Source organism: Serratia sp. CC22-02 (assembly GCF_900182895.1).
GTDB classification, from domain to species: domain Bacteria; phylum Pseudomonadota; class Gammaproteobacteria; order Enterobacterales; family Enterobacteriaceae; genus Serratia; species Serratia nevei.
Map to the genome: position 1 here is coordinate 972951 of NZ_FXUD01000002.1, position 88710 is coordinate 1061660.

An 88710-nucleotide genomic window follows, 5' to 3' on the forward strand; every position below is an offset into this window, starting at 1 on the left:
TGCCGGAAGGCGACTTTTGGCAGGATCAACGCCTGGCGGATCGGCTGGCGGGCCGCTTGGAACGCTGGCTGGGGCTGATGCGCATGCACGGCGGCAGCCAGGTGGAAATGATTGAGCAGGCGGATGAAGAAATCCGCGATCTGTTTTCAAAACGCATCCGGCTGATGGCACCGCTGCTGAAAGCCTGGAAAAGCGCCTTGAAAGAGGAAGGGGCGGTGGACTTCTCCGGTCTGATCCATCAGGCGGTCAATATTCTCGACAAGGGGCGCTTTGTCAGCCCGTGGAAACATATTCTGGTCGATGAGTTTCAGGATATCTCGCCGCAGCGTGCGCTGTTGCTGGCGGCGCTGCGCCGGCAAAACAAACAGACCTGCCTGTTTGCGGTGGGGGATGACTGGCAGGCGATTTATCGCTTCAGCGGCGCAGAGTTGACGTTAACCACGGCGTTCGCCACTCACTTTGGTGAAGGGGCGCAGTGCGCGCTGGACACCACTTATCGCTTCAATGAGCGTATCGGTGAGGTAGCCAACCGGTTCGTGCAGCAGAACCCGCACCAGTTGAAAAAACCGCTCAACAGCCTGAGCAAGGGCAATAAAAAGTCGGTGGCGATCCTGCCGCACGAGCAGCTGGAGCCCTTGCTGGATAAGCTGAGCGGCTATGCCAAGCCGGACGAGCGTATTCTGGTACTGGCGCGCTACCATCATCTGAAACCGGAAGCGCTGGCGAAAGCGGCCACCCGCTGGCCCAAGCTGGATCTGGAGTTTATGACCATCCACGCCAGCAAGGGGCAGCAGGCGGAATACGTCATCATCGCCGGTTTGCATGACGGGCGTGACGGTTTCCCGGCCGTGGCGCGCGAGTCGGTGTTGGAAGAGGTGCTGCTGCCACAGCCGGAGGATTTTCCTGATGCCGAAGAGCGCCGCCTGCTGTATGTCGCATTGACTCGCGCCAAACATCAGGTATGGCTGTTGCAGGATCGTGAACGCCCTTCGGTGTTCGTCGAACAGCTGCAAGATCTTGGCGTACCGGTGCAGAAAAAACCGTAGGCATCAGGCCTGGCGGTAGCCAGGCCGCGAGGACTATTTCAGGCGCTCTTGCAGATAGCGCTGATAGTCGGGGATGGCGATCTCCACCTCGCTTTTGAACAGCGGCGAGTCGATCAGAAAGTCCGCGGTCGAGCGGTTGGTGGCCACCGGGATATTCCATACGGTCGCCAGCCGCAGAAGCGCCTTCACGTCCGGATCGTGCGGTACCGCGTTCAGCGGATCCCAGAAGAAGATCAGCATGTCTATCTTGCCTTCCGCAATCAATGCGCCAACCTGCTGATCGCCGCCCATGGGGCCACTCAGCATGCTGGTGACCGGAATGCCGCTGGCGCGCTGGATCAGGTTACCGGTGGTGCCGGTGGCGTACAGCTGGTGCTGCGCCAAAATGGTCTTGTGGCTCTCTACCCACTCCAACAGGGCCTGTTTGCGGTGATCGTGCGCCACCAGCGCAATGTGTTTGCGCGCGGCGATAGTGCGGGTGGTCAATTCCATCTCGGTGTCCTTCGCTAATCGGGGATGTGCGACAGATTACTGAAACTGTTTTTCACTGCCTAGCGTTTGCGCTTGAAAATGCGAAGAAAAGGCGCCTTTGCGGGGAAAGACGCCGGGAAGTATCAGCGAACCGGTTGTTTATTGGCCCACCGCAGAAAACGCTTCTGTGTTTCCTTGTCGGCTTGCTGGAACCAATATTGCAGCATCTGTTCCGACACGTTTTCCCCTTTCAGCGTGACCGTTGGAGCGTTCAGCGGCGTGCCGGCCAGCGAGGGCGTTGAGGGATTATCGGCGTTCGCCTGAACGAAGGCCGCGACGGAGGCGGAGCGATTCTGGCGGTTGTAATCTGTCATCACCTTTTCCAAATCGGCATTGAAGGTGACGCTGTCGGGATGCAGCACGTCATGCCGGAACGGCAGGGCGTTGCCGTCTTTATCGACCACCAGATAATTCAACGTCTTGTCAAAGCGTTGCGCATCGCGATCGTTCTCGATGCGCGGCAGTTCGATCGCCACCTGGCTGATCTTTTGCGTATTGAAGGAGGCAACCAGCGGCAGGGAAGCATAGGCCTGCGTATGCTGGCCGGCGCGGACGTTTTTGGTCACTTTAAACAGCAGCTGGTGCTGTCCGCCATCCAGTTCAAGACTGTCGGCGCCTTTTAACAACGAACCTGTCATTTTCTTGCCGTCGACCACCAGCAGGTCGATGTCCGGGGAGAGTTTCAGGGTCGTAGCCGCGGCAGGCATGCTGATGCTGAGCAACGCCGCAACCACCAGACCAAATTTCATCATTATCTCCTTATAAAGTGACGTAGCTCTAAGTGTTGAACACGGCACAGGTTGTGTCAAAATTTTTCAATCGGGCGTTATGTTCACATTTTTACATATTTTATCGCGATTAGACACGACCATGGGCAGCTGAACCGCGACAGCCTCTGACCATAAGATTGTGCTGAAGTTTCCCTCGCGTTGCGTTTAGCCGAGCGGGTGCCGATCGGTTACACTCGAAGCGGAGAGTGGTGGAGTGATAAACGGGAGTTGAAAGATGCAAGATCAAGAGATTATCGAGCTGTTGCAGCAGGTGAAAACTATCGCGCTGGTCGGTGCCAGCGATAACCCGTCGCGGCCCAGCTATGGGGTGATGGCATATCTGTTGGCGCAAGGCTACCAGGTGATCCCGGTCAGCCCAAAACTGGCGGGGCAGACGCTGCTGGGACAGCCGGTTTACGCTACGCTGGCCGCTATACCGCAGCCGGTGGATATGGTTGACGTGTTTCGCAATTCGGAGGCGGCTTACGGCGTGGCGCAAGAGGCGATAGCGATCGGCGCCAAGGCGCTGTGGCTGCAGATTGGCGTGATTAACGATCAGGCGGCGGAGCTGGCGCAACAGGCCGGGCTGCGCGTGGTGATGGATCGCTGTCCGAAAATCGACATTCCGCGTTTGGGGCTGGAGCGTTGAATAAAAAGGGCCTGGCGCGATGCCAGGCCCTCTCGGGTTTCTCAGGTCTTGGCGCGGTCAATTGCGCAAGCGTGGCGCCTGTAGCTGGTGGCGGATGGATTCCGCCAGTTCATCCAGCGATGGTTGCTCGGGGTGTGCCTCCTGGGCTTCGCTATCCAGCTGTGCTTCCGCCAGATAGGTGTGTACCGGTTGGCCTTCCTCGTCTTCCATCACCACGTGGTACCAAGGGGCGGAACGCAGTTCATCGTTCGCCGCTATCTCGTCAGCTTTGGGTTGTTCCAAAGAGTATTCCGGGTCGATATCGATCACGACACCCAAATACCCCAGCAGTTTATGCCTAACCTGTTGTCCGATACCGAATTTGCTGGCAATCATGATGACCTCCTGAGAAACAATGCCTTGCTCATATATGGGGGCAAGGCAGCGCATTTCAAGTTACATCACCCGACAAGCGAATCCTTTCAGGTACAGCCCCTCAGGATACGTGGCGATCACCGGGTGATCGGCAGCCTGCCGGAACTGCTCTATAAATTGTACATCACGTCCGGCATCTACAGCGGCGTCGGCCAAAATTTTCTGGAACAGGTCGGTCGGCATCAGCCCGGAGCAGGAGAAGCTGAGCAGAATGCCGCCCGGATTCAGCAGCTGCAGCGCCAGCATGTTGATGTCTTTGTAGCCGCGGCAGGCGCTAGCCAGCTGGTTTTTGTTCTCGACGAACTTCGGCGGATCCATGATGATCAGATCGAATTTCTCGCCTTGGGTGCGGTAGTTGCGCAGCAGCTGGAACACGTCATCGCGGACGAACTCCGCTTTGCTCAGATCCAGCTTGTTGAGCTCGACGTTCTGCCGGGCGATATCCAGCGCCGCCTGCGAGGTATCCACGCTGATTACCTGCGCGCAGCCGCCCATCAGAGCGGAAACGGCGAAGGCGCCGGTGTAGGAGAAGCAGTTCAGCACCCGACGGCCGGCGGAGTAATTGCGCGCCGCCAGGCGGCTGTCGCGCTGGTCGAGGTAGAAACCGGTCTTGTGCCCCTGCTGAATGTCCACCAGCAGCTTCATGCCGTGTTCGGTGATCGGCAGCAGTTCCGGCGGCAGATCGCCCAGCACCGGGCCCTGTGCCAGCGGCAGGCCTTCTTTTTTGCGCACCGCAACGTCGGAGCGATCGTAGATCGAACATTCCGGGTAGCAATGTTGCAGGGCGGAAAGCAGGGCCGGGCGCTGGTATTCGGCACCGGCGGACAGCAGCTGCAGCACCAGGAAATTCTGGAAACGATCGATAGTGATGCCCGGCAGGCCGTCGGACTCGCCGGCGATCAGGCGGTATCCGTCCAGACCGGCGCGCTGCGCGACCCAATCGCGCCAGCTTTGCGCTTGCTGCAGGCGGCGGATGAAGAAATCGATGTTAATCTCTTCATCTGGCTGGAAGGTCCAGACGCGTGCACGGATCTGCGACTCGGGCGAATAGGCGCCGCGCGCCAGCCATTTTCCCTGGCTGTCGAGAATATCGATGGTTTCACCGGAGTGGGCTTTGCCCTCAACGCGTTGAACGGCGCCGGAGAACACCCAAGGGTGGCGACGGAGTAAGGACTTTTCACGTCCTTTGGCGAGAAACAGGCGTACGGTCATAATTAATAATGCTGCCAGCTAGGAGAAAAAGAGTGACACGGCGGTGCAAAAGCACGGCAATGCCATAACGAAAACTGAATAAGGGGGCGATTATGACACAAGTTTGCATAGCTGCGTATGTGTATGGCGTGGTGCAGGGGGTCGGGTTCCGCTATTCCACACAGCGGCAGGCCGAGGCGCTGGGGGTGACCGGCTATGCGCGCAACCTTGATGATGGCAGCGTTCAGGTGGTGGCCTGCGGCACGCAGGCGCAGGTGGACAAGCTGGTGGCGTGGTTGAAACAGGGCGGCCCGCGCAGCGCGCGCGTCGAACGCGTGCTGGTGGAGCCACAGGGCGTGGTCGATTACGCCGGGTTTGGCATTCGCTATTGAATGCCCATCTGCAGCGGCGCTGCGGGCGGAGCGGTCAGATGCATTTTACCGGTTTCGGCAATCCGGCGATCTTGGTGGCTTGTTTAGCCGGCCCCTTCGGGAACAGGCGATACAGATAGCGGCTGTTGCCTTTTTCTTCGCCGTATTTTTGCGCCATGGCCTTGACCAGCATGCGAATCGCCGGTGAGGTGTTAAATTCCTGATAGAAGTCACGCACGAAGCGCACCACTTCCCAGTGTGCTTCGGTGAGCACGATCTCTTCCTGTGCCGCCAGCAGTGGCGCCAGCCCTTCATGCCAGTCGGCGCTGTTTTTCAGATAGCCCTGCGCGTCAGTGTCGATAACCCGACCTTCAAACTCCAACATACTGCCTCGATAACGGATAATTCGGAACGGCCGTCAGTTTAGCAAATTTTTTCGGCCGCAAAAAACAAAGCCCCGCCGGAGCGGGGCCAGGAAGGCATGCGTAACGTGCGATCAGTTGCTGCGGGCGAAGCCCAGAATGCTCAACAGGCTGATGAACATGTTGTAGAGCGACACGTACAGGCTAACGGTGGCGCGAATGTAGTTGGTCTCGCCGCCGTGAATGATGTTGCTGGTTTCCCACAGGATCGCGCCGGCGGAGAACAGGATGAACAGCGCGCTGATAGCCAGGTGCAGGGCAGGGATCTGCAGGAACAGGTTGGCGATCACCGCCACCAGCAGCACCACAAAACCGGCCATCATCATGCCGGACAGGAACGACATGTCTTTACGGGTGGTCAGCACGTACGCCGAGCAGCAGAAGAAGACGGCTGCGGTACCGCCCAGCGCCAGCATGATCAGGTCGCCCGCGCCGGCGTTCAGGAACGAGCTGAGGATTGGGCCAAGGGCGTATCCCATGAAACCGGTCAGCGCGAACGCCGCCAGAATGCCCGCCGGGCTGTTGGCCAGTTTATGGGTCAGGAACATCAGGCCATAGAAACCGACCAGCATCAGCAGCAGACCCGGAGCCGGCAGACCCAGCATCGTGCTGGCGGTTGCGGTCAGGGCTGAGAAGGCCAGGGTCAGGGATAACAGGAAATAGGTGTTGCGCAGGACTTTATGCGTGCTGAGCAGCGAGTCGCGCGAAGAAGATGAGACGACAATGCGGTCCATAATGCTCTCTCTTATCAAGCCATCACAAAATAATCCCGATAATAGGCAGCGCAAGCGCTTGATTAAAGTTTGTTTACCAATCTTTACCCTTAGTTATCATTACGGCAACAGCGGGGGGGAGGTGCGCGTTTGTTCGCCGTTTGCTGCGCCTTCGCCGATTTTTCGCGCGGTTGAACGCGCTTGGGCTTTACAAGCGAATGAGGTCTGTTTATAGTGCGCGTCGTTGCGGAGGGGTGGCCGAGTGGCTGAAGGCAACGGTCTTGAAAACCGTCGACGGGAAACCGTTCCAGAGTTCGAATCTCTGCTCCTCCGCCATACATTCTGACCCCGTGCTCTCTGAGCACGGGGTTTTTTGCTTTTGCGTGCTCAGAAACTGGGGCGCTTTTGCAGGAAACGCGATCGGCTATTGATAAGGGCCACGCATCGGTGAGATTATGCGGTCATCAAGGTTGGCTGCCCGGATGCCTGCTGCTGCCAGGCGCCGCCGGGGTGATAATCAACGCCACCTTATCAATTTCGCTTAATGCTCTTATGGAGACAGAGATGAACTGGTATCAAGTCGCCCTATGGACCATGATATTTTTGAAGTCCGGCGCTTTCCTGGTGTTCGTGTGGTGGTGGATGTTCAAACGCGCGACCAAACCCTATGTGCGCCCGCAAGACGTCGTGGTGGACGATAAGCCGTATGATGAGAACCTCACCATGGAAGAGGTGATGAAAAACCATGGCATCGTTCGGGCTGAAAAACAGCTCTGAGCGTCGAATGTCTGTCTTTCTATAAACCCGAGCCAGTGCGTTCGGGTTTTTTATTCCTGCCCTTTCTCTTTCTGAGTTTTTCTCTACCCAGCATTGATCAGCCCCTATAGCGTTTTATTGGCGTGATTTATCTCTCGGTATATTAAAAAATATACTTCAAAGATGGCTTTGTATTTATAACAAAAGATATATTTCAGTCTGACGCGTTTAGCCTCATCGGCTGATAGAGGGAAATAATGGGGATTATTCTTGATATGTATAGATATCCAAACGTAGATGGTATCGCGTTTTTGTCCTACTCCTATATCGGTAGGTCAGATAATTTTTAAGGTAGAAATAAGCTAACCCTGCGTGGGCGCTAAGAGGGTTAATTAAGAAATTTAAGATTTTCTCCTGTGTATTTTTCTTTTTATTTTCAATGGTTTTTTGTTTTTATCTCACATCATACTTCATGAAAAAATGGGTGTACTCATTTAACCTGAGTAGTATGCATGCATACCATGCCCACTCTTTTATGATGCGTAGCTTCCCATCTATTGCCTGATTCATTTTTTTATTGTTGTGAAAATTATTTGATTCGATGTTGCAATCTTTTTGCCTTTGGAATTAATATGTTCTGCGTCTGGCGATGAATGAGATTTTCCCATTGCTGGATATATTTTTAAATACACTTGGATATATATAAGCATATACCTTCAAATATAAACTTTGAGATGGCAGGATGCTGTCAATGCTCTGCTATTGTCTAAGCTTCGTTAGCCTCTGAACGGTTTAATGGTATAGGTCGTTTTATATATGCTCTTTCAGCGAAGAAAGTAATGGAGTTTATTATGATTAAGCAAGGTATCTCTTTGGCGGTATTGGCTGCCGCGTTAACTTCTGTGAGCGCAACGGCGGCAGATAATTCTGCCGGTGGCGTTATTTCGTTTAGCGGTGCCGTGACGGATACCACTTGTACCATCAACGGTGGAAAAAGCGCTGACTTTACCGTTGCGCTCAGCCCTATTTCCGTCACTGATGCGGGCACCGTCGTCGGGCCAATACCCAAAAACAAGAAAACTTTCTCATTGACGTTCTCCGGCTGTAAGCCGGCGGCATCGGAAGCGGATTCGAAGCTGAAGATCTACTTCTCTTCGGCGAATAATATCTCTACCGACGGAAAATATCTGTTAAACAGCTCTGTTAATGAAAGCGACGCCGCCGTAGCGAAAAACGTCGGTTTCTCTCTTGCCGAGCCGGGTTCATCCACGCCGATTCCGTTGAACGTACCTTATGTCACCAAGATCAAAGGCGATAAAACGGCGCCAGATGCCGAAACGCTGACGCTGGACGTCTATTACTACAAGACCAATGTGACTGCGGCGAAAGTAGGGGAATTGAGCTCCAACGTGACTTACACCATTTCTTACCTGTAATCGCAATTAAGCCAGGCCTGTGCCAGAGGCCTGGCTTCTGAGGTGACTATGAAACAATGCTTAATCTTTGTTGGGCTATTTTTCAGCAGCTTTTTCGCCGATGCCAATATTGTAATTAATGGAACACGTGTTATTTATCCCGAAAAAAACAAAGATGTTATCGTTCAGTTGGTGAACAACGGTAACGATCCGGCGCTCGTGCAGGCATGGATTGATGACGGTGATATAAACTCGACGCCTGAGACGGCAAACGTACCGTTCTTGTTATCTCCACCGGTGGTGAAAGTGGCTGGAAATAATGGCCAGCAATTGCGCATACAGAAAATGGGTGCCACGATTCCTGGCGATCGTGAGTCTGTATTTTATTTGAATGTGTTAGATATTCCACCTACGCCGGAGAATTTGCAGGGGGTCAATACGCTGCAGTTAGCCATAAAATCGCGTATCAAGTTATTTTATCGTCCGGCAGGGTTAAGCAGCAACGCTAATGCCATTACGGATTTTATTGAGTTACAGGCGGCAGGAGCGGGATTTAAGGTTATCAACAAAAGCCCTTATTTTTTTACGTTGGCCAATGTTGATCAGAAGGGCAAGAAAAATCTGTTGGTCGATTCAGTGATGGTCGCGCCATTTTCCAGTCTATTTGCCGCGACGAAGTCTGGAGTGAGCCGAAACGTCCCTTATACCCTGCTGTATATCGATGACCTGGGGGCTTATAAATCCAAAGCCATTACTGCCCGCTAACGTGAAGAATAGCAATGAAGCTTAAAATAAAATTGCTTTCGATACTGACCGTATCTGCATTCATCTCGCCGAATAAAGCATCGGCAATGAAATTTGACACCTCTTTATTGGCAGGGGCATCCCGCGAGTCAGACCTGTCGCGCTTTTACCTCAACAATGATATGCCGGCGGGAACCCAGACTGTCGACGTTTATGTCAACCAAAGCTGGAAAGGCCGATTCTCGTTGCTGTTCGGCGAGCACCAAGGCGATATCCGCATTGCCGGTCGCGATGCCGCTTTATTGGGCATCGATCTGGACGCATTGCCCGCCGTTGCGGACAACGACCTTATTCCCATTGATAAGTTGGTGCAAGGGGGGCGTTTCGATTTTGAAGTGGCAACGCTTAGCCTGAAGTTGACGGTGCCCCAGTCGCGAGTCATTCGCGCAGAAGCCGGCTATGTTGATGCCAAATTTTGGGATCGTGGCGTACCGGCGCTGTTGTTGGCTTATAACGCGACCTATTACCACGTGCAATCGTTGCAGGGCGATCAAGCGTCTGCGGACGATTTTTATACCGGCCTGGAGTCTGGATTCAACCTTGCGGGCTGGCAATTCAGAGACAGCAGCAATTTCCGTAGCAGTTCTCGGCAAGGTAGCGATTGGCAAAATAATACTCGCTATGTGCAGCGTGGCTTCGCTGCCATCAAATCAAACTTGACCATGGGCGATTTTTACTCGCCGGGCGATTTGTTCGACTCTATCCGGGTTCGGGGCGGCGCCTTAGCGTCTGACATGAATATGCGACCCAATTCACAGCAGGGGTTTTCTCCGATAGTGCGGGGTGTCGCACAGAGCAACGCCTTGGTGAAAGTGCTACAAAACGGCAACCTTATCTATCAGGAGAACGTCCCGCCGGGCGCCTTTACGTTGGACAACATCTTGCCTACCGGCTCCGCGGGTGATCTGCTGGTGGTGGTCAAGGAAGCTAACGGGCGAGAGCAGTCCTTTACCGTGCCGTTTTCCGCCGTACCCAATATGTTGAAGCAGGGCGTCAGCAAATACGGCCTGGTTGCCGGTAAAGTCAATCAGGCAAATACCGACTACTCTCCTGCTTTCGTTCAGGGCACGCTGCAGTATGGATTCAATAATCTGGTCACCGGTTATGCCGGCACGATCCTCAGTGAGGATTACCGCGCCTGGCTGCTCGGCAGTGGCTGGAACTTGCCGATCGGCGCGGTATCCGTCGATGTGACTCAAGCCTCGACGTCTTTGCAGGATCGCACAGAGGATGGGCAGAGTTTCCGCATTGCCTACAGCAAATTTCTGGATGCCACCGCGACCAACTTCACGCTGGCCGCTTACCGTTATTCGACTAAAGGTTATTACAGTTTCAACGATGCCATCTATACCCATCAAGGTTACCGAGAACGCGACAAACGCTTCCACGACTACTGGAACAGCCAAGATGACGATGAACTTGCACCGCTGGATTTGAATACCTGGGATGCCGTTCGCGCCGCTCGTCCGCGCAATACCTTCAATCTGAACCTTAATCAGCGGCTCGGTGAGGGATGGGGAACGCTGTATTTTTCCGGTACCCAGCGTGATTACTGGTCGGATACGAATAAAAGCCGGGAATATCAACTGGGGTATTCAAACGCCTTTGAACGTATCAGCTATAACGTTTCCGCCAGCAGGGTAAGAAACTCCGATCGAAAAGAGGAGACGCGATTTTATCTTTCGCTGAGCGTGCCGCTGTCGATATTTGACAATAATGCCTATCTCAGCACCGGCTTGTCGGCTACCGATTCACATTATCAACAAAGCACGCTGAGCCTGAGCGGTAATGCGCTGGAATCGAACCGACTGAGTTATGCGCTTGCCGGCAGTAATCAAAGCGGTGGCAACAGCATGGCGAGTGTAAATGCAGCCTATCGCGCCAACGCGACGACCGTCGGCGGCTCCTACAGCGAATCCTCTGACTATCGACAATTGGGTATGAGCGCCCGCGGTAGTCTGGTGGCGATCCCTTGGCATTTGCTGGCGTCAAACGAAATGGGTAACACCATGATGGTGGTGGAGGCGCCTAAAGCCAAAGGGCTGATGGTGAACGGTGACGAAAGTATTGTCACTAACGACGAGGGATTGGCTTTGGTGCCGTACGCGACGCCTTACCGGCAAAACTCCGTAACGTTGTCGGATTCCGGCAATAGCTCCGGGGCGGAGATCGTCGGCAATATCGCCAACAGCGTGCCTTATGCCGGCGCCGTCAACTATTTGAGATTCGAAACCGATCAGCGTCGGCCTTATACGCTTCGCGCCCTTAAACGTGGCGATGTGCCCTTGCCATTTGGTGCGGAGGTGGCGGATCAAAGCGGGCATGCCATTGGCTTCGTCGGGCAGGCCAGCGTCCTGTATCTGCGTGTGGAACAGCAACCCACGTCGCTGGAAGTCAGGCTGAATGACGGTATCTGCAAGATTGAACGCCCGCAAATCTCGATGGACAGCGCAGCCAACATTTGTCGATAAAAGGATAATTACACCATGCTCAGGATACTCGCACTGACGCTGTCCTTAGTGTTCAGCGGTTACAGTTACGCTTCATGTTACGGCAACGGCATCCAATATGCGCCGCCTATCTACGTCGACTTGTCAGATAAGCTCAGCGCCAAGACACCGGTCTGGGAAGGCAGTTTTTATACGCAATACAGTGGTTCATTTAGCTGTTCAACCTCAAGCAGCGAATTCGGCTATACCCGGATCCTGTCAACCGACAGCTCGAAAGCGACCATTCTGGGGTTCAGTAATGGAAAGTATTGGGTGCGAGCAGAGATAATCAACGATGTCGCTAACAAGAAACTCAGTGGCTGGGGAACGCACAACGCCTCGGAATTGAATGAGCCGATGAATATTCGCTTCAGTCTGGTCAGCAAGACAGGCACATCGATACCCGGCGATACCGTCAGCCTTAAAGACGTGATGTTCGTGACCGATCTGAGCGGAATGTCGTTGCTGGAGATCATTTTATGGCCGGCCAAGCAGTTGCTGAAGATTTTGACCTGGCTGCTCAACGGTTTCAACTGGCCTTACGATCAGCGTGACATGTACGGGCAGCCGATGACTATCAAATATGCGCCTAAAATGACGACCTGTTCTTTCGACAACGCCGGCTTGGCGGTGAAACTGCCGACGCTGGGAGTGTCCCAGATAACTCAGGGCGCGCAAAATGGGCTGACGCCTTTTACGCTCAATTTCAGCTGTCAGAATCGACAAAGCGACGGCACGACCGATCGTGATATCAATATGTTTTTATCCAGCAACAACCTGCTGTCATCGGATAATTCAGTTTTGATTGACAAGAGTGCTGGGGCGGCGAGAGGTGTAGGTATTCGTCTGGTGAATGCTAAAACACCGGATACGCCCGTTATGTTAGCGCTTTCCAGCACGGTACAAGGCTCGGCGACATCATTATTTCATGTTGGCGTCGGTAATGCGTTAGATGCGCAATTTTCCATCGGCATGGCGGCCTATTATTATCCTTACGACAAGGTTACCCTGAGCAGCGGGACGATTAACACATCCGCCACGCTTAATATTATATATAAATAAATCTTCTGTTATTTTTAATAATAAAAAACAGGTTGATGTGAATAAGAAAAATCTTAACATGGTAATTGATGGCAAATATTATTATTTGAATAATATTGGTGTTTAATCAGGATCTCTATGTTGAGGATGAACTGTATGACGGAACAAATCCAGATCGGTGTTAAGGTGGAAAAGTCGCTAAAAGATGAGGTTGACGTAATTCTTCGCGGTTTGGATATTAAACCGACGACGGCGATAAATGGACTCTATCAATATATTTCGCAGCACGGTGAACTTCCTTTTGTCATATCAACCAGTGTGAAAACACCGAAGGACATCGCCGGAGGGGTGTTCAAAAACCTCTTTTCCTTACAGAACACACTTCGCGTATTTTTTGATAAAGTCCAATTAAAACAGAGTATAAGTAGGGGGGAGGTGCTGATCATTCTCGATATACTGCACGATTTCGTCGTTGGATTCCGCCAGAATGCGCAATATCTAGGTATTTCGCCATTTGGCCAGCGTGTCGTCTGGAAGGATGCCGTAGGTGCGGTAGAGGGTATTCATGAAATTTTAGAGAATAATGTAAAATACAGTGAAGAAGGTGTTATGTATCTGGATGATTTTTACCTTTCATCGTTGTCCGGGTTGTTGAGCTCATTATGTACTTCTCTGAAGTAAGTTAACCAACACCGATTAACTAACATCGCTTTCATGGGCTGTCTAAAAAATGGCCCATCACGAATGGCAACGGAATGAATCTATGCAAGTGGCTATTTTTTCCGACGATTACTATTTATTTTATGGGATGTCGCAGCTCTTGATGCCTTTTGAGGGTATTGAGGTCATTAATCTCTATTCACCCTCCGGTGGTAGAATGCATGCCGTTTATTGTCATGCGGATATAGTTATTGTTTCTTTTTCTTCTATCTGCCGGATCATGAATTTTTTGTCGCATATTATAGACAGACCTGACCATGCTATCGTGCTGACCGGTGTGGAAACGCCGCGCCTGTCGAATTTTAATTGCCTAAAAAAAAACATCGGGTTGGTCGCGTTCACGGAGGCCATCACGTCGTTTGTTGCAAGCGCCAAAGGGCAGCGTCTGTCGTCGAGAGAGATTTCGGTATTGGCCATGTTGTTGGCGGGAAAACCCAATACTCGTATTGCCAAAGCATTAGGCATTTCTGAGAAAACCGTCAGCCAACATAAAATGAATGCCATGCGTAAGCTGGAGATTGAACGTTTTCATCAGTTCATTTTGGCCGCGGATGAGCGAGTTTAATCGCTATCCCACAGGGGGCGTTGGGCCGCAGGGAAAGCACCTGTTCACCCGTGTTAGCCTGGGCGTTCGAAAATATGCGCGCCGGCGCCCTGTTGGCCCAAAATATCGTTTGGGTTGCGCAGCGGGCAGTCGGTGAGCGACAGGCAGCCGCAGCCGATGCAGCTGTCGAGATGGTCGCGCAGCACCGTCAGCCGCTGAATGCGCTCATCCAGCGTTTTGCGCCAGGCGGAGGACAAAATTCCCCATTGTTCGGCGGTCAGCTTGCTGCCGGCAGGAAAGCGGCCCAGCGTGGCGCGGATCTCCTCCAGCGGAATGCCCGCGTTTTGCGCGATTTTGATCACCGCGATGTAGCGCAACACCACCGGCGTGTAGCGGCGCTGGTTACCGGCGTTGCGCGTGGCCTGAATCAGCCCCTTGCTTTCGTAAAAGTGCAGCGCGGATACCGCCACGCCGCTGCGCTTCGCCACTTCCCCCACGGTCAATAGCCGATAGGTGTCAATCGGTTCATTTCTTGCCATTCCACGTTCCTCAGCTTGACCTCAAGTTAACCTGAGGTTTTATAGTGCAGCCAGCCGGGCTTGGCAACCGGCATCTCTCGTCACCTGCCTGCGCTGCGTCGGGGGAAGGATGGCTTTGGCTGTAAAATCAGGAAGAAACCGTTACATGATGAAACGAAACCTCATTATTGCCGCGCTGCTGGCGGCGCTCGCCGTCGCCGCCGTTGCGATGCGATCCACCGCGCGGCAAAACGAAGGCGCGCCGGCCTATCCGCCGGTGAAAGTGGCGCTGGCACCCGCCCTGCGTGAACAGGCGGCGCGCAGTTACGCCGGCGTGGGCGAGCTGGAGGCGGCCAGCCAGGTGGCTGTGGCGGCGGAGACCAGCGGCCGCATCACGCGCATTCTGTTCGAATCCGGCCAAACGGTGCGGCAGGGGCAACTGCTGGTGCAGCTCAACGATGCGGTCGAGCAGGCTGAGCTGGTGCGCCTGCAGGCGCAATTGCGCAATGCCGATCTGCTGTTGGCGCGCATGCGCAAGCTGATGAACCTCAACGCCACCGCGCGGCAACAGCTGGACGATGCGCTGGCCGAACGGGATATGGCGCTCGGTGCGGTGCAGGAAACGCAGGCCAAAATCGCGCAAAAGGCGATCCGCGCGCCGTTCGCCGGCACCATAGGCATTCGCCGCGTGCATGAAGGGCAATACCTCAACGCCGCCGACGCGGTGGCGAACCTGGTGGACGCCGATACGCTGCGCGTCAACTTCTCGCTGGACGAACAAAGCAGCGCCGGGCTGGCGCTGGGGCAGGCGGTGTCGGTGCAGGTTGGGGCGTATCCCGATCGCGCTTTCCCTGCCGCCATTACCGCTATCGACCCGATGATCGGCAAATCCCGCACCGTGCAGGTGCAGGCGACGTTGACCAACCGCCAGGGGTTGCTGAAGGCCGGCATGTACGCCGGCATTCGGGTCACGCAGCAGCAGCGCGTGGCGGTGTTGACGGTGCCGGAAACGGCGCTGACCTACACGGCCTACGGCGATACCGTGTTCCTGGCGCAGCAGGGTGAAAAGGGCATGACGGTCAAACGCGTTTCGGTCGCCGTGGGGGAGCGCAACGACGGGCGCGTCGAGATCGTCAGCGGCCTGCAGGAAGGCGATCGGGTGGTGACCTCGGGCCAGCTCAAGCTGAGCGACGGCATGGCGGCCGAGCCGGTGGCGCAGGATACGTTGAACGCCGCCCAGGCTGGTTCTTGAGGAGAGACCGATGACATTTACCGATCTGTTCGTGCGCCGGCCGGTGCTGGCGCTGGTGGTCAGCACCCTGATCCTGCTGTTCGGCGCGCTGGCGCTCAGCCAACTGCCGATCCGTCAATACCCGCTGTTGGAAAACTCCACCATCACCATCAGCACCGACTATCCCGGTGCGTCGTCCGAGCTGATGCAGGGCTTTGTCACGCAGCCGATCGCCCAGGCGGTGTCGTCCGTCGAGGGCGTTGACTACCTTTCATCCTCGTCGGTGCAGGGGCGCAGCGTGGTGACGGTGCGCATGGCGCTGAACCGCGATTCGACCCAGGCCTTGACCGAAGTGATGGCCAAGGTCAACCAGGTGCGCTACAAGCTGCCGGAGCAGGCTTACGATCCGGTGATTGAGCGCTCCGCCGGTGAAGCTACCGCCGTCGCCTATGTCGGCTTTTCCAGTAAAACGCTGTCCACGCCGGCGCTGAGCGAATACCTGACGCGGGTGGTGGAGCCGATGTTCACCACTATCGACGGCGTCGCCAAGGTGGAAGTGTTCGGCGGGCAAAAAATGGCGATGCGCCTGTGGCTGGACAGCGATCGGCTGGCCGGCCGCGGCCTGACAGCCGCCGACGTGGCCGACGCGGTGCGGCGCAACAACTACCAGGCGGCGCCGGGCAAGGTGAAAGGGCAGTATGTGGTTGCCAACGTGCGGGTGAATACCGATCTCACCAGCGTGGAGGAGTTCCGCAATCTGGTGGTGCGCAACGACGGCAACGGCCTGGTGCGCCTGAAAGACGTCGGCACCGTGGAGCTGGGCGCCGCAGCCACGGAAACCAGCGCGCTGATGGATGGCGAACCGGCGGTGTTTCTCGGCGTTTTCCCCACGCCGACCGGCAACCCGCTGGTGATCGTCGACGGCATTCGTCACCTGATGCCGGCAATTGACAAGATGCAGCCGCCGGGCGTGAAGATGGCGCTGGCGTTCGAAACCGCACGCTTTATCCAGGCCTCGATCGATGAAGTGGTGCATACCCTGCTCGAAGCGCTGGCGATCGTGGTGGCGGTGATCTACCTGTGTCTGGGGTCGCTGCGCACCGTGCTGATCCCGGTGGTGACCATTCCGCTGTCGATCCTTGGCGCTGCCGGGCTGATGCTGGCCTTCGGCTTCAGCGTCAATTTGCTGACGCTGCTGGCGATGGTTTTGGCGATCGGTCTGGTGGTGGACGACGCCATCGTGGTGGTGGAGAACGTGCATCGCCATATCGAAGAGGGGAAAACGCCGCTGGCGGCGGCGATGATCGGCGCGCGCGAAGTGGCGGGGCCGGTGATCGCCATGACCCTGACGCTGGCGGCGGTCTACGCGCCGATCGGCCTGATGGGCGGGCTGACCGGCGCGCTGTTTCGCGAGTTCGCGCTGACGCTGGCCGGCGCGGTGGTGGTGTCCGGCGTGGTGGCGCTGACGCTGTCGCCGGTAATGAGTTCTCTTCTCCTGCCTGCCAAACAGAGCGAAGGGCGCGTGGCGCGCGCCGCCGAGTGGTTCTTCGGCGGCCTGACGCGGCGCTATGCGCGCGCGCTGGATTTCTCGCTGCACCACCGTTGGGTGACCGGCGCGCTGGCGCTGCTGGTGATGATCAGCCTGCCGCTGCTGTACCTGATGCCGCAGCGCGAGCTGGCGCCGACCGAGGATCAGGCCATCGTACTGACCGCCATCAAGGCGCCACAGCACGCCAACCTGAACTATGTCGAGCGTTTTGCGTACAAGCTGGACGAGGTTTACAACCGCATGCCGGAAACCGAAAGCCGCTGGATCATCAACGGCAGCGACGGCACCGCGTCCGGCATCGGCGGCATCAACCTGACGCTGTGGCAGGCGCGCCAGCGCTCGGCGTCAGCGGTGCAGGCCGATCTGCAACGGGCGGTGAACGACGTCGAAGGCACCAGCATTTTCGCCTTCCAACTGCCCGCGCTGCCGGGCTCCACCGGCGGGCTGCCGGTGCAGATGGTGCTGCGCACGCCGCAGGACTACCCGCAGCTGTATCGCACCCTGGAAGAGGTGAAGCAGAATGCCAGAAACAGCGGCCTGTTTATGGTGGTGGACAGCGATCTGGACTACAACAACCCGCTGGCGGAGGTGCATATCGACCGCGCCAAGGCCAACAGCCTCGGGATACGCATGAGCGACATCGGCGAATCGCTGGCGGTGCTGGTGGGGGAGAACTACCTCAACCGCTTCGGCATGGACGGGCGCGCCTATGACGTGATCCCGCAGAGCCTGCGTGAACAGCGGCTGACGCCGCAGGCGCTGGCGCGGCAGTACGTTCGCACGCAGGACAATACGCTGGTGCCGCTCTCCACCGTGGTGTCGGTGGCCGTTAAGGTCGAGCCGAACAAGCTGACCCAGTTTAACCAGCAGAACGCCGCCACCCTGCAGGCCATCCCCGCCCCCGGCGTTTCGATGGGCGAAGCGGTCGCCTTCCTCGAGCGGCAGGCCAATGCGCTGCCGGCCGAATTTAGCCACGACTGGCAGGGGGATTCGCGCCAATATACCCAGGAAGGCAGCGCGCTGGCATTCGCGTTCCTGGCGGCGTTGGTGATCATCTACCTGGTGCTGGCGGCGCAGTATGAGAGCCTGAAGGATCCGCTGATCATCCTCATCACCGTGCCGCTGTCGATCTGCGGCGCCTTATTGCCGCTGGCGCTGGGTTACGCCACGATGAATATTTATACCCAGGTCGGGCTGGTGACCCTGATCGGGCTGATTAGCAAGCACGGTATTCTGATGGTGGAGTTCGCCAACGAACTGCAGATGCATCAGGGGTTGACGCGGCGCGCCGCGATTTTGCAGGCGGCGCAAATTCGCCTGCGGCCGGTGCTGATGACCACCGGGGCGATGGTGTTCGGCTTGATCCCGCTGCTGTTCGCCAGCGGCGCCGGTGCCGCCAGCCGCTTCGGTCTGGGGCTGGTGATCGTGTCCGGCATGCTGGTGGGCACGCTGTTCACCCTGTTTGTGCTGCCGACGGTGTACACACTGTTGGCGCGCGATCACGCGGTGGCGTCGCCCCGGCAGCGTGAGTTGGCCGCCGCGCAAAAGGCGCTGACGGAATAAACCGCCGGCGCCCGAATGAAAAATAAACCCGCCTCGGCGGGTTTTTTCGTCAGTTTTTGCAGCCCATCAGCTCCGGCAGGACGCCGGGCTTGCTCTTCAGCGAGGCCTGTACGTCGTCCGGCAGACCGGCCCAGATGATCAGGCCGGTACGCTTCTCGATCTCGTCCACCGTCACGCGGAATTGGCAGAAATCGGCGCCCTTCGGCGTGTTTTGATCGAACAGGAAGGCGGCATAGTGGTTTACCGCCGGGCTGTTGTTGATGAAAATCACCTTCCAGTAGGCGCTGGGGATGGTGTGCGCTTTCTGGGTGCCCGGCAGTTTGCCCATATCGCGTTCATACAGTGGCCCGGTCACGGTATAGACCGAGGAGATATCGGCGCGATCGATCAGCTTGCGTTCCTGATCTTCCAGCCGCGCCCAGGCGCCCTGGTTAAGATCGGACTTTTGCGGCGTGATGTTGGACAGGTAGTTCAGCGATTCCCAGTCGGAAACGCCCGCCAGCGAGGCCAACGGCGCCTGATGGCCGCGATCGACCTTCAACGCCGCATTGGCACCGGTGTAATCGGCGGGCGCCAGGGTATCCGCCGGATTGAGCGCCGGGTCGGTTTTCCAGTTGCGCGTCTTGCCGCTGGCCGGCGTGTCTTTGGTGATGTGATAGGCCACCCAGTTGGCGAACTTGGTGGTGCTGTTGTTGTTCAACGTATAAGCATGACGCACGATCGACACGTTGCTGCTGCCGCCGGTCGGGCAGCCGACCGCGCAGTTGTCGATGGATTCGAGCGTGTCGGCCGACGCCTGTACGGCGAACAGCAGGGCGGCCAGGGCCAACATCTTGTTGTTAAAGCGCATATTCATATCCTCAATAAGTTAAAAATACTGTATATATTTACAGTGAATTAAACTTATCGCAGTGAAACGAATACAACAATGCAACATATTCATGTTGCGAATGTGTCAGCGTTAGCAGAGCGGAACGGCGCCTTACACGCCGCTTGGCCGATCAAAAACGCCAAAATGCGCGTGAACAAAGGATCAGCATCGGATAGATCTCGAGGCGGCCGAGCAGCATGGCGGCGCACATCAGCCATTTCGCCGCATCGTTCAACGTGCCGAAACCGGCGGCGGTTTCTCCGTACCCCAGCCCCATATTGTTGATGCAGGCGGCGACGGTGGCGAAGGCGGTGACCAGATCATAGCCCATCAGATTCAGCAGCCAGATAAACAAGCAGGTGAACAGTACATAGAGAAAGAAGAAGCTCCAAACGGAGCGCAGCGTTCGATCCTGGATCGGTGCATTGCCGACCTTGATGGTATACATGGCGTTGGGATGCACCAGCTGGTTGATCTCGAGCCGGCTTTGCTTGTACATGATCAGAAAACGCAGTGCTTTAATGCCGCCGCAGGTGGAGCCGACGCAGCCGCCGAAGAAACTCGCCGCCAGCAGCAGCATGATGGTATGGGACGGGATCCGGGTGTAATCGGCAATCGCCAGGCCGTTGTCGGTCATCATCGAGCTGGTGAGGAAAAAGCCGTGCACGAAGGCGTCTTTGGCGCCGTACATGCCTGAACGGTACAGCTCGATACACACGATCGCCACGACGATGGCCAGAATCAACAGGAAAAAGCGCAGCTCGGGGCTGCGGTACAGCGGTTTCAGGCTGCGGCGGCCGACGGCCACGAAATAGAGCGTGAAGTTCACCGCCGCCAGAATAGAGAAAATGCCGCCGACCATTTCCACTGCTGAACTGTCGTAGTACCCCAGGCTTTCGTTGCGGGTGGAAAATCCGCCGAGCGAAACGGTGGAAATGCCGTGGCATAACGCATCGAACCACGGCATGCCCGCCAGACGAAAGGCGACGGTACAGGCCAACCCCAGCCCAAGGTAGATCAACCACAGGTTTTTCGAGGTATCGGCCAGGCGTGGCGTCAGGCGTTCCTCCTTGAACGGGCCGGGCATTTCCGACTGGTAAAGTTTGGCGCCGCCGATGCCCAGCAGCGGCAGCACGGCCACCGCCAACACGATAACCCCGAGGCCGCCGATAAAATTGAGCTGGGAACGGTAGTAGAGGACCGATTTGGGCACGTTCGAGACGTCATTCAGCACCGAGGCGCCGGTGGTGGTGATGCCGGAGACTCCCTCAAACATCGCGTCGACCAGCCGGACGTTCAGCGTATCATCCAGCCACAGCGGCAGGGCGCTGATCGCGGAAAACAGCAGCCAAAACATCACGATGATCAGAAAGCCGTCCTGAGTGCGCAACTGCACTTTCGACTGGCGGGTGCTGAACCAGCCCAATCCGCCGAGCGTGGCGGCCACCACCAGGGTATAGAAGAATGAGAAGGCGCTTTTTTCTTTATACAACAGGCCCATCAGCAGGGGCGGGATCATCGAAAGGCTGTAAAGAAGGACCAAAAAGCTGCAAAGATGAATGACGACCAGGATTTGTTTGGTTCTGACCATGCTGTTGCTCGGAATGCCTGCCGACAATGTGTCAATTTATTGAAGTGTATCAAGCATAAAGCAGGCGATATAAAAATAGCGTAAAAATTCATATCGCCGAATAAGTATGGCCGGTGAGCCTGCCGGGGAAGACGTTATTCCAGCAGGTCGTTGACCGTGCGGCGCACATAGTGCGTCATTTGCGCCAGATCGTCCGGCGACACCGGGCCGCCGCCGGCGCGCACCACCTGCTGTTCAATCTGGGCGATCTCTTGCTCGACCTTGTTGGCGATTTGCACCTTGACTATCTTGTCCACCGAAGACAGCAGCACCTTCAAGACCACTTTCAGCGCGATGTTCTCGCAGAACGAATCGTAGTGATGAACCGGCGGCGGCGGGGCCGGAGCCGGCTCGGGCGCGCGCGGAGCCAGAGCCTTGAAGCTGTCTACATTTTCAATAATAAGATCCATGTCTCTTATTAGTTCATCAAAATCTTTAGACACTGACTTATTCCCTTCGCTGTGCGCAAAAAACAGAACGCCCGTCCTCGCGCCTAAGGCTGACAAGCGACGGGCAGAACGAATTCGGGCCTGGCCTTCAGACGCTGAATGGCCGGGGGAGGGGCATTCTAACCTTGCGGCGGGTCGGCAACAAGATGGGGCCGTGCGAATGCGCGGCCCTTTGAATCACAGGCGCAGGAGGGTGCTTAACTTTTCAGCTTGGCGGTGATTTTTGCCACGTGCTCGCCCTGATAGCGGGCAATGGTCAACTCTTCGTTGCTCGGTTGCCGCGAACCGTCGGCGCCGGCGATGGTGGTGGCGCCATACGGGGTGCCGCCGCGTACCTGCGAAACGTCAAACAGCTCTGGCGTGGCATAGCCGATCGGCACGATGATGAAACCGTGGTGCGCCAGCGTGGTCCAGGTGGAACTGATGGTGTGTTCCTGGCCGCCGCCGGTGCCGGTGGAAGAGAAGACGCTGCCTACCTTGCCGTACAACGCGCCGGAAGCCCACAGGCCGCCGGTCTGATCGAGGAAGGTGCGCATCTGCCCGGCCATATTGCCGAAGCGGGTCGGCGTGCCGAAGATAATGCCGTCATAGTCCGCCAGCTCCTGCGGGCTGGCGACCGGCGCCTGCTGATGTTGTTTGCCACCTGCTTTGGCAAAGGCCTCCGGCGTCATGGTTTCCGGCACGCGTTTAATCGTCACGTCCACGCCGTTAACCCGATTCGCGCCTTCGGCCACCGCCTGCGCCAGGTGTTCGATATGGCCGTACATTGAGTAATAAAGCACCAACACTTTCGTCATGTTCCGAACTCCCGCTCAGATGATTAACAAAAACCCTTGATAAGCATAGAAGCGAATGACGAATTTGGTTTTGTCGAATGGCGGATTCAGGGCAAGCGCCGCAGCTTGTGCGCCAGCCGCTGTTCCTGCCAGCGGCTGAAGACATTGCGCAGCAGCAGGGTACGCACCGCCCGCATGACCAGCGCGAGGCTCATGCCGCCGATAGCCCACAGCGACCAGAGATATTGCGGATGGGTAAACCAGTTGATGGCGAACAACATCACGCCAATCACGGCGAAACGCACCGCCATGCTCAGCAGTTTGCCTTCTGCCGCGACCTGGCGACGAATGCGCTGTTCGTCAGGCGTCTCCTCCTCCATTGCCTGTTGCGGCTGCGCATTGAGATCGCTGACCTGCACGCCCAGCGCGGCAGCGATCGCGGTCAAGGTTTCCAGGCTGGCCTGTTCACCGTTTTCAATCCGCTGGACGGTGCGGGTGCTGAGGCCGGCGATCGTCGCCAGCTGCTCCTGCGACCAGCCTTTTTCCAGACGTAATGGCCTGATGCGGTACTTTTGCATGGTGCACTCCTGAGTTCGCTGTCACTGTCATTCAGTGTAGGGCGAGCGCGGTGGCGGCGCCACGACAGCGGCACGACAGCGACACGACATCCGCCGCCGGTGCGGGCCGGTGGGCGGTCAGAAGGCGACGTTGCGGATAAAACGCAGGGGCAGGTCGCCGTGGTTGGCGTAAGCGTAGCGTTGATCGCTGTTGAAGGTTTGCGCGGCGCCGGCGGTGAGCGTCAGCGTATCTTGTTCCAGCTCCAGCGTCAGGGTACCGGCAATCACGTAGATCATTTCGCTCCAGCCTTCGGCGTCCGGCGCAGAGTCATAGCGCTCGCCCGGCATCAGCGTCCATTCCCACAGCTCGGCCCGCTGCCGCGCCGGTACGCTGGCGGCGAACAGCGCCTGGCTGCCCGGCTGTGCGCCTTGCCAGGCCAATTCCCCGACCATATGGCTGCCGCGCGCCTCCGGCGCCTGGATCAGATCGGTAAAGGAAATCGCCAGGGCGGCGGCGATCTTGTCGAGCACCGCCAGGCTGACGTTGCGATCGCCGGCCTCGATGCCCGCCAACATGCGACGGCTGACGCCGGAAAGCTCGGCCAGCGCCATTTGGCTCAGGCCCGCCTGTTGGCGGTAGCCGCGCAGATTGCTGCTCAGGTACTGCAGCACCTTGGGGGGATCGGTTTTTGCGTTATGCGCCGTATTGCTCATCGCCGGACTTTATCTCATACTGGCAGGATCTGTGCATTATATTGCACTCAGCAGGAAGGGCAAGCCGGTGTCAGCAGCAAAAAAATCCTTTATTTCCGCCATGGTTCCGCAAATCAGGCTGCCGGAAGCGGTGTTGATTTTCATCACCATGATCTGGGGCGGCACCTTTTTGGCGGTGCATCACGCGATGCAGGTCAGCGGGCCGTTCTTTTTCGTCGGCCTGCGTTTCGCCACCGCTACGCTGGCGCTGACCCTGTTTTCGCTGCGCGTGTTGCGCGGCCTGACCCTGTATGAACTGAAGGCGGGCGGGCTGATTGGGCTGGCGATTATGTTTGGTTACAGTATGCAAACCGTCGGCCTGCAGACCATCACCAGCAGCCAATCGGCGTTTATCACCGCTATGTACGTGCCGATCGTGCCACTGTTGCAATGGCTGGTGCTGGGGCGGTTCCCCGGCATCATGTCGTGGATCGGCATTCTGTTGGCCTTTACCGGCCTGATGCTGCTGGCGGCGCCGAGCAGCACCGACATGACGCTGAGCCTCGGCGAAATTCTGACGCTGGCCGGTACCCTGGGGATGGCGGCAGAGATCATTCTGATCGGCGCCTTCGCCGGTAAGGTGAATATCCGCCGGGTGACCATCGTGCAGCTGGCGACCGCCTCGCTGACCTCATTTTTAATGATGGCGCCGACCGGCGAGTCGCCGCCGCCGTATTCGGATTATCTGCTGTACAGCGCCATTGGGCTGGGGCTGGCCAGCGCCTTGATTCAGTTGACCATGAACTGGGCACAGCGCAGCGTTTCGCCGACTCGGGCCACGGTGATTTACGCCGGCGAACCGGTCTGGGCCGGCATCGTCGGGCGGTTGGCCGGCGAGCGTTTGCCGGGCGTGGCGTTATTGGGGGGCGCGTTGATCGTGATTGGGGTGGTGGTCAGCGAGCTGCGCGTGCGGCGCAAGGATAAAGCGGCGGTGGCGACGGAAGCGGATTAGCGCGGAGGCTTAGAAGGAAAAAAGGGGCGGAGATATCCGCCCCTTTTTGCATCATGCGGTTTTCTTCTTGCGCAGGAACACGTAAGACAGGCCGAGCACGATGAACCACAGCGGGGTGACGATCAACGCCTGGCGGGTGTCTTCGCGCAGCGACAGCAGCACCAGCACGAACACGAAGAACGCCATGCATACCCAGCACATCAGTTTGCCGGCCGGCATCTTGTAGATCGATTTCTGGTGCAGCGCCGGGCGCTGTTTACGGTAGACCAGATACGAGCACAGGATGATGGTCCAGACGAACATGAACAGAATCGCCGATACGGTGGTCACCAGGGTGAAGACCGTCATCACGTTCGGGATCAGGTAAATCAGCACCACGCCGCCCAGCAGGCAGATGCAGGAGAAGGTGAGGCCGTTGGCCGGCACCGCGCGCTTGGACAGATTGGCGAACGATTTTGGCGCGTCGCCTTCCTGCGCCAGCCCGAACAGCATGCGGCTGGTGGAGAACACGCCGCTGTTGGCGGAGGAGGCGGCGGAGGTCAGCACCACGAAGTTGATCACGCTAGCCGCGGCAGGCAGGCCGATCAGCACGAACAGTTCAACGAACGGGCTCTTGTCCGGCACCACGGAGCTCCACGGCGTGACCGACATGATGACGATCAGGGCGAACACATAGAACATGATGATGCGGATCGGAATCGAGTTGATGGCGCGCGGCAGCGATTTCTCCGGATCCTTGGTTTCTGCGGCGGTGGTGCCCACCAGCTCAATGCCGACGAAGGCGAATACCGCAATCTGGAAGCCGGCGAAGAAGCCGCTGATGCCTTTCGGGAACATGCCGCCGTCATTCCACAGATGGGTGAATGAGGCCACGGTGCCGGTCGGCGACTGGAACTGCATGGCGATCATCACCAGCCCGGCGACGATCAGCCCGACGATGGCGACGATTTTGATCATCGCAAACCAGAATTCCATTTCGCCGAACATCTTCACCGTCGCCAGGTTAAGGCCGAGCAGCAACAGTACGCACAGCAGCGAAGCGATCCATTGCGACAGCCCGGGGAACCAGAACTGGGCGTAGGCGGTAATCGCTACGACGTCGGCGATGCCGGTGACCACCCAGCAGAACCAGTAGGTCCAGCCGGTGAAGAAACCGGCCCACGGGCCGAGCAGATCTGCAGCGAAATCGCTGAACGATTTGTATTCCAGATTGGACAGCAGCAGCTCGCCCATGGCGCGCATCACGAAGAACAGCATAAAGCCGATGATCATGTACACGAAGATGATCGAAGGGCCGGCCAGGCTGATGGTTTTACCTGAGCCCATAAACAGACCGGTGCCGATGGCGCCGCCGATGGCGATCAGTTGAATATGTCGGTTAGTGAGGTTTCGCCGTAGATGATCTTCTGAAGCGGGCGTCGCGTCAGTCGCTATTTTAGAGTGATCTACCATCTGATGATGTCCTGTTTTACCTGTCATTAGTGAAGTCGCGAGCTCTGAAGTGGCTCTTTTTTATACATTTATCCGGTTGGCCCGGCTTTAGTAAGGTAGTGCAATAACGCCACCTTTGTGCAACATGTTTACAACATTTATACGCGGGATAAAAGTCGATCAATCTTTACACGGAGGAGGCAAATCGGACGTTCAGGGAGCGGAAGATTACTCTTCAAAAGGTGGGATTAATAGACCTTATGCGGCTTATCTCGTTGATTAAACAAAGGGTTGTAAAATTCGCATGAGAAAAAGTAATGAGTGTAAGCGTTTGACAGCGGCATTGGCGAGGAGGACAATTTATCTCGTTGGGTCGTTAGCTCAGTCGGTAGAGCAGTTGACTCTTAATCAATGGGTCACAGGTTCGAACCCTGTACGACCCACCAACCAAATCAGCGTGTTACGCCCAGGCTTTTCTCCGTTTCTTCCCGCATTGCGCCGTTTTAAGCGCGCATTCTGCAAAAAAATTCGCATTTTTCGACTGATGTTCAGAAAGGTGATCTGGCGCAAACTGCGGTGTTGCACGGCAGTTTATACGGCAAGAGAGGCTGTGCGCTGGCGCAACGTCGGCGCATGGGGCGGTCATTTGCCCAAGAATCTTTCAGGTCAAGATGCGGGGAATAAATGCGCAGCCGACATCAAGATCAGCGCCCAGGCGGCGGCCGAGAGTGCGGCGGTGGCATAGACGCGCCCCAGCGGCAGCTTCAGCATGCCGGCCATCAGCGGTACGGTATAGCGCATTACCGCCAGAAAACGCGAGGCGAACAGCAATGGCAACCCGCGCTTTTGCAGGGCGCGCTGGGCTTTGTGCAGCGGAGCATGAAAACGCGCCGGTAGCCGGCTGCCAAGATCGCGGCGGCATAGCAGCGCGCCGCAGTGGAACGACAAGATCGATCCCAGCGCGGCCCCGAGGGTGATGGCCGCCCAAACGGCGCCGACAGGCAGCGCGTGCTTGCCCGCAACGATGCCCATCAGCAGCGTGACCGAGGCGGGCGGCAGGACGGAGGAAACGAAGATCACGGATTTACCCAGCGCAAACAGGAAAATCAGCAGCAGCAACATCTCCGGCTCCGGGGTGTATTTGGCGATAATGTGCGTTAATTCATCCATTTAACACCTGTGGGCGAGGGGGCTGAATGCCAGTGTCCCATCCGCAGGTTCAATAATGGCTAAATAACGCGCCGCTATCCGGCAATCTTTGCGTCTTGCTTGCTCACGTCGGCGCGCCGGTTTTTGAGCGCCCACAACAGCGCGGCGCACAGCAGTGCAAAGGCGGCCAGCACCAGCGGCCCGGCATGCGGGCTGTGAAAACGCTGTTCCGCCTCGGTGCGGATAAGCGGGGCTAAAAAGCTGAACGCCGCGCCGAGCGTGGTGCAAAAGCCGATGCCGGCCGCCAGCGCCGGGCCGGTAAGCACCTGAGCGGGAAACGTCCAGAAAATCGGCTGTACCGCCAGGAAACTGACTGCACAACAGCTCAGGGCGGTGATAGCGAGCAAAGGACCGGCATAGGAAGAGACCACCAGCCCCAACGCCGCCGCGACCATGCAGGCGACGGCGATCGGTAGTCTTCTGGCGGTGTTTCTGTCGGCAAAGCGCGGCAGGAAATAGACGCCCAGCGCAGAGAACGCCCAGGGAATGGCGGCCACCAGCGAGGCCTTGAAGCCGAGATGGGTGCCCATCAGCGAGGCGACCTGCGAAGGCAGGAAAAACATCAGGCCGTACACGCCGATCTGCAGGGTGCCGTAGATCAACGCCAGATGCCAAACTTTGCCGCTTCTCATCGCTGCTTTGACGCTGCTGGTTTCGGTCTGCTGCTGTTCGGCGGCCAACTGTGCGACCAGCGCCGTGCGTTCTTCCTCAGTCAGAAAGCGGGCCTGCTGCGGGCTATCGTCGAGATAGAAAAAGGCGAAGACGCCGAGGGCGACGGCCGGCAACCCTTCCAGCACGAACATCCAGAACCAGCCGGGCTTACCCAGTACGCCGTGCATCTCCAGCAATGCCCCCGACAGCGGGGAACCGAGCGTCAGGGCCGCCGGCACGCCGAGCACGAAAATGCCAATGACCGAGGCGCGCACCTTATTGGGAAAATAGATCGACGCGAGCAGCAGGATGCCGGGGTAAAACCCGGCCTCGGCGATCCCCAGCAGAAACCGCAGGACGATAAACTGCTGTTCGTTGGTCACCAGCCCGGTGCAGGCCGACAGCGCCCCCCACAGCGCAGTGGTGGCGCTGAGCCAGCGTTTGGCGCCCCAGCGGTTCATCAGCAGGTTGGCCGGGATGCCGAACAGCGCATAGGCGGCAAAAAATATCCCGGCACCCAATGCGAAGGCGGATTGCGACAGCGCGATATCGATGGCCATCGCGTCCTTGGCAAAGCCGACGTTAACCCTGTCGATAAAGGCGATAAAGTACATGGCGAACATCAATGGCACCAGCCTGCGCCAGGTTTTACGAATGGCGACGTTGAGCGCAGGAGCGGCATAGGTGGTGTGATTCACTGGCGTTAACCTCTCTTCTGAGAATGACAAGCGTCGGTCACAGGACCGTCCTGATGCCGTTGCCCTCAACACGACGGTAACCCCGGTTTTTCTTCGCGATCCTTAAAGGTCTAAAGGACTAATGGTCAGGCCTTTAAGGGCGAAAAAAACGCCGCGTATCGGGTCGGCAGGGTGGTGCAGACATCACCATGGTGAATGGTGTGTTGCTTTTTTGTTAACCGGAAGTTCACACAGGGTCAGGGTAGGTTCAAGCGCTTTGATCGAGATCTGTGTGCGCTATCACCGAATTGGCAACCCGGCGATAGGCCTGGAGTAGGGGGCTTTCATCTCGGGAGTGAGGACGATAAGGTGAGGCACGGCAAAACAGAATGCAGGAGCGCAACATGCTGAAGGTCATCGCTGAAGATTTTATCCATCCGGAACACATTGAAACCGTTATGCCATGGTATCGCGAGCTGGTGGAGAAAACCCGGCAGGAACCTTTGTGCATCAGTTATGAGCTGTGCATCGACCAGCAGGACCCCGGGCATTTTATTTTTATCGAAAGCTGGCCGGATCGCGCCGCCCTGGATGTACATTGCCAGACCGAGCATTTCACCCGGCTGGTACCGCAGATCAACCACTATCAGCGCAAGCCTTGCACCTTCCTGTTTATGCAGGCATTTCCCGAGGTGAACGATGACTAGATGAAAAAAGCCCCGCAGGGGGGCGGGGCTAATGGCTTCTCAATGCATTTTGTAGTGGTTAAAAAATAACCTTATTGCTTGAGGCATGCTCTGAGAATGCTCCTAAATGTATTCATCCTATGAATGATTATGCGCGGTGGCCTCGCTGGCGGTCCTGATGTCGCGCAACATACGGCGGCGTATCAGCCCGCTGACCAGGCGAATAGTATACCAGTAGGGGGTGAACCGCCGTCGGCTGGCGTCGTCGGGGCAGAAGATGCGCGTTTCCGTTACCAGGCGGCAGTGGCCGCTCGGCAAAGGGGTCACGACGTAACCCAACGCCAGTTTGGCGACGCCGGGCTGAGCGAAGGCCAGAAACCCCGGCCCGTCGGCGACGTCCTCCAGACCGTATTCGGCCTGCCAAAAGCGGCCGATCAGGCCATAGACCAGCGCCGTTTCATCCCGCTCAAGCAGGCAAAAGTTATGCAGGCCAAACGGCGGTGGGCTGGGTTTATCGCGTGGCATCAGCCGTGCGGGCAATTCGCGCAGCGCTATCATGCTGCGGAAAAAGCGATCGTGCTTGGGATCGTAAGCGGCCACGGCCGCCAGTATCCGGGCCGACGGCGCGGCGATGGTGATGGCATGCCGCTCCGAGAACTGGTATTGCCCAAGGTATTTATTCAGCAGCGCCATGCTTTGCATTCTCCCGCCATTCACTTTGCAGCAGAGCGAAACCGAATTCGTCGCCCCACGCGCCTTTAAAAAACACGTTTTGCCGCCAATGGGCCTCGCGCCGAAAACCCAGCTTGCCGAACAGCGCGGCGGCGCCAAGATTACGCGCGTCCACCACTGCGGTAATGCGGTGCTTCGCCAGCGGCCCGAACAGCAGGGCGATGACGGCGTTCAGCGCCTCGTGCGCCATCCCTTGCCGCTGATGGCTAGGCGCGAAGGTCACGCCCAGTTCAGCCTGGCGCCCCGCATCGAAGAAATGCACTGCGACATCGCCGAGCAACGCGCCGTCTTCGCGGCGCTCGACCGCCAGTTGAAACCAGCTGTCATCACGGTTGAACGCGAGCTGCCGTTGCTGTTCGAAAAAGGCCTGCGCATCGGCGGCGCCGTAGTCGCTCCAGCTTTGATAGCGCGCCACGTCCGGGTGGCTGCGGTAGGCGGTAAAGTGGGGCAGATCGCTGGCCGTGAACGGGCGCAGGATCAGTCTGGGGGTCTGCAGAGGCAAAGGGCGCATTGTTTTTCCTTATCAGCGCATTAGGGCTACCGGCAGTGTAGCCCAGCGCCGAGAGGTGGGCTGCGTAAAATGAGCTGTGGAAAAAGGTGAGGAAAGTCGGTCATCGTTCACTCGTCGGGAGTGTTTCTCTGAAAAAAGATCAGCGTCAGCAGCAGGGCGATGGCGCCGAGCGGCAGCGAAAACAGCGGCAGGTAATGGGCCGGCAGCGCGTAGAGCGTCAGGCCGCCCAGCATGCCGCCCGCCGCGATGCCGGCGTACAGCACCGAGCTGTTGAGCGACACGGTCAGCGCGCCAAAGCGTTTCGACAGCGACAACAGGTGATGTTGAATCGGCACCAGATACATCCAGCCGGTGATACCCCAGACCAGAAAGATGGCCAGCACCCACCAGGGTGAGGTGACATAAAAGGCTAACAGAAACAGGGACAGCGTTTGGAGCGCCACGGAAAACAGCAGCACAAACTTGCTGCCGAGGGCATCGGTTAACGCACCGGAGGCAAAATTGCCGATCACCGCGCCAATGCCGAACAGCAGCAGCGCGAGGGAAAGAATCGCCTGCGGGCCGAACTGGGTGTTTTTCAGCAAGACGCTGACATAGCTGTAGACGATGTGTTCCGAGCAAACGGCAAAAAAGGTGATCAGCAGCGTAGTCAGCACCGCCTTTTGCCGCAGCGGGGCGAGCCGCTCTTTCAGCGAATGCTTGCCCGGTGGCGCAATGGCGCGCAGCGCCAGCGAAAGGCCCAGCAGCGCAATTGCCCCCAACAGGGCGATGAACAGGAATATTTCACGCCAGCCGAGCAGTTTGGCGAGAAAGGTACCGAATGGAATACCGAGCGCAATAGCCAACGTCATGCCCCCATAGACGATGGAAATGGCCAAACCGCGGCGTTTTTCCGCCACCAGCCCCACCGCGGCGGCGGCGGCCTGCGGCGTGTAACAGGCCGCTCCCAATGCGGCCAGCACTCTGCCGAACGCGATCTGCAGGTAGCTGGTGGCCCAGGCGCAGGCCAGGTTGCCGGCGATGAACAGCACCAGCGCCAACTGCAGGATATGCTTGCGGTTGATGTTGCCGAGCAGCCAGGCGGTCAGTGGCGCGAACAACATATAAGCCAGCGCGAATACCGATATCAACTGCCCCGCTTGCGCGGGGCTGACGGCAAAGGTATCGGAAATGTCGCTGAGCACGCCGGCGACGATAAAGGCGTCGGTGCCGATGGCGAACGTGCCGGTCGCCATCAGATAAAGCGGGGAAAGCTGACCGTTATAGCCCGTTAATCTCATTCTGTATTCCTGGCATGTTCGTTTTTATCGCGGCACGCCTCCATTATTTTCTGCATGACGGCGTCTATTCATCAAACTTAGGCTCACAGGAAAAGTAATGGTGGATAGGTGGCGTTGTCTATGACAGGAATAACAGGTTTACGTGCCGAGGAGATTATGCTATTCGCGCAGTTTTCCAATTCGGTGCAATAAAAGGCTTATTTTAAAGGGAATAGCTGTTTTCGTTATAGCGTTGGTGTTTTTTATTATATGAAACGGCTACTGGCGCCGGGCGACGATATTCTATAGTGAGTCTGACCTATCGATAAATCGGCATCGCTATCTGGAGAACCTGCGTTATGGATACCCGCACTCAACGGCTCATGGCGGAGGTGATTGGCAGCCTGGCCGATCGCGAATGCTTTCTGACGCAGCTGGAGCCCTGCGCCGAGGCGCTGGGGTTTGATTATTTCTCCTACATCGTGTTTTCCTGTTATCCGGCCAGCCGCCCCAAGATGCTGATCGAAGGGAATTTTTCAGCGAACTATCTCGAGGATTATCGGCGGCAGCGGGTGTATTTGCAGGATCCGGTTATTGAGCGCGCTCACCATTCCACGCTGCAGTTCCAGTGGGACGAAAGCTTTTATCACGAGCGGCCGACGCTTTGGCGGCATATGGCGCAATTCGGCCTGTGCGCAGGTTGGTCGCAGTCGGTTAAGGATTGCTATGGCCGGCTGGGGATCCTGACGTTTGCCGGTAAAGCACTACCCGAGCAAGCGCCGCAAGCGCGTGCAGTAAATGAAACTTTTTTCCTTTGGCTGGCGCAAACCGCCCATAAAACGCTGCGTGAAGCCTTGATCTCGGTGAACGACGACGCGATAAAAGATGTGCTGACGCTGCGTGAAAAAGACATTTTACGCTGGTGCAGCGAAGGGAAAACGGCGGAAGAGATCGCGCTGTTGATGGGGTTGAGCGAGCGCACGGTCAATTTCCATATCGGCAACTCGATTAAAAAACTTTCTGTCGCCAATAAGACCGCCGCTACCGCCAAGGCGGTTTATTTGCAGCTGATTTAATCTCGAGTACTAAATAATTAAGTGCCTATCCGTTATCGGTGTGATGTTTATATTTTGTTAAATTAAGAATTATCCTTATCAGTATTTACCTCCGATCACAAAAGCGTGATAAAGCGATTCACCGCGCCCGTGCGCGGCAGTATTCTGTAGGCACCCGGTTTACATTGAAAGGACGTGATATGTACAAGACTATTTTGGTGCCGATCGACATTGAAGAGGACCTGTTGACCGAACATGCACTGAAGCATGTGGAATACTTGGCGAAGATGTCTGGCGCTAAAGTGCATTTCTTCCATGCGCTGCCGGATGCCTCGGCTTTTGTGACTGCCTATTCGTTCGGCCTCAAGGAATTTGAGAATCAGGCGGAAGTGAAGGCGGTAGAGAAGCTGAAGAAAATCATGTCGGAAATCGATCTGCCGTTGGATCGCCTCAATTACACCGTCAGCTTCGGCTCTGCGCGCGATCAGGCGCTGGAGTTGGCGGAAGAGATCGACGCCGATCTGATCATCATCGGTTCGCGCCGCCCGAGCGTGAAAACCTATCTGCTGGGGTCTAACGCTGCCGCTATCGTTCGCCATGCCAATATTTCGGTGATGGTCGTCAGATAATCCGTCTTAAGCCCACCGTTTTCGGGCGCGTTCTGCGTTTGCCGGTCGGCTGCAGAGCGTGCCTGGCGTTTTATTGCCATCTCAGCCTGAGCTGCTACGATTTTAGCTGACGTTTTTATGCCAACCGGGCCACCGGCCTTGCGCATATTCTTCATCTCAGCCAGAAGAGGGGCAGCTATGCCATTAGAAGTCGATGGGATCATCAGAGGCGATCGGGGCAGTGAACCGAGCCGTTGGCAACACGCGTCAACCAAACCGCTTATCACGCTGACCTGGCATCACACCATTCCCTGGAACTGTTTGCGTAATGTCTGGAATGGTCTGGTCGCGGGGCAGCATTGGGACGCGCTGGACGAGTTTATGAACCTGATCGGTGTGCCAAACCGCGCCGAGGTGCTCAAACAGATCAAGAATAAAAACCTGCAGGATCGCGATGGATTACACACTTTGGTGACCTGGCAAGGATGGAATATCGTCGAGGGGCCGGGTAATGAATATCGTGCGCAGGGAGACGATCCCGGTGAAAATTTCGACGGTTGGTCGGGTAAGGGGATGAGCACTAACCAGCAGGCGACGCAGCAGCAGGTCAACGTGTTGTACCGGGTGATGGAGCCGTTGGGCCGCCGGGCGCTGGACGCCGCCAGACAGGCGCCGCCCATTACCGCTAAGGAAGCGGGCATTTTGCAACGGACGATTAAACAGACCCGCCCAACGTTGCGAGGAAAGGAACCGATCCGGTGGCAAGAAGACATGTGGCATCAGGTGCAGTCGGGTAAAGAGGCGAAACACTTCGCCCGCTGGGATACCAAACCGGTATGGCGCAAGCGTCTGCACAGCGACCTGGCTCAGGCAGGGTAAAACTCACCTCGCGCCGGATTGCCGGCGCGAGGGAATCAATCCGGCGCTAATCGCACAGCGCCACGATTTCGTCATATAGCGCCCTGGGGATCTCCACGCCGTCTTGTTCGCTCTGCCTCCGCTGCCGATAACGGCGTTCGCCGGGGATGCGTGCGCCTTGCGCCTGCATATCAGCAAACATCGCCTCTGCGCTGGCGAAATATTTCGCCTTATCCGCACCGAGAAAACGTTCAGGATCCAACGCGATGATCAGCTCACCGCCGTAAGGCGACGAACCGGTGCCGTCGTCGTAGGCCAGCGATTCCTTGCTGGTCATATCGCCGATCAGCGGCCCGGCCAACAATTCAACCATCGCCGCCAGCGCCGAGCCCTTATGTCCGCCGAAGGTCAGCATTGCGCCCTCCAACACGCTGGCGGCATCGGTGGACGGATTGCCTGCCTTATCAATGCCCCAGCCTTCAGGCAGCGGGGTGCCTGCGCGGCGATGCAATTCGATTTCGCCGCGTGCCGTCGCGCTGGTGGCCATGTCGAACAAAAACGGCGGCCGATCCGGGCGCGGCCAGCCGAAGGCAATGGGGTTGGTGCCGAACAGCGGGCGCGAACCGCCGGCCGGCGTCACCCAGGCGTGGCTGGGCGTGCAGGCCAAGGCCACCAACCCCTGCTCGGTCAGCGGTTCGATGTCGGCCCACAGCGCGGAGAAGTGCACGCAGCGGTTGATCGCCAACGCGGCGATACCGTTGGTGCGCACCTTATCGATAAAGGCCGGCAGAGCGGTGCGGTAGGCCAGCAGAGAAAACGCGCCGCCGGCATCGGCGCGCAAGATAGCCGGTGCCTGGTCGAACAGCCTGGGTATCGCATCGGCAGAAACCTTGCCTGCCTGCAGCGATCGCACGCAGCCCAAGAGCCGGTACAACCCGTGCGAAGCGCAGCCGTCGCGTTCACCCTGGGTGACATTTTGCGCTACCGCCTCGGCATGCGCCTGATTGAAACCGTTGCTGCGCAGTGCGCGCAACGCCAGTTGATAAGCCTGTTCCAGCGACAGAACGTGCATGGATGTCATTTTGATGTCCTCCCTGGGTTCATTCTTCTTCATCGCCGATAAAATTGGCCTGGGGTAAACAGGTATAGGCGCCCCAGTAGTAAACCGCCAGCGCAATCACCGCCATGGTAAGGGTGTCCCACGGGTGGGCAATGGCGCTGATCCCGCCGAAGCTGCTGAGGTAGGAGAGTGCGATCACCAGCGCATAGAAGACGATCAGCCACAGCGAGGACCAAATTTGCTGCCGGAGGCTAACGGCGTGGGTCGGCACCTGATTTTTGAACAGGATGTAGATGAAGAACATCAGGATCTGCAAACCGAGCAGCCAGGAGACGGTATCCCAGCCGGACCAGAAGACGATCAACGCCGAAATGATAAACGACAACGGGCCGAGCACGCAGAAAGCGCGCACCCGGAACGGACGCGGCATATCGGGTGCATTGCGCCGCAGCCCGGCGGCGGTGACCGGGGCGATGGCGTAGCTCAGCACCAGCGCGGCGGACACCACGCCGATCAGCTTTTCCCACGACGGGAACGGCAGCGTCCAGAATACCGAGAGAGCGAAGGTCAGCCACAGCGCCGGGCGGGGAATGCCGGACTCGCCATCTACCCGGGTGAACAGTTTGAAGAAGGTGCCGGCGCGCGCCCAACCGTAGATTACGCGAGGCGTGGCGTTCATATAGATATTGCCGGTGCCGCTCGGTGAAACGATCGCGTCGCTGACCACCAGAAATGCCAACCATCCCATGCCCAGCGTGATGGCGATATCGCGGAACGGCAGGGAGAACTGTTGGCTGATACCGGCCCAGCCGCCGCTCAGCATCTCGCTGGGGATACTGCCGAGAAACGCTATCTGGAGCAGCACATAGATGATGGTGGACAGCACCACCGACAGGATCAGCGCGATGGGAATGGTGCGCTGCGGCCTTTGCACCTCGCTGGCGACCGAAATGATCGGCGTCAGGCCGAGGTAGGCGAAGATGATGCCGCCGGCGGAAATGGCGGCCTCAACCCCGGCGGAACCGAAGGGAGCAAAGCCCTGGCTGTGCAGGTTTTCCGGTTTGAAAAAGCTGAACAACACCACGATCACCAGCAGCGGCACCAGAAATTTCAGCACGCTGATCAGGTTATTGGATTTGGCGAAGGTTTTGACGCTGTAGTAGTTGAGCGCGAAGAAAAAGCACAGCAGCGCCAGCTGCACCAGCCAGCCGATCGGCGTAGGGTCGCCGGAACCCGGCTGGCTGAGGAACGGGAACCAGGCGGCGGCGTATTGCCGGGCGGCGACGACTTCGATGGCGATCAGGCTGGAGAAGGCGATCAGCGTGATAAATCCCAGCAGATAACCCATCAGCTCGCCGTGCGAGAACACCGGATAGCGAATGATGCCGCCGGCGCGCGGCAGGGCGGCGCCCAGTTCGCAGTAGACGATGCCGAGCAGCAGCACCGCCAGGCCGCCGATCAGCCAGGAATAGATGCCGGCCGGGCCGGCGATGGAGGAGACATGGCTGGCGGCGAACAGCCAACCGGAGCCGAAGATGGCGCCCAGACCGATGAACGTCAGATCGGTGAGCGTAAGCTGCTTCTTGAATTTGCCTTGGGTTGTCATGGTATTACCCTTTTGTTATTGAGTGGCAGGCAGATGCGGCCGGGCTAATTTTTGGCAGGTGAAACCAGGGGATCTCGGGTGAATACGCCGTTCACCAGCCGCAGCAGGTTGAGCGGATTGGCGTCCTGCAGCGGTGGCGGCAACAGCGCCGCTGGCGTGTTTTGCAAACAGACCGGCCGCAGGAAACGTTCGATGGCCAACGTGCCTACCGAGGTGCCGCGTGCGTCGCTGGTCGCCGGATAGGGGCCGCCGTGCACCATGGCGTCGCACACTTCTACCCCGGTCGGATACCCGTTGAACAGCACCCGACCGGCTTTGCGTGCCAACAGCGTCGTCAGCCCGGCGGCCATATCGAGATCGCCGTCATCCGCCAGCAGCGTGGCGGTCAACTGACCTTGCAATGCCGCCAGCGCCGCGTACAGCTGTGCTTCGCTATCTACAGCGACCAGGATGCTGGCCGGGCCGAAGACCTCCTGTTGCAGCAGCGGATCGGCCTGCAGCAGCAGCGCCTCCTCCGCTTGATACAGCTGGGCCGTCGCCCGATGAGGGGGCGTTTCGCTGCGGCCCGCCAGACGGCGCATACCCGGGTGCGCATCGAGGGCCGCCAGCCCGTGACGGTAGTGTTCCAGCGTGCCGGTATTCAGCATCGGTTGCGGCTCGGCGGCGTTGACCAAGGCGCTCATCGTTTCGGCCAGCCGATCGAAGGCGGCGCCACGCAGCGCGACGATCACGCCGGGCTTGGTGCAGAACTGACCGCAACCTAGCGTAAAGGAAGAGACCAGTTCCTGCGCGATGTGCTGCCCGCGCCGCGCCAGCGCCTGTGGCAGGATCACGACCGGATTGATGCTCGACATTTCGGCGAAGACCGGGATGGGTTGAGGGCGTTGCGTCGCCAGATCGAAGAGCGCTCGACCGCCTTGCAGTGAGCCGGTGAATCCCACGGCCTGAATCGCCGGATGTTGTACCAGGTCGGCTCCCACGCGGTTGCCGAAGATCATGTTGAAGACGCCGGCAGGCATCCCCGTGCGTTTCCGGGCGCGCTCGATCGCCTGAGCGGTCAGCTCGGCGGTGATCATATGGCCGCTGTGCGCCTTGAACACGACCGGGCATCCGGCGGCGAGCGCGGCGGCGGTATCGCCACCCGCGGTGGAGAACGCCAGCGGGAAGTTGCTGGCGCCGAATACCGCCACCGGGCCGAGCGCCGTGCGGTATTGACGTAGATCGGGGGGCGGCAGGGGGGAGCGCTGCGGCAGCGCGCAGTCGATGCGCACGCCCTCGACGTCGCCGCGCCGCAGCAGCGTAGCGAACAGCCGCATCTGGCCGCTGGTTCTGGCGCGTTCGCCGCTCAACCGCGCCGGCGGCAAGGCGGTTTCCTGCATGGCGAAGGAGAAGAAAGCCTCATCCAACGCGTCTAACTCCTTGGCAATGGCGTCGAGAAAGTTCGCGCGTTGTTCCGCGCTGAGCTGCGAATAGGGTGCAAAGGCCGCGGCGGCAGCTTCTGCGGCGGCGGCGGTTTCTGCCGCCGTGGCCTGGTGGAAGCGGTAGCCGGTCGGTTCACCGTCGTCGGCGCGCAGGCTGAGCAGCGTCGCTTCCCCTGCGGCGCAGCGCTGGCCGCCGATAAATTGTTGGCCGCTGATGGCGGCATAGCGATCGTTGGGCATCGGTTCCCCCCGGTAGAGAAAGCATGACGCCCGGCATGGCCGGGCGATGAAGGTGTTACAGGCCGACGTTCGGCAGCGCAGGGCGAGTGGCCAGCGCTTTCTCGATCACGGCGTTGATCTCGGTGAGCGTCTCGCCCTGCAGCGGCAGGCGCGGCGGACGAGTGACGGCGCTGCCGCGGCCGACCCGCTGTTCGCAGAGTTTGATGCACTGCACCAGATCGGGGCGGGCATCGAGGTGCAGCAGTGGCATAAACCAGCTGTACAGCGCCAAGGCTTCCTCATAGCGTTTTTCCTTCGCCAGCCGGAACAGCGTTTCTCCTTCGCGCGGGAAGGCATTGGACATGCCGGAGATCCAACCTTGCGCACCAACGGCGAGGCTTTCCAGCACCACATCGTCCAACCCGGCAAACAGCACGAAGCGATCGCCGACTTCGTTGCGCAGATCGATAAAGCGGCGGGTGTCGCCCGAAGAGTCTTTGAAGCACACGATATTTTCGCAGTCGACCAGCGAGGTCAGGATGTCGGGCGTGACGTCATTTTTGTAAATGGGAGGATTGTTGTAGACCATGATCGGCAGATCGGTCGCGCCGGCGACGCTGCGGAAGTGCGCGGCAGTTTCGTGCGGCTTGGCGGAGTAGACCAGCGCTGGCATCACCATAATCCCGTCGACGCCGGCCTTTTGCGCTTCACGCGCCATGTTCTGCGCGAAGGCGGTGGTGAACTCGGCGATGCCGGCGATCACCGGAACTTTACCGTCGGCGGCGTCTCTTGCCACTTCGATCACCGCCAGCTTCTCTTGCACCGTCATCGAGGTGTTTTCACCGACGGTGCCGCACACCACCAGGCCGGAGACGCCGTCGCGCACCAGGTTTTTAATCACCGTATGAGTGGCATCGAGGTCCAGAGAGAAATCGTTGCGGAACTGGGTCGTCACCGCCGGGAATACGCCGCTCCAGCTTATGGCTTTATGGCTCATCGTGTTTGTCCTGTCGTCCGAAAGTGTTAATGAAAAGTGAATCTTTGGTAAGGCTCACCGACAGATTGACCGGTATTGCGCGGAGAGGCTTGACGCTTTTCGCCGATTGCCGCGACGAAATTGGCACAATGGCGCCGAATAGCGGGCGTGAAAAAACCGGGCGCCGGTGCACCGTGAAAAGAGGGGGGTTAACCAGATAAATCAGCGCATTAAGCGGAAAGCGTCAGGCGGAAATCGCGCGGCGTAGAGCCGGTCATCGCTTTGAATTGACGGCTGAAGGCGCTGTGATCGGTGTAGCCGCACAGCAGCGCGATGTCGGTGATCGGCAGATCGCCGGCCAGCAGTTCCGTGGCCTTTTCTAACCGTACTTTGTGGATCATCTGGCGCGGGGTGAGGTGGAAGATACGTTTGCAGTAGCGTTCGATCTGCGCCACCGACAAGCCGGTCAGCGCCGTTAGCTCCTCAAGCGCGATCGGCCGTGCGTAGTGGCGGCGGATGTGCACGTCGATCGCCGCCAGCCGTTGGTAGGCCGGGTGATGGGCCCTGGCCTCCTGCAGATCGTGAGAAATACCCGCCATACCGATGATTTTTCCCTGCGCGTCGTACAGCGCCAGCTTTTGCGTCAGGCACCAGCCGGTTTCGCGGCCGTTGTACAGGTGCATTTCCAACTGATCCTGGATCAGCACGCCGTGGCGCAATACCCGCAGATCCTGCTCGGTGTAGCCGGATCCGAGCTGGGCGGGAAAAACGTCGGCGGAGGTCTTGCCCAGCAACGGCGTAACAGTTTTGAAACCGCAGCGCCTGGCCAGCGTCAGGTTGGCCAGCAGGTAGCGGGCCTGGGCGTCTTTGATAAAGAACACCACGTTAGGGATCGCGTTCAGCAGCGGCGCGATCAGCGCCAGCGTATTCAGCAGATCGCGCAGGTTGTTCGGGCGCTGCTGCGCCAGGCCGTCGCACAGGCGCGACAGATGTTCAACGGCGAAAACGTCCTCTTGCTCCGGCAGCCCCACGAGCGAAGGCGGAGAGAGAGAAACCGGAGGCTGATAGTCTGAAGTGAATCGCATAGCTGTCCCTTTTCGGTCGTTAGCCGGAAAAACAGGCGGCTCGGGTTGATGTCTTCGCATCAATATTAACTTTTCTTTAACGAATCAAGCGCTATTTCCGGCCGCCTGCCAAATATGCGGATTGCCGCATACTTTTGCCGCGCGGTGCGTGGCGGTTGCTTGAAAACTGCGGCGCTTCTCGCCACGGGGAGGTTTAGCATGAAATTAAGGCTATGATAAATAAGTTATTGTTATGGTTTTCGTTAAGGGCGCGCCCGTGACGCGTCAGGCCTGACTTTTGTCACTGTGCTGATTTCTTCATTTGCCGCGCCGAAACGCATCAAGCCGTAATGGCCACATTCGTTCAGGCTAACGCCATTGGTAACATCTCATTAACCCAGGAGACGCCGATGGCACTTTCTGCGCATATCACCGCTTTGCGGGCGATCGATTCTCATACCGGCGGAGAGCCGACCCGCCTGATCGTGGAAGGCTTTCCCGATCTTGGCGAGGGCAGCATGGCGGAACGGCGGGCGCGTTTCGCGCAACATTATGACGATTGGCGCTGTGCGGTGATGCTCGAGCCGCGCGGTAACGACGTGTTGGTGGGGGCGTTGCTGTGCCGCCCCTGTTCGCCACAGGCCACCGCCGGCGTGATCTTCTTTAACAACAGCGGCTACCTGGGCATGTGCGGGCACGGCACCATCGGGCTGATCGCTTCGCTGGCGCACCTGGGGCGCATCCACGCCGGGCGTCACCTGATAGAGACCCCGGTCGGCCCGGTAAACGCCACGCTGCACGAGGACGGCAGCGTCACGGTGGAGAACGTGGCGGCTTATCGTTACCGCCGCCAGGTGCGGCTTGAGGTGGCGGGTTACGGGCCGGTGACGGGTGACATCGCCTGGGGCGGCAACTGGTTCTTCCTGATCGGCGAGTCGCCGTTGCCCATCGATAAACAAAATCTGGAGGCGTTGACCGCGTTCACCTGGGCGGTGCGGCAGACGTTGGAGCAGGCGGGTATCTGCGGTGAAGACGGCGGAGCGATAGACCATATCGAACTGTTCGGTGACGATCCGCAGGCCGACAGCCGCAGCTTCGTGCTGTGCCCCGGAAAAGCCTACGATCGCTCCCCGTGCGGCACCGGCACCAGTGCCAAACTGGCGTGTCTGGCGGCGGACGGCAAGCTGCCGCCGGACACGCAGTGGCGGCAGGCCAGCGTGATCGGCAGCGAATTTCAGGCCTACTATCGCCGGAATGGCGATCGCATTACCCCCTTTATTCGCGGGCAAGCCTATGTGTGCGCCGATAGCCAACTGCTGCTCGACGAACGCGATCCCTTTGTCTGGGGAATACGCTGATGGGCGTCGGGCGGAAAGCCGATGTCATCGTGATCGGCGCCGGCATCATCGGTGCCGCCTGCGCCTGGTGGCTGGCGCGGGAAGGGTATCGCGTCTCGGTGGTGGACGATCGCCGCGCCGGCGCTACGGCCGCCGGCATGGGGCATCTGGTGTGCATGGACGACAACCCGGCCGAGCTGGCGTTGAGCGCTTATTCGCTGCGGTTATGGCGTGAAGTGACGGGGCGCATGCCGCAAGCGTGTGCCTGGCGCGGCTGCGGAACGCTATGGCTGGCGGATAAAGCGGATGAAATGGCCATCGCCGAGCAAAAGCGGGCGCGGCTAGCGGAGCAGGGCGTAGCCGCTGAATTGCTGACGGCGGAGCAGATCGCCGCCATGGAGCCGATGCTGCGGCATGGCCTGGCCGGTGGGCTGCGGGTGCCGGGCGACGGCATTCTGTATGCGCCGCTCGCGGCTCGCTGGCTATTGGCCGACGGTGGCGCGGCGATCGACGTGGTGCATGGCGAAGCAGCCGCGCTGGAAGAGGGGGCTGTGCGGCTGGCGGACGGCAGGCGCCTGGCTGCGCCGACGGTGGTCCTGGCCTGCGGCCTTAGGGCCAATAGCCTATTGCCGCAGACTTTGCTGCACGCCAAGAAGGGCCATCTGGCGATCACCGATCGCTATCCGCCGCGGGTGCGGCATCAGTTGGTGGAGTTGGGATACGGTGCCAGCGCGCATGCCAGCGGCGGCACATCGGTGGCATTCAATGTGCAGGCACGGCCCACCGGGCAATGGCTGATCGGTTCTTCCCGCCAGTTCGATGCCGTCGATTCGGCGTTGGACATGCCAGTGCTGGCGGCGATGCTCACGCGTGCGCAGCATTTCTTGCCCGCGCTGGCGCAGATGAACATCATTCGCTGCTGGACCGGGCTGCGCGCCGCCTCTGTCGACGGGCTGCCGCTGCTGGGCGTGCATCCGCGGCATTCCTGGCTGTGGCTGGCGTTGGGGCACGAGGGATTGGGCGTCACGACTGCCCTCGGCAGCGCCGCGCTGATTACTGCTCAGATCGGCCGGCAAACGCCGGAGATTGACGATACCCCGTATTTGGCGGCACGGGCGTTTGCTGCCGAGGAGCTGCCGGTATGAATGAAGGACAAAACACGCTTACGTTGAGCATCGATGGCGATCCCTGCCGGGTGCCGGTTGGCATTAGCGTTGCTGCGGCACTCAGCCTGTGTGGCGACGATCGTTGTCGGTTGTCTATTTCTCACCAACCGCGCTCCCCCTTTTGCGGCATGGGCGTTTGCCAGGAGTGCCGGGTGACCATTAATGGTCTGCGTCGTCTGGCGTGCCAGACGCTGTGCCAAGCCGGTATGCGCATTGAGAGGAGCGATGATGAGTAACTTCGACTGTGAGGTGCTGATCGTCGGTGCCGGGCCGGCCGGCATGGCGGCGGCGCTGGCCGCAGCGGAAAGTGGTGGCCAGGTGCGAATGATTGATGATAATCCGCATCCCGGCGGGCAAATCTGGCGCGATGGGCCGCAGGTGGCTTTGCCTGAAACGGCGAACCGCTATCGGCAGGCGGTGGCGACGATGGAAAATATTGCGCTGCAGTCCGGCTGCAAGCTGGTGGCGCAGTGTGGCGCTAACCGATTGGCCTATGAAGATGCCGAAGGCTGCGGCGTGATTCGCTATCAGAAGCTGATTTTATGCAATGGCGCGCGTGAACTGTTGTTGCCGTTTCCCGGCTGGACGCTGCCGGGGGTGACCGGCGCCGGTGGTCTACAGGCGCAAATCAAGCAGGGGCTGGCGATCCGTGGTGAGCGAGTGGCGATCGCCGGCAGTGGTCCGCTGTTGCTGGCGGTGGCGAACAGCGTGAAACAGGCCGGCGGCGAGGTAGTGCTGGTGGCGGAACAGGCGCCGCTTTGGCGGTTGGCGGCGTTCGCCGGCGGGCTGTGGCGCTGGCCGGCCAAACTGCGTCAGGCGTTTTCCCTGATGCCGCGTCGTTACCTTGCCGGCAGCCGGGTACTGGCGGCGTTGGGGCAGGAACGTTTAACCTCGGTGCACGTCAATAACGGCGGGCGGGAGAGAACGATCGCCTGCGACAGGTTGGCCTGCGGTTTTGGCCTGGTGGCGAATATTGAGTTGGCGATGCTGCTGGGGTGTTGGATAGAACACGACGCCGTAGCGGTGGATCATTGGCAGCAAACCAGCCTGGCGCATATTTTTGCTGCCGGGGAGTGTACCGGCATCGGCGGCAGTGAATTGGCACTCACTGAAGGCGCTATCGCCGGTTATGCTGCCACTGGGCAGCGGGAAAAGGCAGAGCGCCTGGCGGCGCAGCGGCGGCAGTGGCGACGTTTCGCCACGGCGGTGGCAAGCACCTTTGCACTTGATGATCGCTTGAATTCGCTGGCCAAACCGCAAACGATACTGTGTCGCTGCGAAGACGTCATGCTGGAACAAATTAGCCATCAGCCAGATTGGAACACGGCCAAGTTGAGCAGCCGTTGTGGCATGGGGGCTTGCCAGGGCAAAGTCTGTGCGACGGCGGCGAGGCAGCTTTTGGGCTGGCCTTTACCGCCACCGCGTGTGCCTTTAACGCCGGTCAGAGCGGAAACGCTGGTTGCTCTGGGAGGGCATTGCAGCGACGATGCCAATTGATGGCGCATCGCTGCGGTGACGTTTCAGTCCAATCCTACGTCGCTGCATCACCATTGCGGCCAATAGTAGGTTTTCTCACGCCAGCCTTTGCCGTACATACAGGCTTCGATGGTGGCGTCTCGGGCGGACTGATTGCGATCGGTCTGCACTGTTTTAATCGACGGTTCCTTGTCATAGCGGTATCCCGATGGGCAGTCTTTCTTGTTCTTCTCGCAAGGAATGTATTTGTTTTCGTAGCTGAACTCCACGTCCCGCACCACGTCCGGGGGGAAGCGATCATAGCCGCGGCTACGGCATTCGGCATATTCGGCATTCCGGGTACTCTCAACCGCGCCGGGCCTTTCCCATTGTGTGCAGGCGGTCAACATCAATAACGGCAAAACAATCAAACAACGGCAATTCTTCATGGTGTCCCTAATTCTTTCTCTATCCTGGGGCTCGCCGCCTAGGAATGTTCCTAACTGGCGAGGTGAGAAAGTGTAATAAACTGACGGAACAATTGGAAAAGATAATGGTTATTGTTTAGGTGTGATTGAGGTAGCGCCGCGTCGAGAGAGGATGTGGCGAATTGAGGGAGGCCGGCAGGGATCGCGATCTCACGACGAGAGGGCGACGTGACGCTGGTTTTATCCATTCTCTTTTTTGCCGCAATATACCGATCGCCATTGCATCATTTTGAGAAGGGAAACAATATGCAGGCTAAGTATTTTCTTATCCTATTTTAATGTCATTTTTATTTAGGATATTTACCCATACCTAAGATTTAATTCCCGGTATTAATACCTTATTTTTTTATTTCTGTTTTTTTATTGTGGTTTTATTTTCAGATTTCATCCATGAAAGGCTTTTTAGTTACAGGGAATTCATTTGCATTTTAAATTTGGATTTTTTAAATTCAGCTCAGATGAAGGATAACCGTTAGCGACAGAGTCAAAAAAGGAGTTTATTTTGTCTGGGATAAAGAAAACGCCTGAAAGTCATGACGGTTTACCTTCATCATCAGAGGATTATGATACGTTTAAGCACCTCTCTGATGTTGGCACCGTGTTGGGATATGGGCGAACTCGCTTTTATCAGTGGTGCCGCGGGCGTGGATTTCTAACCCCGATGAATGTGCCTTCACATGAAATGATCAGCCTGGGATATATGGTGGCGGTGTTATCAGAGACCGGCCATACCCGGGTTTACGTCACGCCGGATGGTTTCAGTTACGTCAGCGGTGCGTTTGCGGCAGATATCCAACGTGGCATGGTCAAGTTTTAAATTTGCAAGAATCTCCTTTATTTCAAGAGCTTTAATGCAGAATCTTCTTATTCCTGCGGGTTGGTGGGGGCGTGGGAAGTTGTCCGATTTTTTCGCCTCTGCGACATGAATGCTACTGGAGGCAGCTATTCTCTTGTTACGATAAGCATTATTTTCTTCAGGAGCCAAGGATGAAGCATTACGCAGCGTTGTTATTTGCCTCTGCACTGTTAACGGGATGTGCGACTCAAGCCATACCGCCGCAACAGGCTCAGTTACCGCCCCCGAGCCGTCTGATGCTCTATCAGAATATCCCGGATACGCCTTACGCCACGGTGGTGGTGGTTCGCGACAGCGGAATGCTGGCAGGCAGCTGCCGCACCGGCGTCTATGTGAATGGGGAGTTTGCCGCTTCGCTGGAGGCGAAAGAAAAAGCAGAGTTTCGCGTGCCGCCAGGCAATATCTCGGTCAGTATCGGGCAAGATATGATCGAGAATCACCTGTGCATTTGGCGTGATACCGGAGGCAGTATACCGATGACGCTGCGCGCCGGTGAAAGCCGTTATCTGCGCATCGCCGGTGACCGGCAGCGCGGTTTCGTTTTGCAGGCGGGGCGACCGTAACCCCGGCCGGGCAAGGGCGTTAACGTCCTTGCCACCATCCCCATAGGGTAATTAATAGCCACGCCGCCGCAATCCAGCACAGCACCGCCGCCCCCAGGGCCAACGACAGCCGCAGGCTGTTAATCAGGAAATACAGAGAAATCAAATACACCAGATAGGGCAGCACTGCCCACATGCCGAAAATTAGCGTCGTTTTCAGCGCCGCAATGGAACGCTCGTTGCCGACAATGTAGTGCGCAATCAGGGCGAAAGTGGGGAAAAGCGGAACTAAACCGGCGATATAATAGTTGCGCGTTTTGGCCAGCAGGCCGATCAGAACCACAACCAGTGCGCCGATCAGCGCTTTGACAAGGATGCCCATAATGGTCTCGGGTGTGGGGGAAAGCCAACACACTGCCCGAAAGCACGTGCAAGATCAATGGGGTGTGGTGTAACGCGGGGAAAAGCAGACCCGCATGAAGCGCGGGTCTGAGACGCAACGCTTACTGACGGTAAGCGTGCTTGATTTGCTGAATGCTGTTCTTGAAGATTTCCGCTTGGGTGGGATCTTCAATCTGGGCGATAAAACGTTCCATGTTGATGATAACTTTCCCGGCGTCGGCCTGGCCGATCGACTTCAGGATCAGCGTCAGCGTGGCTTTGAGGCAGGCAACCTCGGTCGCCAAGATCTCCGGGTTTGCAGACGTAGTGAAATCAACGTTGCTCATTTTCTCTCCTGATTTTTTGAGGCCGTAGCCTGATACAAGCTGCTTTGGCGCATCGCGCGCGGGCTAAACGTTGCCCCATGCGCGGCGGCGAATTTAACTGGGCGCGGAGTATAGCATAGCATGCGTCCATCATCTGCACCGGGCTTGCTCCACTCACGCCGGTGGGCAGCGCCCGTTCACCGCCAGCCTGAATCATCCATTATCGGTAAGTTATTTCGGGGCGGTTAACAAGTATTTGTCCGGCACGTTATTGTTGAACCATTGGGGTTATTATAATTATTTGAGGCGGCTGGCACCGATTTTGCCGATGTTCGCCGGGAATAATAGTTCTGCACGCCGGGTGTTCGGCCGACGATGGCGGTGGTTTTTGCTACGTCTTTAAATATCAAATGATTACAAACGGCCAACCGCCGTGCTAATATTATTCATGTCGTGATTGCTTACACAGATTTCCCCCTCGCTGCATGATTATCGCGCTATCCTGTGTCTGACGCGGCGCAACGAAATTATTTTCGTCGCCCGATCTTTTCCGACGTGACGATTTATTGGCGGCATAGATGGCTAAAATTGAAAAATCAGCTCTGCTCCGCAAAGTTATTCGGAAGTATGTATTAATCTGTGTTCATTCTTGTCTGAAAAACAAGTAATATCTCTGGCGAAAACAGAGGCTGATTGCGTTACTCCCTTTTTTTGGAGATTTTTCCTTGATTAGCGTTCTTCTTGTTGATGACCACGAACTGGTGCGCGCAGGGATACGACGCATTCTTGAAGATATCAAAGGTATAAAAGTTGTCGGTGAGGCCCAGTGCGGTGAAGACGCCGTAAAATGGTGCCGTGGCAACGCTGTCGATATCGTGCTGATGGACATGAATATGCCGGGCATTGGCGGGCTGGAAGCCACGCGCAAGATTGTGCGTTATGCACCCGACGTCAAAGTCATCATGTTGACTATCCATACTGAAAACCCGCTGCCCGCGAAGGTGATGCAGGCGGGGGCCGCCGGTTACCTGAGCAAGGGCGCCGCGCCGCAGGAAGTGATTAACGCCTTGCGCTCCGTGCATGCGGGGCAGCGCTATATCGCGTCTGATATCGCCCAGCAGATGGCCCTGAGTCAGCTGGAGCCCCAGGCTGAAACGCCGTTCAGCTGCCTGTCTGAACGCGAGTTGCAGATCATGCTGATGATCACCAAAGGCAAAAAAGTGAATGAGATCTCGGAGCAGTTGAGTCTCAGCCCGAAAACGGTGAACAGTTACCGTTACCGCATGTTCAGCAAACTGAATATCAGCGGCGACGTCGAACTGACTCACCTGGCCATCCGACATGGATTGTTCAATGCGGAGACGTTGTTAAGCAGTGAATGACCGTTTTGATGCCAAAGCCTTCCTGAGTACCGTCACCAGCCAGCCCGGCGTCTACCGTATGTACGACGCCACGGGCACGGTGATCTACGTCGGTAAAGCCAAAGACCTGAAAAAACGTCTCGCCAGCTATTTTCGGCAGCAGGTCAGCAGCCGTAAAACCGAGACGCTGGTTAAAAATATCGCGCAAATAGACGTAACGGTTACCCACACCGAAACGGAAGCGCTGTTGTTGGAACATAACTACATTAAATTGTACCAACCGCGATATAATGTTCTTTTGCGCGACGATAAATCTTATCCGCTGATTTTTCTCAGCGCGGATACCCATCCCCGTTTGGCGGTGCACCGCGGCGCCAAACACGCCAAGGGCGAATATTTCGGGCCTTTTCCCAACTCTTACGCCGTGCGTGAAACGCTGGCGCTGCTGCAGAAGCTGTTCCCGATCCGCCAGTGCGAAAACAGCGTGTATCGTAATCGCTCGCGCCCGTGCCTGCAGTATCAGATCGGCCGCTGCCTGGGCCCTTGTGTCGCCGGCCTGGTGAGTGAAGAAGAGTACCGGCAGCAGGTGGACTACGTGCGGCTGTTCCTTTCGGGCAAAGATCAGCAGGTGTTGCATCAGCTGATTGCGCGCATGGAAGCAGCCAGCAAACTGCTCAATTTCGAAGAGGCGGCGCGCATTCGCGATCAAATTCAGGCCGTGCGCCGCGTTACCGAACGGCAGTTCGTGTCGGGCGACAGCGACGATCTGGACGTGATCGGCGTGGCGTTCGACGCCGGTATGGCGTGCCTGCATGTGTTGTTCATCCGTCAGGGCAAGGTGCTGGGGAGCCGCAGCTATTTCCCTAAAGTGCCGGGCGGCACGGATATGAGCGAAGTGGTGCAGACCTTTGTCGGCCAGTTCTACCTGCAAGGCAGCCAGGCGCGTACGTTGCCCGGCGAGATCCTGTTGGATTTCAGCCTGCCGGAAAAAGACCTGCTTGCGGAGTCGCTCTCCGAGCTGGCGGGACGCAAGATTCAAATTCAAAGCAAACCGCGCGGTGACCGCGCCCGTTATCTGAAGCTGGCGCGTACCAACGCGGCAACGGCGTTGACCACCAAGCTTTCGCAACAGTCGACGATCCATCAGCGGCTGGCGGAGCTGGCCAAGGTGCTGAACCTGACGGAAATCAACCGTATGGAGTGCTTCGATATCAGCCACACCATGGGCGAACAAACCGTGGCTTCGTGTGTGGTGTTCGACGGTAACGGCCCGGTGCGCGCGGAGTATCGGCGCTACAATATCAGCGGCATCACCCCCGGCGATGACTATGCGGCGATGACGCAGGTGCTGAAGCGCCGTTACGGTAAGGCGCTGGAAGAGAAAAAGATCCCGGATGTCATCTTCATCGACGGCGGCAAAGGGCAGCTCGGCATGGCGATCGACGTGTTCAAATCGCTGAACGTTACCTGGGACAAGAACAAGCCGCTGCTGATTGGCATCGCCAAAGGCGCCGATCGCAAGGCCGGGTTAGAAACGCTGTTCTTCGTGCCAGAAGGTGAGGGGATTTCGCTGCCGCCGGATTCGCCGGCGCTGCATGTGATCCAACACATCCGCGATGATTCGCACAACCATGCGATTACCGGCCACCGGCAGAGAAGGGCGAAAGTCAGAAATACCAGCGCACTGGAGCTGATTGAAGGCGTAGGGCCGAAACGGCGCCAGGTGCTGTTGAAGTATATGGGCGGACTGCAACCTTTGTTGAACGCCAGCGTGGAGGAAATTGCAAAAGTGCCGGGTATTTCACAAGCATTGGCAGAAAAGATCTACAATGCATTGAAACACTGAGGGCAATGTAGCAACATACTCTTAATTTCCACTCTAGCCAGATAGTTACCGTAGCATTATGCAATTGAATATACCGACTTGGCTTACCCTGTTTCGCGTAGTTCTGATCCCATTCTTTGTGCTGGCGTTTTATCTGCCGTTCAGCTGGGCTCCGATGGTTTGCGCCGTTATCTTTGTGTTTGCCGCCGTCACCGACTGGTTTGACGGCTTCCTGGCACGCCGCTGGAAACAAACGACGCGCTTCGGGGCGTTTTTGGATCCGGTTGCGGACAAAGTGATGGTGGCGGTGGCGCTGGTGCTGGTGGCGGAGCACTACCACAGCTGGTGGATCACGCTGCCGGCGGCCACCATGATCGCCCGTGAAATCATCATTTCGTCGCTGCGAGAGTGGATGGCGGAAATTGGCAAACGCAGCAGCGTGGCGGTGTCCTGGATCGGCAAAGTGAAAACCATGGCGCAGATGATGTCGCTGGTGGGCTTGCTGTGGCGGCCGGACCGCTCCGTAGAGTATGTGGCGATCGGTTTGCTGTATATCGCGGCGGTGCTGACTTTCTGGTCGATGTTCCAATATTTGAATGCCGCGCGCAACGATCTGCTGGAACCGTGATCGATACGCTGCAAAAATCGGCAAACGATCGTGATGAGCCAACAATTTTATTGACTCATCACGTCAGGTAAGTAGAATGCATCGCATCAGACGACAACGATGAATTGCCGAAAGATAGCAAGGAAATCAGTCAGTTCTGGTAATGCGGGAATAGCTCAGTTGGTAGAGCGCAACCTTGCCAAGGTTGAGGTCGCGAGTTCGAGCCTCGTTTCCCGCTCCAAACATTAGCCTGTTGAATCCCGGTGATTCAGCAGGTCAGAAAAAGGGGCCTCGGCCCCTTTTTCGTTTTCTATTCCCTCTCGCTTTCTGTACCTCACCCCTCTTTAAATCAGCGGCTATGTTTCTGGCCGTCGATTCGATATACCGAAGCAACAGAATCGCGCATTTCTCTTCCTAATGATGTACTTTTTCTCTCCTGACAAATAGTCTGGATATCTAAGCGACCGATCAGGCATTGTCACCACCCGGCGATGATGAACAAGCGACTGCAGGAAGGGATATTTCCGTGAGTCTGATAACAAGGAGGTGGCTGTGGGTATGCACCGCATTTTGTGGATCGTCATGGTAACGGTAGGGTGGTCTTGGTCAGCGGAATCGACAGCCGGCGACACCGTCGCGTTCACCGTTGAAACTTACGCGCTGCATTATCCGTATGCGAGCCCGACAGATAATCAAGCCGCGCTGGCCGCGATGATTCAGGGCTCGGGAGTGACCGGGCATTATTGGAAGCAGAGCAGGCGCTTAAAGCTTTCGCGCTGCATGACCGGCGTGACGTGTTACCCCTCACCGCATTTTGCGGATGACATAATAGACCATACGGTGACCGTGCGGCCGCAGATTATACCTGGCCCGTCGGAACAGCAGCCGACGCGCCTTACTTTCAATCTCCCTGTCAGCCACCGTGGTGCGTTGCTGGATGGGGTCACTTTGGTGCTGCCTCTGAAACCTGTGTGGCGCCAGCCCAGTGTGCAACAGGCGTTGCAGCGCGCAGAGGTTGCCTTACCTGAGTATGCAAAAAACCGGCATGCTTTGAGCATGGGGGCTTCGGTGTCTGTCAATCTCGCGCTGCCGAAAACGCCGGGGGAATTTGGGCCCACGCTGAACTATTGTGCGGAGATCCCGAACCCGTTGAGCTGGAGCCACTCCGGGGTGCTTTCGATGAGGGTCCTCGTTCAGCAGGCGTTACGCACAAATAGGCCATGGCCGTTTATCGAAAACCCCTGGACTTCGGCCAATCATGGAACGGGGGAGAGCTGCGCAACCTGGCGGCCTGAGGTGGAGAATAGCTACCTGTGGCATAACGAGTAACAAGGCGCCGTTGGACGCTCGTTTTCTTTCTGTGGCCAAAGCCGTTCCGATGAGGCAGAAACTCGATCGTGGTCTCCCGCTAGCGCTCGCCTGCTGGATGCCGCCGTTGAACGATGCAAGAATGAGCGGCAGAATTTTGGCTAGGCCGGGAGGATCGCCATGCAGGAAGAAAATAAGACGGCGCACGACGCCATCCGCTTTACCGCTGCGGACGGCTATGTGTTGGGCGGCAGCTATTTTCCTGCATTGGGCGGTAGCAATACGCCGGTGCTGATTTGCCCCGCCACAGGCGTTAAACAAGGGTTCTACTATGCCTTTGCACAGTGGCTGAGCGAGCAGGGGCATCCGGTGATGGTGTTCGATTATCGGGGCGTCGGCGTTTCACTGGCGGAAGCGCATGTCCGGTACTCCAAAGCCCGTAAACAGGACTGGGGAGAGTGTGATATGCCGGCGGCACTGAACTGGCTGCTGGCGAAAACGGCTGCGCAACAGGCGCATGTGATCGGGCACAGCGCTGGCGCTCAGCTGGCGGGGTTGATGCCGAACCACCATGCCGTGCGCAGCCTGACTGCGGTTTCCGCTTCTTCTGGCTATATCGGCAATATCCGTTGGCCGTTCAGGGCGATGGCGATCGGCTTGATGTGGGGCTATATTCCGCTCTCGGTACGGCTGCTCGGCTATGGGCCGGCAAAGTGGCTGGGGTGGGGAGAGGATTTACCCGCCGGCGTCGCCCGGCAATGGGCCGCTTGGTGTCGGCGGCCGGGCTACGTGGAAAATGCCTTTGGTACGGAAATTCAACGTCATTACTATGCCGCATTCCAGGCACCGATCGCCGTGGTTGCCGCCGCCGATGACGTGCTGGTAACGCCGCGCAGTATCGCTGACTGGCTGCGGCTGTTGCCTAACGCGCGACATGCCGTCCACTTGCTGCAGCCGGCGGAGGTTGATGGTCAGGCGATCGGGCATATCAACATGTTCAGGCGCAGCCGCGCTGCGCTTTGGCCGCGGCTAATTGCTGGGATATCGGCAAAGTGAAGTGGTCTGTCTGCATGATGAAAGAGCGTTTATGGTGAGGAGCTGAAATAGGCCCAGCCTGATACGGATGGACTGCGAATACGAAGAAGGGAGCCCGATGGTTTCAAAACTGAGTACGGTAGAGTTTATCATCGGCAATATTTCTGCACCGGGTAAGCTTTCGGCGAAGAGGATGTTCGGTGAGTATGGTATTTATTGCGCTGAGAAAATGGTGGCGCTGGTCTGCGATGATCGGTTGTTTGTTAAACCGACGCAGGGCGGCAAAGCGTTTCTGAACGAATATTCAGAAGCGCCGCCTTATCCGGGTGCAAAGCCTTGTTTTGTGATTCCGGAAGAGAAGTGGGGCGATAGCGCCTGGCTTTCCCAATTAATCGCGCTGACTTATGCTCAGCTGCCTGCGGCGAAGAAAAAGGTCTCGAAGAAACCCACTTAAGCCTATGGATTGGGGCGCCCGCCGGGTAGGGGCCTCATTATTGCAATCCTGCCGGTATCATTAAGGAAGCGGGAACGGGAGGGAGTATGAAGTCTGGCGCTATACGGCATCTGGTCAGGAGACTGGCAGGATGCATATTGTTCTTCGGGCTGGTCGCCCCGCCGTTGGGGGGCATGCTGATGCTGCTGCTGATGACGTTTGGTATCAGTGGCTATGTGGATCCCGGGTACTTTAACGTCGGCGATGTGCTGGGAATGCTGGTGTTCATTGGGGCTTTTTCCTATGCGCTCGGTTTTCTGCCGGCATGTTTGGTGGGGGCTATCGTCGGAATCGCTCATCCCGGCATTCGCCGATTGCGGTGGTTTCTGCTGTTATGCGCGGTGCTATCCGCCGTTGCTCCTGGTTTGCTGAATGCCGATCAGCGTATTTTTGGTACGATCGCGGTTTTGCCGGGCACGATCGCTGGGTTTTTATGGTGGCGCCGGAGGTTGCGCGATGCTCCCCATGAGGATGTTATGCACGGTACCCCATCACCATAAGCAAATGAAAAGCCGGAGAGGGCGCGGGTAAGCGGTTCCTGCCGAGAAAAAAGAACCGATTTGCCCGTGAATTCCTGAGCCGATGCATATAAAATCAACATTCCGCTTGCCTTTGCGTCGGCATTGTGAACAGTGCGCCCACAAAATAAGCAGTTGAAAGCGTTAGAGAACTTTTTGCTATTTCGGGGGGTTGCCAAGGTGGGGGGTTTAGTCCATAATGCAGTCCATCGATTCGGCGGTAACGAAATAAATTACTTAAGAATCAGATGATTAGGATAAGCGATTTCAACATCGCCAACCAAAAGAACAAAACGAAGTGGGTGAGTCACCGGCTTTGGCCTGAAAAGGCAAACAGAATAAAGGCGCGTTAACAAAGCGGTTATGTAGCGGATTGCAAATCCGTCCAGTCCGGTTCGACTCCGGAACGCGCCTCCAACTTTCCCGAGCCCGGGTGGTGAAATCGGTAGACACAAGGGATTTAAAATCCCTCGGCTTATGGCTGTGCGGGTTCAAGTCCCGCCCCGGGTACCAGGGAACGAAAATACCGAATAATCAAAGCAATAAGTAGTAATGTCGTAACCGCCGAGAGGCGGTTTTTTTGTGCCTGAAATTCGTATTGCACCTGCACTTTTTCCTTTCTTATCATGCTCATACCCTTTGATTGTCAGCCTGCCTGCACGGAGGAGCCCCGCAGGGCTCCGAAATACAACTCATAAGAAACCGAACGCCGCGGCGAGGATCCAGCCGAAGACGCAGGAGACGCTGACGCCGATCAGGCCGGGCAGAATAAAGCTGTGGTTGATCACGAAGCGGCCGATGCGGGTGGTGCCGGAGCGGTCGAACTGGATCGCCGCCAGATCGCTGGGGTAGGTCGGCAGAATATAATAACCGTAACAGGCCGGCGCCGAAGCGACGATATAGGCCGGGTTGACGCCGATCGCCAGCGCCACCGGCACCAGTGCCGCCAGTGCGGCGGCCTGCGAGTTAACGAATTTCGACACCAGCAGCAGGATCAGCGCATAGGCCCAGGGATATTCTTTCACCAGCACGCCCAGCGTGGCTTCGATCTGCGCCAGGTGCGCGCCGAACATGGTTTCCGCCATCCAGGCGACGCCATACACCGCCACGATGGCGATCATGCCGGAGCGGAACACTTCGTTTTTAGAGATAGACGCCGGGTTGGTGCGGGTAATGATGACGATCAACGCCCCGGCCATCAGCATGCACATCTGGATCACCAGGACCATGGAGAGCGGCTTGCCGCCGAAGCTGGGCCGCAGATCGGAAAATGCCCCCAGCACCGCCACCAGTGCGATGGTGGCGAGGAAAATCCACATGGCGATCCAGTTGCTGCGTGGGAGCACCCGATCCAGTAAGGTGGCGGCATCGCCATAGACGTAGCGATGGTTTTCCGGCACCGAGATGAATTTCTGGAACTCCGGGTCTTTGTCCAGGTCTTTGCCGCGGAACCAGCTGAAGATGCCGATCGCCAGAATGCCGCACAGGGTAGAAGGTATGGTGATAGAGAGCAGGTCGAGGAATTCCAGATGGCGACCATTGAAGGTGTAACTGCTGAGCATCGCCACCAGTGAGACCACCGCCACCGAAACCGGGCTGGCGATAATGCCCATCTGCGCGCCGATCGAGCTGGCCGCCATCGGCCGCTCTGGGCGGATGTCATTTTTGATCGCCACGTCATAAATGATCGGCAAGATGGTGTACACCACGTGCCCGGTGCCGCACAGGATAGTGAGAATGCAGGTCACGAACGGCGCGATGATCGAGACATAGCGCGGGTTACGTCGCAGCATCCGTTCGGCGATCTGCAGCATGACGTCCAACCCGCCCGAGGCCTGCAGGGTGGCGGAGGCCGCCACCACCGCGATGATCACCAGCATCACGTCTACCGGCGGTTTGCCGGGCTGCAGGTGAAAGCCGAACACCAGGATCATCAACCCGATCCCACCCAGTAACCCCAGCGCAATGCCGCCCTTACGCGCCCCATACAGCAGGCATGCCAATATCACCGCTAATTGCAGAAAGAAATCCATGATAAATACGCCTTAATAATGTTGAACTTAACTGCGCTCAGTTTCCGGCTGTGTTGGCTGCAGAAAGTTGTTTTAAATCTAAAGGCACTAATAAATTTGTGGTCATTAACCCTAAAGGGTGATGCTGGTCACACTCAAAGGAGTCAGGGCGTAGGTGGCATCCGCACGAAAAAGCAAGCGGACAGGTCTGACCTCTACTATATGAGAGGTTTACTGACCCGAGGAGAAACCCATGGACCCGACAAAAATGACCGGACTGGCGCTGTTACAGGCTGCGATGGCCGGTAAAATCCCACCGGCTTCGATCGCTGAAACCGTGCCCATGAAACCGGTGGCGGTTGAAGAGGGGTATATCCGCATCGTGGCGCGGGCTGACGGGCGCCACCTGAATCCGCTGGGGGGCGTTCATGGCGGCTTTGCCGCCACGGTCTTGGACTCGGTGACCGGTTGCGCGGTGCACAGTACGCTGGGCGCGGGGATTGGGTATGGCACCGTCGATCTGCAGGTTAAAATGTTGCGCCCTGTGCCGAAGGAAACTGACCTGATCGCCGAAGGGCGTCTGGTCTATGCGGCCAAAAACGTGGCCTTCGCGGAAGGCACGCTCAAAACGGCGCAAGGGAAGCTGCTGGCTTCGGCAACCGCCACTTGTTTTATCATTCGCCCTAGCGAACAAGCACCGCAATAACCTGCCTTTTATCGGGCTTCGGGCTATCAACCCGGGGCCTGATGCATTTCTCTTCGGTTGCATACAGCGCTGCGCTACGGCGGCAGGCGCGATACGCCATTGTGGTCTAGTATTCTGGGGTAAAAATTTATCGGAGTGATTATGCAACCGTATCCGTATAAAGAGGTTGAGTTTGATCATGAGCTTTGTTTGGCGATTGGCAAAGCGGTGTTGGACGTGGTGGCGCAGGGGGATGAAACCAGCGCTCCAGGGGTGATGAACGCGATTGAGCGGTCGGTGGAACAGGGGCTGAATGACGACGAAATCGCCGCTGCCGACGATGCCCTGGATTTGATGGCGCGTCTCATCCACGGCTGCCGGTTTGTTAATCTACCGGGTGAAGAGGAGGCTTCCCGTGCATTGGTTGAATTTCAAGCGCTACAAGAGTGACGTTGCCAGACAGGCCGTGCCACCGCATTTGAATGCGGCTGAATTTGCACGGCATTACGCCGATAAGCCGCAAACCGATACGGAAGAGTATTTTTCGTTGAGCGGGGAGATGTGCTGGGATGCGGTGGTGCTTTGTGCCCACCGTTCAGGCGCGCTCAGCAAGGCGAAATACAAGCAGCTGTGGCAGACGGTGTTCGATAAGCAATACAAACATTTCGTTAGCCCGGACGATACCGAGATCCGCACGATGGCCGATATGCTGCGCGCGCCGCAGGGATGTTTTATCGGCATATTCTCCCTGCGTGACGCGGCGGCGCCCCGTTTGCTGCATGCCATGATCGGTACCGGTGCGGGATTTGCCGCAGGCAATAAAAATCTTTGCATCGGCGTGGGGGGCGCGGTCGGCTGGGAAAATCTCAATCTGGCACGCGATCTGCGCTGGCAGCCTGAAGGCGGTTTTTTACGCCAGGGCGACAACGAAGTGCTGCGCATATTTTATCGGCCTTTCCCCGCCTGAGCCGGTCCGCATGCTTGTAGAGTAAAAAACCGCCGTCTGGCGGTTTTTTATTGGCGCGCGTCGCCCTTATTTGAACCCGCCGTTGCGAATGAATTCGAGACCGGCAGCGGTGATCCGCGTTTGATGCGGGTCGATATCATAGTTGTTCTCGTCGATGTCGCTCATCACATAGGCCTGTATCAGGCCCTTGGTTTTGAGATAGGCGAAGGGATCGGCGAACGCATGCGGGCTGGTGGCGTCTTGCTTCCACAGTTCGTAGGTTTTTTCATCCAGCGTGCCGGGGTGATTGGCGGCCAGCCGGGTCAGGATCTGATTGTAGAACGCATAATCGGTCATGATACAGTCCCCTTTATCGCGAGCGATAATCGCGGAAAATGGCGGTAAGGTCTTTCAATCATAGCCGATGTTTTCCACCGCCTGTGCGGGTTAGCCGCGTTGGCTTTCAATCCAGTGGAACAGGCGTGAAATGGTGAAGGTGATATCGCCGATGTTGAAGAGTGCGCCGAGCCACAGGGTGAGCATAACAAGGATACCGATGATGACGGGAAGGTCCATTTTGCTCATGATCGTGTGCTTCATCAATTAAGAGTGTGCTGTAAAGCCTACCATCAAACCCGATTGTCATAAAATGCGCTGCGTATTATTTCGGTTGAATTTAAAGCAAAAAAGCCACCCAATCGGGTGGCTTTTGTCTTTCAGCGCCGATCAGTCCAGCTTGGGATGCTGGTCGATCAGGATCTGCTTTTTCTTTTCCAATTCGGCGATCTGCGCGTTGATGTCCTCGACTTTCTGTTCGATGTTGTCGTAGGTCTCCTGCAGCAGCTCTTTCGCCTCTGAACGGTCAGACGCAGCCGGCGTCGCGCCGCGCAGCGGTTTGTTGGCGGTTTCTTTCATGTACAGACCTGTGATAAGACCGATCACCGCCACGACCATCAGATAGTAGGCCGGCATGTACAGGTTGCCGGTCGCTTCGACCAGCCAGGCGGCGGCGGTCGGCGTCGCACCGGCGATCAGCACCGAAATGTTGAACGAAATCGCCAGCGCGCTGTAGCGGATGTGCGTCGGGAACATCGCCGGCAGAATTGAGGCCATCACCCCGGTGAAGGAGTTGAGCAGCACCGCCAGCACCAGCAGACCGACGAAGATCAGGCCAATCACGTTGCTGTTGATCAGAATGAAGCACGGGATCGCCAGCGCCAACAGGCCGATGCTGCCGCCGATAATGAACGGCTTACGGCCGATGCGGTCACTGGTCAGGCCGATTACCGGCTGTACGAACAGCATGCCGATCATGATGGCGATGATGATCAGAACGCCGTGATCTTCCGAGTAGTGCAGGTTATGCGACAGGTAGCTCGGCATGTAGGTCAGCAGCATGTAATAGGTCACGTTGGTGGAAATCACGATGCCGACGCACACCAGCAGACTTTTCCAGTGTTTGGCCGCGATCTCTTTGAACGAGGTTTTTGGCGGATTTTCGATGGCGTTGCGATCCTCTTTCTCCATCTTGTCCACGTGCTGCTGGAACGCCGGGGTTTCTTCCAGCGCATGGCGCAGATAGAGGCCGATCAAGCCCAACGGCGCGGCGATGAAGAACGGGATACGCCAGCCCCAGTCGAGGAAGTTGGCTTCGCCGACGATGCTGGAGATCAGCACCACCACGCCTGCGCCCATCACAAAGCCGGCGATGGAGCCGAAGTCCAGCCAGCTGCCCATAAAGCCGCGTTTGCGGTCCGGCGAGTATTCGGCGACGAAAATTGCCGCACCGGAATATTCACCGCCGACGGAGAAGCCCTGCGCCAGCTTGGCCAGCAGCAGCAGGATCGGTGCCCAGATACCGATCGACGCATAGGACGGGATCAGGCCGATACAGAAGGTGCTGACCGCCATGATGATAATGGTGACCGAGAGCACCTTTTGGCGACCGAACTTGTCACCCATGGCGCCAAAGAACAGACCGCCGAGCGGACGTACCAGGAAGGGCACGGAGAAGGTTGCCAGCGCGGCGATCATTTGTACGCCGGGCGAGGCGCCGGGGAAGAAGACCTGGCCAAGTGCGTAGGCGACAAAGCCGTATACGCCGAAGTCGAACCACTCCATCGCGTTGCCCAGGGCCGCCGCGGTGATCGCTTTCTTGAGTTTGCTGTCATCGATGATGGTGATGTCGCTGATGTGCATCGGTTTATGTCGTTTTTTTCTTAACTTCATATAATCATCCCTTAATGAATTATTCGTTGTTCGTGAAAGCGTAATCTCCGTTCACTGTTGTTTTCGAGTTATCAAATCGGCTAATCGAATCGCGGTTCAAGACGATTCATTATCCACATTTAAGTTGGGATGTGGATCACAAAATATCGTCGTTTATGCCAAGGTTATGTCATTTAGGTGACTAATTATTTTGCATCTATAGCTTAACGTTATATCTTGCGGCGATCAAATCCAGCAGTTTAACTTAAGTATTTGCACTAATTTGGTGCGATAATGGTCTAATAATTGTGCGATTTGACGGTTTTTCGTCTGATTGGCCATGTTTGAAGTATAGAGAGTGCGGGAGATAAAACAGGAAAAATTGATGTGTTTGCCGCTAAAAAACCACCTGGCCGGATGGCCAGGCAGTTTGGATCAGAGGGCCGATGAACCGCCGAATTCCAGATAGATTTTCGCCAGGTTCTGGTACTGCGCGAAGCGGTTTTCGTCCACCGCCAGCTCCGCCTGACGACGCTGCTCCTGAGCATTCAGCCAATCGGTAATGGTGACGGCGCCCTGCCGGTAACGCACCTCGTTCAGCCGCTCCGATTTGCGCGCCAGCGCCAGCGAGGCCTGCAACTGCGCCTCTTGCGCCAGCAGCTGCGCGCGCAGCGACAGGGCGTTATTTACATCGCCCATCGCCTTGTACAGCGCCTGCCTGAATTCCAGCACCTGCTGTTCGTAGTCGTTACGGGCGATCTTGATATCCACGCCCATTTGCCGCCATTGCAGGAACGGCAACGTCAGGCCGGCGCCGAGGCTGCCCGTCGGGTTGCGCAGAAACTCCAGCAGCGCGCTGCTGCTGGCGCCCAGCGAGCCGGTCAGGCTGAAAGCGGGGTAGTATTGCAGACGTTTCTCGTCGACGTTGGCCAGAGCGGCGCGCAACCGCAGCTCTTTGGCGCTGAGATCCGGGCGACGGCTCAAGACGTTGGCGGGAATGCCGGTGCTGATCTGCGGCATTGCCGCCGTCGGCAGACGTGCGGGCGCGATGGTGGTCTGGCCTGAAGGTACGCCCAGCAGCACCGCCTGTTCGTTCAACGCCTGTTGACGTTCGTGTTGCAACGTCAGCAGCCGGCTTTCCTGCGTTAGCACGTTTTGTTCCGCGTTCACCACGTCCAGCGCCGAGATGCTGCCGGCCCGGTAGCGGGCGTTGGCCAGCCGCAGCGTCTGTTTGGCGTAGGCGATGCTCGCCTGGCTGACGCCGATCTGCTGATTGAGGAAGCCGATGCGCCAGTAATTCGTGGCGGCGTTGGCCAGCAGCGTCAGGCGCGCCGTCTGCAGATCCTGCTCGGAAGCCTGGCTGGCCCACTCGGCGGCGTCGCGCTGGCGCGCCAATTTGCCCCACAGGTCGACTTCATAGCTCGTAGAGAGCGTCGCGCCGCTGGTTTTATTCCAGGAGGAGGACTCCGACAGCGGGCGATTGATGCCGCTGTTCAACGAGGCGTTGACGTCGGGCGCGGTGCTGATGCCAACGCGTTCAGCCTCGAGGCGCGCGCGGTAGACGCGCAACACGGCGACGGCCAGATCGTTGTTGCTCGCCATCACCTGTCGCAGCCAGCGATCGAGCTCGGGATCGTGGAAATCGCGCCAGTCGAACGGCGTCGGCGCGGCGTTTTCGGCGGCGTGCTGCCAGCTCGTCGGGTAGTTGACCTGCGGCGCCCGGTAGTCGCTTTTCAGGGCGTTGCCGCAGCCGGCGGTGAGCAGGACGGCGAGGCTTAATGCCAAGGGAGAGAAAATTTTCATGGGTTACTCGCTGGCCAATGAAACGACCGGATCCATCCTTGCCGCTTTGCGGGCGGGGAGATAACCGAAGATCATGCCGATTAAGGTTGAACAGAAAAACGCCGTCGCGGCGGCTTGCCAGGAATAGATGGCGGTGAACATGCCGCCCGCCAGCGAGGTGAACAGCGACCCGGCGGCGAACGACAGTGCGATACCCAATGCGCCGCCGATCAGGCAGACCAGCACCGCCTCGATCATGAACTGTTGCATGATATCGCCGCGCCTTGCGCCGACCGCCATGCGCACGCCGATCTCATGGGTGCGCTCGGTCACCGAGACCAGCATGATGTTCATCACGCCCAGGCTGCCGATCACCAGCGAGATCGAGGCCACCATCAGGATCAGCAAACTGAGCGTCATCGAGGTGCGCTCGATCGATTTACGGAACTGATCGCGGTTGAACGTCATGAAATCCTTGACGCCATGGCGCTGGGTCAGCAACTGCGTAATGGCGCTGACGGCGGCTTCGCTGGCGATGTCATCCTTCAGCCGCACGGTAATGCCGCTGAGCGTGGTTTTGCCGACCATGCGGTACATCACCGTGCTGTAGGGCATCCAGACGCTGATGCGGTTGGGCGCATAGTTGCGTTCGCTTTTGGCGACGCCGACCACCCGCGCCGGCACCGAGCCGAGAAACACGATCTGGCCGAGCGGCTCGACGCCGAAATCGCCGAACAGCGCCTGGCGCGCGTTGTCGTCGATGATCACTTCCTGCAGCGCGTTGCGATCGTCGCGGAAGGTGGCGCCTTGCACCAGCGTGATGCCGTTGACGCGGAAATAGTCGCGCCCGACGCCGGTGATTGACGCAGTGGCGGATTTACTGCGAAAACGAATGCTGTCGGACGCGCTGACCTCCGGGCTGACGCTGTCGACGAAGCTTTGCTGCGCCAGCGCGTCGGCATCGGCCGGCACTAGGGTGCGGATGCTGTCGATGGCGTCGTCGAAGAAATCACGCCCCGGATAGATGCTTACCACGTTGGTGCCAAGTCCCTTGATATTCTCCAGCGTGCGCTGCTTGGCCCCTTCGCCCAGCGCCACGACCGTAACGACGGCGGCGATGCCGAAGATAATGCCGGTCATGGTCAGCGCGGTGCGCAGGCGATGGGCGTTCATCGCTTTCAGCGCCATGTGCAGCGATTCACGGGTGCGGTCGATCAGGCTTTGCCAGCCGCTTTGCCGGCTGCGGTTCGGTGGCGGCAGCGCGACGGCGGGTGCCGATTGGCGGCCGCTGTCAGCGATGATCTCGCCATCCCGCAGCTCGATGACGCGCTGCGCATGTTGTGCCACGTTCATATCGTGGGTGACGATCACCACGGTGTGGCCGCGCTGATTCAGCTCGCTGAGGATCGCCAGCACTTCCTGGCCGGATTGGGTGTCCAGCGCGCCGGTCGGTTCGTCCGCCAGGATAATTTCGCCGCCGTTGATCAGCGAGCGCGCGATGCTGACGCGCTGCTGCTGGCCGCCGGAAAGCTGGCCGGGCTTGTGGTCTTCGCGTCCTTCCAGACCCAACCGCGCGAGCAGCTGCGCCGCTCGCTGTCGCCGCTGATCGCGCCGGGCGTTGGCGTAGATGGCCGGAATTTCAACGTTGCCCAGCGCGCTGAGATCGGGCATCAGATGATAACGCTGGAAGATAAAGCCGATATGCTCGCGGCGCAGGCGGGCCAGTTCGTCCGGCGACAGGTGGGCGGCGTTCTGGCCGCTGATGTAGTAGTCGCCGCGATCCGGCACGTCGAGACAGCCCATGATGTTCATCAGCGTCGATTTGCCGGAGCCGGAGGCGCCGATGATCGCCACCAGCTCGCCGGCGGCGATGGTCAAATCGATGTCTTTCAACACCGTCAGCGCCTGACCGCCGTTGGTGTAGGTCCGGCTGATGCCTTTTAGCTCGATGATCGCGTTCACAGGAAAATGCCATCCTCAGCCGACTTGGCGGCGGGCTGCGACAGCACCACGGTTTCACCGGCTTTCAGGCCGCTGAGGATCTGAATGTCGACGTTGTTGGTGATGCCGGTGGTCACTTCACGCGTTTCCAGCCGCTGATCCTGGGTCAGCACCTGCACCTGTTGCACTTTTGCTTCGGTTTTATGCACCGCCTGGATCGGCACCAGCAAGGCATTCTTCGCTTCGCCGAGCAGCAAGGAAACCTGCGCGGTCATGGCGATGCGCAGGCGGTTTTCCGGGTTGGGCACGTCCAGCAGCGCGTTGTAATAGACCGACGCGTTCGAGGTCCCGGAGCCCGAAGCGGAGCTGGTGCCGGCGAGCGAGTCGTCTTTCATCACCGATTCCGGCGCCAGTTCGATGGTGCGCAGCGTGGCGTCGTAGCGTTTATCCGGATCGGAGAAAATGGTGAAGTAAGCCTTTTGCCCCGGCGAAATGCGGGTGATGTCGGCTTCGGAGATCTGCGCCTTGATGGTCATCATATCCAGCCGCGCCAGCTTGACGATGGTCGGCGCACTTTGGGTGGAGTTGACCGTTTGCCCCTGCTGCGTGACCACGGCGATGACGATACCGTCCATCGGCGCGACGACGCGGGTATACCCCAGGTCGATCTTTTTCTTATCGACTTCAATCTGCGCCTGCACCAGGCGCGCATTGAGCGAAAGCAGTTCGGCGCGGGTGGTGGCGAGCGTGGCCTCGGCGGTTTCGAAGTCTTCACGCGAGCTGGCTTCGTCGTTCAGCATGCGCCGCTGGCGTTTGAAACGCGACTCGGCCTGCTTAAGCTGTGCCTGCTTGGCCTGCAGTTCGGCTTTGATGACGTTCAGCGCCGCCTCGGCGTTGCGCAGATCGTTGCGCTGTTGCAGATCGTCGATGTCGGCGATCGGCTGTCCTTTGGTGACGCGATCCCCCAGTTTGACCTTCAGCGATTTGACTTCACCGGAGACCCGCGCGCCGACATTAACGCGTTCGACGGCATCCAGCCGCCCGGTGGCCAGCACGGCATTCTCGATATCGCCCAGGCGGGCCGGTGCGGTAACGTAATCCTGCTGCGGCGGGCGTTGCCAATAGAGGGCCAGCGCGATGGCGACGGCGATGAAAACGATGACGGCGATCAACGCCAGACGACGGGGTGTGAGTTTCAGTGATGGCATGCCCAGGTTTTCCATAACGATAAAAGCGGCGGTTCCAGTCTGCCATCATGGCAGCGCCAGCCTGAACTGGCGCTAAACGTGAGGCGCTTTCCCGCTGGAAAGGGGATAGTAAAGGCTTTCCCGCTAAAGATCACGGTGAGTTATTATCCGCCGGGTGTGCAACCGGCTGCGCGGCACGCTATACTGGCTAAAAAACCAGTATTCATTCATCAGCAGGATAACGCCGCCGCCATGATGCCAAACCGCCTCGAGCCGGAACTCGACATTTACCAATACCCGGAGCACCTGCGCGCCTGCCTGGCGCCGTTGCCCAAAGGGCCGGGCGTCTATGTGTTTCACGGCCAGAGCGAAAGCCTGCCGCTTTACATCGGTAAAAGCGTCAACGTACGCAGCCGCGTAATGGCGCATTTCCGTGCGCAGGACGAGGCAAAAATGCTGCGGCAAACCCGGCATATCAGCTTTATCGAGACCGCCGGCGAGTTGGGGGCACTGCTGCTGGAGGCGCAGTTGATCAAGCAACAGCAGCCGCTGTTCAACAAGCGCCTGCGGCGCTCGAAACAGCTGTGCGCGCTGCGTCTGCAGGCGGACACGGTGACGATTGCCTACGCCAAAGAGATCGATTTCGCCGTCACGCCCCACCTTTATGGGCTGTTTGCCAATCGCCATGCCGCGCTGGAAAAGCTGCACGCCATCGCCGACGAGCATCGTTTATGTTACGGCAAGCTGGGGATCGACAAGCTGCCCGCCGGGCGAGCCTGCTTCCGCTACAGCCTGCGCAAGTGCGCCGGCGCCTGCTGCGGCGTGGAGCCGGCGCAGGAACATGCGCGGCGGCTCGGCGCGGCGCTGGAACAGCTGCGCATCGCCTGTTGGCCGTTCGCCGGGCGCGTGGCGTTGGAAGAGCAGGGCGAGACGCTGCGCCAGTATCATGTGATTCACAATTGGTTTTATCTGGGCTCGGTCAGCAGCCTGGCGCAGGCACAGCAGCTGCAGAGCGCGGCCAGCCACTTTGACAGCGATGGCTACAAGATTTTGTGCAAGCCGCTCATCGCCGGCGATTACCGGATTATTGAGCTGCCGTAATGCCATAACGCTATCGATAACCTAAGACTTATCTGTAAATTCAGGGCATTATGCTAAAAAAGCTTGTGTCCATAATGTTGTTATGGATAATGGCGCCCCGAAGCGAAGGAACGCGCTATTAACTCAGTTGGCAGAGTGATTGGTTTTATAATGGCTTGTTTTGGCTTGAAAATTGATAGACGCGGGTTCGAGTCCTGCATAGCGCGCCAGCTTTCTTCCCTTCATCTCACCGCGCTTACCGTAAAGCGCACCCGGGTTGATTTGCACTATCGGCTCCTCGTTGGGATTTTCGGGTGTGCTTTACCGTAACCGCTGGCTTTCCTTCCTCTTTCTCTTTCGATCCTTTGCTAAACTGTAATCAGGCAGGCTTGCTGCCCGGCAACAGGAGGTCGATATGTCTCACTCCGAGCAACTGCAGGAACTCTTGCAACGCGTCGCCGCCCTCGAGGCGAGAGAGAAAGCGCTGAGCGCCGCGTCCAACGCTTATCAGGCGATTATCACCACCATGTTGGGCAATATGGAGAAGACCGAACGTGACCGGATCATCGCGATGATCGATCAGGCTCATGAAATCGCTTACGCCCGCGCCATTCAACGCAGCAACGAACCGCAAAAGCAGAAAATCAAACAGGCCGACGATGTGGCCCAGCGCATGTTCATGTTTGCGCAAGGCAAGGCCGCCCAGCCGCGCTGAATCCGAACTATAACAGTTGCCGCCATTAAGTTGGCTAACTGATCTACCCGGCGAAACTGTACTTGTGTTACTTTTAGCGGTGAGATTTGATGGCAATGCTGTTTCCAGCATAAGGTTGTAACGATGGACGCGATTAAAAGCATCTTGGTTAAAGAGATTGAACAGATCAATCGGCGCGAAGGGCGTGACGGCAAGCCGCGCTTCAACAGCGAATTCGCCCGCACTCACCGCTATCTGTGCCTTGCCATGTTCGCCGGTTATTTCGCGGTGATCGCCGTGATGTACCAGGTGCCGTACATGGGGATATATGCCTTCCTGGGCTTCACCGCTTTCGTGCTGTTCATGTTCGCCATGCTGCTGATAGAGATCCGGCCGGTATACCGCTTCGAGGACATCGGGGTGCTGGATCTGCGGGTTTGTTACAACGGCGAATGGTACTTTACCCGCGCGCTGTCGCCTTATGCGGTGCAGCAGCTGCTGGATGAGCCGTCTATCGGCGCCGCGCTGAAACAGAAGATGCGGGTGATCATCGGCAACAAGGGCGAAATCGACTTCTACGACGTGTATGACATGGCCTACGGAAAAAAGCCGCAGGATGAGCCACCGCAGCTGGCGGCGGCAAACTGAAAGGTTTCCGGCCGGCGGCTTGTCGATTATACTCAGCGTTTGAACGTGAAGCAGAGTGAGGACCAAGCGATGAGTGATGATATTTTCGATTTTGATATCGATGCCGAACTGGCGAAAGCCGAAGAAAAAGCGGCGCAGAAGGTAAAAGAGGTCCCTGAGTTCCTCGAAGACGAAGCGGACTGCGAAGGTTGCAAGATCTGATCGCCTGACCCATAAAAAAAACCGCCGCGGCGGTTTTTTTTATCTCTGAGCGTCGGGCGGTATCAATCCAGCACGAATCCCCAGATGAGGAACGCCGCCACCAGAATCAGGCAAAGCGCGGACACCGTCACCAGTATTTTCCCCAGAATGTCTTTTTCTTGTTCCCGCTGCGTCACGTTGAAATTATCCAATTAAAAGTCTATGGACCAAACCGGCGATGCTGAGATCGAGCGCCGCTACGCCCAGCGCCATGATCATCATCACCGAAAGAAATCGAGTCTTGCCGTTCACATCCCTAATCCCTGTTGGCGCCGCTGTTAAATTGTTTTTATATCAACCGGATATAATTCAGCGACGCCGTACTTCATGCATCATGATAGTGATTAAGAACGTTCTTAAGGCCAGAAGTTCCCTCGTCTGGTAACGAAGCCGGTGCGGCAGCGTCAGTCGGTTACAATCCGCACGCCTATCTTGCTGACTTGATTGCCGTCCATTTCGGCGATGGTCCAGGTCAGGCCGTCCCATTCCACCTGGTCGCCGATCACCGGTTCGCCGCCAATCAGCTGAATGACGAACTGGCCAAGCGTCTGCTGCTCGTCCACGTCGTCCTGCAGATTGAGGCCATAAAGCTGCGAGATGTCGCTTAAACGGGCGTCGGATTGCAGGATAAAGTCACCGAAGAAGCGCTCGTCGAGCGTCACGGCCGGCGCCTGGCTGAACAGCTTGCCGAGGATCGGCAGGTCGTGCTCATGACCGATGACGCACAGAATATCGTTCTCCCGCAGGCGGGTACTGCCGCTAGGGTGCAGCAGCTCTTTGCCGCGGAACAGGGCGGCAATGCGGGTGTTGGGCGGCATTCTCAGCTCACGCAGCGCCGCGCCGACGCACCAGTTTTCCGCCGAAAGCTGATAAACGAACTGTTCCCACTGGTTCTCCGGGTGCACATCCAACCCAACGCGGGAGATAGGCGTCAGCGCCGGCGGCACGATCACCTTGGCTTTTTTGGCGGCAAACGACAGCGTGGTGCCTTGCAGCAGCAGGGAGACCAGCACCACGAAGAACGCCACGTTGAAGAACAGCTGGGCGTTGGGCAGCCCGGCCATCATCGGGAACACCGCCAGGATCACCGGCACCGCGCCGCGCAGGCCGACCCAGGAAATAAAGCCGCGTTCGCGCAGGGTAAAGCTTCGGAACGGCAGCAGGCCGATAAACACCGACAGCGGGCGGGCAAACAGGATCATCCAAAGCGACAACAGCAGGGCAGGGATGGCGATCGGCAGCAGCTCGTGCGGGTTGAGCAGCAGGCCGAGCACCAGGAACATGCCGATCTGGCTGAGCCAGGCCAAGCCGTCGAAGGTTTGTACGATGCCGTGACGGTTGCGGATCGGCCGATTGCCCAGCAGCAGGCCGCACAGGTACACCGCCAGAATGCCGCTGCCGTCCAGCGCGGTGGTCAGCGCGAAAATAAGAATGCCGCCGCTCACCGCCAGCAGCGGATAGAGGCCGTCCGCCAGTTTGATGTGGTTGATCAGCGTCAGCAGCAGCCAGCCGCCGCCCAGACCGAAGACGATGCCCATGCCGAACTGCTGCATCAGATGCAGCGGGAAGGTCCAGCTCAGCGCGGTTTCCCCGGCGGCGATCATCGCAATCAGCGTGATGGTGAGAAACACCGCCATCGGATCGTTGCTGCCGGACTCGATCTCCAGCGTGGCGCTGACGCGCTCGTTCAGGCCTTTGCCGCCCAGCAGCGAGAAGACCGCGGCGGCGTCGGTGGAACCGATAATGGCGCCGATCAACAGCCCCTGCAGCAGATCGAGATTGAACAGCCAGGCGGCGGCCATGCCGGTCAGGCCGGCGGTGATCACCACGCCAATGGTGGCAAGAGACAGCGCCGGCCACAGGGCGACGCGGAAAGAGCTGACCCGGGTGCGCATGCCGCCGTCGAGCAGGATCACCGCCAACGCGAGGTTACTGACCAGGTAAGCGACCGGATAATTGCTGAAGACGATGCCGCCGGGGCCGTCGACGCCGGCCAACATGCCGATCGCCAGGAAGATCACCAGGATCGGAATGCCGAGCCGGGAAGAAAATGAGCTGAGCAGAATGCTTGCCCCCACCAGCACGGCACCGATGACGAACAAACTGTTAATGGTGCTGGCATCCAAAATATCGTTCTCCTGAGGCTGGGGGATAGGGGGCACTGCGCGTGTGTCGATGATAGCGTGTTTAGTGGGTAAAACGCCAAGGCTGATTGCGAAAACAACCGATCAATTATTGCCCTTTGGTGTGATTAACCGAAGAAAGTGAGGAGAAGAGAGAGAATCCTGCCTTTTATCCAACATTATCAGGCTGCTGTATTTCGGCTTTGGCAACAATGGCCGATCGTGGCTGAGGGAAAAACCATTAAGCCCGCGCAGGCAGGCTTAATGGTTTGCAGGCGCGGTAGGGTTAGTGGTCGAGCGATTCCAGCGCCCGTTTGATCAGCTCGCTGGCCAACTTGCTTTCCGTTTCGGAAATGCCGTCGAGATTGAAGTTGGAGAGTTCAGTGACCAAAATGCTGCGTTCTTTGCCGCTGATTGAGGCGTCCAGCGCGGACAGCAGCCTGCCGAGGATCTTCAGCAGGGTGGCGTTTTCCACTTCGGCTTCCTGAGCCGGGGTCTTCTTATCAGTCATTCAAAATCCTCTCTGTCGTGACGGAAGGGAGATGCAGCTAACGCCATCGAATGAATTAAACGATCGCGCAGCCCTTCGGGGGTGTTGAGCCCAATCACTACCGTAAGGCAGGGATCCGGATTTCTACTTATGCATCGCAGTTATAACGATTAGGGTATGTATTCAGCCGTATCACTTTGCCCTAACGGACGGCGCCAGGCTGAGCAATGTGTGCTTTGCATGCAAACCACCAGTATAGGCTTTTTGCACGACGGCAAGATGACAGGAAACCCCTGCAAACGATCGGGTTTGCAGGGGCGCAAGGTTATTGCGGCTTACCGGAGAACAAGAAGCGCAGCACCGGAATACGCTTGTGCAGTTCATATAAAGCGAAGGCCAGCGAGAACACAAACAGCAGGCCCAGCAAGAATCCCAACAGGTTGTTGCCGATATAAGGCGTCACGAAAGCGCCATATATCAGGGTCAACGGGTGGTGCACCAGATATATAAACAGTGAGGCATTGACCAGATAGGTGATGCGCGGCGAGTGATAATTCAGCAGGTTATGCCCGAAAGAGAACACCACGTTGGTCATCAGGATCCCCATTAGGGTTTTGATCACCACTTCCAGCTCGAACATATAGCTGCTGTGCGCCAACAGCTTTTGATTCAGCATATATGCGATAAACAACAGCAGCGAGCCGAGCAGCGCCAGCGGCGAGCGACGCAGAAAAATCTCCTTAAGCCACACGTACTTAAACGCATAAGCGCCGAGGATGAAGAACGGCAGGTAGAACATCGTCTCCATCACCACGAAATTGAACAGGCCGTTGGATAATAGCTGCGGCGCGACAATTAAAATAATACGGTGCGCGGCCGAATAGCATACCGCATAAATAAAGAAACACAGTGAGATGTTTCCTAATCCACGCAGTCTGTTTATTAACGCCGGAATATGCTCACGAGTTTGACGCTTGATTTTACGGAACAGATAAAAGCAGGCACAGGTTAACAACGACAGCGTCAATAAGAACCACAGATGAGAAACCAATTCCCAAACTGTTACATTTATTTTCTGATAGAGAGAAAATTCATCCCAGCCGTTTAATTTATCGGTGAAATATTTCAGCATGAAAAACTGCGGCACCGTAATTAGCGGGATGGAGCTTAACAGCGGGATCGCCACCCGCTCCAGCCTGACCTTCAGCCACTGGTGGCGCTCGTAGCGCTCGTAAAGCATGTAGGAGAAGTAGCCGGATATCACGAAGAACACCTGCATGCGGAAAGCGTGGATGAAGTCGTTCAGCACCGTGAGCGAGAAGGAGGGGGACGCGCTGTTCACCGCCCAGGCATGGCTGGAATAAATCAGGGAGAGGTGAAACGGAATCCCAAGCAACATCAAATAGGCTCGGATCGAATCGAGGAAAAACTCGCGCTGTTTGCTGCCTTTAGTCATAGATTACCGCTGGTGATTTAATCGGGTGCTCATTAACACGCTTAATAAGTCGTCAAACGTTAAATTGTTATCCGAAACCCTACTATAGCCCCCCGCATTTTTCCATAGCGTCTTGTTGCGCGGCTTGCTACGCTGGTGTTCCATCAGCTGCTTAAACAATGAGCCGTAAACATGAACCATCCATTTATCATGTTGTCGGAAAGCTGAGTAATCCATTAATATGGATTTAAATGATTTGAGCACACGAATAGGGGGGGATGTGCTAGTTAATATATTATCCGGACAACCACGCGCCGCGAGCGTTCGTTGGTTAGGTGCTACCGTATTGTTCACGCTGTTCAGTTCGCCGGCATGGGCCTTTTCTATTGATGATGTGGCCAAGCAGGCGCAGGATCTGGCCGCGAAAGGTTTCGAAGCCCCGAAGAGCAACCTTCCTTCTCAGTTCCGCGAGATGAAGTTCGCAGACTATCAGCAGATTCAGTTCAATCACGATAAAGCCTATTGGAGCAAGCTGAAAACCCCTTTCAAGCTTGAGTTTTATCATCAGGGGATGTACTTCGACACGCCGGTGAAAATCAATGAAGTCACCTCCACCAGCGTAAAACAGATCAAGTACAGCCCGGATTACTTCAACTTCGGTTCGGTCAAACACGACCCTGAATCGGTGAAAAACCTCGGCTTTGCCGGCTTCAAGGTGATCTACCCGATCAACAGCGCCGACAAAAACGATGAGATCATGAGCCTGCTGGGCGCGAGCTATTTCCGCGTGGTGGGTAAAGGGCAGGTTTACGGGCTTTCCGCTCGCGGCCTGGCTATCGATACCGCTTTGCCATCTGGTGAAGAGTTCCCGCGTTTCCGCGAATTCTGGGTTGAGCGTCCGAAGCAGGGCGACAAACACCTGGTGATCTACGCGTTGCTGGATTCCCCGCGCGCCACCGGCGCTTATCGTTTCACGGTGATCCCGGGCCGCGACACCACCGTGGACGTCGAGTCTAAAGTGTTCCTGCGCGACAAGGTGGGCAAGCTGGGCCTGGCGCCGCTGACCAGCATGTACCTGTTCGGGCCGAACCAGCCGTCGCCGACGCTGAACTATCGCCCGGCGTTGCACGACTCCAACGGTCTGTCTATCCATGCCGGCAACGGCGAGTGGATCTGGCGCCCGCTGAACAATCCTAAACACCTGTCCGTCAGCACCTATACCGTCGAGAACCCGAAAGGCTTCGGTCTGCTGCAGCGCGGCCGCAACTTCAAGGATTACGAAGATCTGGACGATCGTTACGATCTGCGCCCGAGCGCCTGGATCGAACCGAAGGGCGACTGGGGTAAAGGCAAGGTCGAGCTGGTGGAGATCCCGACGGCGGATGAAACCAACGACAATATCGTGGCGTTCTGGACGCCGGATACGCTGCCGGAAGCCAAAAAGCCGCTGACGCTGAGCTACCGCCTGAACTTCACCCGCGACGAAGATAAACTGCATTCGCAAGACATCGCCTATGTGGCGCGGACCATGCGTTCGACCGGTGACGTGAAGCAGTCCAACCTGATTCGCGAGCCTGACGGCAGCGTGGCCTTCCTGGTCGACTTCGTCGGCCCGGTGCTGAAAGGGCTGGACGCCAACACCCCGGTCGCTTCTCAGATCAGCATCGGCGACAACGGTGAAATGGTAGAAAACAACGTCCGCTATAACCCAGTGACCAAAGGCTGGCGCCTGACGGTACGTCTGAAAGTAAAAGACGACAAGAAGCCGGTAGAAATGCGCGCAGCGCTGGTCAATGGCGATAAGACTCTGTCGGAAACCTGGAGCTATCAGCTACCTGCCAATGAATAAGCCTACTCAACCCGCCCAGGATTATCTTGCGGCGCTGCCTCTGACCGCCGAGCGGTCGGAGGCGCTCAACCCTCACACGGCGGATGACGCTCAGGCACTGGAGGCGCTCCATCGGCAGATGGGCGCCGCCGACGCCAACGTCAACAGCCTGTCGGCGGATGACGTGGCGTTGGCCTCGGTCAAACCGCGCATCGAAAGCGCCTGGCCGGATGCGGTCAGCGATGACGATTTCGACACCGACGCCGAAGGGCGCGCCATTCTGAAGGCGACGCCGCCGATCAAACGAACCACCATGTTCCCGGAAGCCTGGCGTACCAACCCGGTGGCGCGCTTCTGGGATTCTCTGCTGGGGCGTTCGCCGCACAATCGGCACTCCACCCAAGAGGAGGCCGAGGCCGAGAACCGCTGGCGCGTTGTCGGTTCCATGCGCCGCTATGTGCTGCTGGTGCTGATGCTGGTGCAGACCGGCATCGCCACCTGGTACATGAAAACCATCTTGCCTTATCAGGGCTGGGCGCTGATCGATCCTATCGCCATGCTGGATCAGGATCTGATGCAGTCGGTGCTGCAGCTGCTGCCTTATGTGCTGCAAACCGGCATTCTGATCCTGTTCGCCGTACTGTTCTGCTGGGTCTCGGCCGGTTTCTGGACCGCGCTGATGGGCTTCCTGCAGCTGCTGATCGGTAAAGACAAATACAGTATTTCCTCCACCATCAAGGGCGATGAGCCGATCAACCCGGCGCACCGCACCGCGCTGATCATGCCGATCTGTAACGAAGACGTCGAACGCGTGTTCGCCGGCCTGCGTGCAACCTATGAGTCCGTCGCCGCCACCGGTCAGCTGGAACACTTCGATATCTACGTGCTGAGCGACAGCTACGATCCGGACATCTGCGTGGCGGAGCAAAAGGCGTGGATGGAGCTGTGCCGCGATGTCGACGGCCACGGCCGCATCTTCTATCGCCGCCGCCGCCGTCGCGTAAAACGCAAGAGCGGCAACATCGACGACTTCTGCCGTCGTTGGGGCGGTGAGTACAGCTACATGGTGATCCTGGACGCCGACAGCGTGATGAGCGGCGAATGCCTCACCGGGCTGGTGCGTTTGATGGAAGCCAACCCGAACGCCGGCATCATCCAGTCCGCGCCGAAGGCGTCCGGTATGGATACCCTGTATGCGCGCGTGCAGCAGTTCGCTACCCGCGTTTACGGGCCGCTGTTTACCGCCGGCCTGCATTTCTGGCAGCTGGGCGAGTCGCACTACTGGGGCCATAACGCCATCATCCGCGTGAAGCCGTTTATCGAGCACTGTGCGCTGGCGCCGCTGCCGGGCGAGGGTTCCTTCGCCGGTTCAATCTTGTCGCACGACTTCGTTGAAGCGGCGCTGATGCGCCGCGCCGGCTGGGGCGTGTGGATCGCTTACGATCTGCCGGGCAGTTACGAAGAGCTGCCGCCAAACCTGCTGGACGAGCTGAAACGCGACCGTCGCTGGTGCCACGGCAACCTGATGAACTTCCGCCTGTTCCTGGTGAAAGGCATGCACCCGGTGCACCGCGCGGTGTTCCTGACCGGCGTCATGTCCTACCTGTCGGCGCCGCTGTGGTTCATGTTCCTGGCGCTCTCCACCGCATTGCAGGTGGTGCACACCCTGATGGAACCGCAATACTTCCTGCAGCCGCGGCAGCTGTTCCCGGTCTGGCCGCAGTGGCGGCCCGAGCTGGCGATAGCGCTGTTCTCCACCACGCTGGTGCTGTTGTTCCTGCCGAAGCTGCTCAGCATCGTGCTGATCTGGGCCAAGGGCGCGAAAGAGTACGGCGGGGCGTTCCGTCTGTTCATTTCGATGCTGATGGAAATGCTGTTCTCGGTGCTGCTGGCGCCGGTGCGCATGCTGTTCCATACCGTGTTCGTGGTGAGCGCCTTCCTCGGTTGGGAAGTGGTGTGGAATTCGCCGCAGCGTGACGATGACGATACGCCTTGGGGCGAAGCGTTCCGCCGCCATGGCTCGCAGATGTTGCTGGGCCTGGTGTGGGCCGGCGGCATGGCGTGGCTGGATCTTCGCTTCCTGTGGTGGTTGGCGCCGATCGTGTTCTCGCTGATCCTGTCGCCGTTCGTGTCGGTGCTGTCGAGCCGCGCGACGCTGGGCATGAAGAGCAAACGCGCCAAGCTGTTCCTGATCCCGGAAGAGTACAACCCGCCGCGTGAGCTGCTGGCGACGGAAGAGTACCTGCATCTCAACCGCAACCGCGCGCTGACCAACGGCTTTATGCATGCGGTGGTCAACCCGTCCTTCAACGCGCTGGCGACGGCGTTGGCGACGGCGCGTCACCATCTGCGCGCTACCCTCGATCGCAACCGCGAGGAACGGGTGAACGAAGCGCTGCAGCTGGGGCCGGAGAAGCTGGTGAAGGGCAAACGTCTGGAGCTGCTGAGCGATCCGGTCACGCTGGCTCGTCTGCACCAGCGCGTCTGGCTGTTGCCGGAAGGCGCTGCCTGGCGTGAGCACTATCAGCAGTTGCCGCACAACCCGCTGGCACACCCAACGGGTCGACGTTAATCGCTGAACGGTAACGCTCAGACGGGGAATGCGCATGGCGCGTTCCCCGTTTTTTTTTACCTTTTGCTTACGCGCGCCGGTACCGGTGGAGAAAGGGAACTGTGATAGACTGCGGCCGATGCGTTGTTCACTCGCGAAACAACCCTTTGCTCAGAGTCAATGTCGTGAAGCTTTCTTCCTACCTTCGGCTGGCCTGCGTGGCGGCCGGCGTGATGGTCTTAACCGGTTGCGGCAGCATCATCAGCCGCACCGTGCCCGGTGCGGGGCATGGCCACCAGTACTATCCCGGCGTGCAGTGGGATTTGCGCGATACGCCCTGGCGTTACGTCACGGTGATAGATGTGCCGCTGTCGATGGTGGTGGACACCTTTATGCTGCCGTTCGATGCGCAGCACGGCCCCTATGAGTAAACCTGCTCAGCGGGTGGCGAACACCACCAGCTGATAGCCTTTCTGCCCACAATGGAAAGGCACCAGCGCCGTCATGCCCAACCCTTGCACATGAGCGGCCAACGAATGCGGATTGTCGTCGTCGATAAACAGCGCGCCCACGTCGTAGTCATGACTGGTGTGCGCTTTGACGGCGGCGTAGAGGCGTTTCAGCACGCCTTTGCCGCGCCAGGCGGCGTCGAGGCAAACCGGGCCGTAGAGAAACACCCGCTGCTCACTCAGCGCCCGCCCGGCGAAGGACTGCGTGGCGAGCGTCGCCAGCATCGCATTCACCACCGGCGGCCGCGGTTGCACGTCGGCGGGCATCAGGCAAACAAACCCGGCCAGTTGGCCCTCCTGTTCGGCCACGAGTATGCCGATGCCGCGGTTGATCGCCGTCAGCTGCGCCTCATTCATGCACGATACGATAAATCCCTGCCGTTTGTGGCGCTCGTCGAGCGCTTCCGGCACGTTTTCCCCCTGCAGCTGCAAAATGGCGGGGTAGTCGGTAGGGCGGGCCCGGCGGATAATCATGCTGCCTCCTTGGCGATAAAAACGTGGTGCGGGTTAACGTTCATCCCATTCATCGGCCGCGGCTTGGCCTTCTTCGGTATCCAGCGGCGGCTCGAGCTGGAAGTCGCCTTCCTCCCATTCGTACAGGGTATTTTCGTCTATCCACTCGGCGGTGATCTCCACCTCGTCGTAGTCACCGTCGAATATCGCCTGCGCCGCCGCACCGCTGCGCAGCGGCAGGCATTCCACCGCTTCGCCTTCTTCTTCGAAGAACTCGGCCTGCCACATCGTGTCGCCATCCTGCATCACGTACTTTTGCAGATTGAACTGCTGCGGCACCGGAGGTTCGTCATCGCCGCCGCCTTCGGCGGTGTCGATAAACTCTTCACGTGCGGCCTCGATGGCTTCTTCCAGGGTTGCATACAGGCTCATGTTCGCCTCCGTTGACAATGAGAGTAGAGCGCCCGGCGCATTGCCGGTGCGGTGGGATAAACGTCAAAACTAATTGTTGTCTCACTGGCGCAGGATGCAAATTTTTTTGTTGTCCGCTTTGCGACGACGGTTGTCCGCAAAGCGGGAGAAGAGGAGGCGATGGCGGGAAATAATGGCGCTATCGTTCACTCAGTTGCCAGGAGAAGCCCATGTTAATCGACCCTTCAAGCAAATACCGACCGTTCCCGCCGGTGACATTACCGGATCGTCAGTGGCCTTCGCGTACCCTGCGGCAGGCGCCGCGCTGGTGCTCCAGCGATCTGCGCGACGGCAACCAGGCGCTGGCGGAGCCGATGGATAACGCGCGCAAGCGCGAATTCTATCACTTGTTGTTGCAGTGCGGTTTCAAAGAGATTGAGGTGGCTTTCCCTTCGGCGTCGCAAACGGATTTCGATTTTGTGCGCACGCTGATCGACGAGCAACTGATCCCGCACGACGTCACGATTCAGGTGCTGACGCAGTCGCGAGACGATCTGATCGATCGCACCTTCGAGGCGCTGCTGGGGGCGCCACGGGCTATCGTGCATCTGTACAACGCCACGGCGCCGATGTTTCGCGACATCGTGTTCCGTCAGGATAAGGCCGCAACCGTGGCGCTGGCGGTGAACGGCGCGCGGCGCATTCGCCGGCATTGCGAGGCTCAGCTCGATACCGCCTGGTGCTTCGAGTATTCGCCGGAAACCTTCTGTTTTACTGAATTAGAGTTCGCGCTGGAGATCTGCGAAGCGGTGGCGGAGGTGTGGCAACCGGGGCCGCAGCGGCCGATGATCATCAATCTGCCGGCGACGGTGGAGGTGAGTACGCCCAATGTGTATGCCGATCAGATTGAGTGGTTCTGCCGTCACTTCAGCCGTCGCGCCGATGTGGCGATCAGCGTACATCCGCATAACGATCGCGGTACCGGCGTGGCCTGTGCGGAGCTGGCGCTGCTGGCCGGTGCCGATCGGGTCGAAGGCTGCCTGTTCGGCAACGGAGAGCGTACCGGCAACGTCGATCTGGTCACGCTGGCGTTGAATTTCTATACCCAGGGCGTGGCGCCGGGCCTGGACTTCAGCCGCCTGAAACAGGTGGTGGAAGTGGTGGAGCAGTGCAATCAGCTGCCGGTGCATCCTCGCCATCCTTATGCCGGTGAGCTGGTGTTTACCGCCTTCTCCGGTTCGCATCAGGATGCGATCAAAAAAGGTTTCGCCGCGCAACGGCTGCGACAAGATGGCTGGTGGCAAGTGCCTTACCTGCCGCTCGATCCTGCCGATGTCGGCTGCAGCTATGAGGCGGTGATCCGGGTCAACAGCCAGTCCGGTAAAAGCGGGGCTGCCTGGCTACTGGAACAAAATCATGGGCTGGCGTTGCCGCGCGGTTTGCAGATTGATTTCAGCCAGGTGGTGCAGCGTGCGACCGACGGCAGCGGGAAGGAAATGAGCGGCGCACAGCTGTGGCGCTTATTCCGCGACACCTATGGGTTGGTGGAGCAGCCGTGCTTGCAGCTGTTGAGCTACCAGACGGAAAGTCATGGGGTAGAGGCCTACAGCTTCAACGCGCGAGTTGCCTGCGAGGGAGAGACACTGCGTCTGCAGGGGGCCGGCAACGGTCTGCTTTCCAGCGCGGTGGATGCGCTGCGTCAGCGCTTCGGCTTGCCGCTGGCGATCGAGGATTACCACGAGCACACGCTGGGGCATCAGAGCGACAGCCGAGCGGTGGCCTATATCCGCTGTGCGCTGCCGCAAGGTGAGGCGACCTACGGCGTTGGCATCGACGTTGACTCCGCCAGCGCCTCACTGCAGGCGCTGTTTAACGTTGCCGGGCGCTATCTGTCGTCGGCGCGGTCCGGCTGAAATAGTCGCTGGGCGCGACCCCCAATAACCGGCGGAACATGGCGCTGAACGCGCTGGGGCTGTCATAGCCAAGATCCAGCGCCACTTCCAACACCGAGCGGCCGGTCGCCAGCGCGTTCAACGCCGCCAGCAAACGGGCGCGCCGCACCCAATCACTAAAATGCAGCCCGGTTTCTCGCTGGAAGCGCCGCGACAGGGTGCGTCCGCTGACGCTGAGCTGAGCGGCCGCCTGTTCCAGCGTCCAGGGCTGTGCCAGCGTGGCCTGAATATGGCGGCATAAGGCAAGCAGTGAGGCCTCACGCGGTTCGGGCAGGTGCAACGGCAGGATCGGCAGTATTCTCAACTCATCCAGGATCAGTTCCATCACGCGCTCATCGCGCCCGCCGCTTGGATAGCCGGGCGCAATCTCCATCGCACAGATAATCAACTCGCGCAGCAGCGGCGAAACCTGCACCACCTGGCATTGGGCCGGCAGATCGGCGCGCGCCAATGGATCGACGAACAGCGTCCTGGCTGCCACCTGGCCGGTGATGCGCAGGCTGTGCACCATTTTCGCCGGTACCCAGACGCCGCGGCCGGGTGGCACCACCCAACTGCCGAGCCGGGTCGTGACCTGCACTACGCCGCTCAGGCTGTGAATCAGCTGCGCGCAGTTATGGTAGTGATCCGGCTCGCTGTCGCCGTGGCGATAATCCTTGGCCAACGGCCGGACGGGCTGCTCGACCGGCAGAACGTCATGAAACAGCAGCATCGTTAGCGGCCTCCGCGCGGCAAAAAGGGGGATGACAGCATGCCATGCGGCGCGGTTCCACACCAGTCTGTGGCACGCGGCAGATGAATAGTTTATAAAATGATATTATATAATTTTATAAATTGATTGGAGGTGTGATGGATATTGACGCGATGCGCAAGGCGGCGGCGCAGGCCGGCGCGATGCTGCGCACCTTGGGCAATGAAGATCGGCTGCTGCTGCTGTGTCGACTCAGCCAGGGCGAGATGGCAGTGAGCGAGCTGGCGCAGGCGCTGGCTATCCGCCAGCCGACATTGTCCCAACAGCTTGGCGTGCTGCGCGAGGAGGGGCTGGTCTCCACCCGGCGAGCCGGCAAGCAGATTTACTATGCGGTGGCCGATGCCAAAGCGCTGGCGCTGCTAACGACCCTGTATCAACTGTATTGCCCACAGCCGGAGAACCGCGATGACCATTGACTGGCAACACTTCACGCCCTATTCCGCGCTCGCGGGCGGGGCCATTATCGGCGGTGCGGTAGCGCTGCTGCTGCTGTTCAACGGCCGCATCGCCGGCATCAGCGGCATTACCGGCGGCTTATTGAGCGCGGGCGGCCGGGAGCGGGGCTGGCGCGCCGCATTTCTTGGCGGGTTGCTGATTTCTCCCTGGCTGTATGCGGCGGTGGTGGCTTTGCCTTCTGGTGAGATCGCGGCCGGCAGCGGCTGGCTGGCGATCGCGGGGCTGTTGGTGGGAGTGGGTACCCGGTTGGGTAGCGGCTGCACCAGCGGGCACGGCGTGTGCGGCGTCGCGCGGTTGGCACCGCGATCGTTGGCCGCCACGGCGGTGTTTATGCTGCTGGGCTTTACGACCGTGTGGCTGATGCGCCATCTGCTGGGAGGCTGAAGATGCTTAAGTCTCTGTTGGCGCTGCTGAGCGGCGTGATTTTCGGCCTGGGGTTAATTATCGCCGGCATGGCCAATCCCGCTAAAGTACTGGCTTTTCTCGATATTACCGGCCGCTGGGATCCTTCGCTGGCGTTGGTGATGGTTGGGGCGATTGCGGTGGCGGCGCCGGCCTTTATGTGGGCGCGCCGACGCCAGCGGAGCCTGTTGGGGGAACCGCTGCAGATCCCGGCCGCCGGGCGTGTGGATCGCCGTTTACTGGTGGGCAGCGCGCTGTTCGGCATCGGTTGGGGCATGGCGGGCATTTGCCCTGGCCCGGCCTGGGTGTTGGCGGGGGCGGAAATACAACGGGTATGGCTGTTCCTGCTGGCGATGCTGGCGGGCATGGCGCTGTATGAGATTATCATGAGGTGGAGGCGTTCATGTCGATAGCCAAGGCGGTGCTGCGCATTGCGCGCCCGACCGATCGGTTGCAAGAGATTGCCACGCTGTATTGCCGCGGGTTGGGGTTTGAAAGGCTAGGCGAGTTTGTCGATCATCAGGGCTTTGACGGCATTATGATCGGGCATCCGCAGCATGCCTACCATCTGGAGTTCACGCAGCATCGCGGGGTGCGGGTCGGGCAGGCGCCGACGCAGGATCATCTGTTGGTGTTTTACCTGCCGGATGAGAACGAATGGCGAGCCGGGTGTGAGCGGATGCGGGCGGCGGGATTCTTGGCGGCCGTCGCCTATAACCCCTATTGGGATAGGGCGGGGCAAACCTTTGAAGATCCTGACGGCTACCGGGTGGTCCTGCAACATCAGGCCTGGCAAGCATAAAAAAACCGGCGCCTCGAGCGCCGGTTTGCGAGATAAAAACGGGTTATCCGTCAGGCGTTGGTCGCCGGTTTTTGCGCGCTCTTGGACTGGGTATTTTCCAGCATGCGGCGAATCGGCACGATCAGCACGATCAGCACGGCGGCGCAGATCAGCAGCGCGACGGAGCAGCGAGCGAACAGATCCGGCAGCATATCCAGCTGGTCGGCCTTGACGTGGCCGCCGATCAGGCCGGCGGCCAGGTTGCCCAGCGCGCTGGCGCAGAACCACAGCCCCATCATTTGCCCGCGCATTCTCTCCGGCGCCAGCAGCGTCATGGTGGCCAGCCCGATCGGGCTCAGGCACAGTTCACCCAGCGTCAGCATCAGGATACTGCCCACCAGCCACATCGGCGATACGCCGGCGCCGCCGTTGCTGAGCACATTCTGCGCGGCCAACATCATCAGGCCGAAACCGCCGGCGGCGCACAGGATACCGATCACGAACTTGGTGATGCTGCTCGGACGCACGTTATTGCGCGCCAGCGCAGGCCAGGCCCAGCTGAACACCGGCGCCAGCAGGATGATGAACAGGGCGTTGATCGACTGGAACCACACCGCCGGGATCTCGAAGCCGCCGACCATGCGATTGGTGTAATCATTGGCGAACAGGTTGAACGAGGTCGGCTTCTGTTCAAACGCCGACCAGAAGAACGCGGCGGAGATCAGCAGAATGAAGCACACCAGCAGGCGTGCACGCTCTTTGCGGCTCAGGCCGGCAAAGGCGAACAGGTAGATGAAATACAGGGTGACCGACGCGGCGATGACGTACACCAGCACGCTGGCTACCTCAACCGGGTTGATGACGATGGTGCCCTGAGCGATCAGTACGATGACCGCAGCCAGGACTACCGCCAATGCCAGCAGCCAGGCGCCGACGCCTTTTTTCTTCGCGACCGGGCTGTTCCAGGTGGAATCCAGGCCCACTTCGCGGTCATAGCGTTTCATCGCCGGTACGGCGAACACCCGGAAAATCACCAGCGCCACCAGCATCCCGATACCGCCGATGCCGAAGCCCCAGTGCCAGCCGTGTGACTTGATCAGCCAGCCGGAGATCAACGGGGCGATGAACGAACCGATGTTGATGCCCATGTAGAACAGCGAGAAACCGCCGTCGCGGCGCGCATCGCCTTTCTTGTACAGCGTGCCGACCATCACCGAGATACAGGTCTTGAACAGGCCGGAACCGAGCACGATGAACATCAGGCCGATGAAGAACAGCTTGGTGCCCATCACCGCGGACAGGGCGATCGACAGGTGGCCGAGGGCGATCAGGATAGACCCGTACCAGACGGCCTTGCGTTGGCCGAGCCAATTGTCCGCCAGCCAGCCGCCCGGCAGTGCCGCCAGGTACATGCTGCCGGCGAAAATGCCGACGATCGCCGACGCGTTCTCACGCGCCAGACCCAGGCCGCCGTCGTACACGGTGGCGGCCATAAACAGGATCAGCAGCGGACGGATGCCGTAGAACGAAAAGCGTTCCCACATTTCGGTGAAGAACAGAGAACCCAGCGGATAGGGATGGCCGAAGAAGGTCCGGCTTTCTGACTTATTGACAGAGGATTGCATAACGATTTCCCAATAAAAAGGCGCTGCATGGCTGCAGCCCGTACTGTGGTTGTATGTGTATTTAATGAAGGCGATCCGCCCAATGCGGATTACCCGACAAAACCGCGGCTGCAACGCTGATAAACCGTGGAAAGCGTGCTGACCTTTTTTCACTTGGCCGATGGTTCACATCTGGCGTGATATTATTTAACCATTTGATAACTGGTCGTTGGTTTTGTCTAGTACCTGTATCCCATTTTTTAGACGAAAAGTCGACAAGCATCTCCTTTTCTGGTTTTTCTGTTGGTTGTGGCGGGAATATGATTGACAGCGGGTTTTATGCGCTGAAAGTTAATTAATTGTTGATAAACAAGATGTTGAGGTAATAATGTTCCGAGTGGGCCGAAAATTCGCAGGCCCGAAGGAAGCATTATTAAAAGTAGGGGAAACGCGGCGTTGATCCGGCCAATGGCGGAAATTGGCGATAAATGCAGCTATTGTTCTTCCTGCAGCGTGTCTTCCCGCATGTAGCCCGGCCGCCGCCGCAGACACCACCAGGAATAACCGGCGTTGAACAGCACCACCAAAGCGGTGACGCCGAAGACTGCGCGAAAACCGTAGCCGGCGGAGACCGCAGCGCCAAGCAATGGGCCGCTGACGTTGCCGACGTCACGGAACGACTGGTTATAGCTGAAAATGCGGCCGGCCACCTGATTGGTGCAGTTGTAAATCAGCAGCGTCTGTACCGCCGGCAGCAGCGCGCCGTCGGCCGCCCCCAGCAGAAAACGCAGCACCCCGAGCTGCCACGGCGTTTGCACGAAGGCCATCGGGATCAGCAACAGCACCGAGACGATCAGCATACATATCAGAATGCGCTCCGGGCCGATGCGATCGCCCAGCTTGCCCAGCCGTGGAGCGCTCATCAACGCCGCGACGCCGGGCACCGAGGCGATCAGCCCGCTGATAAACGCCAGGTTATGGGTGGCGCCGGCCAGATCGCGCACATACAGCGTCAGGATCGGCGCAATCGAGCCGGTGGCAATCTGGATAATCATGGTAGTCACGAACAGGCTGAGCACCAGCTTCGGGTTTTTGAGCGAGGCAAACACCTGCCGTGCGTGCAACATGTCGCGTTTTTGTACCGGGGTGAACTGCTCTTTGACATACAGCAGCGTCAGCACGAAGCAGACGAACAGCACCGCGGCGGTGATGTAAAACACCGGGCGCAGACCATAGAGGTCGGCCAACAGGCCGCCGATCAGCGGGCCGATCAGCGCACCGCCTACGCCACCGGTAGACAGGGTGCCGAGCGCCCAGCCGCTGCGGTTGCGTGGCACCTGGGTGGCGATCAGCGCGTTGGCGTTGGGTATGAACCCGCCAAGCAGCCCCAGCACCGCTCGCAGCGCGAGAAATTGCCAGACCGTTTGCGCCATGCCCATCAGCACCATGACGATCGCCATGCCCAATGCGGAGCGCAGCAGCATCAGTTTACGGCCGCGTCGGTCGGCCAGGGCGCCCCAGAACGGCGCGGCGATAGCGGAAAACAGGAAGGTGATGCTGAACAGCAGACCGGACCACATGTTGAGCGCCTGATGGCCGGTTACGCCCAGCGTCTCTACATACAGCGGAAGAAACGGCATCACCAGGCTGAAGGCGGCGCCGGTGAGGAAACACCCTACCCAGGCGACGAAAAGGTTGCGTTTCCAGTTAACGGGTTCTGCTGCCGAAGCCATAAATGTCCACTGCCGAAAGGTGACGCGCTTTGCCGGCGGCAAGATGAAGGGGCAAAACGTGAAAGTTAGCTTGGTAAGTATGCGCCGCCAGCGCAGCGACGGCAAACGAGGGGACAAGGATTGGGCAAAAAATGAAATAAAGTTTTAAAAAAGACGTTTAAACCTTATTCCGCGCTTAGCGCGCGGAATTTACAGCGTTTTATAGTCCGGCCAGCGCCTCGAAACCGGCGGCGGTGGTGGTGGCGCTAAAGTCGGTGACCTCGTAGTGAGCCACGGCGTTGAAGGGATCTTCGGCCAGGATGGCGTCTAACCGCGCACGCTCAATGCCCTTGGCCAGGATCACGCCGCCGGTGCGGGGATTTTTGCGGCCGGAGGCGACGAAGGTGCCGTCCTGAAAATATTTCTTAAGCCAGGCGATGTGCCCGTCAAGGTGGCTGTCGACTTCGGCGATCGGGCGATGGTAGGTCAGGCTGACAATGTACATAGCGGCTCCAGGTTGGCGGCAAAGGCTTTACCATCCCACCCTCGCCGTCGATTCTCAAGAGGCGCGCAATAAAAAACCCGCCGGTGGCGGGTTTGCTTTATCAGTAGAGCGAAGGCTCGCCTTCCGGGCGGGTCTTGAAGCGACGATGCAGCCACATATATTGGTCAGGCGCCATCAGGATCTCTTTTTCCACCACTTTATTCATAAAGGCGGCGGCCTCGATTTCATTATCCAGCGGGAAGTTTTCCACCGCCGGTTGCATGATTAGCTCATACCCTTTGCCGTCCGGCAGGCGGCGCGGGGTGAACGGAATGATCGCCGGTTTGCCCATCCGCACCAGCACGTAGCTGCCGGTGGTGGTAGCGGCCTTGTCGACCGCGAACAGCGGCACGAAAACGCTGCTGCGCGGGCCGTAGTCGTGATCCGGCGCATACCAGATGATATCGCCCTGTTTCAGGGCGCGGATCATGCCTTTGACGTCCTTGCGATCCAGCATCGACTTGTTGGAGCGCATGCGCCCCCAGGTTTGCAGCCAGTCCATCAGCTTGTTGTCGTGCGGGCGGTAAACGCCGATGCCCGGGTTATGAATGCCGAAGATGCGCGCGCCCAGCTCCAGCGTCAAAAAGTGCAGGCCAATCAGCAGCACGCCCTGGTGGTTGTCGCGCGCCTTTTGGATGTGTTCCAGGCCGCTGACCTTGAACCAGCGCTCGATGCGCCAGTTAGGCCAAAACCACGCCATGCCGGTCTCAAACAGCCCCATGCCGACCGATTCGAAATTCTTTACCACCAGCGCATCGCGTTCGGCCTGCGGCATGTCGGGAAAACAGAGCTCGAGGTTGCGTTGGGCGATAGCGACGCGGCGCTTGAGAAAGCGCATGGCAAACCGCCCGATCGAGGTGCCGAGCCAGTAGATGACGGGGTAAGGCAGCAACACCAGCAGATACAGCAAGCCGATGCCGACCCAGGTCAACCAATAGCGTGGGTGCAATAAGGAGCGATTGAAAGTAGGAACTTGAGTCATGGGTTCTCTGTTTGAATACGGTTGTTTAAGTGTAATGACAGAGTCATAGCATGGTCTGGCAGCCGGGTGAGTTCGGCCGCAAGGTTCGTTTCTGCCGTTTGTTTGCGACTATTGTGGCATTTTTCTCGCGCTCCGGGAAAACACAACGCATTAAAATCCCCTTTTCGGCGTTAAATATGCATCAGGTGCCGGATTTTTCCACAATATTTCCCGCTAAAGGCCAACGGCAATATCATGGCCGGGCATTATTCAGGAGCAACCGTGTAGGCATGATGGCGGGGCTGCGCGGCGGCGGTTTTTCGGGTATGATGTGCGCCGCGCGCGGGCCGGCAGGCTGCGCGCGATAATCAGTCACCTCCCGAAAGACAGGAAAGTACACCATGCCAGTGTTACATAACCGAATTTCTAACGAGGAACTGAAGGCGCGCATGCTGGCGGAAACCGAGCCTCGCACCACAGTTTCTTTTTACAAATACTTCTCCATCGACGATCCCAAAGCGTTTCGCGACAGCCTGTACGTTCAGTTCGAAAAACTGAAGGTGTTCGGCCGCATCTACGTGGCGAAAGAGGGCATCAACGCGCAGATCAGCGTGCCACAGCATAATTTCGACGCGTTCAAAGCCGCGCTGTTCGCCTCGCACCCGGCGCTGGATCAGGTGCGCCTGAACATCGCGCTGGAAGACGACGGCAAATCCTTCTGGGTGCTGCGCCTCAAGGTGCGCGAGCGTATCGTGGCCGACGGCATCGATGACGAGAGCTTTGACCCAAGCAACGTTGGCGAGTATCTGCAGGCCGATCGCGTCAATCAGATGATCGACGATCCGAATACGGTGTTCGTCGATATGCGCAACCACTATGAGTACGAAGTCGGTCACTTCGAAAACGCCATCGAGGTGCCGTCGGATACCTTCCGCGATCAGCTGCCGATGGCGGTGGAGATGCTGCAGGACAGCAAAGACAAAAACATCGTCATGTACTGCACCGGCGGCATTCGCTGTGAAAAAGCCAGCGCCTATATGCTGCACAACGGCTTTAAAAACATCTACCACGTGGAAGGCGGGATTATCGAGTACACCCGCAAAGCGAAAGAGCAGGGGTTGCCGCTGAAGTTTATCGGCAAAAACTTCGTGTTCGATGAGCGCATGGGCGAGCGCATCTCCGACGATGTGATCGCCAACTGCCACCAGTGCGGTGCGCCGTGTGACACCCACACCAACTGCAAGAACGACGGCTGCCATCTGCTGTTCATTCAGTGCCCGAGCTGCGCCGCCAAGTTTGAAGGGTGCTGCAGCGAGATTTGCCGCGAAGAGCTGAAGCTGCCGCGCGAAGAGCAGCGCGCGCGCCGTGCCGGCCGTGAAAACGGCGTCAAGATCTTCAATAAGTCGAAAGGCTTGTTGCAGACTACGATGCACATTCCGGCACCGGAAGAAGAAGGCCCAGCCCGCTGAGCCTGAGGAAATGAGAAGCCCGGCCGCCAAGCCGGGCTTTTTTTGTGCACCGAAAACCCCCAGCTAGGCTGGGGGTTCCGTAAAGCTTACAGCTTTGAGTATGCTTTTAAAGCCCCTTTTGATTTGTTAGAAAACCTTGCGGTCTGGCAACTGCAAAGGTTCATTCGAAGAATCGAAAGGAGGTCCCGATGGGGGACGAAAAGAGCTTAGCGCACACGCGATGGAACTGTAAATATCACATAGTATTTGCCCCAAAGTACCGGAGGCAGGTGTTCTACAGCGAAAAACGTAGAGCAATAGGCAGCATATTAAGAAAGCTATGTGAATGGAAATGCGTAGCGATCCTGGAAGCAGAATGCTGTCCAGATCATATCCACATGCTTGTGGAGATCCCGCCGAAAGTGAGTGT

General features: G+C 58.1%; 93 protein-coding genes and 6 tRNA genes (1 of these 99 cut by a window edge). 54 read left to right on the top strand and 45 right to left on the bottom strand.

Annotated features, from left to right (window positions below):
* A protein-coding gene (helD, locus tag QOL81_RS11445; protein WP_283439826.1) for a DNA helicase IV crosses the window boundary here: on the top strand, positions 1 to 1046 show its 3' portion. The gene continues 1009 nt to the left of window position 1, outside the view; only the last 1046 of its 2055 coding nucleotides appear in the window; its start codon lies beyond the left edge, outside the window; the stop codon is at positions 1044 to 1046.
* Between the two features lie 33 nt (positions 1047 to 1079).
* Here the strand turns inward: helD and QOL81_RS11450 are convergent, their stop codons facing one another.
* Positions 1080 to 1538: a methylglyoxal synthase gene (locus QOL81_RS11450; RefSeq protein ID WP_038875247.1), complete on the bottom strand. Its 459-nt coding sequence runs from the start codon at positions 1536 to 1538 to the stop codon at positions 1080 to 1082.
* Positions 1539 to 1660: 122 nt separating this feature from the next.
* Complete coding sequence (locus QOL81_RS11455) at positions 1661 to 2326, bottom strand: DUF2057 family protein (RefSeq protein ID WP_060419659.1); 666 nt, start codon at positions 2324 to 2326, stop codon at positions 1661 to 1663.
* Between the two features lie 256 nt (positions 2327 to 2582).
* On the opposite strand from QOL81_RS11455, the gene QOL81_RS11460 reads away from it, so the two are divergent.
* Positions 2583 to 2996, top strand: a complete 414-nt coding sequence (locus QOL81_RS11460; protein WP_060419657.1) for a CoA-binding protein — start codon at positions 2583 to 2585, stop codon at positions 2994 to 2996.
* A gap of 57 nt (positions 2997 to 3053) precedes the next feature.
* On the opposite strand, the gene hspQ is transcribed toward QOL81_RS11460, so the two are convergent.
* Positions 3054 to 3371, bottom strand: a complete 318-nt coding sequence (hspQ, locus tag QOL81_RS11465) for a heat shock protein HspQ (protein ID WP_033637900.1) — start codon at positions 3369 to 3371, stop codon at positions 3054 to 3056.
* Positions 3372 to 3431: 60 nt separating this feature from the next.
* Positions 3432 to 4622 (bottom strand): 23S rRNA (cytosine(1962)-C(5))-methyltransferase RlmI, encoded by a 1191-nt coding sequence (rlmI, locus tag QOL81_RS11470; protein ID WP_197757931.1) that lies wholly within the window; start codon positions 4620 to 4622, stop codon positions 3432 to 3434.
* A 92-nt stretch (positions 4623 to 4714) separates the two neighbouring features.
* Between rlmI and yccX the strand changes: the two genes are divergently transcribed.
* Positions 4715 to 4993, top strand: coding sequence for an acylphosphatase (yccX, locus tag QOL81_RS11475; protein WP_060419652.1), 279 nt, complete (start codon positions 4715 to 4717; stop codon positions 4991 to 4993).
* A gap of 34 nt (positions 4994 to 5027) precedes the next feature.
* On the opposite strand, the gene tusE is transcribed toward yccX, so the two are convergent.
* Together tusE and yccA are read right to left on the bottom strand one after the other, a co-directional pair.
* Positions 5028 to 5357: a sulfurtransferase TusE gene (tusE, locus tag QOL81_RS11480; protein WP_033642601.1), complete on the bottom strand. Its 330-nt coding sequence runs from the start codon at positions 5355 to 5357 to the stop codon at positions 5028 to 5030.
* A 111-nt stretch (positions 5358 to 5468) separates the two neighbouring features.
* Complete coding sequence (gene yccA / locus QOL81_RS11485; protein ID WP_004928091.1) at positions 5469 to 6128, bottom strand: FtsH protease modulator YccA; 660 nt, start codon at positions 6126 to 6128, stop codon at positions 5469 to 5471.
* A gap of 227 nt (positions 6129 to 6355) precedes the next feature.
* Here yccA and QOL81_RS11490 point away from each other — a divergent pair.
* The 8 genes from QOL81_RS11490 (at position 6356) to QOL81_RS11525 (ending at position 13897) form a co-directional block, all read left to right on the top strand.
* Positions 6356 to 6443 (top strand) — tRNA-Ser (locus QOL81_RS11490).
* Positions 6444 to 6671: 228 nt separating this feature from the next.
* Positions 6672 to 6884: a hypothetical protein gene (locus QOL81_RS11495; protein ID WP_060419649.1), complete on the top strand. Its 213-nt coding sequence runs from the start codon at positions 6672 to 6674 to the stop codon at positions 6882 to 6884.
* A gap of 818 nt (positions 6885 to 7702) precedes the next feature.
* Complete coding sequence (locus QOL81_RS11500; protein WP_369803984.1) at positions 7703 to 8299, top strand: fimbrial protein; 597 nt, start codon at positions 7703 to 7705, stop codon at positions 8297 to 8299.
* A gap of 48 nt (positions 8300 to 8347) precedes the next feature.
* A complete protein-coding gene (locus QOL81_RS11505) occupies positions 8348 to 9043 on the top strand; it encodes a fimbrial biogenesis chaperone (protein ID WP_283439827.1) in 696 nt (231 codons plus the stop codon).
* 14 nt (positions 9044 to 9057) lie between these two features.
* The gene (locus QOL81_RS11510; RefSeq protein WP_060419643.1) at positions 9058 to 11553 is read left to right on the top strand and encodes a fimbria/pilus outer membrane usher protein; all 2496 of its coding nucleotides are present in this window, start codon (positions 9058 to 9060) and stop codon (positions 11551 to 11553) included.
* A 15-nt stretch (positions 11554 to 11568) separates the two neighbouring features.
* Positions 11569 to 12633, top strand: a complete 1065-nt coding sequence (locus QOL81_RS11515) for a fimbrial protein (protein ID WP_060419641.1) — start codon at positions 11569 to 11571, stop codon at positions 12631 to 12633.
* Between the two features lie 135 nt (positions 12634 to 12768).
* Positions 12769 to 13293 (top strand): hypothetical protein, encoded by a 525-nt coding sequence (locus tag QOL81_RS11520; RefSeq protein ID WP_139159299.1) that lies wholly within the window; start codon positions 12769 to 12771, stop codon positions 13291 to 13293.
* 82 nt (positions 13294 to 13375) lie between these two features.
* Positions 13376 to 13897, top strand: coding sequence for a helix-turn-helix domain-containing protein (locus QOL81_RS11525; protein WP_070913938.1), 522 nt, complete (start codon positions 13376 to 13378; stop codon positions 13895 to 13897).
* Positions 13898 to 13950: 53 nt separating this feature from the next.
* On the opposite strand, the gene soxR is transcribed toward QOL81_RS11525, so the two are convergent.
* Positions 13951 to 14415, bottom strand: a complete 465-nt coding sequence (gene soxR / locus QOL81_RS11530; RefSeq protein WP_197757930.1) for a redox-sensitive transcriptional activator SoxR — start codon at positions 14413 to 14415, stop codon at positions 13951 to 13953.
* A 145-nt stretch (positions 14416 to 14560) separates the two neighbouring features.
* Here soxR and QOL81_RS11535 point away from each other — a divergent pair, with 145 nt between their 5' ends.
* Together QOL81_RS11535 and QOL81_RS11540 are read left to right on the top strand one after the other, a co-directional pair.
* Positions 14561 to 15646, top strand: coding sequence for an efflux RND transporter periplasmic adaptor subunit (locus tag QOL81_RS11535; RefSeq protein ID WP_070913936.1), 1086 nt, complete (start codon positions 14561 to 14563; stop codon positions 15644 to 15646).
* Positions 15647 to 15656: 10 nt separating this feature from the next.
* Positions 15657 to 18737, top strand: coding sequence for a MexW/MexI family multidrug efflux RND transporter permease subunit (locus tag QOL81_RS11540; RefSeq protein WP_047727885.1), 3081 nt, complete (start codon positions 15657 to 15659; stop codon positions 18735 to 18737).
* A 49-nt stretch (positions 18738 to 18786) separates the two neighbouring features.
* On the opposite strand, the gene QOL81_RS11545 is transcribed toward QOL81_RS11540, so the two are convergent.
* The 6 genes from QOL81_RS11545 to QOL81_RS11570 form a co-directional block, all read right to left on the bottom strand.
* Positions 18787 to 19587, bottom strand: a complete 801-nt coding sequence (locus QOL81_RS11545; protein WP_038875289.1) for a DNA/RNA non-specific endonuclease — start codon at positions 19585 to 19587, stop codon at positions 18787 to 18789.
* A 151-nt stretch (positions 19588 to 19738) separates the two neighbouring features.
* Positions 19739 to 21199: a TrkH family potassium uptake protein gene (locus QOL81_RS11550; protein WP_060419630.1), complete on the bottom strand. Its 1461-nt coding sequence runs from the start codon at positions 21197 to 21199 to the stop codon at positions 19739 to 19741.
* Positions 21200 to 21333: 134 nt separating this feature from the next.
* Entirely contained in the window at positions 21334 to 21648 is a 315-nt protein-coding gene (locus tag QOL81_RS11555) for a hypothetical protein (protein ID WP_016928271.1), read from the bottom strand.
* Between the two features lie 236 nt (positions 21649 to 21884).
* Positions 21885 to 22484 (bottom strand): NAD(P)H:quinone oxidoreductase, encoded by a 600-nt coding sequence (wrbA, locus tag QOL81_RS11560; RefSeq protein ID WP_049201633.1) that lies wholly within the window; start codon positions 22482 to 22484, stop codon positions 21885 to 21887.
* 86 nt (positions 22485 to 22570) lie between these two features.
* Positions 22571 to 23041: a helix-turn-helix domain-containing protein gene (locus QOL81_RS11565; protein ID WP_049272896.1), complete on the bottom strand. Its 471-nt coding sequence runs from the start codon at positions 23039 to 23041 to the stop codon at positions 22571 to 22573.
* A gap of 117 nt (positions 23042 to 23158) precedes the next feature.
* Entirely contained in the window at positions 23159 to 23734 is a 576-nt protein-coding gene (locus QOL81_RS11570) for a helix-turn-helix domain-containing protein (protein ID WP_060440248.1), read from the bottom strand.
* Between the two features lie 67 nt (positions 23735 to 23801).
* Here QOL81_RS11570 and QOL81_RS11575 point away from each other — a divergent pair, with 67 nt between their 5' ends.
* On the top strand, positions 23802 to 24725 hold the full coding sequence (locus QOL81_RS11575; RefSeq protein WP_141958751.1) for a DMT family transporter: 924 nt from the start codon (positions 23802 to 23804) through the stop codon (positions 24723 to 24725).
* Positions 24726 to 24776: 51 nt separating this feature from the next.
* Here QOL81_RS11575 and cycA read toward each other — a convergent pair whose 3' ends face one another.
* Positions 24777 to 26177 carry a D-serine/D-alanine/glycine transporter gene (gene cycA, locus QOL81_RS11580; protein WP_060419626.1) on the bottom strand — a complete coding sequence of 467 codons (1401 nt, stop codon included), beginning with the start codon at positions 26175 to 26177 and terminating at the stop codon, positions 24777 to 24779.
* A 349-nt stretch (positions 26178 to 26526) separates the two neighbouring features.
* Here cycA and QOL81_RS11585 point away from each other — a divergent pair.
* A tRNA-Lys gene (locus QOL81_RS11585) sits at positions 26527 to 26602 on the top strand.
* Between the two features lie 220 nt (positions 26603 to 26822).
* On the opposite strand, the gene QOL81_RS11590 is transcribed toward QOL81_RS11585, so the two are convergent.
* Complete coding sequence (locus QOL81_RS11590) at positions 26823 to 27326, bottom strand: DedA family protein (RefSeq protein ID WP_197757929.1); 504 nt, start codon at positions 27324 to 27326, stop codon at positions 26823 to 26825.
* A gap of 74 nt (positions 27327 to 27400) precedes the next feature.
* A complete protein-coding gene (locus QOL81_RS11595) occupies positions 27401 to 28714 on the bottom strand; it encodes an MFS transporter (RefSeq protein ID WP_197757928.1) in 1314 nt (437 codons plus the stop codon).
* A gap of 383 nt (positions 28715 to 29097) precedes the next feature.
* Between QOL81_RS11595 and QOL81_RS11600 the strand changes: the two genes are divergently transcribed.
* Entirely contained in the window at positions 29098 to 29400 is a 303-nt protein-coding gene (locus QOL81_RS11600) for a putative quinol monooxygenase (protein WP_197757927.1), read from the top strand.
* 117 nt (positions 29401 to 29517) lie between these two features.
* On the opposite strand, the gene QOL81_RS11605 is transcribed toward QOL81_RS11600, so the two are convergent.
* The 3 genes from QOL81_RS11605 to QOL81_RS11615 all read right to left on the bottom strand — a co-directional run bounded on the left by QOL81_RS11605 (position 29518) and on the right by QOL81_RS11615 (position 31902).
* Positions 29518 to 30072 carry a hypothetical protein gene (locus QOL81_RS11605; RefSeq protein ID WP_060419623.1) on the bottom strand — a complete coding sequence of 185 codons (555 nt, stop codon included), beginning with the start codon at positions 30070 to 30072 and terminating at the stop codon, positions 29518 to 29520.
* Entirely contained in the window at positions 30056 to 30622 is a 567-nt protein-coding gene (locus QOL81_RS11610) for a GNAT family N-acetyltransferase (protein ID WP_197757926.1), read from the bottom strand. The genes QOL81_RS11605 and QOL81_RS11610 overlap by 17 nt, the downstream gene beginning before the upstream one ends.
* Positions 30623 to 30729: 107 nt before the next feature.
* Complete coding sequence (locus QOL81_RS11615; protein WP_197757925.1) at positions 30730 to 31902, bottom strand: MFS transporter; 1173 nt, start codon at positions 31900 to 31902, stop codon at positions 30730 to 30732.
* A 338-nt stretch (positions 31903 to 32240) separates the two neighbouring features.
* On the opposite strand from QOL81_RS11615, the gene QOL81_RS11620 reads away from it, so the two are divergent.
* The 3 genes from QOL81_RS11620 to QOL81_RS11630 all read left to right on the top strand — a co-directional run bounded on the left by QOL81_RS11620 (position 32241) and on the right by QOL81_RS11630 (position 34423).
* The gene (locus QOL81_RS11620; RefSeq protein WP_060419617.1) at positions 32241 to 32957 is read left to right on the top strand and encodes an autoinducer binding domain-containing protein; all 717 of its coding nucleotides are present in this window, start codon (positions 32241 to 32243) and stop codon (positions 32955 to 32957) included.
* A gap of 179 nt (positions 32958 to 33136) precedes the next feature.
* On the top strand, positions 33137 to 33565 hold the full coding sequence (locus tag QOL81_RS11625) for a universal stress protein (RefSeq protein ID WP_033642623.1): 429 nt from the start codon (positions 33137 to 33139) through the stop codon (positions 33563 to 33565).
* A gap of 177 nt (positions 33566 to 33742) precedes the next feature.
* Entirely contained in the window at positions 33743 to 34423 is a 681-nt protein-coding gene (locus QOL81_RS11630) for a hypothetical protein (RefSeq protein WP_060419615.1), read from the top strand.
* A 46-nt stretch (positions 34424 to 34469) separates the two neighbouring features.
* Here the strand turns inward: QOL81_RS11630 and QOL81_RS11635 are convergent, their stop codons facing one another.
* The 5 genes from QOL81_RS11635 to QOL81_RS11655 form a co-directional block, all read right to left on the bottom strand.
* The gene (locus tag QOL81_RS11635; RefSeq protein WP_197757924.1) at positions 34470 to 35483 is read right to left on the bottom strand and encodes an Ldh family oxidoreductase; all 1014 of its coding nucleotides are present in this window, start codon (positions 35481 to 35483) and stop codon (positions 34470 to 34472) included.
* A gap of 19 nt (positions 35484 to 35502) precedes the next feature.
* Entirely contained in the window at positions 35503 to 37068 is a 1566-nt protein-coding gene (locus QOL81_RS11640) for an APC family permease (RefSeq protein ID WP_060440237.1), read from the bottom strand.
* A gap of 44 nt (positions 37069 to 37112) precedes the next feature.
* Entirely contained in the window at positions 37113 to 38729 is a 1617-nt protein-coding gene (locus QOL81_RS11645) for an aldehyde dehydrogenase (NADP(+)) (RefSeq protein ID WP_197757923.1), read from the bottom strand.
* 55 nt (positions 38730 to 38784) lie between these two features.
* Positions 38785 to 39705, bottom strand: a complete 921-nt coding sequence (locus tag QOL81_RS11650) for a dihydrodipicolinate synthase family protein (RefSeq protein WP_060440235.1) — start codon at positions 39703 to 39705, stop codon at positions 38785 to 38787.
* 209 nt (positions 39706 to 39914) lie between these two features.
* Entirely contained in the window at positions 39915 to 40769 is an 855-nt protein-coding gene (locus tag QOL81_RS11655; protein ID WP_060419604.1) for an AraC family transcriptional regulator, read from the bottom strand.
* A 389-nt stretch (positions 40770 to 41158) separates the two neighbouring features.
* Here QOL81_RS11655 and QOL81_RS11660 point away from each other — a divergent pair, with 389 nt between their 5' ends.
* From QOL81_RS11660 to QOL81_RS11675, 4 genes are read left to right on the top strand one after another with little or no spacing between them, the layout of a single operon-like run.
* Positions 41159 to 42106, top strand: coding sequence for a 4-hydroxyproline epimerase (locus QOL81_RS11660; RefSeq protein WP_060419601.1), 948 nt, complete (start codon positions 41159 to 41161; stop codon positions 42104 to 42106).
* Positions 42106 to 43230 carry an NAD(P)/FAD-dependent oxidoreductase gene (locus QOL81_RS11665; protein ID WP_060440233.1) on the top strand — a complete coding sequence of 375 codons (1125 nt, stop codon included), beginning with the start codon at positions 42106 to 42108 and terminating at the stop codon, positions 43228 to 43230. The genes QOL81_RS11660 and QOL81_RS11665 overlap by 1 nt, the downstream gene beginning before the upstream one ends.
* Entirely contained in the window at positions 43227 to 43487 is a 261-nt protein-coding gene (locus QOL81_RS11670; protein WP_197757920.1) for a (2Fe-2S)-binding protein, read from the top strand. The genes QOL81_RS11665 and QOL81_RS11670 overlap by 4 nt, the downstream gene beginning before the upstream one ends.
* Complete coding sequence (locus QOL81_RS11675) at positions 43480 to 44748, top strand: NAD(P)/FAD-dependent oxidoreductase (protein WP_197757919.1); 1269 nt, start codon at positions 43480 to 43482, stop codon at positions 44746 to 44748. The genes QOL81_RS11670 and QOL81_RS11675 overlap by 8 nt, the downstream gene beginning before the upstream one ends.
* A 47-nt stretch (positions 44749 to 44795) precedes the next feature.
* Here QOL81_RS11675 and QOL81_RS25765 read toward each other — a convergent pair whose 3' ends face one another.
* Positions 44796 to 45155 carry a hypothetical protein gene (locus tag QOL81_RS25765; RefSeq protein WP_004927961.1) on the bottom strand — a complete coding sequence of 120 codons (360 nt, stop codon included), beginning with the start codon at positions 45153 to 45155 and terminating at the stop codon, positions 44796 to 44798.
* Positions 45156 to 45696: 541 nt separating this feature from the next.
* Between QOL81_RS25765 and QOL81_RS11685 the strand changes: the two genes are divergently transcribed.
* Positions 45697 to 46011 carry a hypothetical protein gene (locus tag QOL81_RS11685; protein WP_060419594.1) on the top strand — a complete coding sequence of 105 codons (315 nt, stop codon included), beginning with the start codon at positions 45697 to 45699 and terminating at the stop codon, positions 46009 to 46011.
* 170 nt (positions 46012 to 46181) lie between these two features.
* Positions 46182 to 46613 carry a hypothetical protein gene (locus QOL81_RS11690; protein WP_038875373.1) on the top strand — a complete coding sequence of 144 codons (432 nt, stop codon included), beginning with the start codon at positions 46182 to 46184 and terminating at the stop codon, positions 46611 to 46613.
* 19 nt (positions 46614 to 46632) lie between these two features.
* Here QOL81_RS11690 and QOL81_RS11695 read toward each other — a convergent pair whose 3' ends face one another.
* Complete coding sequence (locus QOL81_RS11695; protein ID WP_038875376.1) at positions 46633 to 46974, bottom strand: GlpM family protein; 342 nt, start codon at positions 46972 to 46974, stop codon at positions 46633 to 46635.
* 121 nt (positions 46975 to 47095) lie between these two features.
* Positions 47096 to 47320, bottom strand: a complete 225-nt coding sequence (locus QOL81_RS11700) for a DUF2594 family protein (RefSeq protein ID WP_004927950.1) — start codon at positions 47318 to 47320, stop codon at positions 47096 to 47098.
* A gap of 704 nt (positions 47321 to 48024) precedes the next feature.
* Between QOL81_RS11700 and uvrY the strand changes: the two genes are divergently transcribed.
* The 10 genes from uvrY (at position 48025) to QOL81_RS11750 (ending at position 54959) form a co-directional block, all read left to right on the top strand.
* On the top strand, positions 48025 to 48681 hold the full coding sequence (uvrY, locus tag QOL81_RS11705; RefSeq protein WP_004927947.1) for a UvrY/SirA/GacA family response regulator transcription factor: 657 nt from the start codon (positions 48025 to 48027) through the stop codon (positions 48679 to 48681).
* Complete coding sequence (gene uvrC / locus QOL81_RS11710; protein ID WP_072271027.1) at positions 48674 to 50506, top strand: excinuclease ABC subunit UvrC; 1833 nt, start codon at positions 48674 to 48676, stop codon at positions 50504 to 50506. The genes uvrY and uvrC overlap by 8 nt, the downstream gene beginning before the upstream one ends.
* Before the next feature lie 58 nt (positions 50507 to 50564).
* Positions 50565 to 51113 (top strand): CDP-diacylglycerol--glycerol-3-phosphate 3-phosphatidyltransferase, encoded by a 549-nt coding sequence (gene pgsA, locus QOL81_RS11715; RefSeq protein ID WP_033642639.1) that lies wholly within the window; start codon positions 50565 to 50567, stop codon positions 51111 to 51113.
* Positions 51114 to 51257: 144 nt separating this feature from the next.
* A tRNA-Gly gene (locus QOL81_RS11720) sits at positions 51258 to 51333 on the top strand.
* Positions 51334 to 51650: 317 nt separating this feature from the next.
* A complete protein-coding gene (locus QOL81_RS11725) occupies positions 51651 to 52421 on the top strand; it encodes a hypothetical protein (protein WP_197827437.1) in 771 nt (256 codons plus the stop codon).
* A 159-nt stretch (positions 52422 to 52580) separates the two neighbouring features.
* Positions 52581 to 53456 carry an alpha/beta hydrolase family protein gene (locus tag QOL81_RS11730; protein ID WP_102984889.1) on the top strand — a complete coding sequence of 292 codons (876 nt, stop codon included), beginning with the start codon at positions 52581 to 52583 and terminating at the stop codon, positions 53454 to 53456.
* Positions 53457 to 53553: 97 nt separating this feature from the next.
* Positions 53554 to 53889 carry a TfoX/Sxy family protein gene (locus QOL81_RS11735; RefSeq protein WP_197827436.1) on the top strand — a complete coding sequence of 112 codons (336 nt, stop codon included), beginning with the start codon at positions 53554 to 53556 and terminating at the stop codon, positions 53887 to 53889.
* Between the two features lie 86 nt (positions 53890 to 53975).
* Entirely contained in the window at positions 53976 to 54428 is a 453-nt protein-coding gene (locus QOL81_RS11740; RefSeq protein ID WP_102984888.1) for a hypothetical protein, read from the top strand.
* A gap of 361 nt (positions 54429 to 54789) precedes the next feature.
* A tRNA-Cys gene (locus QOL81_RS11745) sits at positions 54790 to 54863 on the top strand.
* Positions 54864 to 54873: 10 nt separating this feature from the next.
* Positions 54874 to 54959: transfer RNA gene (locus QOL81_RS11750), tRNA-Leu, on the top strand.
* A gap of 179 nt (positions 54960 to 55138) precedes the next feature.
* Here QOL81_RS11750 and QOL81_RS11755 read toward each other — a convergent pair.
* The gene (locus QOL81_RS11755; protein WP_060419586.1) at positions 55139 to 56479 is read right to left on the bottom strand and encodes an anaerobic C4-dicarboxylate transporter; all 1341 of its coding nucleotides are present in this window, start codon (positions 56477 to 56479) and stop codon (positions 55139 to 55141) included.
* A 232-nt stretch (positions 56480 to 56711) separates the two neighbouring features.
* Here QOL81_RS11755 and QOL81_RS11760 point away from each other — a divergent pair, with 232 nt between their 5' ends.
* From QOL81_RS11760 to QOL81_RS11770, 3 genes are all read left to right on the top strand, one after another.
* Entirely contained in the window at positions 56712 to 57164 is a 453-nt protein-coding gene (locus QOL81_RS11760; RefSeq protein WP_060419585.1) for a PaaI family thioesterase, read from the top strand.
* Positions 57165 to 57305: 141 nt separating this feature from the next.
* Positions 57306 to 57593, top strand: coding sequence for a hypothetical protein (locus tag QOL81_RS11765; RefSeq protein WP_060419583.1), 288 nt, complete (start codon positions 57306 to 57308; stop codon positions 57591 to 57593).
* A complete protein-coding gene (locus QOL81_RS11770; RefSeq protein ID WP_060419581.1) occupies positions 57559 to 58110 on the top strand; it encodes a hypothetical protein in 552 nt (183 codons plus the stop codon). Before QOL81_RS11765 ends, QOL81_RS11770 begins: the two co-directional genes overlap by 35 nt.
* A gap of 66 nt (positions 58111 to 58176) precedes the next feature.
* On the opposite strand, the gene QOL81_RS11775 is transcribed toward QOL81_RS11770, so the two are convergent.
* The 6 genes from QOL81_RS11775 to etsA all read right to left on the bottom strand — a co-directional run bounded on the left by QOL81_RS11775 (position 58177) and on the right by etsA (position 65228).
* Positions 58177 to 58446, bottom strand: a complete 270-nt coding sequence (locus tag QOL81_RS11775; RefSeq protein WP_033646469.1) for a hypothetical protein — start codon at positions 58444 to 58446, stop codon at positions 58177 to 58179.
* A gap of 90 nt (positions 58447 to 58536) precedes the next feature.
* On the bottom strand, positions 58537 to 58674 hold the full coding sequence (locus tag QOL81_RS11780; protein WP_162215441.1) for a hypothetical protein: 138 nt from the start codon (positions 58672 to 58674) through the stop codon (positions 58537 to 58539).
* Positions 58675 to 58815: 141 nt separating this feature from the next.
* Positions 58816 to 60318, bottom strand: a complete 1503-nt coding sequence (proP, locus tag QOL81_RS11785) for a glycine betaine/L-proline transporter ProP (protein ID WP_060419579.1) — start codon at positions 60316 to 60318, stop codon at positions 58816 to 58818.
* Positions 60319 to 60732: 414 nt separating this feature from the next.
* The gene (etsC, locus tag QOL81_RS11790) at positions 60733 to 62100 is read right to left on the bottom strand and encodes a macrolide efflux RND transporter outer membrane subunit EtsC (protein ID WP_060419577.1); all 1368 of its coding nucleotides are present in this window, start codon (positions 62098 to 62100) and stop codon (positions 60733 to 60735) included.
* Positions 62101 to 62103: 3 nt separating this feature from the next.
* The gene (locus QOL81_RS11795; protein WP_060419575.1) at positions 62104 to 64041 is read right to left on the bottom strand and encodes a MacB family efflux pump subunit; all 1938 of its coding nucleotides are present in this window, start codon (positions 64039 to 64041) and stop codon (positions 62104 to 62106) included.
* Positions 64038 to 65228 carry a macrolide efflux RND transporter periplasmic adaptor subunit EtsA gene (gene etsA, locus QOL81_RS11800; protein WP_457644841.1) on the bottom strand — a complete coding sequence of 397 codons (1191 nt, stop codon included), beginning with the start codon at positions 65226 to 65228 and terminating at the stop codon, positions 64038 to 64040. The genes QOL81_RS11795 and etsA overlap by 4 nt, the downstream gene beginning before the upstream one ends.
* 231 nt (positions 65229 to 65459) lie before the next feature.
* On the opposite strand from etsA, the gene cho reads away from it, so the two are divergent.
* From cho to QOL81_RS11825, 5 genes are all read left to right on the top strand, one after another.
* Positions 65460 to 66308, top strand: a complete 849-nt coding sequence (cho, locus tag QOL81_RS11805; protein ID WP_197827433.1) for an excinuclease Cho — start codon at positions 65460 to 65462, stop codon at positions 66306 to 66308.
* A 112-nt stretch (positions 66309 to 66420) separates the two neighbouring features.
* Positions 66421 to 66517: transfer RNA gene (locus QOL81_RS11810), tRNA-OTHER, on the top strand.
* A gap of 185 nt (positions 66518 to 66702) precedes the next feature.
* Complete coding sequence (locus QOL81_RS11815) at positions 66703 to 67002, top strand: sigma-S stabilization anti-adapter protein IraP (RefSeq protein ID WP_016928230.1); 300 nt, start codon at positions 66703 to 66705, stop codon at positions 67000 to 67002.
* 123 nt (positions 67003 to 67125) lie between these two features.
* A complete protein-coding gene (locus QOL81_RS11820) occupies positions 67126 to 67629 on the top strand; it encodes a YlaC family protein (protein ID WP_038875410.1) in 504 nt (167 codons plus the stop codon).
* Positions 67630 to 67698: 69 nt separating this feature from the next.
* Positions 67699 to 67830, top strand: coding sequence for a hypothetical protein (locus QOL81_RS11825; protein ID WP_015377413.1), 132 nt, complete (start codon positions 67699 to 67701; stop codon positions 67828 to 67830).
* Between the two features lie 62 nt (positions 67831 to 67892).
* On the opposite strand, the gene QOL81_RS11830 is transcribed toward QOL81_RS11825, so the two are convergent.
* The 4 genes from QOL81_RS11830 to mdoC form a co-directional block, all read right to left on the bottom strand.
* Entirely contained in the window at positions 67893 to 68021 is a 129-nt protein-coding gene (locus QOL81_RS11830; protein WP_019455877.1) for a hypothetical protein, read from the bottom strand.
* Positions 68022 to 68273: 252 nt separating this feature from the next.
* The gene (locus tag QOL81_RS11835) at positions 68274 to 69995 is read right to left on the bottom strand and encodes a potassium/proton antiporter (RefSeq protein ID WP_060440222.1); all 1722 of its coding nucleotides are present in this window, start codon (positions 69993 to 69995) and stop codon (positions 68274 to 68276) included.
* A gap of 283 nt (positions 69996 to 70278) precedes the next feature.
* Positions 70279 to 70503, bottom strand: coding sequence for a hypothetical protein (locus QOL81_RS11840; RefSeq protein WP_060440221.1), 225 nt, complete (start codon positions 70501 to 70503; stop codon positions 70279 to 70281).
* Positions 70504 to 70807: 304 nt separating this feature from the next.
* Positions 70808 to 71938, bottom strand: coding sequence for a glucans biosynthesis protein MdoC (gene mdoC / locus QOL81_RS11845; RefSeq protein WP_060419569.1), 1131 nt, complete (start codon positions 71936 to 71938; stop codon positions 70808 to 70810).
* A 259-nt stretch (positions 71939 to 72197) separates the two neighbouring features.
* Here mdoC and QOL81_RS11850 point away from each other — a divergent pair, with 259 nt between their 5' ends.
* The 3 genes from QOL81_RS11850 to QOL81_RS11860 all read left to right on the top strand — a co-directional run bounded on the left by QOL81_RS11850 (position 72198) and on the right by QOL81_RS11860 (position 76727).
* A complete protein-coding gene (locus tag QOL81_RS11850; RefSeq protein ID WP_170310507.1) occupies positions 72198 to 73766 on the top strand; it encodes a glucan biosynthesis protein G in 1569 nt (522 codons plus the stop codon).
* Positions 73759 to 76317, top strand: coding sequence for a glucans biosynthesis glucosyltransferase MdoH (gene mdoH, locus QOL81_RS11855; protein ID WP_197827431.1), 2559 nt, complete (start codon positions 73759 to 73761; stop codon positions 76315 to 76317). Before QOL81_RS11850 ends, mdoH begins: the two co-directional genes overlap by 8 nt.
* Positions 76318 to 76529: 212 nt before the next feature.
* Complete coding sequence (locus QOL81_RS11860) at positions 76530 to 76727, top strand: YceK/YidQ family lipoprotein (protein ID WP_046688460.1); 198 nt, start codon at positions 76530 to 76532, stop codon at positions 76725 to 76727.
* A 6-nt stretch (positions 76728 to 76733) separates the two neighbouring features.
* Here the strand turns inward: QOL81_RS11860 and QOL81_RS11865 are convergent, their stop codons facing one another.
* Complete coding sequence (locus QOL81_RS11865; RefSeq protein ID WP_283439828.1) at positions 76734 to 77279, bottom strand: GNAT family N-acetyltransferase; 546 nt, start codon at positions 77277 to 77279, stop codon at positions 76734 to 76736.
* A gap of 33 nt (positions 77280 to 77312) precedes the next feature.
* A complete protein-coding gene (locus QOL81_RS11870; protein WP_033638020.1) occupies positions 77313 to 77690 on the bottom strand; it encodes a MysB family protein in 378 nt (125 codons plus the stop codon).
* Between the two features lie 209 nt (positions 77691 to 77899).
* On the opposite strand from QOL81_RS11870, the gene leuA reads away from it, so the two are divergent.
* Positions 77900 to 79582 carry a 2-isopropylmalate synthase gene (gene leuA / locus QOL81_RS11875; RefSeq protein ID WP_283439829.1) on the top strand — a complete coding sequence of 561 codons (1683 nt, stop codon included), beginning with the start codon at positions 77900 to 77902 and terminating at the stop codon, positions 79580 to 79582.
* Here leuA and QOL81_RS11880 read toward each other — a convergent pair.
* The gene (locus QOL81_RS11880) at positions 79539 to 80333 is read right to left on the bottom strand and encodes an AraC family transcriptional regulator (RefSeq protein ID WP_197757990.1); all 795 of its coding nucleotides are present in this window, start codon (positions 80331 to 80333) and stop codon (positions 79539 to 79541) included. The genes leuA and QOL81_RS11880 overlap by 44 nt on opposite strands.
* A gap of 137 nt (positions 80334 to 80470) precedes the next feature.
* On the opposite strand from QOL81_RS11880, the gene QOL81_RS11885 reads away from it, so the two are divergent.
* Genes QOL81_RS11885 through QOL81_RS11900 form a run of 4 tightly spaced genes read left to right on the top strand, consistent with a single transcriptional unit; the run spans position 80471 to position 82032 of the window.
* Positions 80471 to 80788 (top strand): ArsR/SmtB family transcription factor, encoded by a 318-nt coding sequence (locus tag QOL81_RS11885; protein ID WP_048233328.1) that lies wholly within the window; start codon positions 80471 to 80473, stop codon positions 80786 to 80788.
* Positions 80778 to 81212, top strand: a complete 435-nt coding sequence (locus QOL81_RS11890) for a YeeE/YedE family protein (protein WP_197757989.1) — start codon at positions 80778 to 80780, stop codon at positions 81210 to 81212. The genes QOL81_RS11885 and QOL81_RS11890 overlap by 11 nt, the downstream gene beginning before the upstream one ends.
* A 2-nt stretch (positions 81213 to 81214) precedes the next feature.
* Positions 81215 to 81643: a YeeE/YedE family protein gene (locus QOL81_RS11895; RefSeq protein WP_197757988.1), complete on the top strand. Its 429-nt coding sequence runs from the start codon at positions 81215 to 81217 to the stop codon at positions 81641 to 81643.
* Positions 81634 to 82032, top strand: coding sequence for a VOC family protein (locus QOL81_RS11900; protein WP_187322277.1), 399 nt, complete (start codon positions 81634 to 81636; stop codon positions 82030 to 82032). Before QOL81_RS11895 ends, QOL81_RS11900 begins: the two co-directional genes overlap by 10 nt.
* Before the next feature lie 50 nt (positions 82033 to 82082).
* Here the strand turns inward: QOL81_RS11900 and QOL81_RS11905 are convergent, their stop codons facing one another.
* From QOL81_RS11905 to QOL81_RS11920, 4 genes are all read right to left on the bottom strand, one after another.
* A complete protein-coding gene (locus tag QOL81_RS11905; RefSeq protein ID WP_197757987.1) occupies positions 82083 to 83636 on the bottom strand; it encodes a peptide MFS transporter in 1554 nt (517 codons plus the stop codon).
* Between the two features lie 473 nt (positions 83637 to 84109).
* Positions 84110 to 85348 (bottom strand): multidrug efflux MFS transporter MdtG, encoded by a 1239-nt coding sequence (mdtG, locus tag QOL81_RS11910; RefSeq protein ID WP_049271430.1) that lies wholly within the window; start codon positions 85346 to 85348, stop codon positions 84110 to 84112.
* A gap of 199 nt (positions 85349 to 85547) precedes the next feature.
* Positions 85548 to 85832 (bottom strand): YciI family protein, encoded by a 285-nt coding sequence (locus QOL81_RS11915; RefSeq protein WP_049199424.1) that lies wholly within the window; start codon positions 85830 to 85832, stop codon positions 85548 to 85550.
* A 100-nt stretch (positions 85833 to 85932) separates the two neighbouring features.
* Entirely contained in the window at positions 85933 to 86853 is a 921-nt protein-coding gene (locus tag QOL81_RS11920) for a Kdo(2)-lipid IV(A) acyltransferase (protein ID WP_038875457.1), read from the bottom strand.
* A 50-nt stretch (positions 86854 to 86903) separates the two neighbouring features.
* On the opposite strand from QOL81_RS11920, the gene QOL81_RS11925 reads away from it, so the two are divergent.
* The 3 genes from QOL81_RS11925 to tnpA all read left to right on the top strand — a co-directional run.
* Positions 86904 to 87200 carry a hypothetical protein gene (locus tag QOL81_RS11925; RefSeq protein ID WP_142109675.1) on the top strand — a complete coding sequence of 99 codons (297 nt, stop codon included), beginning with the start codon at positions 86904 to 86906 and terminating at the stop codon, positions 87198 to 87200.
* 33 nt (positions 87201 to 87233) lie between these two features.
* Positions 87234 to 88301, top strand: a complete 1068-nt coding sequence (gene trhO, locus QOL81_RS11930) for an oxygen-dependent tRNA uridine(34) hydroxylase TrhO (protein ID WP_033638032.1) — start codon at positions 87234 to 87236, stop codon at positions 88299 to 88301.
* A gap of 188 nt (positions 88302 to 88489) precedes the next feature.
* A partial coding sequence (gene tnpA, locus QOL81_RS11935) for an IS200/IS605 family transposase (protein ID WP_208080681.1) occupies positions 88490 to 88710 on the top strand: 221 nt, incomplete at its 3' end.

Coding starts and splice junctions, on each gene's coding strand:
- QOL81_RS11450 (WP_038875247.1), bottom strand. CDS start 1,538: ATGGAATTGACCACCCGCACTATCGCCGCGCGCAAACACATTGCGCTG.
- QOL81_RS11455 (WP_060419659.1), bottom strand. CDS start 2,326: ATGAAATTTGGTCTGGTGGTTGCGGCGTTGCTCAGCATCAGCATGCCT.
- QOL81_RS11460 (WP_060419657.1), top strand. CDS start 2,583: ATGCAAGATCAAGAGATTATCGAGCTGTTGCAGCAGGTGAAAACTATC.
- hspQ (WP_033637900.1), bottom strand. CDS start 3,371: ATGATTGCCAGCAAATTCGGTATCGGACAACAGGTTAGGCATAAACTG.
- rlmI (WP_197757931.1), bottom strand. CDS start 4,622: ATGACCGTACGCCTGTTTCTCGCCAAAGGACGTGAAAAGTCCTTACTC.
- yccX (WP_060419652.1), top strand. CDS start 4,715: ATGACACAAGTTTGCATAGCTGCGTATGTGTATGGCGTGGTGCAGGGG.
- tusE (WP_033642601.1), bottom strand. CDS start 5,357: ATGTTGGAGTTTGAAGGTCGGGTTATCGACACTGACGCGCAGGGCTAT.
- yccA (WP_004928091.1), bottom strand. CDS start 6,128: ATGGACCGCATTGTCGTCTCATCTTCTTCGCGCGACTCGCTGCTCAGC.
- QOL81_RS11495 (WP_060419649.1), top strand. CDS start 6,672: ATGAACTGGTATCAAGTCGCCCTATGGACCATGATATTTTTGAAGTCC.
- QOL81_RS11500 (WP_369803984.1), top strand. CDS start 7,703: ATGGAGTTTATTATGATTAAGCAAGGTATCTCTTTGGCGGTATTGGCT.
- QOL81_RS11505 (WP_283439827.1), top strand. CDS start 8,348: ATGAAACAATGCTTAATCTTTGTTGGGCTATTTTTCAGCAGCTTTTTC.
- QOL81_RS11510 (WP_060419643.1), top strand. CDS start 9,058: ATGAAGCTTAAAATAAAATTGCTTTCGATACTGACCGTATCTGCATTC.
- QOL81_RS11515 (WP_060419641.1), top strand. CDS start 11,569: ATGCTCAGGATACTCGCACTGACGCTGTCCTTAGTGTTCAGCGGTTAC.
- QOL81_RS11520 (WP_139159299.1), top strand. CDS start 12,769: ATGACGGAACAAATCCAGATCGGTGTTAAGGTGGAAAAGTCGCTAAAA.
- QOL81_RS11525 (WP_070913938.1), top strand. CDS start 13,376: ATGCAAGTGGCTATTTTTTCCGACGATTACTATTTATTTTATGGGATG.
- soxR (WP_197757930.1), bottom strand. CDS start 14,415: ATGGCAAGAAATGAACCGATTGACACCTATCGGCTATTGACCGTGGGG.
- QOL81_RS11535 (WP_070913936.1), top strand. CDS start 14,561: ATGATGAAACGAAACCTCATTATTGCCGCGCTGCTGGCGGCGCTCGCC.
- QOL81_RS11540 (WP_047727885.1), top strand. CDS start 15,657: ATGACATTTACCGATCTGTTCGTGCGCCGGCCGGTGCTGGCGCTGGTG.
- QOL81_RS11545 (WP_038875289.1), bottom strand. CDS start 19,587: ATGCGCTTTAACAACAAGATGTTGGCCCTGGCCGCCCTGCTGTTCGCC.
- QOL81_RS11550 (WP_060419630.1), bottom strand. CDS start 21,199: ATGGTCAGAACCAAACAAATCCTGGTCGTCATTCATCTTTGCAGCTTT.
- QOL81_RS11555 (WP_016928271.1), bottom strand. CDS start 21,648: ATGGATCTTATTATTGAAAATGTAGACAGCTTCAAGGCTCTGGCTCCG.
- wrbA (WP_049201633.1), bottom strand. CDS start 22,484: ATGACGAAAGTGTTGGTGCTTTATTACTCAATGTACGGCCATATCGAA.
- QOL81_RS11565 (WP_049272896.1), bottom strand. CDS start 23,041: ATGCAAAAGTACCGCATCAGGCCATTACGTCTGGAAAAAGGCTGGTCG.
- QOL81_RS11570 (WP_060440248.1), bottom strand. CDS start 23,734: ATGAGCAATACGGCGCATAACGCAAAAACCGATCCCCCCAAGGTGCTG.
- cycA (WP_060419626.1), bottom strand. CDS start 26,177: ATGGTAGATCACTCTAAAATAGCGACTGACGCGACGCCCGCTTCAGAA.
- QOL81_RS11590 (WP_197757929.1), bottom strand. CDS start 27,326: ATGGATGAATTAACGCACATTATCGCCAAATACACCCCGGAGCCGGAG.
- QOL81_RS11600 (WP_197757927.1), top strand. CDS start 29,098: ATGCTGAAGGTCATCGCTGAAGATTTTATCCATCCGGAACACATTGAA.
- QOL81_RS11605 (WP_060419623.1), bottom strand. CDS start 30,072: ATGGCGCTGCTGAATAAATACCTTGGGCAATACCAGTTCTCGGAGCGG.
- QOL81_RS11610 (WP_197757926.1), bottom strand. CDS start 30,622: ATGCGCCCTTTGCCTCTGCAGACCCCCAGACTGATCCTGCGCCCGTTC.
- QOL81_RS11615 (WP_197757925.1), bottom strand. CDS start 31,902: ATGAGATTAACGGGCTATAACGGTCAGCTTTCCCCGCTTTATCTGATG.
- QOL81_RS11620 (WP_060419617.1), top strand. CDS start 32,241: ATGGATACCCGCACTCAACGGCTCATGGCGGAGGTGATTGGCAGCCTG.
- QOL81_RS11625 (WP_033642623.1), top strand. CDS start 33,137: ATGTACAAGACTATTTTGGTGCCGATCGACATTGAAGAGGACCTGTTG.
- QOL81_RS11630 (WP_060419615.1), top strand. CDS start 33,743: ATGCCATTAGAAGTCGATGGGATCATCAGAGGCGATCGGGGCAGTGAA.
- QOL81_RS11635 (WP_197757924.1), bottom strand. CDS start 35,483: ATGACATCCATGCACGTTCTGTCGCTGGAACAGGCTTATCAACTGGCG.
- QOL81_RS11640 (WP_060440237.1), bottom strand. CDS start 37,068: ATGACAACCCAAGGCAAATTCAAGAAGCAGCTTACGCTCACCGATCTG.
- QOL81_RS11645 (WP_197757923.1), bottom strand. CDS start 38,729: ATGCCCAACGATCGCTATGCCGCCATCAGCGGCCAACAATTTATCGGC.
- QOL81_RS11650 (WP_060440235.1), bottom strand. CDS start 39,705: ATGAGCCATAAAGCCATAAGCTGGAGCGGCGTATTCCCGGCGGTGACG.
- QOL81_RS11655 (WP_060419604.1), bottom strand. CDS start 40,769: ATGCGATTCACTTCAGACTATCAGCCTCCGGTTTCTCTCTCTCCGCCT.
- QOL81_RS11660 (WP_060419601.1), top strand. CDS start 41,159: ATGGCACTTTCTGCGCATATCACCGCTTTGCGGGCGATCGATTCTCAT.
- QOL81_RS11665 (WP_060440233.1), top strand. CDS start 42,106: ATGGGCGTCGGGCGGAAAGCCGATGTCATCGTGATCGGCGCCGGCATC.
- QOL81_RS11670 (WP_197757920.1), top strand. CDS start 43,227: ATGAATGAAGGACAAAACACGCTTACGTTGAGCATCGATGGCGATCCC.
- QOL81_RS11675 (WP_197757919.1), top strand. CDS start 43,480: ATGAGTAACTTCGACTGTGAGGTGCTGATCGTCGGTGCCGGGCCGGCC.
- QOL81_RS25765 (WP_004927961.1), bottom strand. CDS start 45,155: ATGAAGAATTGCCGTTGTTTGATTGTTTTGCCGTTATTGATGTTGACC.
- QOL81_RS11690 (WP_038875373.1), top strand. CDS start 46,182: ATGAAGCATTACGCAGCGTTGTTATTTGCCTCTGCACTGTTAACGGGA.
- QOL81_RS11695 (WP_038875376.1), bottom strand. CDS start 46,974: ATGGGCATCCTTGTCAAAGCGCTGATCGGCGCACTGGTTGTGGTTCTG.
- QOL81_RS11700 (WP_004927950.1), bottom strand. CDS start 47,320: ATGAGCAACGTTGATTTCACTACGTCTGCAAACCCGGAGATCTTGGCG.
- pgsA (WP_033642639.1), top strand. CDS start 50,565: ATGCAATTGAATATACCGACTTGGCTTACCCTGTTTCGCGTAGTTCTG.
- QOL81_RS11725 (WP_197827437.1), top strand. CDS start 51,651: ATGCACCGCATTTTGTGGATCGTCATGGTAACGGTAGGGTGGTCTTGG.
- QOL81_RS11730 (WP_102984889.1), top strand. CDS start 52,581: ATGCAGGAAGAAAATAAGACGGCGCACGACGCCATCCGCTTTACCGCT.
- QOL81_RS11735 (WP_197827436.1), top strand. CDS start 53,554: ATGGTTTCAAAACTGAGTACGGTAGAGTTTATCATCGGCAATATTTCT.
- QOL81_RS11740 (WP_102984888.1), top strand. CDS start 53,976: ATGAAGTCTGGCGCTATACGGCATCTGGTCAGGAGACTGGCAGGATGC.
- QOL81_RS11755 (WP_060419586.1), bottom strand. CDS start 56,479: ATGGATTTCTTTCTGCAATTAGCGGTGATATTGGCATGCCTGCTGTAT.
- QOL81_RS11760 (WP_060419585.1), top strand. CDS start 56,712: ATGGACCCGACAAAAATGACCGGACTGGCGCTGTTACAGGCTGCGATG.
- QOL81_RS11765 (WP_060419583.1), top strand. CDS start 57,306: ATGCAACCGTATCCGTATAAAGAGGTTGAGTTTGATCATGAGCTTTGT.
- QOL81_RS11775 (WP_033646469.1), bottom strand. CDS start 58,446: ATGACCGATTATGCGTTCTACAATCAGATCCTGACCCGGCTGGCCGCC.
- QOL81_RS11780 (WP_162215441.1), bottom strand. CDS start 58,674: ATGAGCAAAATGGACCTTCCCGTCATCATCGGTATCCTTGTTATGCTC.
- proP (WP_060419579.1), bottom strand. CDS start 60,318: ATGAAGTTAAGAAAAAAACGACATAAACCGATGCACATCAGCGACATC.
- etsC (WP_060419577.1), bottom strand. CDS start 62,100: ATGAAAATTTTCTCTCCCTTGGCATTAAGCCTCGCCGTCCTGCTCACC.
- etsA (WP_457644841.1), bottom strand. CDS start 65,228: ATGCCATCACTGAAACTCACACCCCGTCGTCTGGCGTTGATCGCCGTC.
- cho (WP_197827433.1), top strand. CDS start 65,460: ATGATGCCAAACCGCCTCGAGCCGGAACTCGACATTTACCAATACCCG.
- QOL81_RS11815 (WP_016928230.1), top strand. CDS start 66,703: ATGTCTCACTCCGAGCAACTGCAGGAACTCTTGCAACGCGTCGCCGCC.
- QOL81_RS11820 (WP_038875410.1), top strand. CDS start 67,126: ATGGACGCGATTAAAAGCATCTTGGTTAAAGAGATTGAACAGATCAAT.
- QOL81_RS11825 (WP_015377413.1), top strand. CDS start 67,699: ATGAGTGATGATATTTTCGATTTTGATATCGATGCCGAACTGGCGAAA.
- QOL81_RS11840 (WP_060440221.1), bottom strand. CDS start 70,503: ATGACTGATAAGAAGACCCCGGCTCAGGAAGCCGAAGTGGAAAACGCC.
- mdoC (WP_060419569.1), bottom strand. CDS start 71,938: ATGACTAAAGGCAGCAAACAGCGCGAGTTTTTCCTCGATTCGATCCGA.
- mdoH (WP_197827431.1), top strand. CDS start 73,759: ATGAATAAGCCTACTCAACCCGCCCAGGATTATCTTGCGGCGCTGCCT.
- QOL81_RS11860 (WP_046688460.1), top strand. CDS start 76,530: ATGGTCTTAACCGGTTGCGGCAGCATCATCAGCCGCACCGTGCCCGGT.
- QOL81_RS11865 (WP_283439828.1), bottom strand. CDS start 77,279: ATGATTATCCGCCGGGCCCGCCCTACCGACTACCCCGCCATTTTGCAG.
- QOL81_RS11870 (WP_033638020.1), bottom strand. CDS start 77,690: ATGAGCCTGTATGCAACCCTGGAAGAAGCCATCGAGGCCGCACGTGAA.
- leuA (WP_283439829.1), top strand. CDS start 77,900: ATGTTAATCGACCCTTCAAGCAAATACCGACCGTTCCCGCCGGTGACA.
- QOL81_RS11880 (WP_197757990.1), bottom strand. CDS start 80,333: ATGCTGCTGTTTCATGACGTTCTGCCGGTCGAGCAGCCCGTCCGGCCG.
- QOL81_RS11885 (WP_048233328.1), top strand. CDS start 80,471: ATGGATATTGACGCGATGCGCAAGGCGGCGGCGCAGGCCGGCGCGATG.
- QOL81_RS11890 (WP_197757989.1), top strand. CDS start 80,778: ATGACCATTGACTGGCAACACTTCACGCCCTATTCCGCGCTCGCGGGC.
- QOL81_RS11895 (WP_197757988.1), top strand. CDS start 81,215: ATGCTTAAGTCTCTGTTGGCGCTGCTGAGCGGCGTGATTTTCGGCCTG.
- QOL81_RS11900 (WP_187322277.1), top strand. CDS start 81,634: ATGTCGATAGCCAAGGCGGTGCTGCGCATTGCGCGCCCGACCGATCGG.
- QOL81_RS11905 (WP_197757987.1), bottom strand. CDS start 83,636: ATGCAATCCTCTGTCAATAAGTCAGAAAGCCGGACCTTCTTCGGCCAT.
- mdtG (WP_049271430.1), bottom strand. CDS start 85,348: ATGGCTTCGGCAGCAGAACCCGTTAACTGGAAACGCAACCTTTTCGTC.
- QOL81_RS11915 (WP_049199424.1), bottom strand. CDS start 85,832: ATGTACATTGTCAGCCTGACCTACCATCGCCCGATCGCCGAAGTCGAC.
- QOL81_RS11920 (WP_038875457.1), bottom strand. CDS start 86,853: ATGACTCAAGTTCCTACTTTCAATCGCTCCTTATTGCACCCACGCTAT.
- QOL81_RS11925 (WP_142109675.1), top strand. CDS start 86,904: ATGGTCTGGCAGCCGGGTGAGTTCGGCCGCAAGGTTCGTTTCTGCCGT.
- trhO (WP_033638032.1), top strand. CDS start 87,234: ATGCCAGTGTTACATAACCGAATTTCTAACGAGGAACTGAAGGCGCGC.